The sequence below is a fragment of the Thioclava dalianensis genome (assembly GCF_000715505.1).
GTDB classification, from domain to species: Bacteria; Pseudomonadota; Alphaproteobacteria; order Rhodobacterales; family Rhodobacteraceae; genus Thioclava; species Thioclava dalianensis.
The window spans coordinates 55773-167950 of the sequence record NZ_JHEH01000003.1; the positions used below are offsets into that span (position 1 = coordinate 55773).

Annotated in this window: 114 protein-coding genes (2 of these 114 cut by a window edge); 28 read left to right on the forward strand and 86 right to left on the reverse strand. The window is 63.6% G+C overall.

Annotation, left to right across the window (positions count from 1 at the left end):
• Positions 1-617 carry the beginning of a cation:proton antiporter gene (locus tag DL1_RS03250; RefSeq protein ID WP_051693283.1) on the reverse strand. 1264 nt of this gene lie to the left of the window's left edge, so only the first 617 of its 1881 coding nucleotides appear in the window; the start codon lies at positions 615-617; the stop codon falls past the left edge of the window.
• 261 nt (positions 618-878) lie between these two features.
• Here DL1_RS03250 and DL1_RS03255 point away from each other — a divergent pair, with 261 nt between their 5' ends.
• Positions 879-2528, forward strand: coding sequence for a DEAD/DEAH box helicase (locus DL1_RS03255; protein ID WP_038062423.1), 1650 nt, complete (start codon positions 879-881; stop codon positions 2526-2528).
• A gap of 126 nt (positions 2529-2654) precedes the next feature.
• Here DL1_RS03255 and DL1_RS03260 read toward each other — a convergent pair whose 3' ends face one another.
• The 29 genes from DL1_RS03260 to DL1_RS03400 form a co-directional block, all read right to left on the reverse strand.
• Positions 2655-4280 (reverse strand): ribonuclease J, encoded by a 1626-nt coding sequence (locus DL1_RS03260; RefSeq protein WP_081856247.1) that lies wholly within the window; start codon positions 4278-4280, stop codon positions 2655-2657.
• A 47-nt stretch (positions 4281-4327) separates the two neighbouring features.
• On the reverse strand, positions 4328-5104 hold the full coding sequence (locus tag DL1_RS03265) for a type III pantothenate kinase (RefSeq protein ID WP_038062429.1): 777 nt from the start codon (positions 5102-5104) through the stop codon (positions 4328-4330).
• A 14-nt stretch (positions 5105-5118) separates the two neighbouring features.
• Complete coding sequence (locus DL1_RS03270; protein WP_038062432.1) at positions 5119-5862, reverse strand: biotin--[acetyl-CoA-carboxylase] ligase; 744 nt, start codon at positions 5860-5862, stop codon at positions 5119-5121.
• Between the two features lies 1 nt (position 5863).
• Entirely contained in the window at positions 5864-7303 is a 1440-nt protein-coding gene (gene nuoN, locus DL1_RS03275) for an NADH-quinone oxidoreductase subunit NuoN (protein ID WP_038062434.1), read from the reverse strand.
• A 12-nt stretch (positions 7304-7315) separates the two neighbouring features.
• Positions 7316-8854 carry an NADH-quinone oxidoreductase subunit M gene (locus DL1_RS03280; RefSeq protein ID WP_038062437.1) on the reverse strand — a complete coding sequence of 513 codons (1539 nt, stop codon included), beginning with the start codon at positions 8852-8854 and terminating at the stop codon, positions 7316-7318.
• Positions 8854-11037, reverse strand: coding sequence for an NADH-quinone oxidoreductase subunit L (gene nuoL / locus DL1_RS03285; RefSeq protein ID WP_038062439.1), 2184 nt, complete (start codon positions 11035-11037; stop codon positions 8854-8856). Before nuoL ends, DL1_RS03280 begins: the two co-directional genes overlap by 1 nt.
• Before the next feature lie 7 nt (positions 11038-11044).
• On the reverse strand, positions 11045-11350 hold the full coding sequence (gene nuoK / locus DL1_RS03290; RefSeq protein WP_038062440.1) for an NADH-quinone oxidoreductase subunit NuoK: 306 nt from the start codon (positions 11348-11350) through the stop codon (positions 11045-11047).
• A gap of 49 nt (positions 11351-11399) precedes the next feature.
• Positions 11400-12008: an NADH-quinone oxidoreductase subunit J gene (locus DL1_RS03295; protein WP_038062441.1), complete on the reverse strand. Its 609-nt coding sequence runs from the start codon at positions 12006-12008 to the stop codon at positions 11400-11402.
• The gene (locus DL1_RS03300) at positions 12005-12415 is read right to left on the reverse strand and encodes a carboxymuconolactone decarboxylase family protein (protein WP_038062443.1); all 411 of its coding nucleotides are present in this window, start codon (positions 12413-12415) and stop codon (positions 12005-12007) included. Before DL1_RS03300 ends, DL1_RS03295 begins: the two co-directional genes overlap by 4 nt.
• Entirely contained in the window at positions 12412-12903 is a 492-nt protein-coding gene (gene nuoI, locus DL1_RS03305) for an NADH-quinone oxidoreductase subunit NuoI (protein ID WP_038062444.1), read from the reverse strand. The genes DL1_RS03300 and nuoI overlap by 4 nt, the downstream gene beginning before the upstream one ends.
• Positions 12904-12907: 4 nt before the next feature.
• Positions 12908-13945, reverse strand: a complete 1038-nt coding sequence (nuoH, locus tag DL1_RS03310) for an NADH-quinone oxidoreductase subunit NuoH (RefSeq protein WP_038062447.1) — start codon at positions 13943-13945, stop codon at positions 12908-12910.
• A gap of 15 nt (positions 13946-13960) precedes the next feature.
• Positions 13961-14380, reverse strand: coding sequence for a hypothetical protein (locus DL1_RS03315; protein ID WP_038062450.1), 420 nt, complete (start codon positions 14378-14380; stop codon positions 13961-13963).
• A 6-nt stretch (positions 14381-14386) separates the two neighbouring features.
• Positions 14387-16420: an NADH-quinone oxidoreductase subunit NuoG gene (nuoG, locus tag DL1_RS03320; protein ID WP_038062453.1), complete on the reverse strand. Its 2034-nt coding sequence runs from the start codon at positions 16418-16420 to the stop codon at positions 14387-14389.
• Positions 16421-16487: 67 nt separating this feature from the next.
• Positions 16488-16781, reverse strand: a complete 294-nt coding sequence (locus DL1_RS03325) for a hypothetical protein (protein WP_038062455.1) — start codon at positions 16779-16781, stop codon at positions 16488-16490.
• Positions 16778-17281: a DUF3291 domain-containing protein gene (locus DL1_RS03330; RefSeq protein ID WP_038062458.1), complete on the reverse strand. Its 504-nt coding sequence runs from the start codon at positions 17279-17281 to the stop codon at positions 16778-16780. Before DL1_RS03330 ends, DL1_RS03325 begins: the two co-directional genes overlap by 4 nt.
• Positions 17278-18573 (reverse strand): NADH-quinone oxidoreductase subunit NuoF, encoded by a 1296-nt coding sequence (gene nuoF / locus DL1_RS03335; protein WP_038062460.1) that lies wholly within the window; start codon positions 18571-18573, stop codon positions 17278-17280. Before nuoF ends, DL1_RS03330 begins: the two co-directional genes overlap by 4 nt.
• Before the next feature lie 10 nt (positions 18574-18583).
• Entirely contained in the window at positions 18584-18799 is a 216-nt protein-coding gene (locus DL1_RS03340; RefSeq protein ID WP_038062462.1) for a DUF5337 family protein, read from the reverse strand.
• 10 nt (positions 18800-18809) lie between these two features.
• Positions 18810-19613 carry a hypothetical protein gene (locus tag DL1_RS20725; protein ID WP_143081677.1) on the reverse strand — a complete coding sequence of 268 codons (804 nt, stop codon included), beginning with the start codon at positions 19611-19613 and terminating at the stop codon, positions 18810-18812.
• A 109-nt stretch (positions 19614-19722) separates the two neighbouring features.
• Complete coding sequence (locus DL1_RS03350) at positions 19723-20949, reverse strand: NADH-quinone oxidoreductase subunit E (RefSeq protein WP_038062464.1); 1227 nt, start codon at positions 20947-20949, stop codon at positions 19723-19725.
• Positions 20949-22193 (reverse strand): NADH-quinone oxidoreductase subunit D, encoded by a 1245-nt coding sequence (locus DL1_RS03355; RefSeq protein WP_038062467.1) that lies wholly within the window; start codon positions 22191-22193, stop codon positions 20949-20951. The genes DL1_RS03350 and DL1_RS03355 overlap by 1 nt, the downstream gene beginning before the upstream one ends.
• Positions 22190-22801 (reverse strand): NADH-quinone oxidoreductase subunit C, encoded by a 612-nt coding sequence (locus tag DL1_RS03360; protein ID WP_038062864.1) that lies wholly within the window; start codon positions 22799-22801, stop codon positions 22190-22192. The genes DL1_RS03355 and DL1_RS03360 overlap by 4 nt, the downstream gene beginning before the upstream one ends.
• A gap of 12 nt (positions 22802-22813) precedes the next feature.
• The gene (locus DL1_RS03365) at positions 22814-23338 is read right to left on the reverse strand and encodes a NuoB/complex I 20 kDa subunit family protein (protein ID WP_038062871.1); all 525 of its coding nucleotides are present in this window, start codon (positions 23336-23338) and stop codon (positions 22814-22816) included.
• Positions 23338-23703: an NADH-quinone oxidoreductase subunit A gene (locus DL1_RS03370; protein ID WP_038062470.1), complete on the reverse strand. Its 366-nt coding sequence runs from the start codon at positions 23701-23703 to the stop codon at positions 23338-23340. Before DL1_RS03370 ends, DL1_RS03365 begins: the two co-directional genes overlap by 1 nt.
• 279 nt (positions 23704-23982) lie before the next feature.
• A complete protein-coding gene (locus DL1_RS03375) occupies positions 23983-24765 on the reverse strand; it encodes a crotonase/enoyl-CoA hydratase family protein (RefSeq protein WP_038062473.1) in 783 nt (260 codons plus the stop codon).
• Positions 24758-25621, reverse strand: coding sequence for a hydroxymethylglutaryl-CoA lyase (locus DL1_RS03380; protein ID WP_038062476.1), 864 nt, complete (start codon positions 25619-25621; stop codon positions 24758-24760). The genes DL1_RS03375 and DL1_RS03380 overlap by 8 nt, the downstream gene beginning before the upstream one ends.
• On the reverse strand, positions 25614-26270 hold the full coding sequence (locus DL1_RS03385; protein ID WP_038062479.1) for a glutathione S-transferase family protein: 657 nt from the start codon (positions 26268-26270) through the stop codon (positions 25614-25616). The genes DL1_RS03380 and DL1_RS03385 overlap by 8 nt, the downstream gene beginning before the upstream one ends.
• The gene (locus DL1_RS03390) at positions 26267-28186 is read right to left on the reverse strand and encodes an acetyl-CoA carboxylase biotin carboxylase subunit (protein ID WP_038062482.1); all 1920 of its coding nucleotides are present in this window, start codon (positions 28184-28186) and stop codon (positions 26267-26269) included. Before DL1_RS03390 ends, DL1_RS03385 begins: the two co-directional genes overlap by 4 nt.
• 149 nt (positions 28187-28335) lie before the next feature.
• On the reverse strand, positions 28336-29940 hold the full coding sequence (locus DL1_RS03395; protein WP_038062484.1) for a carboxyl transferase domain-containing protein: 1605 nt from the start codon (positions 29938-29940) through the stop codon (positions 28336-28338).
• Positions 29937-30413 (reverse strand): lysozyme inhibitor LprI family protein, encoded by a 477-nt coding sequence (locus tag DL1_RS03400; RefSeq protein ID WP_051693285.1) that lies wholly within the window; start codon positions 30411-30413, stop codon positions 29937-29939. The genes DL1_RS03395 and DL1_RS03400 overlap by 4 nt, the downstream gene beginning before the upstream one ends.
• A gap of 161 nt (positions 30414-30574) precedes the next feature.
• Here DL1_RS03400 and DL1_RS03405 point away from each other — a divergent pair, with 161 nt between their 5' ends.
• Positions 30575-31195, forward strand: coding sequence for an OmpW/AlkL family protein (locus DL1_RS03405; protein WP_038062487.1), 621 nt, complete (start codon positions 30575-30577; stop codon positions 31193-31195).
• 101 nt (positions 31196-31296) lie between these two features.
• On the opposite strand, the gene DL1_RS03410 is transcribed toward DL1_RS03405, so the two are convergent.
• The 5 genes from DL1_RS03410 to DL1_RS03430 all read right to left on the reverse strand — a co-directional run bounded on the left by DL1_RS03410 (position 31297) and on the right by DL1_RS03430 (position 36333).
• Complete coding sequence (locus tag DL1_RS03410) at positions 31297-31815, reverse strand: lysozyme inhibitor LprI family protein (RefSeq protein WP_038062490.1); 519 nt, start codon at positions 31813-31815, stop codon at positions 31297-31299.
• Positions 31812-32972, reverse strand: coding sequence for an acyl-CoA dehydrogenase family protein (locus DL1_RS03415; RefSeq protein ID WP_038062493.1), 1161 nt, complete (start codon positions 32970-32972; stop codon positions 31812-31814). The genes DL1_RS03410 and DL1_RS03415 overlap by 4 nt, the downstream gene beginning before the upstream one ends.
• A 155-nt stretch (positions 32973-33127) precedes the next feature.
• Complete coding sequence (locus DL1_RS03420) at positions 33128-34306, reverse strand: DegT/DnrJ/EryC1/StrS family aminotransferase (RefSeq protein WP_038062496.1); 1179 nt, start codon at positions 34304-34306, stop codon at positions 33128-33130.
• The gene (locus tag DL1_RS03425; protein ID WP_051693287.1) at positions 34303-35544 is read right to left on the reverse strand and encodes an MFS transporter; all 1242 of its coding nucleotides are present in this window, start codon (positions 35542-35544) and stop codon (positions 34303-34305) included. Before DL1_RS03425 ends, DL1_RS03420 begins: the two co-directional genes overlap by 4 nt.
• 108 nt (positions 35545-35652) lie before the next feature.
• The gene (locus DL1_RS03430) at positions 35653-36333 is read right to left on the reverse strand and encodes an HAD family hydrolase (RefSeq protein WP_038062498.1); all 681 of its coding nucleotides are present in this window, start codon (positions 36331-36333) and stop codon (positions 35653-35655) included.
• Positions 36334-36444: 111 nt separating this feature from the next.
• Here DL1_RS03430 and glmU point away from each other — a divergent pair, with 111 nt between their 5' ends.
• From glmU to DL1_RS03445, 3 genes are read left to right on the forward strand one after another with little or no spacing between them, the layout of a single operon-like run.
• Positions 36445-37791 carry a bifunctional UDP-N-acetylglucosamine diphosphorylase/glucosamine-1-phosphate N-acetyltransferase GlmU gene (gene glmU, locus DL1_RS03435; protein ID WP_038062500.1) on the forward strand — a complete coding sequence of 449 codons (1347 nt, stop codon included), beginning with the start codon at positions 36445-36447 and terminating at the stop codon, positions 37789-37791.
• The gene (gene glmS / locus DL1_RS03440) at positions 37792-39606 is read left to right on the forward strand and encodes a glutamine--fructose-6-phosphate transaminase (isomerizing) (RefSeq protein WP_038062503.1); all 1815 of its coding nucleotides are present in this window, start codon (positions 37792-37794) and stop codon (positions 39604-39606) included.
• Entirely contained in the window at positions 39603-40454 is an 852-nt protein-coding gene (locus DL1_RS03445) for a DNA alkylation repair protein (protein ID WP_081856241.1), read from the forward strand. The genes glmS and DL1_RS03445 overlap by 4 nt, the downstream gene beginning before the upstream one ends.
• Here the strand turns inward: DL1_RS03445 and DL1_RS03450 are convergent, their stop codons facing one another.
• From DL1_RS03450 to DL1_RS03460, 3 genes are all read right to left on the reverse strand, one after another.
• Positions 40455-41141, reverse strand: a complete 687-nt coding sequence (locus tag DL1_RS03450; protein WP_038062505.1) for a D-lyxose/D-mannose family sugar isomerase — start codon at positions 41139-41141, stop codon at positions 40455-40457. It lies immediately after the preceding gene.
• A 58-nt stretch (positions 41142-41199) separates the two neighbouring features.
• Complete coding sequence (locus DL1_RS03455) at positions 41200-41973, reverse strand: gamma-glutamyl-gamma-aminobutyrate hydrolase family protein (RefSeq protein ID WP_038062507.1); 774 nt, start codon at positions 41971-41973, stop codon at positions 41200-41202.
• A 120-nt stretch (positions 41974-42093) separates the two neighbouring features.
• Entirely contained in the window at positions 42094-43155 is a 1062-nt protein-coding gene (locus DL1_RS03460; RefSeq protein WP_177195332.1) for a Hint domain-containing protein, read from the reverse strand.
• 304 nt (positions 43156-43459) lie between these two features.
• Between DL1_RS03460 and DL1_RS03465 the strand changes: the two genes are divergently transcribed.
• The gene (locus DL1_RS03465) at positions 43460-43777 is read left to right on the forward strand and encodes a hypothetical protein (protein WP_038062512.1); all 318 of its coding nucleotides are present in this window, start codon (positions 43460-43462) and stop codon (positions 43775-43777) included.
• 42 nt (positions 43778-43819) lie between these two features.
• Here DL1_RS03465 and DL1_RS03470 read toward each other — a convergent pair whose 3' ends face one another.
• Genes DL1_RS03470 through cysG form a run of 6 tightly spaced genes read right to left on the reverse strand, consistent with a single transcriptional unit; the run spans position 43820 to position 49066 of the window.
• Complete coding sequence (locus DL1_RS03470; protein ID WP_051693288.1) at positions 43820-44641, reverse strand: ferredoxin--NADP reductase; 822 nt, start codon at positions 44639-44641, stop codon at positions 43820-43822.
• Positions 44642-44652: 11 nt separating this feature from the next.
• Complete coding sequence (locus DL1_RS03475; protein WP_038062514.1) at positions 44653-45057, reverse strand: DUF934 domain-containing protein; 405 nt, start codon at positions 45055-45057, stop codon at positions 44653-44655.
• On the reverse strand, positions 45054-45791 hold the full coding sequence (locus tag DL1_RS03480) for a phosphoadenylyl-sulfate reductase (protein WP_051693289.1): 738 nt from the start codon (positions 45789-45791) through the stop codon (positions 45054-45056). Before DL1_RS03480 ends, DL1_RS03475 begins: the two co-directional genes overlap by 4 nt.
• On the reverse strand, positions 45775-47427 hold the full coding sequence (locus tag DL1_RS03485) for a nitrite/sulfite reductase (protein ID WP_038062517.1): 1653 nt from the start codon (positions 47425-47427) through the stop codon (positions 45775-45777). The genes DL1_RS03480 and DL1_RS03485 overlap by 17 nt, the downstream gene beginning before the upstream one ends.
• Complete coding sequence (locus tag DL1_RS03490) at positions 47427-47726, reverse strand: DUF2849 domain-containing protein (RefSeq protein WP_038062518.1); 300 nt, start codon at positions 47724-47726, stop codon at positions 47427-47429. The genes DL1_RS03485 and DL1_RS03490 overlap by 1 nt, the downstream gene beginning before the upstream one ends.
• The gene (gene cysG, locus DL1_RS03495; RefSeq protein WP_038062521.1) at positions 47726-49066 is read right to left on the reverse strand and encodes a siroheme synthase CysG; all 1341 of its coding nucleotides are present in this window, start codon (positions 49064-49066) and stop codon (positions 47726-47728) included. The genes DL1_RS03490 and cysG overlap by 1 nt, the downstream gene beginning before the upstream one ends.
• A 145-nt stretch (positions 49067-49211) precedes the next feature.
• Here cysG and DL1_RS03500 point away from each other — a divergent pair, with 145 nt between their 5' ends.
• The 3 genes from DL1_RS03500 (at position 49212) to DL1_RS03510 (ending at position 52472) form a co-directional block, all read left to right on the forward strand.
• On the forward strand, positions 49212-49688 hold the full coding sequence (locus DL1_RS03500) for an Lrp/AsnC family transcriptional regulator (protein WP_038062523.1): 477 nt from the start codon (positions 49212-49214) through the stop codon (positions 49686-49688).
• Positions 49689-49753: 65 nt separating this feature from the next.
• The gene (locus tag DL1_RS03505; protein ID WP_038062524.1) at positions 49754-50992 is read left to right on the forward strand and encodes an aminopeptidase; all 1239 of its coding nucleotides are present in this window, start codon (positions 49754-49756) and stop codon (positions 50990-50992) included.
• Positions 50993-51143: 151 nt separating this feature from the next.
• Positions 51144-52472 carry a cytochrome-c peroxidase gene (locus tag DL1_RS03510; protein WP_038062526.1) on the forward strand — a complete coding sequence of 443 codons (1329 nt, stop codon included), beginning with the start codon at positions 51144-51146 and terminating at the stop codon, positions 52470-52472.
• On the opposite strand, the gene DL1_RS03515 is transcribed toward DL1_RS03510, so the two are convergent.
• Positions 52469-53971: a CRTAC1 family protein gene (locus tag DL1_RS03515; protein ID WP_038062531.1), complete on the reverse strand. Its 1503-nt coding sequence runs from the start codon at positions 53969-53971 to the stop codon at positions 52469-52471. The two genes, DL1_RS03510 and DL1_RS03515, sit on opposite strands and share 4 nt — an antisense overlap.
• Positions 53968-55215 (reverse strand): ROK family transcriptional regulator, encoded by a 1248-nt coding sequence (locus DL1_RS03520; protein WP_248642581.1) that lies wholly within the window; start codon positions 55213-55215, stop codon positions 53968-53970. The genes DL1_RS03515 and DL1_RS03520 overlap by 4 nt, the downstream gene beginning before the upstream one ends.
• 271 nt (positions 55216-55486) lie before the next feature.
• Here DL1_RS03520 and xylF point away from each other — a divergent pair, with 271 nt between their 5' ends.
• The 4 genes from xylF (at position 55487) to xylA (ending at position 60036) form a co-directional block, all read left to right on the forward strand.
• Entirely contained in the window at positions 55487-56506 is a 1020-nt protein-coding gene (gene xylF / locus DL1_RS03525; protein WP_143081676.1) for a D-xylose ABC transporter substrate-binding protein, read from the forward strand.
• An 89-nt stretch (positions 56507-56595) separates the two neighbouring features.
• Entirely contained in the window at positions 56596-57888 is a 1293-nt protein-coding gene (locus tag DL1_RS03530; RefSeq protein ID WP_038062536.1) for a sugar ABC transporter permease, read from the forward strand.
• Positions 57888-58649: an ATP-binding cassette domain-containing protein gene (locus DL1_RS03535; protein ID WP_038062539.1), complete on the forward strand. Its 762-nt coding sequence runs from the start codon at positions 57888-57890 to the stop codon at positions 58647-58649. Before DL1_RS03530 ends, DL1_RS03535 begins: the two co-directional genes overlap by 1 nt.
• A gap of 85 nt (positions 58650-58734) precedes the next feature.
• Complete coding sequence (gene xylA / locus DL1_RS03540; protein WP_038062542.1) at positions 58735-60036, forward strand: xylose isomerase; 1302 nt, start codon at positions 58735-58737, stop codon at positions 60034-60036.
• Between the two features lie 54 nt (positions 60037-60090).
• Here xylA and DL1_RS03545 read toward each other — a convergent pair whose 3' ends face one another.
• Entirely contained in the window at positions 60091-61077 is a 987-nt protein-coding gene (locus tag DL1_RS03545; protein WP_038062545.1) for a Hint domain-containing protein, read from the reverse strand.
• 168 nt (positions 61078-61245) lie between these two features.
• Between DL1_RS03545 and DL1_RS03550 the strand changes: the two genes are divergently transcribed.
• Together DL1_RS03550 and DL1_RS03555 are read left to right on the forward strand one after the other, a co-directional pair.
• Entirely contained in the window at positions 61246-62025 is a 780-nt protein-coding gene (locus DL1_RS03550) for an SDR family oxidoreductase (RefSeq protein ID WP_038062548.1), read from the forward strand.
• A gap of 88 nt (positions 62026-62113) precedes the next feature.
• Positions 62114-63202, forward strand: a complete 1089-nt coding sequence (locus tag DL1_RS03555) for an ABC transporter ATP-binding protein (protein WP_038062551.1) — start codon at positions 62114-62116, stop codon at positions 63200-63202.
• 18 nt (positions 63203-63220) lie between these two features.
• Here DL1_RS03555 and DL1_RS03560 read toward each other — a convergent pair whose 3' ends face one another.
• From DL1_RS03560 to DL1_RS03575, 5 genes are all read right to left on the reverse strand, one after another.
• Positions 63221-63772, reverse strand: coding sequence for a sarcosine oxidase subunit gamma (locus DL1_RS03560; RefSeq protein ID WP_038062554.1), 552 nt, complete (start codon positions 63770-63772; stop codon positions 63221-63223).
• Positions 63765-66719, reverse strand: a complete 2955-nt coding sequence (locus DL1_RS03565) for a sarcosine oxidase subunit alpha family protein (RefSeq protein WP_038062563.1) — start codon at positions 66717-66719, stop codon at positions 63765-63767. The genes DL1_RS03560 and DL1_RS03565 overlap by 8 nt, the downstream gene beginning before the upstream one ends.
• Positions 66716-67039: a sarcosine oxidase subunit delta gene (locus tag DL1_RS03570; protein ID WP_038062566.1), complete on the reverse strand. Its 324-nt coding sequence runs from the start codon at positions 67037-67039 to the stop codon at positions 66716-66718. The genes DL1_RS03565 and DL1_RS03570 overlap by 4 nt, the downstream gene beginning before the upstream one ends.
• Before the next feature lie 39 nt (positions 67040-67078).
• Positions 67079-67231: a hypothetical protein gene (locus tag DL1_RS21495; RefSeq protein WP_156022718.1), complete on the reverse strand. Its 153-nt coding sequence runs from the start codon at positions 67229-67231 to the stop codon at positions 67079-67081.
• Positions 67232-67322: 91 nt separating this feature from the next.
• Positions 67323-68567 (reverse strand): sarcosine oxidase subunit beta family protein, encoded by a 1245-nt coding sequence (locus DL1_RS03575; protein WP_038062569.1) that lies wholly within the window; start codon positions 68565-68567, stop codon positions 67323-67325.
• Between the two features lie 197 nt (positions 68568-68764).
• Between DL1_RS03575 and ccmI the strand changes: the two genes are divergently transcribed.
• The 4 genes from ccmI (at position 68765) to DL1_RS03595 (ending at position 71998) form a co-directional block, all read left to right on the forward strand.
• On the forward strand, positions 68765-70315 hold the full coding sequence (ccmI, locus tag DL1_RS03580) for a c-type cytochrome biogenesis protein CcmI (protein WP_051693290.1): 1551 nt from the start codon (positions 68765-68767) through the stop codon (positions 70313-70315).
• A complete protein-coding gene (gene ruvX / locus DL1_RS03585) occupies positions 70312-70785 on the forward strand; it encodes a Holliday junction resolvase RuvX (protein WP_038062572.1) in 474 nt (157 codons plus the stop codon). Before ccmI ends, ruvX begins: the two co-directional genes overlap by 4 nt.
• Positions 70782-71012, forward strand: a complete 231-nt coding sequence (locus tag DL1_RS03590; RefSeq protein WP_038062579.1) for a DUF1289 domain-containing protein — start codon at positions 70782-70784, stop codon at positions 71010-71012. Before ruvX ends, DL1_RS03590 begins: the two co-directional genes overlap by 4 nt.
• An 86-nt stretch (positions 71013-71098) precedes the next feature.
• Entirely contained in the window at positions 71099-71998 is a 900-nt protein-coding gene (locus DL1_RS03595; RefSeq protein ID WP_342726746.1) for a LysR family transcriptional regulator, read from the forward strand.
• A gap of 51 nt (positions 71999-72049) precedes the next feature.
• On the opposite strand, the gene pcaF is transcribed toward DL1_RS03595, so the two are convergent.
• The 3 genes from pcaF to DL1_RS03610 are packed head-to-tail and all read right to left on the reverse strand — an operon-like array spanning position 72050 to position 74645.
• Entirely contained in the window at positions 72050-73252 is a 1203-nt protein-coding gene (gene pcaF, locus DL1_RS03600; protein ID WP_038062582.1) for a 3-oxoadipyl-CoA thiolase, read from the reverse strand.
• On the reverse strand, positions 73252-73941 hold the full coding sequence (locus tag DL1_RS03605) for a 3-oxoacid CoA-transferase subunit B (protein ID WP_038062585.1): 690 nt from the start codon (positions 73939-73941) through the stop codon (positions 73252-73254). Before DL1_RS03605 ends, pcaF begins: the two co-directional genes overlap by 1 nt.
• Positions 73938-74645 carry a 3-oxoacid CoA-transferase subunit A gene (locus tag DL1_RS03610; RefSeq protein ID WP_038062587.1) on the reverse strand — a complete coding sequence of 236 codons (708 nt, stop codon included), beginning with the start codon at positions 74643-74645 and terminating at the stop codon, positions 73938-73940. The genes DL1_RS03605 and DL1_RS03610 overlap by 4 nt, the downstream gene beginning before the upstream one ends.
• Positions 74646-74749: 104 nt before the next feature.
• On the opposite strand from DL1_RS03610, the gene DL1_RS03615 reads away from it, so the two are divergent.
• Together DL1_RS03615 and DL1_RS03620 are read left to right on the forward strand one after the other, a co-directional pair.
• Positions 74750-75511, forward strand: a complete 762-nt coding sequence (locus DL1_RS03615; protein ID WP_177195331.1) for an IclR family transcriptional regulator domain-containing protein — start codon at positions 74750-74752, stop codon at positions 75509-75511.
• Positions 75512-75619: 108 nt separating this feature from the next.
• Positions 75620-76639, forward strand: a complete 1020-nt coding sequence (locus DL1_RS03620) for an SDR family NAD(P)-dependent oxidoreductase (protein WP_038062591.1) — start codon at positions 75620-75622, stop codon at positions 76637-76639.
• 3 nt (positions 76640-76642) lie between these two features.
• Here DL1_RS03620 and DL1_RS03625 read toward each other — a convergent pair whose 3' ends face one another.
• The 8 genes from DL1_RS03625 to ehuB form a co-directional block, all read right to left on the reverse strand.
• Positions 76643-77083: a YtoQ family protein gene (locus DL1_RS03625; protein ID WP_038062594.1), complete on the reverse strand. Its 441-nt coding sequence runs from the start codon at positions 77081-77083 to the stop codon at positions 76643-76645.
• Between the two features lie 93 nt (positions 77084-77176).
• Positions 77177-78193 (reverse strand): LacI family DNA-binding transcriptional regulator, encoded by a 1017-nt coding sequence (locus DL1_RS03630; protein WP_051693291.1) that lies wholly within the window; start codon positions 78191-78193, stop codon positions 77177-77179.
• Between the two features lie 88 nt (positions 78194-78281).
• Positions 78282-79262: a cyclodeaminase gene (locus DL1_RS03635; RefSeq protein WP_038062597.1), complete on the reverse strand. Its 981-nt coding sequence runs from the start codon at positions 79260-79262 to the stop codon at positions 78282-78284.
• Positions 79252-80250, reverse strand: coding sequence for a hydroxyectoine utilization dehydratase EutB (gene eutB, locus DL1_RS03640; RefSeq protein ID WP_038062599.1), 999 nt, complete (start codon positions 80248-80250; stop codon positions 79252-79254). Before eutB ends, DL1_RS03635 begins: the two co-directional genes overlap by 11 nt.
• On the reverse strand, positions 80250-81065 hold the full coding sequence (gene ehuA, locus DL1_RS03645; RefSeq protein WP_038062602.1) for an ectoine/hydroxyectoine ABC transporter ATP-binding protein EhuA: 816 nt from the start codon (positions 81063-81065) through the stop codon (positions 80250-80252). Before ehuA ends, eutB begins: the two co-directional genes overlap by 1 nt.
• Positions 81065-81736 carry an ectoine/hydroxyectoine ABC transporter permease subunit EhuD gene (gene ehuD / locus DL1_RS03650; RefSeq protein WP_038062606.1) on the reverse strand — a complete coding sequence of 224 codons (672 nt, stop codon included), beginning with the start codon at positions 81734-81736 and terminating at the stop codon, positions 81065-81067. Before ehuD ends, ehuA begins: the two co-directional genes overlap by 1 nt.
• Positions 81737-81739: 3 nt before the next feature.
• On the reverse strand, positions 81740-82405 hold the full coding sequence (gene ehuC, locus DL1_RS03655; RefSeq protein ID WP_038062612.1) for an ectoine/hydroxyectoine ABC transporter permease subunit EhuC: 666 nt from the start codon (positions 82403-82405) through the stop codon (positions 81740-81742).
• A 79-nt stretch (positions 82406-82484) separates the two neighbouring features.
• Positions 82485-83327 (reverse strand): ectoine/hydroxyectoine ABC transporter substrate-binding protein EhuB, encoded by an 843-nt coding sequence (gene ehuB, locus DL1_RS03660; protein WP_038062614.1) that lies wholly within the window; start codon positions 83325-83327, stop codon positions 82485-82487.
• Positions 83328-83513: 186 nt separating this feature from the next.
• On the opposite strand from ehuB, the gene DL1_RS03665 reads away from it, so the two are divergent.
• Entirely contained in the window at positions 83514-84698 is a 1185-nt protein-coding gene (locus tag DL1_RS03665) for a M24 family metallopeptidase (RefSeq protein WP_038062617.1), read from the forward strand.
• Positions 84699-84773: 75 nt separating this feature from the next.
• The gene (locus tag DL1_RS03670; RefSeq protein ID WP_081856243.1) at positions 84774-85451 is read left to right on the forward strand and encodes a GntR family transcriptional regulator; all 678 of its coding nucleotides are present in this window, start codon (positions 84774-84776) and stop codon (positions 85449-85451) included.
• Here the strand turns inward: DL1_RS03670 and DL1_RS03675 are convergent.
• The 4 genes from DL1_RS03675 to pcaC form a co-directional block, all read right to left on the reverse strand.
• Positions 85448-86515, reverse strand: coding sequence for a 3-carboxy-cis,cis-muconate cycloisomerase (locus DL1_RS03675; RefSeq protein WP_248642582.1), 1068 nt, complete (start codon positions 86513-86515; stop codon positions 85448-85450). The two genes, DL1_RS03670 and DL1_RS03675, sit on opposite strands and share 4 nt — an antisense overlap.
• Before the next feature lie 61 nt (positions 86516-86576).
• Positions 86577-87176, reverse strand: a complete 600-nt coding sequence (gene pcaG / locus DL1_RS03680) for a protocatechuate 3,4-dioxygenase subunit alpha (RefSeq protein ID WP_038062620.1) — start codon at positions 87174-87176, stop codon at positions 86577-86579.
• Between the two features lies 1 nt (position 87177).
• Positions 87178-87906: a protocatechuate 3,4-dioxygenase subunit beta gene (pcaH, locus tag DL1_RS03685; protein ID WP_038062623.1), complete on the reverse strand. Its 729-nt coding sequence runs from the start codon at positions 87904-87906 to the stop codon at positions 87178-87180.
• Positions 87899-88288 (reverse strand): 4-carboxymuconolactone decarboxylase, encoded by a 390-nt coding sequence (gene pcaC, locus DL1_RS03690; RefSeq protein ID WP_038062626.1) that lies wholly within the window; start codon positions 88286-88288, stop codon positions 87899-87901. Before pcaC ends, pcaH begins: the two co-directional genes overlap by 8 nt.
• A gap of 106 nt (positions 88289-88394) precedes the next feature.
• Here pcaC and DL1_RS03695 point away from each other — a divergent pair, with 106 nt between their 5' ends.
• On the forward strand, positions 88395-89309 hold the full coding sequence (locus DL1_RS03695) for a LysR substrate-binding domain-containing protein (RefSeq protein WP_038062629.1): 915 nt from the start codon (positions 88395-88397) through the stop codon (positions 89307-89309).
• A 135-nt stretch (positions 89310-89444) separates the two neighbouring features.
• Positions 89445-91055 (forward strand): BCCT family transporter, encoded by a 1611-nt coding sequence (locus DL1_RS03700; RefSeq protein WP_038062632.1) that lies wholly within the window; start codon positions 89445-89447, stop codon positions 91053-91055.
• An 84-nt stretch (positions 91056-91139) separates the two neighbouring features.
• Here DL1_RS03700 and DL1_RS03705 read toward each other — a convergent pair whose 3' ends face one another.
• The 7 genes from DL1_RS03705 to glpD all read right to left on the reverse strand — a co-directional run bounded on the left by DL1_RS03705 (position 91140) and on the right by glpD (position 98757).
• Entirely contained in the window at positions 91140-92861 is a 1722-nt protein-coding gene (locus DL1_RS03705) for an ABC transporter substrate-binding protein (RefSeq protein ID WP_038062636.1), read from the reverse strand.
• Positions 92862-92928: 67 nt separating this feature from the next.
• Positions 92929-93201: a DUF2160 domain-containing protein gene (locus tag DL1_RS03710; protein ID WP_038062639.1), complete on the reverse strand. Its 273-nt coding sequence runs from the start codon at positions 93199-93201 to the stop codon at positions 92929-92931.
• A gap of 24 nt (positions 93202-93225) precedes the next feature.
• Positions 93226-94095 (reverse strand): carbohydrate ABC transporter permease, encoded by an 870-nt coding sequence (locus DL1_RS03715; RefSeq protein WP_038062641.1) that lies wholly within the window; start codon positions 94093-94095, stop codon positions 93226-93228.
• A gap of 3 nt (positions 94096-94098) precedes the next feature.
• A complete protein-coding gene (locus tag DL1_RS03720; RefSeq protein ID WP_038062644.1) occupies positions 94099-94968 on the reverse strand; it encodes a carbohydrate ABC transporter permease in 870 nt (289 codons plus the stop codon).
• Positions 94968-96044 carry an ABC transporter ATP-binding protein gene (locus DL1_RS03725; protein ID WP_038062646.1) on the reverse strand — a complete coding sequence of 359 codons (1077 nt, stop codon included), beginning with the start codon at positions 96042-96044 and terminating at the stop codon, positions 94968-94970. Before DL1_RS03725 ends, DL1_RS03720 begins: the two co-directional genes overlap by 1 nt.
• Positions 96045-96056: 12 nt before the next feature.
• Positions 96057-97145, reverse strand: a complete 1089-nt coding sequence (locus tag DL1_RS03730; RefSeq protein ID WP_038062648.1) for an ABC transporter ATP-binding protein — start codon at positions 97143-97145, stop codon at positions 96057-96059.
• 13 nt (positions 97146-97158) lie between these two features.
• Positions 97159-98757, reverse strand: coding sequence for a glycerol-3-phosphate dehydrogenase (glpD, locus tag DL1_RS03735; RefSeq protein ID WP_038062655.1), 1599 nt, complete (start codon positions 98755-98757; stop codon positions 97159-97161).
• Positions 98758-99021: 264 nt separating this feature from the next.
• Here glpD and DL1_RS03740 point away from each other — a divergent pair, with 264 nt between their 5' ends.
• Both DL1_RS03740 and DL1_RS03745 read left to right on the forward strand, forming a co-directional pair.
• Positions 99022-99783, forward strand: a complete 762-nt coding sequence (locus DL1_RS03740) for a DeoR/GlpR family DNA-binding transcription regulator (RefSeq protein ID WP_038062658.1) — start codon at positions 99022-99024, stop codon at positions 99781-99783.
• Positions 99784-99971: 188 nt separating this feature from the next.
• Positions 99972-100400: an FKBP-type peptidyl-prolyl cis-trans isomerase gene (locus DL1_RS03745; RefSeq protein WP_038062661.1), complete on the forward strand. Its 429-nt coding sequence runs from the start codon at positions 99972-99974 to the stop codon at positions 100398-100400.
• A 72-nt stretch (positions 100401-100472) separates the two neighbouring features.
• On the opposite strand, the gene DL1_RS03750 is transcribed toward DL1_RS03745, so the two are convergent.
• The 9 genes from DL1_RS03750 to DL1_RS03790 all read right to left on the reverse strand — a co-directional run bounded on the left by DL1_RS03750 (position 100473) and on the right by DL1_RS03790 (position 107793).
• Complete coding sequence (locus DL1_RS03750; RefSeq protein ID WP_038062663.1) at positions 100473-100955, reverse strand: MarR family winged helix-turn-helix transcriptional regulator; 483 nt, start codon at positions 100953-100955, stop codon at positions 100473-100475.
• 115 nt (positions 100956-101070) lie between these two features.
• The gene (locus tag DL1_RS03755) at positions 101071-101574 is read right to left on the reverse strand and encodes a flavin reductase (RefSeq protein ID WP_038062666.1); all 504 of its coding nucleotides are present in this window, start codon (positions 101572-101574) and stop codon (positions 101071-101073) included.
• Between the two features lie 9 nt (positions 101575-101583).
• On the reverse strand, positions 101584-102549 hold the full coding sequence (locus DL1_RS03760; RefSeq protein ID WP_038062668.1) for a PDR/VanB family oxidoreductase: 966 nt from the start codon (positions 102547-102549) through the stop codon (positions 101584-101586).
• Positions 102550-102551: 2 nt separating this feature from the next.
• Positions 102552-103313, reverse strand: coding sequence for an SDR family NAD(P)-dependent oxidoreductase (locus DL1_RS03765; RefSeq protein WP_051693292.1), 762 nt, complete (start codon positions 103311-103313; stop codon positions 102552-102554).
• Positions 103313-103807: an aromatic-ring-hydroxylating dioxygenase subunit beta gene (locus DL1_RS03770; RefSeq protein ID WP_038062670.1), complete on the reverse strand. Its 495-nt coding sequence runs from the start codon at positions 103805-103807 to the stop codon at positions 103313-103315. The genes DL1_RS03765 and DL1_RS03770 overlap by 1 nt, the downstream gene beginning before the upstream one ends.
• Entirely contained in the window at positions 103804-105081 is a 1278-nt protein-coding gene (locus tag DL1_RS03775) for an aromatic ring-hydroxylating oxygenase subunit alpha (RefSeq protein ID WP_038062673.1), read from the reverse strand. Before DL1_RS03775 ends, DL1_RS03770 begins: the two co-directional genes overlap by 4 nt.
• Positions 105082-105101: 20 nt before the next feature.
• The gene (locus tag DL1_RS03780; RefSeq protein ID WP_038062674.1) at positions 105102-105464 is read right to left on the reverse strand and encodes a hypothetical protein; all 363 of its coding nucleotides are present in this window, start codon (positions 105462-105464) and stop codon (positions 105102-105104) included.
• A gap of 20 nt (positions 105465-105484) precedes the next feature.
• On the reverse strand, positions 105485-106624 hold the full coding sequence (locus DL1_RS03785; protein WP_038062676.1) for an acyl-CoA dehydrogenase family protein: 1140 nt from the start codon (positions 106622-106624) through the stop codon (positions 105485-105487).
• Positions 106621-107793, reverse strand: coding sequence for an amidase (locus DL1_RS03790; protein WP_051693293.1), 1173 nt, complete (start codon positions 107791-107793; stop codon positions 106621-106623). The genes DL1_RS03785 and DL1_RS03790 overlap by 4 nt, the downstream gene beginning before the upstream one ends.
• A gap of 461 nt (positions 107794-108254) precedes the next feature.
• Here DL1_RS03790 and DL1_RS03795 point away from each other — a divergent pair, with 461 nt between their 5' ends.
• Positions 108255-108821: a nuclear transport factor 2 family protein gene (locus DL1_RS03795; protein WP_038062678.1), complete on the forward strand. Its 567-nt coding sequence runs from the start codon at positions 108255-108257 to the stop codon at positions 108819-108821.
• A 124-nt stretch (positions 108822-108945) separates the two neighbouring features.
• On the opposite strand, the gene DL1_RS03800 is transcribed toward DL1_RS03795, so the two are convergent.
• The 3 genes from DL1_RS03800 to DL1_RS03810 form a co-directional block, all read right to left on the reverse strand.
• The gene (locus tag DL1_RS03800; RefSeq protein WP_051693294.1) at positions 108946-110454 is read right to left on the reverse strand and encodes an aldehyde dehydrogenase family protein; all 1509 of its coding nucleotides are present in this window, start codon (positions 110452-110454) and stop codon (positions 108946-108948) included.
• 104 nt (positions 110455-110558) lie between these two features.
• Positions 110559-111434 (reverse strand): intradiol ring-cleavage dioxygenase, encoded by an 876-nt coding sequence (locus DL1_RS03805; protein ID WP_038062685.1) that lies wholly within the window; start codon positions 111432-111434, stop codon positions 110559-110561.
• A gap of 37 nt (positions 111435-111471) precedes the next feature.
• Positions 111472-112178, reverse strand: the 3' portion of a protein-coding gene (locus tag DL1_RS03810; RefSeq protein ID WP_038062688.1) for a maleylacetate reductase. 361 nt of this gene lie beyond the right edge of the window; 707 of the gene's 1068 nt are visible here — the last part of the coding sequence; its start codon lies beyond the right edge, outside the window; its stop codon occupies positions 111472-111474.

Here is a 112178-nt window from a genome sequence, read left to right on the forward strand (position 1 = left end):
CCGATCAGCGCCGCGAAGACGATGCCAAGTGCGAGATGGGTAATCGCCTCGCCCATCGACAGGTTAGAGCGCGCGGTCACCACCACCTCGAAGGCCAGCACGGCGGCCAGCGCTCCGATCGGATCGTTGACGATGGCCTCCCATTGCAACAGCCGCGCCGGACGGCGGGCGAGCTTGGCGGTGCGCAAAAGCGGGGCAATCACGGTCGGGCCGGTGACAACCATGATACCACCGAACACCGCAGCGCTCTCCCAGCTCAGCCCCGCGCCGTAGACAAGAGCCAGCGCCGAGAGCAGCCAGCCCAGCGGCGCGCCAATGAAAACAAGCCGCTTCACGCCGGATTTCGCATCGCCCAGCCGGTGCAGATCGAGCGTGAACCCGCCCTCAAACAGGATCACCGCCACGGCGAGCGCAACCAGCGGGCTCAGCAGATCTCCGAAGTCGCGGCTTGGATTTAGCAGCCCCGTCGCCGGACCCGCGATCAGACCGGCGGCCAGCATGATCACGATCGCAGGCAGCCGCAGGCGCCACGCAAGCCATTGCGCGCCCACACCGAACACACCGACAAGCCCGAAGGCCAAGACCGGGCCGAGCCCCGCCGTTTCCGCAACCGCCATGCGCGCCCCTCACTACAGACCTGCGCCCCTTCACGGGCCAGTTCACTGCAGGAAGTCAGGTTCGCGCGCATGATGCAAGCCCCTGATCCTGCGCGATACTGGCGCAAAGATTGACCTTCACGTTGCGATAAGATAGGCAACGACCAGCCTCGCAATCCGGCGGGGCACGATCAGGGCGCCCAATTTCCGTTGCGCCCTCATGTGTACGCCGCAAGACGCGGCTGCCACCGGACGCCAATCAGGAAGCTTTTAAGGACGCCGATGACGAAATTTTCCGATCTGAAACTGGACCCCAAGGTCCTGTCTGCGGTTGCGGAAGCGGGCTACGAGACGCCCACTCCGATCCAAGCGGATGCAATCCCCCCTGCGCTTGAAGGCAAGGATGTCCTTGGTATCGCGCAAACCGGCACGGGCAAGACGGCCTCGTTCACCCTGCCGATGCTGACGCTGCTGCGGCGGGGTCGCGCGCGCGCGCGGATGCCGCGCTCGCTCGTGCTCTGCCCGACGCGCGAATTGGCCGCTCAGGTTGCCGAGAACTTTGATCTCTACGCCAAGAACACCAAGCTGACCCGCGCACTGCTGATCGGCGGTGTGAGCTTTGGCGAGCAAGACAAGCTGATCGACAAGGGTGTCGATGTGCTGATCGCGACACCGGGCCGACTGCTTGATCATTTCGAGCGCGGCAAGCTGATCCTGACCGATGTGAAAATCATGGTTGTGGACGAGGCGGACCGGATGCTCGACATGGGCTTCATCCCCGATATCGAGCGGATCTTCCAGCTGACGCCCTTTACCCGCCAGACGCTGTTCTTCTCGGCCACGATGGCGCCCGAGATCGAGCGGATCACCAACACTTTCCTGCATGCTCCGGTGCGCGTCGAGGTGGCCCGTCAGGCCACGACCGGTGCGAATATCACCCAAAAGCTGATCGAGGTGACCCCGGCGCGGCGCGACCAGACCGCCAAGACCAAGCGCGAAGTGCTGCGCGCGGTGATCGAGGGCGAAGGCGAGGCCTGCACCAACGCGATCATCTTCTGCAACCGCAAGGTCGATGTCGATATCGTCTCGAAAAGCCTGCAGAAATACGGCTTTGATGCGGCCCCGATCCATGGTGATCTTGATCAAAGCCAGCGCACGCGCACGCTGGAGAGCTTCCGCGAAGGCACGCTGAAATTCCTGATCGCCTCGGATGTGGCCGCCCGCGGGCTTGATGTGCCCGCCGTGAGCCACGTCTTCAACTACGATCTTCCGATGCATGCGGAGGATTACGTCCACCGCATCGGGCGCACCGGGCGCGCGGGCCGCAAAGGCGCTGCGATCTCGATCTATGTGCCTGCGGATGAGAAGTTTCTCTCGGGCATCGAGAGCCTGATCGAGCAGCCGATCCCGCGCGGCGAGCTGCCCGAGGGGTTCGAGATCTCGGAAGGCGCCAAGACCGCGCCGGTCAAGCGCGACGACGCCAAGGGCGGTCGCGGTGGCCGGGGTGGACGCAGCCGGAGCGGCAGCAGCAGCAACGGGGAGCGTCCCAGCCGCTCGCGCAAACCGCGTGAGGACAAGCCGCAGCCCGAGGCCGTTGAGACCAAAGCGCCCGAGGCCGCGAAGGCCCCCTCGCAAAAGGTCGACACGCCCGAGGAGCAGCAGCCCGAGCGCAAATCCGAGCGCACGCCTGAGCGCCAAGCCCCGGAGCAGCGCCCCGCCGCCGCCGCCCCCGCGCGTCACGACGCCAATGAGAGCGACGAGAGCCGCAATCGGCGTGCACGCGGTGGCCGTGGCCGTCGCGACCGCGACAATGGCCCGAATGTCGTGGGCATGGGCGATCACGTCCCCGATTTCCTGACCCGCTCGTTCCGTCCCGGCTTGATCGACAGTGACGAGGCCATGAGCGAGACCGAGGACAGCGCCGAAAGCTGATCGCGCCCCTGCCGCGCAAATCAAAAACCCGCCGGAGCTGCCTCCGGCGGGGTTTTCTATGTCTTGGACAAACGCGTTGGACGCCCGGATGGCGCGGGGGCCCTGTCCCCGCGCGCCCCCGTGGCTTTATTCGTCGGTCAGCCGCGAGGTGACGATGATCACTTCGGGCTTCTTGCCAATCTCTTCCATCGAGACCTGACGCGCAATCCGGCGCAGAGCCTCTTCGATCTTGTCGTCATTGCTGATGATCTTGACCGGCGCGCGATCGAGGAACTCGGTCATCTCGTCTTCGATCTGCTCGGCCAGCGGCGCGCCGCCCCGCCCGGTTTTCGGCAGGCCCATCGTCTCGACCCAAGGCTCGCCCAGCGGCTGGTCTTGCTCATCGAGGATCAGCGTCACCAGCACGAGGCCATTGAGCGCCATGCGAATGCGGTTGCGCACCACACCATCCATCGCGCCGATCTTGACCGAGCCGTCGAGATAGGTGCGGCCCGCCTCGATATGCTCGACCACTTTGGGCACATTGCCCGAAAGATCGACCATCTCGCCATTGATCACCACTTCCGAGGCAATCCCCTTGGCTTGCGCGAGCTTCGCATGCTCGCGCAGGTGACGGTGCTCGCCATGCATCGGGATCAGCATCTTGGGCTGCAAGATCGCGTGGACTGTCTCCAGATCGGCGCGGTTGGCATGGCCCGAGACGTGATAGAGCCCGTTATTGTCGTCGATCACATCGACGCCCATTTCGGAAAACGCGTTCATGATGCGGATCACGCCACGCTCATTGCCCGGAATGGTCTTGGAGGAGAACAGGAAGCTGTCGCCCTCTTTCATCTCGAGCCCGAGATATTTCCCCCGGCTGAGCTGGGCTGATGCCGCACGGCGCTCGCCCTGCGAGCCGGTCACGATCAACATCAGGTTGCCGCGCGGAACATCGGCGGCCTCTTCGGGGCCAATCGTGCCGGGCATGCCCAAAAGCACGCCGGTTTCCTGCGCGCTCGAGACCATCCGCTTCATCGCGCGGCCCAGCAGGCAGACCGAACGGCCCGCAGCCACGCCCGCTTCGGCCAGCGTCTTGAGACGCGCGACGTTCGAGGCAAAGGTGGTCGCGACGATCATGCCCTTCTGGGCGGCGATCAGCTCGGTCAGCGGCGCGGCGAGCGTTGCCTCCGAGCGGCCCGGATGCGGCGAGAAGACATTGGTGGAATCGCTCACCAGCACCTTGATGCCATCGCCCTCTTCGGCGATCTGCTTGAACATCGCAGGATCAAAGGGCTCGCCCACGATGGGCGACTGATCGAGCTTGAAATCGCCAGTGTGGAAGATCCGGCCACCGGGGGTGTCGATGATCAGCGCCGAGCTTTCCGGGATCGAATGCGAGATCGGGACGAATTGAACCTTGAACGGGCCCGCCTCGACGACATGGGGGCGCGGCTCGACGATGCGGATCGTCTCGGCGGGGATGCCCGCCTCTTCGAGTTTGAGCTGCCCGATGCGCCCGGTGAAGGCGCGGGCATAGACGGGCTTGCGCAGCCCGTTCCAGACATGGGCCAGCGCGCCGATATGGTCTTCATGGGCATGGGTGATGAAGATCGCGTCGATGCGATCTGCGTTCTCTTCAAGCCAAGCAAGATCGGCCATAATCAGATCAACCCCGGGGGTTGAATCCATATCCGGGAAGGTGACGCCGAGATCGACCACGATCAGACGCTCTTTCCCTTCCGGACCATAGCCATAGACATAGGCGTTCATGCCGATTTCGCCGGCTCCGCCAAGGGGAAGGTAGATCAATCTTTCGGTCACGCGGGGCGTCCTTTGTTAAAATCATTGAGCAGGCGCAGGCCGTGCATAGTCAGGTCGTATTCGATGCTGTCGAAGAGGTCAAAGCCTTGAGAGAACAGCTCCGCCAATCCGCCGGTCGCCACGACCCGCATCGGCCGGTCGCGTTCCAGCCGGATCTGGCGCACGATGCCCTCAACCAGACCGATATAGCCCCAAAACACACCAGACTGAATACAGGCCACTGTATTTGTGCCAATCGCATGCTCAGGCTTGGTCACATCGACATTGGGCAGAGCGGCTGCCGCCTGATGCAGCGCCTCAAGCGAAAGGTTCACCCCCGGCGCAATCACGCCGCCGATATAGGCCCCGTCGGTATCGACCACGTCGAAAGTGGTGGCGGTGCCGAAATCGACCACGATCAGATCGCCGCCATGGCGGTCAAACCCGGCCACCGCGTTGACCAGACGGTCGGGGCCCACCACGGTGCCCTCATCGACGCGCGGGGCGACGGGCAAGGCGCATTCGGGCTTGCCCACAACGACGGGACGGCAATCGAAGTAGCGGTTGCACAGCACCCGAAGGTTGAACACGACGCGTGGCACGGTCGAAGAGATAATCACCTCGCGGATCGCCGCATCGATGCCTTGCAGCCGCATGAGGCCAGTCAGCCAGACATAATATTCATCGGCGGTGCGCTTGTGATTGGTCTCCATGCGCCATGTCGACAGAAACGCCTCGCCATCCCAGATCGAGAAGACGGTGTTGGTATTGCCGCAATCAATGCATAACAGCATGCTGGCCCTCGTACTCAGAAGAAGATTTCGGCGGCAGAGATCGCCCGGCGCCCCTGCCCGTCGCGCAAAACCAGCGCCCCGGTTGCATCGATGGTCTCGAAGACACCCGTATGGGTCTCGCGTCCGGTGCGCGCGGTGATCGTCTCGCCCAGACGGGCGGCGCGGGCGAGCCACGCATTGCGGATCGCTTCAAAGCCGTAATCGCGGAACTGACTGTCGTAATGATCGAAAGCCTGCGCCAGCATGGGCAGGAAGTCCTGCGGCGCAACCCGCATCCCGGTCTCGCCCAGAAGGCTCACGGGCGCCATGGCCGTGGCTTCCAAGGTGTCGCGCGCAGGGACCTCGGCCAGGTTCACGCCGATGCCAATGGCAAGCTGCGAACCGTCAGGCGTCAGGCTTTCGAGCAAAATCCCCGCGATCTTGCCGCCGCTGAGCAGCACATCATTGGGCCATTTGATCGCAAGACGGGCATGCGGACCTGCGGCATGCGAGAGGGCGGCCTCCAGCGCAAGCGCCGCCACGAAGGAATAGAGCGCCGCATGGGCCAGACCGCCCTTGGGCCGCATCACCAGCGTCGCTGCGAAATTGCCCTGAGGGGCGCGCCACGCGCGACCACGCCTGCCACGCGCCGCCGTTTGCTCATGCGCGAAGATCCATGCAGAGCCGGAGAGGCCCGGCGCGAGCCGGGCCGCTTCGTTCATCGTGGAATCAACAGATGCTAGGACATGGCGCGCCACGCCCTCGGGCCACGTAGCCACGTTAGTTGACAAGGGCCGCCGCAGCCGCCTGTGCAGCGCCCTCGATGCCAAACAGGTTGAACACGCCAAAGACGGTGATCAGTGCGGATGCCATCAACAGCCCCCATTGCACCATCGGCATACGCTGATCGAGCGGCTCGACCTCTTTGCCGAAATACATGAAGTAAATAATGCGCAGGTAGTAGAAGGCCGCAACCGCCGAGGCCACAACCGCCAGAAGGCTCAACCAGATATAGCCCGCCTGGATCGCCGCCGCGAGCACCGCGTATTTGGCAAAGAAGCCCAGCAACGGCGGCACCCCCGCGAGGCTGAACATCAAGATCATCAGCGCGAGACCCTTGGTGGGGTGCTGGCTGGCATAGAGGTTGAGCGATTTGAGCGTGGTGACGGGCTGGCCGTCGCGTTCCATCGAGAGGATGAAGGCGAACACGCCCACATTCATCACGACATAGATCGCCATATAGACCAGCATCGCCTGCACACCCTCGACCGTGCCCGCCGTCAGACCCAGCAGCGCAAAGCCCATATGGGTGATCGAGGAATACGCCATCAGACGCTTGATGTTCTTCTGACCCAGCGCCCCGACAGAGCCCCAGACCATCGACAAAGCCGCCAGCAAGCCGATGATCTGACCCCATTCCGTAGGCACTTGGCCGAAGCCATCAAACAGCATCCGCGCGAACAGCGCCATCGCCGCAACTTTCGGCGCGGTCGAGAAAAAGGCAGTGACCGGTGTGGGCGAGCCCTCATAGACGTCGGGCGTCCACATGTGGAACGGCACGGCGGAGACCTTGAAGGCCATGCCCGCGATCAGGAAGACCATGCCAAAGAGCAAGCCCATCGGCAGATGACCCGATTGCACCGTCTCGATGATGCCAGAGAACTGTGTGGTCCCGGCAAACCCGTAGGTCAGCGAGGCGCCATAGAGCAAGATGCCCGAGGACAGCGCCCCAAGCACAAAGTATTTCAGACCGGCCTCCGAGCTTTTCTCGCTCTCACGACGCAGCGCCGCGATGATGTAGAGCGCGAGCGACTGCAGCTCGAGCCCCATATAGAGCGACATCAGATCGCCGGCCGAGACCATCACCATCATGCCCACGACCGCGAGGGCCACGAGGATCGGGAACTCAAAGCGCAGAAGTCCGCGACGCGCCATGTAATCGGCGCTCATCGCGAGCACCAGCGCGGCGGTGACCAGCACCGTGATCTTGGAGAACCGCGCGAAAGCATCGTCGATGAACAGACCGCCAAAGGCGGTATGCGCGCCGCCCGAGCCCAGCCCGATCAGGGCTGCGAGCACCAGCATCACCCCGCTGGTCGTCCATAGAAGCGTCGGGGCCAGCTTATCCTTGCCAAACCACACGCCCACCAGCAACGCCGCCATCGCATAAACGGCCAGCAGGAATTCCGGCAAAACGGTGGAGAAATCCGCAGAAGTCATCCGTCACTCTCCTCAGTGTTCGACCAGATCGGACAACAGGTTGTCCGGCAGGGCGTCGTGATAGTTCTGGACCAGGTTGGTCACTGAATCCTGAATGACATTCGTCACCAGATCGGGATAGACGCCCAAGATCAGGGTCATTGCGATCATCGGGGCAAAGATCCATTTCTCACGCGGGCTCAAATCGGTGATCGAGCGCAGGCTCTCCTTGATCAGATCGCCAAAGACGACCCTGCGATAGAGCCAGAGCGCATAGGCTGCCGACAAGATCACGCCCGTGGTCGCAAAGAGCGCGACCCAGGTGTTGACCTGGAACACACCGGCCAGCGTCAGGAATTCCCCCACGAAGTTGCCCGTCCCCGGAAGGCCGACATTGGCCATGGTGAAGAACATGAAGACAACCGCATAGCCCGGCATCCGCTTGGCCAAGCCGCCATAAGCCGAAATCTCGCGGGTGTGCATCCGGTCGTAGATGACGCCGACGCACAGGAACAGCGCACCCGAGACGAAGCCGTGCGAGACGACGAGGAAGATGCCGCCCTCGATGCCCTGCTGGGTGCCCGAGAAGATCCCCAGAAGCACATAGGCCATGTGGGCCACCGAGCTATAGGCGATCACGCGTTTCATATCGGTCTGCACCAGCGCCACCAGCGAGGTGTAGATGATCGCGATCACCGCAAGCCACATCGCCCACGGGCCGACGACCATGTTGCCCACCGGGAACATCGGCAGCGAGAAGCGCAGGAAGCCGTAATCGGCCAGCTTGAGCAAGATCGCGGCCAGCACGATCGAGCCTGCCGTCGGAGCCTGCACGTGCGCGGCGGGCAGCCAGGTATGCACCGGCCAGAGCGGCATTTTCACCGCGAAGGAGATGAAGAAGCCCGTCCACAGCAGCGTCTGAATGCCCCCCGGTATCGTCACGCCGAGCACATGGATCGGCGTATAGGGGAAGTTGGCACTGAGCAGCGATGGCATATCCGTCGTGCCGGTGTGGAAGTAGATATAGATGATCGACACGAGCATGAAGACCGAGCCGAAGAACGTGTAGAGGAAGAACTTGAACGCGGCATAGACGCGCTGCTTGCCGCCCCAGATGCCGATGATCAGGAACATCGGGATCAGGCAGGCCTCGTAGAACAGGTAGAACAGCACCAGATCGAGCGTGACGAAGGTGCCGACCATCAGCGTCTCGAGGAGCAGGAAGGCGATCATATACTCTTTGACGCGCGTCTTCACCTCCCAGCTTGCGAGGATCACAAGCGGCATCATGAAGGTGGTCAGCAGCACGAAGAGGATCGACAGACCGTCGACACCCACGCGGTAATTCAGCCCCATGATCCAGCTATATTGCTCGACGAACTGATAATCCGTGTTCGAGGGGTCAAACCCGGCCAGCAGGAACAGCGAGACCAAGAAGGTCACCGACGTCGCCGTCATGGCCAGCCACTTCGCGTTGCGGTCGGCCTCTTCAGACCCGCCACGTTGCACCAGCGCAAGGATCAGCGCGGCGACGGCGGGGATGAAGATGACGATAGAAAGTAGGTGTTGCATTACTGTGCCCCCCCGTTGAGGACGACCCAGAACATCAAACCGACGATCCCGATCACCATCGCGAAGGCATAGTGGAACAGATAGCCCGATTGCATCTTATTCAGGAGCCTCGTGAATGTCGGGACGATCCCCACGGCCACGCCGTCGATGACGCGGTCGATAGAGCCCTCGTCCCCTTTCTTCCAGAACATGTATCCGATCCAGAGCGCGGGGCGAACGAAGATCACCTCGTAGAGCTCATCGAAATACCACTTGTTGAGCAGGAACCGGTGCAGCGCGGGCTGCTGTTCCGCCAGACGCTTCGGCATCGTGGTGTCCTTGATGTAGAACAGCCATGCCACGATGAAACCCAATGCCATCGCCACGAAGGGCGAAGCCTTGACCCAGGTGGGCGCGTGATGCGCCTTCTCGATCACTTCGTTCTCGCTATGCATGTAGATCGCGCCTTGCGGGGCGACGCCCGTCTCACGCAGGATCTGCGCCCCCGGCCCGATATCGGGCGAGCGGCGTGCGTCTGCCATAACCTCGGCCTGAGCCGCCTGCTCTGACATCTCCGCGCCATGATCTGCGCCAGCCTCAGTGCTTGTCGCAGTCCCGCTGGCAGCATTTGCAGTCTCGGTCGCGCCATGACCCTCCGCGGTTTGCTCGCTATGAGCGGGCAGACCGAAGAACTTCACCATCTTGGCGTGATCCCCGAAGAACACGTTGTACCAGATCATCCCGCCAAAGATCGCGCCCAGTGACAGCACCGCCAGCGGCAGGGTCATCACCCAAGGGCTTTCATGGGCATGGTCATGCGCATGATGATCGCCGCGCGGCTTGCCAAAGAAGGTCATGAAGATCAGGCGCCATGAGTAGAAGGCCGTGAAGGCAGCCGCAATCACAAGCATCCAGAAGCCATAGCCCGAGCTGTCGCCCGCCCAGACGCTCTCGATGATCGCATCCTTCGAGAGGAAGCCCGCAAAGCCGATATGGGTCAGCGGGATGCCCACGCCAGTGATCGCCAGCGTCCCGAAAATCATCGCCCAGAAGGTGATCGGAAGCTTTTTCCGCAGGCCACCATAGTTGCGCATGTCCTGCTCGTGATGCATCGCGGTGATGACCGAGCCTGCGCATAAGAACAGCAGAGCCTTGAAGAAAGCATGCGTCAGCAGGTGGAACATCGACACCGAATAGACGCCGACACCGGCGGCGGCAAACATGTAGCCCAGCTGCGAACAGGTCGAATAGGCGATCACGCGCTTGATGTCGTTTTGCACAAGCCCGACGGTGGCCGCGAAGAAGGCCGTCGTTGCACCGATGATCAGGATGAATTCCTTGGCATGCGGCGCGAATTCATAAAGCGGCGACATCCGGCAGACGAGGAACACGCCCGCGGTTACCATGGTTGCGGCGTGGATCAGCGCAGACACCGGTGTCGGGCCCTCCATCGCGTCAGGCAACCAAGTGTGCAAGAACAGCTGCGCCGATTTGCCCATTGCGCCCACGAAGAGCAAGAAGGCCACCAGCTCGGCTGCGTTCCAGCTTTGCCACAGGAAGTGAACCTGCGTATCGGCAAGCGCGGGGACCGCTGCGAAGACGTCATCCATCTTCAGCGCACCGGTCATGTAGAACAGCGCGAACATCCCCAGCAGGAAGCCGAAATCGCCCACGCGGTTGATGATAAAGGCTTTCATCGCAGCCGCGTTGGCCGAGGGTTTCTTCCAGTAGAAGCCGATCAGCAGGTAGGAGGCAACGCCCACACCTTCCCAGCCGAAGAACATCTGCAGCAGGTTATCCGCAGTGACCAGCGTCAGCATCGTGAAGGTGAAGAAGGACAGATAGGCGAAGAAGCGCGCCTTATAGTGCTCGTTCTCGGTCCAATTCTCGTCATGGGCCATATAGCCCCAGGAATAGAGGTGCACGAGCGAGGACACCGTGGTCACGACGACCAGCATGATCGCGGTCAGGCGGTCGAGCCGGATCGCCCAGCTCGTGTCCAGCTCACCCGAATGGATCCATTGCATGATGTGGATATGCTGCGTGCCTTCGCCGAGGGTGAGAAAGACGACCCACGACAAGATACAGGCCAGGAAAAGCAGACCCGTCGTAAGGACCATCGCACCTTTCTCACCGATCACGCGCCAGCCGAAGCCTGCAATGATCGCGCCGATGAGCGGGGCAAAGAGAATAGTCTGTTCCATTGGTCCCTTATCCCTTCATCACGTTGACGTCTTCGACCTCGATCGAGCCGCGGTTGCGGAAGAACACGACGAGGATCGCGAGGCCAATCGCAGCCTCAGCGGCGGCGACGGTGAGCACGAACATCGTGAAGATCTGCCCCACGAGATCGCCCAGATAGGCCGAGAAAGCGACGAGGTTGATGTTGACTGCAAGCAGCATCAACTCGATCGACATCAAGATGACGATGACGTTCTTGCGGTTCACGAAGATCCCGAAGACCCCGATGACGAACAGAGCGGCGGCCACCCCGAGGTAATGTTCCAATCCGATCATGCCTGTGCCCTCCGGTCGTGCTTGATTGCCTTATTGTGCATCCGCATGTTCACAGCCCCTGCCCCGGTTTCACGTCTCTCATTTCCATCGTCTTGGCCGGATCGCGATGCATCTGAGCGATCACGTTCTGACGTTTGACATTCGTGCGGTGGCGCAGCGTCAGCAGGATCGCCCCGATCATCGCCACCAGGAGCACCAGCCCCGAAAGCTGGAACAGATAGAGATACTTGTCATAGACCAGCATCCCGATCGCTTGGGTGTTGGTCATGTTGTCGGGCGTCGGCGACATGCGCAGGGACTGCGCCATATCGGCGGTCTTCCAAGCGCCGATCCCGACGCCAAGCTGCACCAGCATGATCACCGCGACCAGCAGGCCCAGCGGCATATAACGCGCCAATTCCCCCTTAAGGGCGGCGAAGTCGATATCGAGCATCATCACCACGAAGAGGAACAGCACCGCGACCGCACCGACATAGACGATGATAAGCAGCATGGCGACGAATTCTGCGCCCAGCAGCACGAACAGCCCCGCCGCCGACAAGAAGGTCAGGATCAGCCAAAGCACCGAATGGACCGGGTTTTTGGACATCACCACCATGAAGGCCGCAACCACCGCCACGATGGCAAAGAGGTAGAAGGCAAATGCAAACACCGTCATGTGTTCTCTCCCGATTTCTCGTCAAAGACCGAGCGCGCAATCTCGAGCGCCTTGGTCATGGCGGGGACACCGCCAAACATGCTCATCTGAAAGATCACCTCGGCGATCTCGCGTTGTGTGGCCCCGGCTTCCAGCGCGTGGCGGATCGACATGCGCAATTGCGGCTCACCCTGTGCCCCCAGCACCGTCAGCGCCGCGATTGTCACCAAAAGCCGCGTTCGGCTGTCGAGCCCGTCGCGGTTGAAGGTCTTGCCGAACCACATCTCCATCATGTCCTTGGACATGGTCGGGAAAAGCGTTTCCATCGCAGCGGGGTTGAAGCTCTCCAATGCCGGATTGAGCCGCCGCGCCATTTCAGCAGACTGCTCCATCATCGATTTGAAGAGATTCGAAAAGTCGTCGGTCATCTGTAGGGCGCATCCAATTCGAGGTTGCGGGCAATCTCGGCTTCCCAGCGGGCGCCGTTATCAAGCAGCTTTTCCTTGTCGTAGAACAGCTCCTCGCGGGTCTCGGTGGAGAACTCGAAATTGGGCCCCTCGACGATGGCATCGACCGGGCAGGCCTCTTGGCAAAAGCCGCAATAGATGCATTTCGTCATGTCGATATCGTAGCGCGTCGTGCGGCGCGACCCGTCCGCGCGGGGCTCGGCATCGATGGTGATCGCCTGCGCGGGGCAGATCGCCTCGCACAGTTTGCACGCGATGCAGCGCTCCTCGCCATTGGGGTAGCGGCGCAGCGCGTGCTCGCCGCGGAAACGCGGGCTGAGCGGGCCTTTTTCATGCGGGTAGTTCAGCGTCTCCTTGGGCGCGAAGAAATAGCGCATCCCAAGGCCGAACCCTTTGATGAAGTCGACAAGCAGGAAATACTTGGCGGCGCGGGCGTAATCAAATGCCATCAGCTCAGCCTCCCATCGTCCAGCGGGCCCAGAAATGCCCGAAGATTTCAAATTTCGCGAGGAACGCGACAATCACAACCCATGCGCCCGAGAGCGGCAGGAACACTTTCCAACCGATCCGCATCAGCTGGTCGTAGCGGTAGCGCGGCGTGATCGCCTTCACCATGGCGAACATGAAGAAGAAGAACACCATCTTGGCCAGCATCCACAGCACACCATCGGGCAGCCCCGGGATCGGCGACAGCCAGCCGCCGAAGAACAGGATCGACATCAGCGCGCACATCAGCCAGATCGCGATATATTCGCCCGCCATGAACAGCAGGTAGGGCGTCGAGGAATATTCCACCATGAAGCCCGCGACGAGTTCCGATTCCGCTTCGGGCAAATCGAAGGGCGGGCGGTTGGTCTCGGCCAATGCCGAGATGAAGAACAGCGCCACCATCGGCAGATGCGGCAGCCAGTACCAGTTCAGCAGGCCGTAATCGCCCTTTTGGGCCAGCACGATCTGCGACAGGTTCATCGAGCCGGTGGAGATGATCACACCGATGATGATCAGACCGATCGAGACCTCATAGGAGATCATCTGCGCCGCCGAGCGCAGGCTGCCCAGGAACGGATATTTCGAGTTCGACGCCCAGCCGCCCATGATCACGCCGTAGACTTCCAGCGAGGAGGCGGCAAAGACGAACAGGATCGCCACGTTGATATTGGCCAGCACCCAGCCATCGGCAAAGGGGATCACCGCGAAGGTCAGCATCGCGAGCACGAAGCTCAAAAGCGGCGCGAGGAAGAACACGAACTTATCGGCGCCTGCCGGGATCACGATCTCCTTGACGACATATTTCAGCGCATCCGCGAAGGTTTGAAGCAAGCCCCAAGGGCCCACCACGTTCGGCCCACGGCGCATCTGCACCGCCGCCCAGATCTTGCGATCGCCGTAAACCAGCCAGACCATCGAGATCATCACGAAGGCCAGAACCGCGAGCCCCTGCAACACGATGAGCAGGAAGGTGCCAAAAGGTGTAGCCAGAAATTCAGACATGGTTCCCCACTCTCTTCATACCGTCGGTATTCCCCGATCCGCACAGTCACCGACCGTCACTTCCGCGTCGATCGTTTTGAGGCCCTGCGGCAGGGCGGGCGAAATGGTGTAGACCGCATCCGCCCGCCAGATGCCACCCTCTTCATTCACATTCGTGCGCACATGGCGCGCAAAACCGTAGCCGCGGATCTGCGCATATTGCGCAACCGCGCAACGGGCATAATCCTCGACTGCCTTCGCATCCGCGCCCTCGCCCGAAATGCTGACGCGAAACTCCGCCAGATTGTCATCGAGCAGACGTGTCTCGACACCGCGATACACGATCTTGGGCGCAGGATTGCCCGAGCCCGCCTTGCCATCACTCGGCGCACAGGCTGCCAGCCCGGCCAGAAGGCCGGGGGCAAGAGGTGCGATACGGGTGAGGCTCAGGCGCATTCAGGCTTACTCCGCTGCAACCGGGGTGTCGCGGCGCGCCTGCGCGAGCGAGGCGCATTCGCCCATCACCACCGAGGCGCGTGCAATCGGGTTCGACAGGTAGAACTCGCGGATCGGCAGTCGGAAGCTTGCCTTGCCCATGTCGCGCGGCGCGATGGCCGTCACCTCGTTTTCGGGCAGCTCGTCGATCTTGGCCAGATGCGGCACAGCCTCGATCAGCGCGCGGCGCAGACCGGCCAGCGTATCCCAAGGCTGCTTGGCATCGAGCTCTGCCGACAAAGCGCGCAGGATCGCCCAGTTTTCCTTGGCCTCACCGGGCGGGAACGCCGCACGGAAGGCAAGCTGCGGGCGACCTTCGGTATTCACGAACAGCCCGTGCTCTTCAGTATAGGCCGCACCCGGCAGGATGATGTCGGCGCGGTTGGCGCCGCGATCGCCATGGCTGCCCTGATAGATCACGAAGGGACCGCCCTCGGAGGCGGGGGTAATCTCCACCTCGTCGGCGCCCATGTTGTAGATCACCTCGGCACCCTCGATGGCGCTCAGCAGACCGCCTTCGGTCGCAGCACCCACATCGAGCGCCCCCACACGGCTTGCCGCCGTATGCAGCACCATCAGCTTGGAGCCGGAATTGGCGGCCAGTTGCATCGCATGAGCCAGAACGGCTTCGCCATCGGCCTCGTTGAGCGCACCCTGCCCCACGATCACAACGGAGCGCTTGGCCTTGGTCTCGTCCGAGATCGTCTTGGAGGACAGCTCAGCCAGTGCGGCGCGATCAGAGCCCACATGCACGTAGTCATAGGTCAGATCGCAGGCCTCGCCCAGCAGACCGACCGTGGCGCCCTTCACCCAAGCCTTGCGGATGCGGGCGTTCAGAACGGGGGCCTCGATGGCCGGGTTCGCACCGATGATCTGGATCATCTCGGCATCGTCGAGATCGGCAATCGTCGCATCGCCCACATAGCCGTAGCGGTTGCCCAGAGGCAGGCGCGCGCCGTCGGTCCGGCACTCGACATTGCCGCCCAGACCTTCGATCAGGGATTTCAGCGCAAAGGCGGCCTCGGTCGAGACCAGATCGCCCACGAGACCGGCCACTTTCTTGCCCTTCATCGCCGCGGAAGTCGCGCTCAGCGCCTCGCCCCAATCGGCTTTGCGCAGACGCCCGTTCTCGCGGATATAGGGCGTATCAAGGCGCTGGCGGCGCAGACCGTCCCACACGAAGCGGGTCTTGTCCGAGATCCATTCCTCGTTCACGCCATCATGGTTGCGCGGCAAGATACGCATCACTTCGCGACCCTTGGTGTCGACGCGGATGTTGGAGCCCACCGCATCCATCACATCGATGGTTTCGGTCTTGGTCAGCTCCCATGGCCGCGCGGTGAAGGCATAGGGCTTGGAGACCAGCGCGCCGACCGGGCAGAGGTCAATGATATTGCCCTGCATGTTCGAATCGAGCGTCTCGTTGAGATAAGAGACGATCTCGCTATCCTCGCCACGGCCCGTCTGGCCCATCTGCGTCATGCCCGCGACTTCCGTGGTGAAGCGCACACAGCGGGTGCACGAGATGCAGCGCGTCATATGGGTTTCCACCAGCGGCCCGAGGTTCAGCTCGGTCGCAGCACGTTTGGGCTCGCGGTAGCGCGAGAAGTCCACGCCGTAAGCCATTGCCTGATCTTGCAAATCGCACTCTCCGCCCTGATCGCAGATCGGGCAATCGAGCGGGTGGTTGATCAGCAGGAATTCCATCACGCCCTCGCGGGCCTTCTTGACCATCGGCGAGTTGGTCTTGATCACCGGCGGCGCGCCTTCGGGACCGGGGCGCATATCCTTGACCTGCATGGCGCAGGAGGCGGCGGGCTTGGGCGGACCGCCCACGACCTCAACCAGACACATCCGGCAGTTCCCCGCGATCGACAGCCGCTCATGGTAGCAGAAACGCGGAATTTCCACGCCCGCCTGCTCACAGGCCTGAATCAACGTGAGGTTGGGGTCAACCTCGACCTCGTTGCCGTCGATGATGATCTTTCTCAGGTCAGCCATGGCTATCCGTCACTTCTCGCTGGGCATAGGGGCCAACACCCCCACGCGGTTATTCTTTGCGCGCCGATCAGGCGCAGCCTTCCGGGAAGACCCACGCGCCATCCCGGTAATGATCATTGATCGACGAGGCCACCCGGCCGCCGCAGATCTGGTCCGCCATCCGCCGTGCCTCGGCCCCTTCGGCATAGCCAAAGGGCGTGGCGGTGCGGGTGACCACCAAAGCGCCCGAGGCCGCACGCTCGCCCACATAGCCCGAGACCGGAGCGAGTGGGCCGGGTGCAGAGCCCACCCCCCCAACCGGGGCCGAGCCACAGGCCGCAAGCGCCAAGGCCGGCGCGGATATCAGTGCTGCCCGCATCATGCCGCAGCCTCCGCCGAGCAGGCACGCTGCTTCCAAAGCTGCGCCTGCGGCAGGTCGCGCCAGCCGAAGGCACGCTCCGAGGGGCCATTGCTGCGCAGATCGTCGAGCCGCGCCAGCGCCTCGTCCAAAGAGGGCTGATGCCCAAGGGGCACCCACCACATCACGAAATGCTGCTCGCCCAGAACCTCGAACCACTCCGCGCGGCGCTCGTAGAAGGCGCGGTGCACGGTGTTCCAGACGAAATTCTCAAGGCTCGAGACATCTTCCCAAACCGTCAGATTGGCCACGAAACAGGGATCGCCGCCGATCTTGGTCTCGGTATTGCCCGTGCCCGGCTCGCCCGAGCCTTCCATCATCCAGACGAACCCGTCCGAGCGCTTGCCCAGCCCGTTGACCGCGTCGAGCGCCTTCATGAAGGCCTCCACACGCGGATCGCCGGGCTCGGCAACCAGTCGACCGATATTCAGCTCGGCCAGATGATATCCCTCGGGCTGCTTCATTCGGCGGCCATTGCCCCCATGCGGCCGGTCTTCTTGGCCTTGATACGGTCTTCGATCTCTTCGCGGAAATGCCGGATCAGGCCTTGGATCGGCCAAGCGGCGGCATCGCCAAGCGCGCAGATGGTGTGGCCTTCGACCTGCTTGGTCACGTCAAACAGCATGTCGATCTCTTCGATCTCTGCCTCGCCGCGCACCAGACGGTCCATCACACGCATCATCCAGCCGGTGCCTTCGCGGCAGGGCGTACACTGGCCGCAGCTTTCATGTTTGAAGAATTTGGACAGCCGCCAGATCGCCTTGATGACGTCCGTGTCGTTGTCCATGACGATCATGCAGGCGGTGCCAAAGCTCGATTTGACCTCGCGCATGCCGTCGTAATCCATGATCGCGTCTTCGCACAGATGCGCAGGCAGAACCGGACAGGAGGCGCCGCCCGGGATCACCGCCTTGAGGTTCTTCCAGCCGCCGCGCACGCCGCCGCCATGTTTCTCGATCAGTTCTTTCATCGAAATCGACATCGACTCTTCGATCACGCAGGGCGTGTTCACATGGCCCGACATGCCAAACAGCTTCACGCCAGTATTGTTGGCCCGGCCAAAGCCCGCATACCACTCCGCGCCCCGGCGCAGGATGGTCGGCACGACAGCAATCGACTCGACGTTGTTCACCGTAGTCGGGCAGCCGTAAAGACCCGCCCCCGCCGGGAACGGCGGCTTCATGCGCGGCATGCCCTTCTTGCCTTCAAGGCTTTCGAGCAGCGCGGTTTCCTCGCCGCAGATATAGGCCCCGGCGCCATGGCTGAGATAGACGTCGTAATCATAATCCGAGCCACAGGCATTCTTGCCGATCAGCCCGTCTTCATAGGCCTCGTCGATGGCGCGCTGCAGCGCCTCTTTCTCGCGCACATATTCGCCGCGAATGTAGATATAGGCAGCCGCCGCCCCCATCGCGAAACCGGCAATCAGCGCGCCTTCCACCAAAGTGTGGGGATCGTGGCGCATGATCTCGCGGTCTTTGCAGGTACCGGGCTCGGATTCATCGGCATTGATCGCAAGGAAGGCCGGACGCCCGTCGCTTTCCTTGGGCATGAAGGACCATTTCAGACCCGTCGGGAAGCCCGCGCCGCCCCGGCCACGCAGCCCGGACGCCTTGACCTGCTCGACGATCCAGTCGCGGCCTTTCGACAGGATTTCGCCCGTCCCGTCCCAATGCCCGCGCATCTTGGCGCCTTGCAACGAACGGTCATGCATCCCGTAGATATTGGTGAAGATCCGGTCTTGATCCTTCAGCATGGTGCTTCCTTCACTTGCCGGAGCTCCGGCGCCAGATACGCCAGACAAGAGCCAGCGCGTAGATATAGGCGGCGATTGCCGCGAGATCGCCGATCAGCGCGACTTGCGCAGACCAGCCCATTTGCGTGCCGAGCATTTGATAGGCGAGCCAGAGGATCGTGGCGCCAGCAATCACCAGCGCAGCCTTGCGCCCGTCCCGCCGGTCCTTCTCGCGATCCTGAGACATTCACCCCCGCTCAGTAGTCGTTCGTCTTTGCCCGTTCGAGAAAGGCATCCATGCCCTCCGCGACGATGATATTCGCCTGCGACACCCATTTGTCGCGCGTGCAGCGGCCCTTGAACCGGGGCACGTTCTGATCGGCATAGGCGACCTCTTCGGGACCCCATTTGGCGATCTGATCGTAGTGATAGACGCCCCAACCGTTCAGGACCTCTTGCAGTTTCGGCCCGATCCCTTCGATCTTGGTCAGATCGTCGGCACCGGCTTTGCGCGGCGCTTTGAGCCCGCGCGGTTTCTTGCCTTCGCCTTCCGCAGCGACGGGCTGACCGGAGGCGGCAGGCGCTGCGGCCTCCTCTTTGGTCTCAGCCTTGGCCGCAGCCGGTTTCGGCGCGGCAGGCTTCGGCTTTGCCTCTGCCTCAGGCTTGGCCGCAGGCTCGGGGGCCGGCTTGGCCGCGGGCTCGGGTTTGGCCGCGGGCTCGGGCTCGGGCGTTGCCGCGGGCTTGGCCTCCGGTGCCGCTGCCGTATCCGTTTGCGGCACGGTCGGCTGTGCCGCCTCAGCCTGATTGCGCGCCGCAGCCCCTTCGGGCGAACGCGCTTGGAACGAGCTTACCGGTGCGTCGAGGTCATCGACGGTTTCCGCAGGCTTCGTCGTGCCCGCAGATCCCGGCACCGCGCCGGATCCGGCCTCGGCTGCGCTTTCCGGCTCATCCGAGCAGAACGCCCAAATCAGGAAAGCCCCGAAGAGAACGAAGGTCAAAAGACCCAGGAAAAAGGCCACATAAAAAGGCTCATGCGCGACCACCATCAAAAAGATGGTCACCACCACTCCCAAAGCCGCGGCCCAAATTGCTGCCTTCCCACGGCATCCCTGCGTCTGATCTCCCATACGTCTCTCCATGTTTCCCGTGCTACGGGCGCGTTACCGTCAATTACTCGTAGAGGCCGTCTTTTTTCGCGCGGCTCGAAAACTCCGTATCCGCACCGCTTGCAAGTTTCCCCGCCTGTTCGACCCAGTTGTCCCGGCTCGCTCGGCCCTTGAAGCCCTCTAGATTGTCATCCACCCAAGCCAGTTCGGCCTCGGTCCAAGCGGCAATCTGGTCGAAGTGGTAGATGCCCATCGTATGGAGCAAGTTTTCCAGTTTCGGTCCCACACCCTTGATCATCTTGAGATCATCCGCGCCTCCCGAACGCGGAGCCCCAAGAAATTTCGGCTTGTCGCCTGCGTCAGCGGCGGACGCATCGGCGCCAGCCCCGGCAGGCTCGTCTTTCGAGCGCGGCTTGGCCTTGGAGGTCGCTTGCGCCTCGGCCTCGGTCACGCCGGTCTTGTCGGCGGGTTTGCCCTTGGCGGGTTTGGGCGCGCTGTCCTTGGCGGATTTGCGCGCCTCATCGGCCTGAGCCGCGGTGCGCGGACGCGCCGTGCCAAGCGTGCCGATCTCGCCGCGCTGGCCCGACATCTGCCACGGTGCCGCAAAGGGCACTTCGGTCCCGTCGATGCGCTTGATCGTGTCGCCGATCCCAACGGCGCGCGCCACCGAGGCGTTATGCGCCTCTTTCTCGCCCGCAGCCTCGGTGCAGGCGGTCAGACCGCTGAGCGGCTCCGAGCTGAAACGCCCGGTCTGCGAGCCCGGCTGCGGCACGTTGCCCACCGCCATCTCGTCAAGGATCTCGGCCAGACGCTCTTCGGTCAGATCTTCGTAGTAATCCTTGCCGACCTGCATCATCGGGGCGTTGGCGCAGGCACCAAGGCACTCCACCTCTTCCCATGAGAACTTGCCATCCGCCGACAGCGTATGCGGTTCGGCCGAGATTTTCTCGCGGCAGACCTTCATCAAATCCTCAGCGCCGCAGATCATGCACGAGGTCGTGCCGCAGATCTGCAAATGTGCCACAGACCCTACGGGGGCCAGTTGGAACATGAAGTAGAAAGTCGCGACCTCGAGCGCCCGCATATAGGGCATATCAAGCATCTCAGCGACGGTCTCGATGGCCGGGCGGCTCAGCCAGCCCTCTTGCTCTTGGGCGCGAAACAGCAGCGGAATGATTGCCGAGGCCTGACGCCCGACAGGGTATTTCGTGATCTGAGCCTGCGCCCATTCCAGATTGGCGGGCGTGAAAGCGAAGCTCTCGGGTTGCTCAGGATGCAGACGACGAAGCATTAGCGGTCAACCTCCCCGAACACGATATCCATCGTGCCGATGATTGCGGAAACGTCGGCCAGCATGTGGCCGCATGCGACATGATCCATCGATTGCAGGTTCAGATAGCCCGGCGCGCGGATCTTGGCGCGGTAGGGTTTGTTCGACCCGTCCGCGACCAGATAGACGCCAAACTCGCCCTTGGGCGCCTCGACCGCGGCGTAGACTTCGCCAGCGGGGACGTGGAAGCCCTCGGTATAGAGTTTGAAATGGTGGATCAGCGCCTCCATCGAGCGCTTCATCTCACTGCGCTTGGGCGGAGTCAGCTTGCCCCGCGCCAAAATATCGCCCTGCCCTTCGGGCGCGCGAAGCTTCTCGATGGCCTGCAGGATGATCTTGGTGGATTCGCGCATCTCCGACACCCGGCAGAGGTAGCGATCGTAGCAATCGCCGTTCAAGCCGACCGGAATCTGGAAATCGAACTCGTCATAGCATTCATAGGGTTGCGAGCGGCGCAAATCCCAAGCCAGACCCGAGCCGCGCACCATCACGCCCGAATAGCCCCATTTCTGGATATCGTCTTCGGTGACAACAGCGATATCGACATTGCGCTGCTTGAAGATCCGGTTCTCGGTCAGCAGGCCCTCGATATCATCGAGCAGTTTCGGGAAGCGCCCGCAAAATTCCACGATATCGTCGAGCAACTTGGGCGGCAGATCCTGATGCACGCCGCCGGGTCGGAAATAGGCCGAGTGCAGACGCGCACCGCAGGCCCGCTCATAGAAGACCATCAGCTCTTCGCGCGCCACGAAGCCCCAAAGCGGAGGCGTGAGCGCTCCGATATCCATCGCCTGCGTCGTGACGTTGAGCAGGTGGTTCAGAATGCGCCCGATCTCGGAATAGAGCACCCGGATAAGCGAGGCGCGACGCGGCACCTCGACCCCGGTCAGCTTCTCGATGGCCAGGCACCAAGCATGTTCCTGGTTCATCGGCGCAACATAGTCGAGCCGGTTGAAATAGGGCAGGTTTTGCAAATAGGTGCGGCTCTCCATCAACTTCTCAGTCCCGCGATGCAGCAGGCCGATATGCGGATCGACACGCTCGACGACCTCGCCGTCCAGCTCAAGCACCATGCGCAAAACGCCATGCGCCGCAGGGTGTTGCGGACCGAAGTTGATGTTGAAGTTACGGATGCGCTGCTCGCCGGTCAGCATATCCTTCGAGCCGTCATCATACACGTTTTGCCGGATATCGCCGTCCATCATTTCGCCTCCTCACCCTTCTCGTCACCGGGAAGGATGTATTTCGCCCCTTCCCACGGGGACAGGAAATCGAACTGCCGGTATTCCTGCGTCAGCTTTACCGGCTCATAGACCACGCGCTTGAGCACCTCGTCATAGCGCACCTCGACATAGCCGGTGGTCGGGAAATCTTTGCGCAGCGGATGACCGCGGAACCCGTAATCGGTGAGGATCCGACGCAAATCGGGATGTCCCGAGAACAGGATGCCGAACATGTCGAACACCTCGCGCTCGAACCAATCGGCACAGGGATGCACATTGATCAACGAGGGGACCATCGTCTCTTCGCGGATCGCGGCCTTCACGCGGATGCGTTGGTTGCGATACATCGACAGGAACTGCCACACCATATCAAAGCGCTCGGGGCGCTCGGGCCAGTCAATCGCTGTGATATCGACCAGCGACGAGAACATGCAGTTCGGATCGTCGCGCAGGAACTCGACAAAACCGGCAACCGATTGCGAGGTGATCGTGATCGTCAGCTCACCAAACGCGATATCGGTCGAAACGACATCATCGGGGCGCTTCATCTCAATATGCGCGGCCAGCTCTTGCAGGGCTTTTTCGTCCATCATCGCCTCTCCTCAGCGCACCAGCGTGCCGGTGCGGCGGATTTTGCGTTGCAGCTGAAGGATGCCGTAAAGCAGCGCCTCCGCCGTGGGCGGGCAGCCCGGTACATAAACATCAACCGGCACCACGCGGTCACACCCGCGCACCACCGAATAGGAATAGTGGTAATAGCCGCCGCCATTGGCACACGACCCCATCGAGATCACGTAGCGCGGCTCGGGCATCTGGTCATAGACCTTACGCAGAGCGGGGGCCATCTTGTTGGTCAGCGTGCCGGCAACGATCATCAGATCCGACTGGCGCGGCGAGGCGCGCGGAGCCGTGCCGAACCGTTCGATGTCATAACGCGGCATGGAAACCTGCATCATCTCGATGGCGCAGCAGGCCAAACCGAAAGTCATCCAATGCAGCGAGCCATTGCGCGCCCAGTTGATCATGTCCTCGGTCGTGGTGAGCAGGAAGCCCTTGTCCTGCAACTCGCTATTGAGCGCGTTGGTCACGACCTCGCGATCTCCCCCTGCCGTGTTGGCCCCGGTCATCACGCCCATTCCAGCGCCCCTTTCTTCCACTCATATGCAAACCCGACAGTCAGAACCGCCAAGAAGACCATCATCGACCAGAATGCCGTCATCGAAATCTGCCCGAAGGCGACCGCCCATGGGAAGAGAAATGCAACTTCGAGGTCGAAAATGATGAACAGGATCGAGACGAGGTAGAAACGAACGTCAAACTTCATCCGCGCATCGTCAAAGGCGTTGAAACCGCATTCATAGGCCGAGACTTTCTCGGGATCTGGATTGCGGATTGCGATGACGGCAGCGGCACCGAGCAACAAAAGGCCCAATGCGATCGCCATGGCGAGGAAGATGAGAATTGGAAGATAATCGCGCAAGATGTCTTGCATGGGCTTGGCTCCCTTTCGACGCGACCGTTTATCGCGCAGGTTCCGGCTGTGCTGAGCAATAGCCTTGCACCATAGCAGGGTCAACCGAGAGAGGGCCGGAATCTGCGCCACAAGGCCGTTAAATCGCTATTTAATATACGTTTGCACAACCCAGTAGCGCTTGGCGCACAGGCTACACGATTTCGCGCGGGACCGCGCCCGGCACGGGGCTATCGCTGCGGAAGCCCCCGCCAAACGCTTTGTTTTCAAGCGTTCACGGCGCTGTGAGGCGGGGTTTTCTCAAATTTTCCATGCCGGATCGCGCTTGTCGAAAAACGCAGCGATCCCCTCTTGCGACTCGGGACTTTGCCAGCGGCCCACAAGCGCCTCGATCGTGGTCTCGATCACGCTCGCGTCAATGCGCGGCCCAAGGCGGCGCAGCAATGCCTTGCTGTCGGCCACAGCCCCCGGCGCGCAGGCAAGATAGGGCTCGGCCTCGGCCAGCGCTTCCGCCTCAAGCGCCTCGGGTGCCACGACGCGTGCCAGAAGGCCCAGATCGACCGCCTCGGCGGCATCAAAGATCCGCGCCGACATGAAGACCCGGCGCGCGCGCGCCTCGCCCATCCGCGCGATCACATAGGGCGCGATGGTCGCGGGGATCAGGCCCAGCCGCGTCTCGGTCAGCCCAAAGCGCGCCTGCGCCACCCCGATGGTCACATCACAGACCGACATCATCCCGATCCCGCCGCCAAAAGCATTGCCCTGCACGGCTCCGATCAGCGGCTTTGGGCAGGTATTGAGCGCGTTGAGCATCCCTGCGAGCACACGCGCCGCATCGGCCCGCGCCTCAGGGGATGCATCCATCTGCGCCTGCATCCATTTCAGATCGCCACCCGCGCAAAAGCTGCGCCCTTGGGCGGCCAGAATCACCGCGCGCACGCCCTCATCCGCGCCAAGCTCTTGGATCGCCTGCGTGATCTCGCGCATCATCAGCTCGGAAAGCGCGTTATGCTTCTCGGGGCGCGCCAGCGTCAAACGGGAGATGCCGCGCGGATCGGTCTCCACCGTGATCGTGTCAAACATCGCGCTCTCCTTTTAATCTAAGCGCCAGTGCTGCCGCCTCGGCAAGGCGCTCTGAATCAAGCCCGGTCGCGTAGCCCAATTGCTCCAACCGCGCAGCCACCGCTTCGGTCGCGACATTGCCCTTGGCGCCCGGCGCGTAGGGACAGCCGCCCAGACCGCCCACCGCTGCATCAAAAACCCGCAGCCCCAGCGAAAGGCTCGCCTCGATATTGTCGAGCGCGCGCCCGGCCGTGTCGTGATAATGTCCAGCCAGACGGTCTGCGGGCATCTCGTCCAGCACAGCGCCCAGCATCGCGGTGATGCTTTCCGGGCGCCCCTGCCCGATCGTGTCGCCAAGGCTGATCTCGTAGCAACCCATATCGCGCAGCGCCGCCACCACCCGCGCCACCGATCCCGGCGGTGTCGGGCCGTCATAGGGGCAGTCCGTCACCACGGACACATAGCCGCGCACTTTCACATTATCGACTTTTGCGGCCTGCATGATCGGTAAAAACCGCTCCAGACTTTCAGAAATCGAACAATTCAGGTTTGCGCGCGAAAACCCCTCCGAGGCCGAGGCAAAGATCGCCACCTCGCTGGCATGGGCCTCTCGCGCGCGCTCATAGCCGCGCAGATTGGGCGTCAGAGCCGCATAAGAAACCCCAGGCACGCGGGTAATCCCCGCCAGCACCTGATCGCTATCGGCCATCTGCGGCACCCATTTGGGCGAGACGAAACTGCCCGCCTCAATGCGCGCAAAGCCCGCCCGGCTCAGACAGTCGATCAGCGCGATCTTATCGGCTGTGGGGATCGCGCGGGCCTCGTTTTGCAAGCCATCGCGCGGTGCCATCTCGAAAATCTCGACCCGCTCACGCATCGGGCAGCTCATAGAAATCGCGCGTGTAGAGCGTCATACCGCCGTCCTTCTCGAGCGCTGCCCGATAGGCCGGGCGCGCGGCAATCCGGTCGCGATAGGCGCAGAGGTTTGCGAACCCCTCGGCCCGCACAAACCGAAACATCGCATCAATGTTGAACCCCATCATGCAATCCGCCGCGCTAAAGCGGCCCACCAACCACTCATGCGCGCCCAGATGATCTTCGAGCGCACGCATCGTCACGGCCAGCCGCTTGGTATCAAGCGCCATCAAAGGCCGCGAGCGCGCGCTAGGCGGGCGCAGGAAAATGTGATGGATGTTCAGCGCTTGCAGGATATTGGCCTGAGTCTCCGCGAAATGCAGCCATTCGAGGTAATCCGCGCGCGTGGGCTCTCCAACCGCAGGCGCCAGCCCCGCCTCGGGATGCGTCTCGGCGAGATATTCCACGATGGCACCGGATTCGAAGATCACCCGCCCGTCGATCTCAATTGCAGGCACCCGCCCCGCCGGGCTGAGCGCCAGAAACTCTTCGCTGCGCAAACTGCCATCGGTGAGCGACCAATTGCGCAGACGATAGTCCAGCCCCAGCTCCTCCAGAAGCCACAGCACCCGCAAGGAGCGCGCGCCGGGGACGTGATGCAGGGTAATCATGTGTCTTCCTCCAAACGAATGAGCGCAGCACCCGCCTCGACCTGCGCCCCCTCGCGCGCGAGCACCTCCGCTATCACCCCGTCACGGGTGGCGCATAATGTATGCTCCATCTTCATCGCTTCCATGATCGCGAGCCGATCTCCGGCTCTCACGCTTTGCCCCTCGCGCACGAAAACCTGCCGCACCAGCCCCGGCATCGGCGCGAGCGTCAGATCGCTGGACTCGGCGGCCGCCCCGCGTGCGAAAGGATCGGGGATCTCGAAGCTATGCGCCCCGCCGCCCATGAAGATCGTGACGTGCCCGGGTGCGAGATGCATCGCCGCGCCCGTTTTGGCACCCTCCACGCGCCAGCCATCGGGGTGACGCACACAATCATAACGCTGCCCCGCGATCTCGACGGTGATCTCGTCCGGCCCCCGTACCGTGAGCGCGGCCTGATCAAAGAGATCCACGGGCCTGCGCAGCGGCGTCCAGAGCGCAAAGCCATCCGCCGCCCCCTCCCACAATCCAGAAGCTGCGATCACCGCAAGCGCCTGTGCTGCGGGTGGGGTCGCAAGCGGCGCGGAGAGCGCCTCGATCTCGCGCCCGATCAGCCCGGTATCGACCTGCCCGCGCGCAAAGCCCGGATGGCGCGCAAGCCGGGCCAGAAAGGCCAGATTGGTCACCGTGCCCGCCACCTGCGTGGTCTCCAGCGCGCGCGCAAGCTGACCAAGCGCCACCGCGCGGCTCGGCCCATGGGTGATGATTTTGGCGATCATCGGATCGTAGAACGGGCTGATCACATCGCCCGTCCGCACCCCGGTATCGGCGCGGCAGCCCGGCGCAAAGACCAGATGCGAGAGCGTGCCGGTGGCGGGCAAAAACCCCGCCGGGACATCCTCGGCATAAAGCCGCGCCTCGAAGGCGTGGCCCGAAATTGCAAGCTGGTCCTGCGCAAGCGGCAGCCCCTCGCCCGCAGCGACCCGCAATTGCCACTCCACCAGATCAACGCCGGTGATCGCTTCGGTCACCGGATGCTCGACCTGAAGGCGCGTGTTCATCTCCATGAACCAGAATCGGTCGGGGCGTAGCCCATCCGTGCCGTCGACGATGAATTCGACCGTGCCCGCCCCCGCATAGCCGATGGCCTGCGCGGCGCGGGTGGCCGCCTGCCCCATTGCCGCGCGCATCTGTGGCGTCATGCCCGGCGCGGGAGCCTCCTCGATCACCTTCTGATGGCGGCGCTGCAACGAGCAGTCGCGCTCGAACAGATGCACCGCTGTCGTCCCGTCACCAAAGACCTGCATCTCGATATGGCGGGGATTGGAGATGAATTTCTCGATCAAGACCGCGCTATTGCCAAAGGCGCTCTCGGCCTCGGCCTGCGCGGAGGCGAGATGGTCTGCGAACGCCTCAGGCCGCTCGACAAGCCGCATGCCCTTGCCGCCGCCGCCCGCGACCGCCTTGATGAGCACCGGATAGCCGATCTCCCCGGCGGCGGCTTCAAGACGGGCGGGATCCTGATCTGCACCGCGATAGCCGGGCACAACGGGCACGCCCGCCTCCTCCATCAGGGCTTTCGCGGCATCCTTGAGCCCCATCGCCCAGATCGCGCGCGCCGATGGGCCGATGAATGTGAGCCCCGCCGCCTCCACGGCCTCGACGAAATCGGGGTTTTCGCTGAGAAACCCGTAGCCCGGATGGATCGCCTGCGCCCCGCTTTCAAGAGCTGCGGCAATGATCGCCGCGCCGCGCAGGTAGCTGTCCTTGGGCGCTGGCCCGCCGATGGCCACCGCCTCATCGGCCAGTGCGACATGGCGGGCCTGCGCATCGGCCTCGGAATAGACCGCAACCGTGGCCACGCCCAAACGCTTTGCGGTCTCGATCACCCGGCAGGCGATCTCGCCGCGATTGGCAATCAGGATCTTGTCAAACATCTCGGGTCTCCCTGTGACAGCGGCGAAAGGGGCTCTACCCCCGGCTGACAGAGCCTGCGGCTCGGCCAGCCTCCGGCGGGGATATTTTTATCAAGAGGAAGGGGGGCGGCTTCCGCCTGATAAAAGTATCCCCGCCGGAGGCAAAAAACTTACATCCGGAACACGCCAAAGCGCGTCGGCTCGATCGGGGCATTGAGCGCAGCGGAGAGCGAGAGCGCGAGGACATCTCGCGACTTGCGCGGATCAATAATCCCGTCATCCCAGAGCCGCGCCGAGGCATAAAGCGGGTGCGACTGGCGCTCGAACATCTCGATCGTGGGCTGTTTGAAGGCGGCCTCTTCGGCCTCGGACCACGTGCCTCCGCGCCGCTCGATCCCGTCGCGTTTGACGGTGGCCAGCACCCCTGCCGCCTGCGCCCCGCCCATCACCGAGATCCGGGAATTGGGCCAGGACCACAGAAAGCGCGGGCTGTAGGCGCGCCCGGCCATGCCGTAATTCCCCGCCCCGAAGGAGCCGCCAACCAGCATCGTGATCTTGGGCACGGAGGTGGTCGCCACAGCGGTCACCATCTTGGCGCCGTGGCGCGCGATCCCCTCATTTTCATATTTGCGCCCGACCATGAAGCCGGTGATATTTTGCAAGAACACCAGCGGTATCGCGCGGCTTGAGCACAGCTCGATGAAATGGGCGGCCTTTTGGGCGGCTTCTGAAAACAGCACGCCGTTATTGGCGACGATCCCCACGGGGCAGCCTTTCACATGGGCAAAGCCCGTCACGATGGTCTCGCCAAAGCGCGGCTTGAACTCGTCAAAGCGCGAGCCATCGACCAGCCGCGCGATCACCTCGCGGATGTCATAGGGGGTGCGTAGATCGGCAGGCACGGCCCCCAGGATCTCCTCGGGATCATAGGCGGGCTCTTCGGGGCTTTGCCACTGGACGGTCTGCGGCCTGGCGCGATTGAGAGACCCCACGGCGCGGCGCGCGAGGGCCAGGGCGTGGGCGTCATCCTCGGCCAGATAATCGGCCACGCCGGAGAGACGCGTATGCACATCGCCGCCGCCCAGATCCTCGGCGCTCACCACCTCGCCTGTGGCGGCCTTCACAAGCGGTGGTCCCGCGAGAAAGATCGTGCCCTGCTCGCGCACGATGATCGTCACATCCGACATCGCGGGCACATAGGCGCCGCCTGCCGTGCACGACCCCATGACCACCGCGATCTGGGCGATGCCCTTGGCCGACATCCGGGCCTGATTGTAAAAGATCCGCCCGAAATGGTCGCGATCGGGAAAGACCTCGTCCTGATTGGGCAGGTTCGCGCCGCCGCTATCCACGAGGTAGATGCAGGGCAGATGGTTTTCCTCTGCGATCTCCTGCGCGCGCAGGTGTTTCTTGACGGTCATCGGGTAATAGGTGCCACCTTTGACGGTGGCGTCGTTGGCCACGACCATCACTTCTTGACCCTGCACCTGCCCGATCCCGGCGATCACGCCTGCGCCGGGGGCTGCGCCGTCATAAAGATCATGGGCCGCCGTTGCACCGATCTCGAGAAACGGGGTGCCGGGATCGAGAAGCCCTGCCACCCGCTCGCGCGGCGCAAGCTTGCCGCGTGCAAGGTGGCGCTCGAGCGCGGTCGCGCCACCTCCTGCCGCGGCCTCCTCGGCGGCGCGGCGCACCACGTCCAGCGCCTCGAGATGGGCCGCACGGTTGGTGCGAAACGCCTCGGAGTTTGGCAGCACCTGAGAGACAAGTTTCATTCGAGGCTCCCTAGCTGACGCAGTTCCAATGCGCGCTGCGCGGTCCGGCTGAGCTGGCAGCTTGCCGCCATCACGCTGCGGATCGTGCCACCTTCCCAGATCGAATATTCAAGCCCGCAATCCGCGTCACGAAACGCGATCCAAGCGCGCTGTGTCTTGAGCAGCTCATCGGAGAGCGTCTTGCCGCCCTGCATCACAAGGCGCGCGCGGGCCGCCTTATACTGCGCGTTCAGAAGATCGTCCCAAAGCTGCGTCTCGCCGCTCAGGCACGCCGCGATCCCCGGCGTGGTACTGCCGCCCGGCTGATCCTCGCAGGCATTCGCGGCATCCCCGATACAGGCGGGCAGCACCGTTTTGGCGTTCTTGAAACAGGCCTGCACGGTGGCCGGATCGACCGTGGGATCGGCCAAAGCAGAGGTGGCCAATATCGGAGTGGCCAGCGCGAAGACTGCCAAGAGAGAGAGCGATTTCATCTTCGGACCTCACTTTGATGATGAGACGGGACGGGCGGGATGGGCGGCGCAGGGCTGCGGCGGCTTGCCGCAGATACGTTCCCAAAAAGTTGATCCACGTCAAAGCCTTGGCCTTTCAAGGGGCGCAGGGTCCGCGACGTGAGAGAGAAAAGGGAAATCCCATGAAACAGAGCATTCTGAGTCTGACGCTGCTGGCGGCCACCACCCTGAGCGCCGCCCCCGCGCTTGCGCAACAGGCAGGCGACATCACGTTGGGGGTTGGCGTGCATCAGGTGATGCCGCGGTCCGACAATGGCACGCTTTCGGGCGGGCTCAGTGTCGATATCGGCAATTCCACGCGCCCGACCTTCACCGCTGAATACTTCGTTCGCGACAATCTCGGCATCGAGCTGCTCGCGGCGCTGCCCTTCAAGCATTCGGTCAATATTGACGGTCTGGGACAGGTCGGCACCGTCAAGCATCTGCCGCCAGTGATCTCGCTGCAATATCACTTCCCGACGGGCACCAATCTGACGCCGTTTGTCGGGGCCGGTGTGAACTACACCGCGTTCTTTAGCGAGAAGACCAGCGGCGCGCTTGCGGGCAACAACCTGTCTTTGAAGAACAGCTGGGGCCTCGCGCTGCATGCCGGGCTTGACTACACGGTCTCCGAGCACGGGTCGCTGCGCACCGATATCCGCTGGATTGATATCAACAGCGACGTCAAGCTCAACGGCACCAAGATCGGCAAGGTCAAGATCGACCCGGTCGTGGTGGGTGTCGCCTATATCTACAAGTTCTGAGCCAAGGCATGGGACGGGCCACAGGCCCGGCCCAACGGGGCGGCGCTTGCGTGCCGCCCTTGCGCTATATGCGCGCGCCGCGTCGACAGGCCAACCCGGGGTCATTGCGATCTCGCCTCCAGCCTGTCGCGCCGGGCCATAAGCCGGAGCGCCTGCCGCGCCGTGAGGGTCATCTCACATTCCGATCCCGCCGGGCCCGCGCCCGAGCCACCGCCCCAGGTCGTCATCTCATAGGTGCAGGCAGCGTCGCGAAACGCGACCCAATCGCGCTGCATCTCGCGCAGGGCGGGCACTTGCGGCGGGGCCGCAGAGCCCAGCGATTTCATCTCGGCATCACTTGCGCCATCCGTCTTCAGGACCGCCTGATAAGCTGCGTTGAGACGCGCGTCCCAGTCATCGCGCTCCGCGCCAAAGCACATCCCCATCCCGGCATTGCTGCTGCCAAAACCGGATTGCGCCATGCAATATTGGGCGCCAACCCCAATGCAGGCCTGCCGCGCCAACCCAACGTTCGCGGCGAGACAGGCATCAAGCACCTGCGGCGAATAGGGCACTTTTACAGGCTCGCTCCGGGCCGCAGTCGCCGAGAGAAGCAGCACGAGAGGAACGACCCATCTCATGACGCACTCAGCACTTCGCGCCCGATCAGCATCCGGCGGATCTCTGATGTGCCCGCGCCGATCTCCATGAGCTTTGCGTCGCGGAACAGGCGTGAAACTTTGGAATCGTTGAGAAACCCTGCCCCACCCAAGGCCTGCACCGCCTGATGGGCCTGCACCATCGCCTGCTCGGAGGCGTAGAGCACGGCGGCGGCGGCGTCCTGACGGGTGACCCCGCCCCGGTCACAGGCCCGCGCGACCTCGTAGACATAGGCCCGCGCGGTGTTCATCGCGACATACATATCGGCGATCTTGGCCTGCATGAGCTGGAAATTCCCGATGGGCCGGCCGAATTGCTCGCGCTCGCGGGCATAGGGCACGACCTCGTCGAGGCAGGCCATCATGATCCCGGTGCCGATGCCCGAGAGCACCACGCGCTCGTAATCGAGCCCCGACATCAGCACCCGCGTGCCGCGCCCCTCCTCGCCCAACACATTCTCGAACGGAATATCGCAATCATCGAAGAACAACTGCGCGGTGTTCGAGCCGCGCATGCCGAGCTTGTCGAAATGCGGGCTGGTCGAGAAACCTGCCATGCCCTTTTCGACGATGAAAGCGGTGATCCCGCGCGAGCCTGCTTCGGGGTCGGTCTTGGCATAGACGATCAGCGTGTCGGCATCGGGGCCGTTGGTGATCCAGTATTTATGGCCATTGAGACGGTAATGCCCGTCGCGCTTCTCGGCGCGCAGCTTCATGCCCACCACATCCGATCCGGCGCCGGTCTCGCTCATGGCCAGCGCACCGATCTGCTGGCCGGACACGAGGCCGGGCAGGTATTTGCGCTTTTGCGCCTCGCTGCCGTTGAGCTTGAGTTGATTGACGCAAAGGTTCGAATGCGCCCCGTAGCTCAGCGCGATCGAGGCGGAGGCGCGCGCGATCTCTTCGGTCGCCACGACATGGGCGAGATAGCCCATATCCGCGCCGCCATACGCCTCGGGCACCGTGATGCCCAAAAGACCCAGCTCGCCCATCTCGGGCCAGAGCGCGTTGGGGAAGCTGTTGTCGAGATCGGTGCTGGCCGCGATCGGCGCCACACGCTCGGTGGCCCAGCGGCGCACCATCTCGCGCAGGCTCGCGATATCCTCGCCCAGATCGAACTCCATCGAATGCGCGAACATCCGCTTTCCTCCCTCGCTTATTGAACGCTTGTTCATTTACTCCCGCCAGCCGAGTCGCGTCAAGACCCGCGTGAAGATCCGCGTGCGGGCATCGCACCCAAACGGGGCGACGCTCTGGCGATAGGTCTAATCAGGGCTTGAGCGCGCAGGCCCGATCAGGTGGTGAGGACGTCGCGAATGATCCGGGCGATCTGGGCCACATCAGCTTGCGAGAAGGTCAGCGGCAGGCGCAGATCCAGAAGACCCGCCAGAACCGCATCGGTGCGCGGCATTGCTTGCGGCGGAGCGTAGCGCCAGCTGTCATGGCGTGAGGTGAACCCGGCGGGCTCGGCGGCACCGAACCATTTCAGCTCGACCCCGCGCGCGGCACAGCGCGCCACGATCTCTTGTATCTCGTCCGCCACACGCCCCGGAAGCCGGAACTGGAAGGAGGAGCCGACATAGGCCTCAGCCTGCGGGCGGGCAGTGAGCGCCACGCCCGGCACATCCGCAAGCCCCGCCTCCATCGCGGCGTAGAGCGCATTCCACCGCGCCACGCGCTCGGGCAGCGTCGCCAGCTGCGGGCGCAGGATCGCCGCGCGCAAATTGTCCATCCGCCCCGAGACATTGGGCGTGTCGTATTTCAGCTGCGCAAAGGCCTCTGGCGGGGGCGATGCCAGATGGCGTTCGTACAGCATGTAGCTGCCTGAGAGCAGGATCATCCGGGCCGCCAGCGCGGCGTCATCGGTGACGATCAGCCCGCCCTCGCCCGAATTCATGTGCTTGTAAGTCTGGGTCGAATAACAGCCCACCACGCCATGCCGCCCTGAAGGCACGCCTGCCCAAGCCGCCCCCATCGTATGGGCGCAATCCTCGATCACCCGCAGCTCATGGGCCTGCGCAATCTCCATCAGCGCATCCATGTCGCAGATATGGCCGCGCATATGGCTGAGCATCAGCACGTCGCCCGCGCGGGCTTTGGCGGTCAGATCCTCAAGATCGATTGTCAGGTTCTCGGTGGTCTCGACAAAGACAGGCTCGGCGCCAAGTGCCGCAATCGCGCCCGGCACAGGGGCCAGCGTGAACGCATTGGTCAGCACCCGCGCCCCCGGCCCCACGCCAAGCGCGCGCAGGGCGCAGCCCATCGCATAGCCCCCAGAGGCCACGGCAAGGCAATAGCGCGCCCCGGTGAAGGCGGCGAAGGCCTGCTCCAGAAGGGCCACCTCGCCCGCCTCACCGGGGGCCGTGTTATAGCGGTGCAGACGCCCGGAGCGCATAACCTCCACGGCCGCCGCGATTGCCTCTTCGCTGATCGGCTCTTGCTGCGTGAAATTGCCCTCGAAACGCTCTGTCATACGATCCCCTTGCGAATGCGCAGGAAAAGCACCAACGCCACGGCCAAGATAGCACTTGCCATATAGAAGGCCATGTCAGGCGTGCGGATCAGCGCGCCCGGCGCCTGAAACATCGCGAAAACCTGCGTGAAGAACAGCGTGCCCAGCAACATCGCAAGGTTCATCACCGCCGAGATCCCACCCTGCAAAGCGCCTTGCGCATCCTCGGGCACGGCGCGCGACATCAAGGCGCTGAGCATCGGATGCACCAGCCCCTCCATGCCGTTGACCACGAGCACCACAAGCACCATTGCAAGACTACCCGAGAGCGCCAGCGCGAGCGTCATTACAGCCCCAAGCGCCAGCCCGATCATCACCACCCGCGCCTCGCCCAAACGCCGGGCCGCCACCCCCGACAGACCGCCCTCGAATCCGGCGGCGACCAGCCCGAAGACCGCCAGCGTCAGCCCGACGATCCCCTCCGACCAGCCAAATTTGGCGATCCCCCAGAACGGCCAGATCGCGGGATAAACCGACGAGGCGAACAGATAGACGCCCATCACCCCCGCCATCGGCAGCACACCGGGATAGCGGGCAAAGACCTTGAGCGTGCCGAAGGGATTGCAAGCGCGCCACTTCAGCGGGCGTCTGCGCTCGGGCGGCAGGCTTTCGGGCAGGACGAACCAGCCATAGATAAGGTTGAGCCCTGAAATCGCAGCGGCCACGAAGAATGGCACGCGCGGCCCCAACTCTCCCAGAAGGCCGCCAAGCGCAGGCCCCAGAACGAAGCCAAGCCCGAAAGCCGCCCCCATCAGCCCGAAGGCGCGGGCGCGATCCTCGGGCGCGTTCACGTCCGCCAGATAGGCGCTGGCGATAACGAAAGACGCGCCGCACACGCCCGCGAGCAGCCGCCCCACGAAGAGCCACAGGATCGAGGGGGCGAAGGCGTGAAACAGGTAGTCCACCCCCAGCCCTGCGACCGCCAGCAGCAAGAGCGGACGCCGCCCGAACCGGTCCGAGAGGTTGCCCATCAGGGGCGCAAACAGAAACTGCGCAAGGCTGAAGGCTGCAAACATCAGACCGCCGATCTTGCTGGCATGCGCAAGATCGATATGGCCCACCTGCGTGATCAGCTCGGGCAGAACGGGCAGGATCAAGCCCAGCCCCACCATATCGAGAAACACCACGATCAGCACAAAAAGCGTCGCGTGGCCCGTCCCGCCGATCTTGTAGCCTCCCTGATGCGGGGCCGTCGTCATCAGCCTTTCCTCCTATGTCCCCCGAATATCCGGGCGCTGCATCCTAGCGGTCGCGGCCCACACCGTTTTGCGCCGCCGCTCTCGGCAAGATCACGCCGGTCCGAAGGCTCAGTCAGCCGCGCCCAACAGCCGCAGGGCCAGTGCGGGCAGATCCTCGTAGCGATCCAGCAGGGCCTCGGGCGCCAGCCGCTCGATGCCGCGGCCCTCTGGCCCGAAGCTCACCAACACGCTGGGCACCCCCACGACGCGCGCAGTTTCGCGATCGGTCACCGTATCGCCCAGCAGCAAAGAGCGCGCGACCGTGCCCCCCGCCTGCTCGACGGCCGCGATATAGGGCTCGGGGGCGGGCTTGCGCACCGGCAGCGTATCGGCGCCGATCAGCGCGTCAAACAGCTCCGCCACGCCCAGCCGCGCCACCAGATCGCGCGCGAGCCCCTCGGGCTTATTGGTGCAGATCGAAGTCGCAAAGCCCTGATTGCGCAGCGTTTTCACCGCATCTACTGCCCCAGGGTAAAGCCGGGTATATCTATCAATCTCCGCGCCGTAATAACCCAGAAGCGGCTTGTAATCCGCCTCCACCAGCGCCTCAAGCGCCGCGCCCTCGAGGCCCACCCGCGCATATCCAACCCGCAGCATCGCGCGGCCTCCCTGAAACGCGATCAGCGCATCGTCTTGCGCATCCAGCAAAGGCGCATGCCCACGGGCGACAAAGCACGCATTCGCCGCCGCGATCAGATCGCCCGAGGTATCGGCCAGAGTGCCATCGAGATCAAACACCACCGTGCGCATCGCGCCCTCCTAATTTTCGGTAACACCGCGAAAAGAAGCGTGAAGACGCAGCCCTTGCGGCGGGGATGCCAATGCGTAAAACGAGGGCGAGCAGAAGAAAAGGCACGTTCCATGGAAATAGCGCTGATCACCCTCGCGGCGGGGCAAGGTTCCCGTATGAAATCCGACCTGCCAAAGGTGCTCCACGAGATCGGGCGCGCGCCCCTTCTGGCCCATGCGCTGGCCAGTACGCGCGCGCTTGAGCCCGCGCGTGTGATCGTCGTGGCAGGCCACGGGGCCGAGCCGGTGCGCAAGTCGGTCGCAAAGTTCGCCCCCGACGCCGAGGTTGTGCTGCAAGACGCGCAGCTTGGCACCGGCCATGCGGTGGCCCAGGCGCTGCCTGCGCTGGCGGGCTTCGAGGGCCGCGTGATCGTCCTTTACGGCGACACGCCCTTCATTCGCCCCGAGACGCTGGAGCTGATGACGCAGGCCGATGCGGATGTCGTGGTGCTGGGCTTTGAGGCTGCGGACCCCGGACGCTACGGACGGCTTGTGACGGACGGCGCCGCGCTGGAGCGGATTGTGGAATTCAAGGATGCCACAGATGACGAACGCGCCATAACGCTTTGCAATTCCGGCGTTATTTCTTGCGATGCCGCTGTCTTGCAAGATCTGGTGGCGGGCCTGTCCAACGACAACGCCGCGCAGGAATATTACCTGACCGATATCGTGGCGGGCGCACGCGCGAAAGGGCTCAGCGCGCAGGTCGTGACCTGTGATGAGGCCGAGACGCTGGGCATCAACACCCGCGAAGAGCTCGCCCGCGCCGAGGCGCAGTTTCAGGCCCGCGCCCGTGCCGAGGCGCTGGCAGACGGCGTGACGATGATCGACCCGGCCTCGGTCTATTTCGCACTCGACACCTATCTGGGCCGCGATGTGGTGATCGGGCCGAACGTGGTCTTCGGCCCCGAGGTCACCATTGAGAGCGGCGCGCGGATCGAGGCCTTCTGCCATCTTGAGGGCTGCCATATCTCGCGCGGCGCGACCGTCGGCCCCTTCGCGCGGCTGCGCCCCGGCGCCGAGCTGGCAGAGGATGTGCATATCGGCAACTTCGTCGAAGTGAAGAACGCGGTCCTCGCCGAGGGTGTGAAGGTCGGCCACCTCACCTATCTGGGCGATGCCGAGATCGGCGAGCACACCAATATCGGCGCAGGCACAATTACCTGCAATTACGACGGCGTCTTCAAGCATCGCACCGTGATCGGTGCCAACGCGTTCATCGGATCGGACACGATGCTCGTGGCCCCGGTCACCATCGGCGCGGGCGCGCTGACCGGCTCGGGCTCGGTGATCACCCAAGACGTGCCCGATGCGGCGCTGGCCTTGGGCCGCTCCAAGCAGGTCAACCGCGAAGGCCTTGCCGCGAAACTGTTTTCCAAGCTGCGCGCCGAAAAAGAGCGCATGAAGAAAGGCTCATAAATGTGTGGAATTATTGGCGTTCTTGGAAAGAATGAAGTCGCACCTCTGCTGGTGGAAAGCCTCAAGCGGTTGGAATATCGCGGCTATGACAGCTCTGGGATCGCGACTGTAAATGGGGGCGTTCTGGACCGCAGGCGGGCCGTGGGCAAGCTGGTGAACCTGTCCGATCTGCTGGTGCATGAGCCGCTCGCCGGGAAATCCGGGATCGGCCATACCCGCTGGGCCACCCATGGCGCGCCCACCGCGACCAACGCCCATCCGCATAAGGCTGGGCCGGTCGCGGTCGTGCATAACGGCATCATCGAGAACTATCAGGCGTTGCGCGCCGAGCTGGCCGAGGCCGGGATCGCCGCGCAGACCCAGACCGATACCGAGACCGTCGCGCTGCTGACCCGCATGTTCATGGAGCGCGGGATGGATGCCCGCACGGCGGCGGTCGAGACGCTGGGCAAGCTGGAAGGCGCGTTTGCCCTGCTCTGGCTCTTTGATGGCGAGGAGGATCTGATGATCGCCGCGCGCAAGGGCTCTCCGCTCGCGATCGGCTATGGCGATGGCGAGATGTTCGTGGGCTCGGACGCAATTGCGCTGGCGCCGATGACCGACCGGCTGACCTATCTGGAAGAGGGCGATTACGCTTTCATCACCCGCGCGGGCGCCGAGATTTTCGACGCCGAGGGCCGTCATGCGAACCGCAGCGAGCAGCGCATCGAACTGGGTCAGGCACAGATCGAAAAGGCGGGCTACAAGCATTTCATGGGCAAGGAAATCGCCGAGCAGCCCGTGGTGCTGGCTGACGCTTTGCGACATTATCTGCCCCAGACCGGGCTGAATATGCCCGAGGAATTGGACTTTTCCAACATTGACCGGATTTCCCTCGTTGCCTGCGGCACGGCCTTCTATGCCTGCTCGGTGGCGAAATACTGGTTCGAAAGTTTCGCACGAATCCCCGTTGAGATCGACGTGGCCTCTGAGTTCCGCTACCGCGAGCCGCCACTGTCCGAGCGCGGCATGACGATCTTTGTCAGCCAGTCCGGCGAGACTGCCGATACGCTGGCAGCCCTGCGCTATTGCCATGAGAAAGTGGCCAAGACGGTGGCGGTGGTGAACGTCCCCACCTCGTCGATTGCGCGCGAGGTCGATATCGCGCTGCCGATCATGGCAGGCGTCGAGATCGGCGTGGCTTCGACCAAAGCGTTTACCGCCCAGCTTCTGGTGCTGGCCGTCATGGCCCTCAAGGCCGGGCGCGACCGCGACCAGCTGGATGGCCCGGATCTGGCGTGCCATTGCGACACGCTGCGCAGCCTGCCGGGGTTGATGAATACCGCTTTGGCGCTGGATGCGCCGATTGCCGAGCTGGCCGAGCATCTGGCCGAGGCGCAGGATATTCTCTTTCTGGGCCGCGGCCCGATGTATCCGCTGGCCCTTGAAGGGGCGCTCAAACTCAAGGAAATCAGCTATATCCATGCCGAGGGCTATGCCAGCGGCGAGCTGAAACACGGCCCCATCGCGCTGATCGACCGCACGGTTCCGGTGATCGTCATGGCCCCCTTCGACCGGCTGTTCGACAAAACGGTCTCGAATATGCAAGAGGTGATGGCGCGCCACGGCATGGTGCTGCTGGCCTCGGATGCCAAGGGGCTGAAGGCAGCGCAAGACGGCACTTGGGCGCAGCTGCAACTTCCTGAAATCGCAGAGCCTTTCGCGCCGATCCTCTATGCGGTGCCGGCGCAATTGCTAGCCTATCACACGGCGGTCGCCAAGGGCACCGATGTCGATCAACCTCGCAACCTTGCAAAATCGGTGACAGTCGAATGAGTCGGAAACGCGGAGAAAGCCGGATCACCCGCCCGGAGCCCTCAGATTTCACGCCCCTTCCGCCCGAGGAAGAGGCGCGGCTGCGCGCGGAAGCCGAAGCCTACGCCGCCTCCGATGCGCAATATGAGAGTTTCGCGGAGCCCGATGAGGAGGAAGAGCCGCTCGGCCCGCCGCCCGGCATCGAGGAGGCACTCTTTGCGCTGCAAGCGTGGGAAGATCCCGCCAAGGCCGCACAGGCCGCCGCCCATCACCGCGCCGAGCGACGCTATCTTGGCGTCCCGGTCCCTGCCATTGAGGATATGGTCACGCTTTGGCGCGCACAGCTCGACGTGCCAGGTCGGGTCGAGCTGGCCGCGCAGCTCTGGGACAGCGATATTCACGAGGCGCGGATCGCGGCGGCAAAGCTGCTCACGCAGGCACGGCTGCGCCCCGATACTGAGGCGTGGACACTCATCACCTCTTGGGTGCCTCAATTCGATGCGCTGGCGCTGGCCGATCACGCCTGCAAGGCAGGCGCCAAGCGGCTTGAGGCGGACCCGGCACGGCTCGACCTGATCGAGGAGTGGATCGGATCGTCGCATATGTGGACGCGGCGCGCAGCCTTTGTGATCACCCTGCCCTTCACTAAGGCGCGCACACCCAAGCCCGAAGAGAGCGCCGCGCGCGAGCGGATACTGGGCTGGGCTACCGCGCGTGCGGAGGATCCGCACGGCTTTGTGCAAAGCGCAATCGGCGGCTGGCTGCATGCGCTTTCCAAAAAGGACCCCGAGCGCGTACGGATCTGGCTTGCGCAAGAGGGCGAACGGCTCAAGCCATTCGCCCGTGAGGAAGCCGCCAAGGCCTTGTGATCAAAGCAGGAAGCTGTCGTAATCGCTCACCAGAAGGTGACGCGGTGCGACATCTTCCTCGATCTGAGAGAACCGCCCGATCGGGTCGCGGAAGATGTTGTCGGTGCGGTCGTCATTGACCGTTGAGACCTCGCCGATCAGCACATCGCCACCCGCACCCCAAAAGGCGTGCCAATCTCCGGGCCGCAGGGTCACGCTCTCGCCTGGGCGCAGCATCAGGACCTCGCCGGGCTCGAAGTGACGCGGAACACCGTCGCACATCACGATACCACCGGCTGTCTCGTCGAACTGCCCCTGATCATCGGAGCCGTAAAGCTCGACCGCGAGATTGGCCCCGCCGCGATTGATGATGTCCTCGGCTTTGATGATATGGGTATGCATCGGGCTGATCTGATCTTTCTTTGAGATCAAGAGCTTCTCGGCATAGGTCATACCATGGCCGGCCTGAAGATCGCGCAGATCGCCATTGCGCAGCGTGAACAGGAACAGCCCGAGCGTATCGAAATCGCCCTGCCCGTAATCAGTGATATCCCAGCCCATCTGCGCCTCGACCACGCGTTGCGCCTGCGGCAAACGGGCGCGAAATTCGGCGGGGCTCCACCATGCAAAGGGCGGCAAACGAAAACCGAATTCGAGGATCATCTCCTCGGCCTCAGCCATGATTTCATTCACGCGAGAACGTTTCATCTTCAGCCTCCGGGTCGTAGCGTCGAGGGCCTCTCGATGCCCCGAACGCCGCCCGGGGTCAAGCCACCCGGGCTGCAGGCCGCCGCCCGGCCGCCCAGTCGCGCGCCGCATCACCAAAGGCTTCGAAGAGCGGACGCGAGACCGGATCTTCAGCCGCCCGCCATTCGGGATGCCACTGCACCGACAGCGTAAAGCCTGGCGCATCGCGTACCCGCAGCGCCTCGGCTGTGCCATCGGGCGCGTAGCCCTCGACGACGATCCGAGGTCCGGGCTCGCGGATGCCCTGCCCGTGCAGCGAGTTTGTCTCGACCTCCTCGGCGCCATAAAGCTGGGCAAAATGGCCGCCGGGGGTGAAGCGCACGATATGGCGGTTGGTGAAGCTGTGCGCGAGATCGCCGTCGCGCGGCATCCGGTGGTTCTGCCGCCCCGGAAGCTCGCGGATTTCGGGATCGAGCGTGCCGCCCATCGCGACATTCACTTCCTGGAAGCCACGACAGATGCCGAAGAAAGGCTGGCCGGTCTCGACGCAGCGGCGCACCAGCCCCAAGGCGATCGCATCGCGCGCCCGGTCAAACTCGCCATGCTTTTCGGTGACCTCGTGCCCATATTCCTCGGGATGCACATTCGCGCGTCCGCCTGTGAGCAGAAACCCGTCGCAGATCTCGCATAGCTCCTCGATCGAGAGAAGCTCCGGGTCGGCGGGCACCACAAGCGGGATACAGCCGGAAACTTGGCTAATCGCTTCCGAGTTGAGCTGGCCACCCCCGTGGATGGGATAGCGGTCGCCCACAATGCTGAGATTGCCGATTATGCCGATAACGGGTCTGGTCATGAAACGTCCTTTCCTTGCGACCAAGGTAGGGAGGAGCTCGGCTCGAGAAAAGACGAAAAATGCGCAGACACCTGTGCGCGAGGGCAAATTGGTGCATGAATGCGCGCAGACGCCCGCGTTTTACGCGACCAGATCATGGCGCAGGATCGCGGCCTCAGAGGGTTTGAGGGCGCGGCGCGCATAGGCCCCGTAGCTCAGCGGATTGGACTCGACCTCGGGCACCACGGCGCGCAGACCGTCGCGCTGATCGGGCGCGATTGCCGACAGAACGGTCGAGGCCGGATGGAAGCTTTCGCTTTCCAGCCCGTTGGCCCAAAGCACCTCATGGCGGTCCAGAAGCAGGTGAATGTAATGCAGCTCGGCCATGCCCGCCTCGATGCGGACCGAGCTGCCATTGACCAGATCGCAAGCCCGCACAAGCACCTCGTCCTCGGCAAAAAGCGCGCGCGCCGGGGCACCGCGCAGCAGCATCCGGTGCTGCGGCGAGACCAGAAGATCAGCATCGGGGCGATCATGCCCCAGCGCATGGCCGGAAATACGCACCGGGCGCAGATGCGGCATCGCATGCAGGCGCGCCCCGGAAATCCGGCGCTGCCCGATCCAGCGGATCGCCTGCGGACCGTTATCGCAAGTCGCGACCTGATCGCCGGGGCGCAGCGCTTCGACCGGGCGCTTGCCCTGCGGCGTGTCGATCAGCGTTCCGGGCGTGAAACAGATCACCCCTGCCGGACCTTTGCGCGCGGATTTCGGGCGCAGATCAAGCGCGCGGTCCACGACCCAAAGATCGGTGTCGTTTTGCGGAATATGGCCCGAGAACATCAACAGCCGCGCGCCGCTTTCGGGCAGCTCGACCAGCGTGACGACGTAAACCTTATAACCATCGGTCACGGTGAAGCTCTGATTGGGGCTGTCCTCAAGCCCCAACTCGACGCTTGGGCGCGGAGCCCCCAGCGCATCGCCCAGCAATCTGCGGACGGCCTTGGCCGCACGCGCCCGACGCGCTGCCTCTCCCTTGGCACCCTGCAAAATCAGCATGTCGTTCGGGCCATCGACCCGAATGGCCTCGCCGGTCCAACGCCAGCATGCCCCAACTGTCACGATCTCAGGTGCGGGTGCCGGTGTTCCGTCGATTTCCGTTTGCGCCCAAGAGATTACGAACGTGCCTTGATAGCCCGTTTTCATCACTGCCTTACCTCACTGCCGGGGGCCTTTTACGTGACCCCTCTTGCCCCTTATAAGACGTGCTTAGCATATCATTTGACGTATGGGAATCCCCGAGTGACCTTCAGGTCACGCTTCGCGCGGCGCGCGTGTCAAATTTGCAGGGCCCCGCTGTCACCGAAACTTGCGCGTCCGTGAGCGGCGGGCCCCGTTGCGTGCGCTTATATTCGTGTAAGATAGCGAGAAAGGGCCGAGATGCGGCCCCAGCACAGCATGCCGTCGAGCCCCAGCCCGGAGCGGCCTCGCACAGATAGGGAGATCACTGATGCGCCTAACGATCCTGAGCCTTGCCACAGCCGTCTTGGCCCTTGGCACCCTGCCCGCGCTTGCCGGACAGGACGTGGTGACGCCCGATGCCCCTTCGGCTGCGCAAAACGGCAATGACCCGGCCTTCTTCATGCCCGCCGATCCGCATCTGAGCCTGCTCGACCAGTCGCGGCTGGCAGCCTATGTGCCCCCCAAAACGCCGCTCGACAATCTTGGCTTTCGCAAGGTGGCCTCGCTTGAGAACACCTTGCTGCACCCGTTCGACAAGACAACCAAGGCGCGCCTGATCAAGGAAAGCCTCACGGGCGCGATCTAAAGCGACAGGGGTGCGAGCGGGTCATTCCCGCTCGCTTATCCATCAGCCGACAAAGGCTTTCTCGACCACGTAATGGCCGGGATTTGCGTTCGAGCCCTCGTCAAGCCCGCGCGCCTCAAGCAAGGCCGCCATATCCTTGTTGAGACCGACCGAGCCACAGATCATCACGCGATCTTCTTCCGGGGTCAGATCCGGCAGGCCCAGCACCTGAGCCAGTTTGCCCTCAGAGATCCAATCGGTGATCCGTCCCTGATGGGGGCTCTCTTCCTGCGTGGTGGTGGTGATCACGCGCAGCCCTGCCGCCGCCTGCTCTCCGACCAGCGGATCGAGCGCAAGATCGGTCACCAGATCCTGCCCATAGGCCAGATCCGCGCGCTGGCGGCAGGTATGGGTGAGGATCACCTCGTTATATTTCTCCCAAGTCTCGGGATCGCGCAGCAGGCTCGCAAAGGGCGCGATGCCGGTGCCGGTGGCCACCATATAGAGCCGCTTACCCGGCAGCAGCGCGTCGTGCACAAGCGTGCCCACGGGCTTGGGGCGCAAGATCACATGATCGCCAGTGCGGATATGCTGAAGCCGCGAGGTGAGCGGGCCGTCCTGCACCTTGATCGAGTAAAACTCCAGCTCTTCATCCCAAGAGGGCGAGGCGATGGAATAGGCGCGCAGGATCGGTTTGCCATTGTCGCCCACAAGCCCGATCATCACGAACTCGCCCGAACGGAAGCGCAGGCTACGCGGCCGCTTGAGCCGGAACGAAAACAGCCGGTCCGTCCAATGGGTGATCGAGGTTACCTCGGCGGCATCGGGATGCGCGGAGGTCGCCACGCGGTCATGCGTGACCGCATCGAAACTCATGTCATTCATCGAAACTATCCTCAGGCGTTGAGCAACCGGGCGCGGTAGCCGGTCTCGAAGGGGACGGCGCGCCATTGCGCCTCGGGCTGGCGCTCGGCCATCTCGTCGGGCAGCGCAATATCGTCAAAGCCACAGCGGATCAGGGCGCGGAACTGATCGACCAGCAGCGGCCCGCAGGCGCGCAGATGGCCACGATAACCCTGACGGCGCAGCAAGGCGCCAATGGAGAACTCGCGCCCATCGCCAAATCCGCCCACTGTGATTTCGACCAGCGGGGCCGAGCTGAGCTGTTCGGCCAAAGCGCCCGGATCAGCGGTCGGTCCCAGCGCCAGCGCGGCGCCAGGGCGGTAGTCCTCAGGCGCGAGCCGCTCGAGATCGGCGAATTGATCGGCAACGAAGCCGTCTTTAGAGACGATCTGGGTCATGCAGCCCCCCGGATGATGCGCCCGTCAGGGCCAAAGTGAATGCCGCATTCCTCGCGCGTCTCGTTGGCCCAACGGCCCGCACGCGGATCTTCGCTGCTCGCAGGGCGGGTGCAGGGCGCGCAGCCGATCGAAGGATAGCCCTTCGAGACGAGCGGGTGGCGCGGCAGGTTATGCGCGTCGAGATGATCGACCAGCGCCTGCGCGGACCAGCTTGCGAGCGGATTGACCCGCACGCGACCGGCATAGTCGGTCTCGAAAACCGGCATCGCCGCACGTGCACCGGTCTGGAACCGCTTGCGCCCGGTGATCGAGCCGTCAAATTCCGCAAGCGCTTTTTCCAGCGGCTCGACCTTGCGCAGCTGGCAGCAGGCGGAGGTATCGCGCAGATGCAAATCTTCGGGCACATCCGAGATCGGCGTCAGCAGGCGCACATCGCGCAGCCCCAGATGGGCAGAGAGATCGCGCTGATAGTCCAGCGTCTCGGCAAAGAGCATCTGTGTCTCGAGCATCAGCACCGGCACATCGCGGTCGATCTCGGAGAGCAGGTGCAACAGCACCGCCGAATCCGCCCCAAAGGACGAGACCACGGCAATCCGCCCCGGCATCGCATTGAGCGCGGCGCGCAGGATCTCGCTCGCATCGCTTTCGGCAAAGCGCGCATTCAGGCGCTCGACACTGGCTTCAACGGCCAGCTTGCTCCTTGTATCGAACTGGGTTTCACGCAGCGGCTGCATCACGTTCTCCATACAAAGCGGCCTTGAACGGGGCGAGGCTGACACGGCGATAGGTGTGCAGGAAGCTCTCATGCTTGTCTTCCCGCGCTTCGAGATAGGCGTGGATGAGGCGCCCGACGGCCGGAACCACCTCGTCATAGGCAAAGCCCGGACCCGTGCGGTCGCCCACGGCTGCATCTTCGGTGCCGTCGCCGCCAAGGGTGAGCTGGTAGTTTTCCACCCCTGCCCGGTCGAGACCCAGAATGCCGATATGACCGACATGGTGGTGCCCGCAGGCATTGATGCAGCCCGAGATCTTGATCTTGAGCGGCCCGATGTCGTGCTGTGCGTCGATATCGGCGAACATCTCGGAGATCTGCTGCGCCACCGGGATCGACCGCGCCGTTGCCAGCGCGCAGTAATCGAGCCCCGGGCAGGCAATGATATCCGAAACCAGCCCGACATTGGCCGTGGCCAGCCCCGCCGCGCGCAGCGCTTCATAGACCTTGGCCAGATCGTTGCGATGCACATGCGGCAAGATCACGTTCTGCTCATGGCTGATGCGCAGCTCGTCATAGCCGTAAATTTCGGCCAGATCTGCCAGCACCCGCATCTGATCGGCGGTGACATCGCCCGGCGTGCCGCCAATCGGCTTGGTCGAGACCGTGACGATGGCGTGGTCGGCGCGCTTATGGGCCGAGAGGTTGGTGTCGAGGAAGGCCTGAAACGCAGGGCTCGGCGCGAAGGGGGCCACCGGATCGTCGCGGAACTCCGGGTCGACAAAGCTCTGCTCGATCTGCGCGATCACGTCGGGGTTCACATCGCCCAACAGGCGCGCGCCGGTCGCGAACTCGGCCTCGATACGTTCGCGCAACTCATCAAGCCCCGTCTCGTGGACGAGGATCTTGATGCGCGCCTTGTACTTGTTGTCGCGCCGACCGCTGAGATTGTAGACCCGCAGGATCGCTTCGAGATAGGCCAGCAGATCGCGCTTAGGCAGCCATTCGCGCACCACTTTGCCGATCATCGGCGTGCGGCCCAAACCGCCCCCGATCACGACCTCATAGCCGATCTCGCCATCGCGAGACTTCACGCGCAGCCCGATATCGTGGAAACGGATCACGGCGCGGTCTTGCTCAAGCGCGGTCACGGCCACTTTGAACTTGCGCGGCAGATAGGCAAATTCCGGGTGATCGGTCGACCACTGACGCACCAGCTCGGCGGTGATGCGCGGATCTTCCGCCTCGCCGGGAGCAGCGCCTGCGAAATGGTCCGCCGTCACGTTGCGGATGCAATTGCCCGAGGTCTGGATCGCATGCATGCCAACTTCGGAGAGCGCGTCGAGCATGTCGGGCACATCGGTCAGGCGCGGCCAGTTGAACTGGATGTTCTGGCGGGTGGTGAAATGGCCATAGCCCCGATCCCAACGCTCCGAGATCTCGGCCAGTTTGCGCATCTGCGCCGAGCGCAGCGTGCCATAGGGAATGGCCACGCGCAGCATATAGGCGTGAAGTTGCAGATAGAGCCCGTTCATCAGGCGCAGCGGCTTGAATTCATCTTCGGTGAGCGATCCGTCAAGGCGGCGCGCGACCTGACCGCGGAACTCGTCGACGCGGGCCCGCAGGAAATCACGGTCAAATTCGGTGTAGCTATACATCAGATATGCTCCTCATGCGGAGGGTTCGTCTTGTGGCCGTTCACGCGGTAGATCTCGCGGAAATGGGTCGGGCGCGGACCCTGCGGCTCAATGGCAACTTCGGCGAGATAGAGCCCCACGGCGCGATGCGCCTCGGCGCCCGCCTGTGCCTGAGCAAGCAGCGCCTCGGCCTCTTCTGCGGTCTCGGCGGCGCGCGCGCGGGTGATGTCGCGCACCCAGTCCGAGCCGTCGAACCAGATCGTGTCGCCTTCGATCAGATGGTTCGCGCTGACCACCTGCGGAGTAAATTTGCGGGCCATCAGAGCGCCTCCTGCCATTGGTTTGCTTGCTGGGCGGCGGCGCGCGGGGCGAGCCCCAGCAGCAGCACAGCCGGCCCGGCGACATCGCTCAGCGAGCGCTCAAGCGTGACCAGATCGCTCGCAATGATGCGCTGATCGGCACGCGAGGCGTTCTCGACGATGCTCACGGGGGTGTCGGGCGCTGCCCCATGCATCATCAACCGACCGGTGACGAAACGCGCGGCTTTCTTGCCCATATAGATCGCGGCCACCGCACCGGGGCGGGCCAGCTCGCGCCAGTCCTGCTCGGCAAAGCCCTTGGTGTCATGGCCGGTGATGATACGCAGGCCGGAATTGCGACCGCGCCGGGTAAAGCTGAGCCCAAGCCCCGCCACAGCCGCCGAGGCCGCCGTGATCCCGGGGGTGACGTCATACGCGACACCTGCCGCATCCAACGCCTCAACCTCTTCATCGAGACGGCCGAACACGCCCGGATCGCCGGATTTCAGACGCACGACGCGGTTGTTGCGCCCCTCCTCGACCAGCAGTACGTTGATGTCTTCTTGCTTCCACGAGGGGCCAAAGCCGGTCTTGCCGACCTCAATCAGCCGCGCCTCGCGCCGGGCCAGTTCAAGGATCTCCGGCGACACGAGACGGTCATAAACCACCACATCGGCCTCATGAAGCATCTTGCGCGCGCGCAGCGTCAGAAGCTCGGGATCGCCCGGGCCTGCGCCCACGAAATGCACGTGACCGGGTTGCGCCTCTTGCGATTTTGCCTGCTCCAGCAGCACCTCTGCATCCTCTCCGCCAAAGAAGAAACGGGTCCAGAAGTCGCGCCGGGCACGGCCTTTGGGCAGCGCCTCGGCGGCGGGACGCAGCGCTTTCGCCCGACGGGCCAACGCGCCGAGACCAACGGGCAGACGCGCCTCGATGCCCGCTTTGATCGCGCGGGCGAGCACGGGGGCCGTGCCCTCGGTCCCAATCGCCACGGTCACCGGGTCGCGGTCCACAATCGCGGGGGTGATGAAATCGGAGGCGTCAAGATTGTCGACCACAAGTGCGGGCACACGGGCCTCGCGCGCCAGCGCCTGCACACCCAGATCGCGCTCGGGATCGTCATAGGCGGCATAGACCAAGATCGCACCGCCGAGATCGGCCAGCACCAGATCCCGCAGATGCAGCTCCACCCGGCCCTGCGCGGCCCAGTCGCGCACCTGATCCTCGGCATCGGCGTCGAACACGACGATCCGCGCTTCAGTCTTCAAAAGCAGCCGCAGCTTGGCCACGGCGCATTCGCCAGCGCCCGCGACAACGATGGTCTTGTCGACCGTGTCGAGAAAAATCGGGAAATGACGCATGGCTCTACTCCTGTTCGCTTCTGCAGAAAATGAAGGTTTTCCCAGATGAAACAATGCCACACTTGCATCTTTGGAATTTGTTTCGTCTAACTGGCCAGGATCTGAGTTTTGTTCAAATTTAGCCCCGAAAGGCAGAAGGACTGACATGGACGAGGACGACCGCCGCATCCTGACCGAGCTGCAACGTGATGCGACCCTCTCGCTGGAGAGAATCGCGACCCGCGTTGCGCTGGCCAAAACCACCGTCTGGAACCGCGTCCAGAAGCTCACGCAGAACGGTACAATCCTGCGTCAGGCCGCGATCCTCGACCCGCGCAAAGTGGGGCTGAGCGAAACGTTTTTCGTCTCCATCCGCACCGGCCAGCATGAGAGCGACTGGCTGGAGCGCTTCAAGGCCGTGATCGAGGATATGCCCGAGATCACCGAGGCCCACAGGCTCGCGGGAACGCTCGATTACCTGCTCAAGGTACAGGTCGCCTCGACGCAGGATTTTGATCGGTTCTACAAGGACTTGGTCTCGCGCATCCCGATCCATGACGTGTCCTCGAGCCTGTCGATGGAGCAGATGAAACACTCGCTCGAACTGCCGCTCTCAAAGGGGCGTCCGACGCCGCCCGCGTGACCCTCGGCTTGACCTTCGCAAGGGACGGGTAGAGGTTGCGGCAAAGCCATAAAAGGAGCCTCGCAATGTCGAAAGATCTCGATCCGAAATCCCTGCAAAAACTGGCACAAGTCGCCGTGCGCGTGGGCCTCAACCTGCAACCCGGCCAAGATCTCGTGTTGACCGCGCCTGTCAGCGCGCTGCCGCTGGTGCGCGAGATTGCCGCCGAAGCCTATAAGGCAGGCGCGGGTCTCGTCACACCGATCTTGGGCGATGAAGAGATCACGCTTGCCCGCTACCGCCACGCCAATGACGCCAGCTTCGACCGCGCGCCCGGCTGGCTTTATGAAGGCATGGCAAAGGCTTACGAGGGAAATGCTGCGCGGATGGCGATTGTCGGCGATGACCCGATGATGCTGGCAGATCAAGACCCCGAGAAAGCCGCACGGGCTGGCAAGGCCAATTCCATCGCCTACAAACCCGCGCTCGAGAAGATCTCGAATTTCGCGATCAACTGGTCAATCGTGAGCTATCCGAGCGTCGCTTGGGCCACGCGGATGTTCCCCGATCTGCCCGAGGACGAAGCCGTGGAGAAGCTCGCCAATGCCATCTTTGCCGCCTCGCGCGTCGATCAGCCCGACCCGGTCGCGGCATGGGAGGCCCATAATGCCGAGCTGCGCAAGCGCACGCAATGGCTCAACGCAGAGCGGTTCTCGGCGCTGCATTTCACCAGCCCCGGCACCGATCTGACGGTAGGTCTGGCCGATGATCACGAATGGCAGGGCGGAGCCTCGCCCGCGCAGAACGGCGTCGTGTGCAACCCAAACATCCCGACCGAAGAGGTCTTTACCACGCCCCATGCCGCGCGCGTCGATGGCACTGTGCGGGCAACCAAGCCGCTGTCGCATCAGGGCTCGCTGATCGAGAATATCGAGATGCGGTTCGAGGGCGGGCGCGCCGTTGAGGCCACCGCCACACGCGGTCAAGAGGTCCTGCAAAAGCTCATCGCCACCGATGAGGGCGCCTGCCGTCTGGGCGAGGTCGCCTTGGTCCCGCATGGCTCGCCGATCTCGAAATCGGGACTATTGTTCTTCAACACGCTCTATGACGAAAACGCCGCGTGCCACATCGCGATGGGCCAGTGCTATTCGAAATGTTTCGTCGACGGGGCGGATTTGAGCTCCGAGCAAGTCGCTGAAAAAGGCGGCAATTCCAGCCTGATCCATGTCGACTGGATGATCGGCGGGCCCGATACGGATATCGACGGTATTCGCGCCGATGGCAGCCGTGTTGCGATCTTCCGCAAGGGCGAGTGGGCGGCGTAACCCGGCCCGCCGCAGAGTGATCCGCCCCCGCTGATCCATGCAGGGGGGGCGGCTTTTTTACACCCGCTCTCGGCCCGCCCCTGCTCTCTTGCCGCCGCGTCCCGCCCTATGCGATGCTCGGCGCGGGAGAGCGGGTCGCGGGGAGGTCTGGATGCGCAGCTATGGGATAATCGGGGCGGCCTTGGCGCTGCTGATTGCGCAAGCAGCCGTGGCGCAGCCGCCGCTGCCGCGCGCACCCGTTGACGCGGATTACACATCCATCGATCCGCGCGCGGCCAAGCTGGGCCAGCTGCTGTTCTACGATCCCGTCCTGTCGGGAAATCGCAACATTTCCTGCGCGAGCTGCCATCACCCCCGCTTTGCAACCACCGATGGTCTCAGTCTTGGGTTGGGCGAAGGCGGTGTCGGGCTCGGGCCGCAGCGCCATGTCACGGGCACCAACCGCCCCGAGCAGCGCATCCCGCGCAACGCGACCGCGCTCTTCAATCTCGGCGCGCAGGAATTTACCACGCTGTTTCATGACGGCCGAATTCAGGCCGATCCGACCCGCCCCAGCGGCATTCGCACGCCGATGGATGAGGAAATGGTGAGCGGGTTTTCGGGGGTGCTGTCGGCTCAGACGATGTTCCCCGTGCTCTCGCCCGATAAAATGGCGGGGCATTACAACGAGAACGAGGTGTCGCGGGCGGTGCGCTCGGGGCGGATCACCGGGCCGGGCGGGGCTTGGGATCTGATCGCGCAGCGGGTCTCTGCGATCCCCGCCTATGCCGAGGGGTTCAAAGCGCTCGATCCCAAGATCGCCGCGGGTGCGCCCATCGGGTTCACCGATATCTCCGATGCAATCGCAGCCTTTGTCGCCTTCGAATGGCGCTCTGACAGCAGCCCGTTTGACGCGGTGCTGCGCGGTGAGACCCAGCTGCAGGGGCGCGCGGCGGCGGGGGCTGCGCTGTTTTACGGCGATGCGGGCTGTGCCACCTGCCATTCCGGGCCGTTCCAGACCGATCACGCCTTTCACGCGATGGCCGCGCCGCAGATCGGACCGGGTAAGGCCGAGCGGTTCGAGCGCCATTCCCGCGATGACGGGCGGATGCGGGTGACCGGACAGGCGCAGGACCGCTTTGCCTTTCGCACGCCCTCCTTGCGCAATGTCGCGCGCACCGGACCTTGGGGCCATGCCGGGGCGCATCTCGATCTGGGCCAGTTCATCGCCGATCACGCAGCGCGCGGCGATGCGTTGGCGCGCTACCAGCGCCGCGCGCTTCTGCCCGATCTCCCGGGCACGAAACCCGATTGGGCGGTGCTTGACACGCCCGCCGAAATATCCGCGATTGCGCAAGCCGCAAGTCCGGGCCGCGCGCTCTCTGACGCGGACGTCACGGATCTTCTGGCTTTTCTCGACACGCTCACCGATCCCGCAGCGCTCGCGGGGCGGCTGAAGATCCCCGAACAGGTGCCCTCCGGCTTGCCGATAGATCGCTAAAGCGGCGCACGGTGGACCGGAGTCACGGCATCGATCCGCGCGGGCTGCCAGTCCGTGCGCACGCCATCGGGCCAGATCACCCGCAGCTCTGCCCCGGTGGCCGCCCCCAGCCCGAAATGCAGCGCCACCGCACTGCCCCCGGCGTGACCGCCGCCGATTGTGACTTCCTGCGCCTGCACCCGGCCCTGCGCGCGCAGCTCGACCCAAGCGCCCACCGCATGCGTATTGGCCCCGGGCTGGCGCAATTCAACCGCTGTCCAATGGCCCGGTTCCGGCGTCACATTGCGCCACAGCTCCATCGGCGCGCGGCGATTCACCACCGCCAGATCCAGCAAACCATCGGCGTTGAGATCGACCAATGCGGCCCCGCGCCCGCGTGCCATGCTCGCGATGCCCGCCGAGGCGGCGGCTTCGGTGAAATGGCCATCCGCGCCCTGCATCAGCAGGGAATTGGGATCATGCATCGCCATCGAAGGCATCTGATCGACATTGCCCTTGGAGAGAAACAGGTCGGCCAGACCGTCATTGTCGACATCGCCAAATTCCGCATGCCAGCCCGTCGAGGGGCGGCCATCATCGCCGATATGGGGCCGATGCGCGGTCGCGCCCACGGCATAGGGCGCCTCCTCGAAACCGGTGCCGCGATTGAATTGCAGCACCTGATCGCCCATCGAGGTCATCATCACCTCGGGCAAGCCGTCGCCGGTGATATCGCGCGAGGCAATCCCCATCCCCCACAGCGAGACCTTCTTCCAATCGGTGCGTTCACGCAGCGGCGAGAGGCGGAACATCTGCTCATAGCCGCCCGTCACGTAGTAATGGCGATCATTGGACAGGCGCAGTTCGGGCACGCCGCTGCGCTGCCAGTCGCTGATCAAAGCCGAAAGCGTGCACCAGCCGGGCGAAATCTGCTCGACCGGCCCGAACGCCCGCCCCTCGGGGCGGATCACCTCGCTCGTATCGCAGGCCTCGAACGGCCCGTCAGGATCACGGCGATCGACGTAATTGCCCATGACAACCGTCGGCCAGTCCTGCCCCGGCTCCCAGATCGCGGTGAAGGCTGTGGTCCATGCATCGCGCAGCGGCAAGTGCCAGCGTTCGGTTGCTTCCTCAAAGCGGCAGCCCCCCAAGCCCCGAAGCATCACATTCGGCCCAACCCGCAGCACCGCGAGATCGAGCAGCCCGTCGCCATCCACATCCAGCGGAAATGCCCCGGTCACACCTTTCAGCGGGGCAAGCGCACCCGCTTCGAACTGCAGGCGACCGCCCGGGCGCGAGCGGTTAATGAACAGCGCCGCCGGATCGCTGCCACCTGCGGCAAACAGCTCGGGCAGGCCGTCCTCGTTGCAATCGAAAGCCGCGACCCCGCCGCCCACGAAATGCTCCCAACCGCCGGAATAGAGATGCGGCGCAGGCAGCCCCGCCGCGTCATCGACAAACAGAGGCCCGGCCTGCGCCACCCCCGGCAGCAGCGCCAGACAAGCAGCCAGCCGCTTCATGACAAAGCCCCTTCCCGCGCTCCGGGCTCGCGCGGCGCCGCCTCGCGGCCATTCCCGAGCATCTGCGCGGTCAGCTCTTGCAGCGCCAGCGCCGCCGCGCCATGCGCCCAGATCATGTCGCCCCAGGCGTGGATCTCCAGCGCGGGCGGCGCGCGCCCGGTCTCCAGCATCATCGTCTTCATCTCGGCCTGCGTCTCCCCGGCATAGAGATAATCATAGCGCATCCGCTCGCCCGAGAGGATGATCAGTTGCGGATCGAAGAGATTGGCGACATTGGCCAGCGCCAGCGCCAGATAGCGCCCTGCCCTGCGAAAGATCGAATGCGCGGCCGGGTTGCCCTGCTTGGCCTGCTCATAAAGGCTTTCAAGCAGAACACCGACCGAGCGCGTTTCCGGATCGGGCAGGTTCAGCGCCGTGCGTGCCTCGCGCACCAGCGCGTAATCGGCAAGATAAGCCTCAAGGCAGCCGCGCTGGCCGCAACGGCACAAAGCGCCATCCAGTTGCACCTTGGTATGGCCCAGCTCCATCCCCAAGCCCCGCGCGCCGCGGTAAAGCTGGTGGTTCATCACGAAGCCCATACCCACGCCGTGCTCAATCGTGACTACAGCGAAATCCGACAGAGAGCGGCCCGCGCCGAACCACAGCTCGGCCAGCGTTACGAGATTTGCGTCATTGTCGATCTGCACCGGACGGCCCAGCCGCTCGGCCAACAGCGACGCCAGATCGACGCCGCGCACATCGAGCACCGGCGACCAATGCACGACGCCGGTATCGCCGTCGATGAAGCCCGGTGTGCCCAGCCCGACGCCGCTGAGCTGATCGGGCGTGATCCCCCCTTCGGCGCAGACCCGCTGCATCAGGGTCTCGCCCGCATCGAGCGTTGCCTTGACCGACAGGGGCCGGGGGTCGCGGGCGACGGTCGCACTCGCCAGACGGCGGCCCGCAAGATCGATGACGACCGCCGTGTGCTCGCGATCCGATAGTTTGAGCCCCATCACGTAATAGCCGCCGGGCCGGACCCGCAGCGCGACCGCCGGACGCCCCCGGCCCCAGCCGCCCTCGCGCGGGGTCTGAACCTCTTCGAGCAGCCCCGCCTCGATCAGCTCCGAGGTCAGCGTCGTCACCGAGGCCGGGCTTACGCGCAGATCGCGCGCCACCTGCACCCGCGGCACCTGACCGAGCCCCCTAACATGCTCAAAAATCTGCTGTTTCAGCGGCCGCTGCGCGGTGGTGACCGGGGGCATGAGAGGCCCGCAGCCCGAGTTTTCTTCGCCAGTCTGCATCCTGCGGCGCGCCTTTTCATTTAGTTCATCCACAAAACAAAAAACCTAAATATGGCGCCTATATTTGACGACAATGCCGCAACGCAGCGTGAAAAGGGCGAGAAAAATTACTTTATCCAATCTGCAGCGCCATTATTACTTTGACAACTAAATTTAGTCGAGACAAGTTGAGGTGAGGTCGGCGAGTCTGCCGATTTCTTGCGCTGGGAGAGCGCATCGAGGGAGGAAACCAATGTTCAAGATTTTGATGGCCGCCACGGCCATAACTGCGGGCATGGCCGCAACCGCTTACGCACAGACTGTCGGCGTATCCTGGTCCAACTTTCAGGAAGAGCGCTGGAAAACCGATGAGGCCGCGATCAAATCGGCGCTTGATGCCGCAGGCGTGGATTACGTCTCCGCCGATGCGCAATCATCCTCGTCCAAGCAGCTCTCGGATGTCGAGTCGCTGATGGCGCAGGGCGTCGATGCGCTGATCATTCTCGCGCAGGACACCCAAGCGATCATTCCCGCCGTTCAGGCGGCCGCGAATGAGGGCGTGCCGGTCATCGCCTATGATCGCCTGATCGAGGATGATCGCGCCTTCTACCTGACCTTCGACAATGTCGAGGTTGGCCGGATGCAGGCCCGCGCGGTGCTCGCAGCCCAGCCCAAGGGCAATTACGTGATGATCAAGGGCTCGCCCACCGATCCGAACGCAGATTTCCTGCGCGGCGGCCAGCAGGAAGTCCTGCAGCCCTCCATCGACTCGGGCGACATCACCATCGTCGGCGAGGCCTATACCGATGGCTGGCTGCCCGCGAATGCGCAGCGCAACATGGAGCAGATCCTGACGGCCAATGACAATAAGGTCGATGCGGTCGTGGCCTCCAATGACGGCACCGCAGGTGGCGCTGTGGCCGCACTTGCCGCCCAAGGGATGGATGGCATCCCGGTCTCGGGTCAGGATGGCGATCATGCCGCACTGAACCGGATCGCGCGCGGCACGCAGACCGTCTCGGTCTGGAAAGATGCACGTGAGCTGGGCAAGCGCGCAGGCGAGATCGCCGTGCAACTGGCAGGCGGCACCAAGATGGCCGATATCGAGGGCGCGCAGGAATGGACCTCGCCTGCGGGCACCAAGATGACAGCGCAGTTCCTGCAGCCGGTGCCGGTGACCGCAGACAATCTCGACGTCGTGGTCGATGCTGGCTGGATCGGGAAAGACGAGTTGTGCCAGGGCGTCACCGACGGCCCCGCGCCCTGTAACTGATCGCGCACACCGCTCGCTCAGGGAAACGGCCCCCGCGCTGAGATACGCGCGGGGGCCACACCCACCCTACCCCTAATCCCGAGGTCACAATGGCCACTGACAGTGCCTCCGACGGGCCCGCCGCCCGCAAGACGATCCTCAAAACGCTCGAATTCGACACCCGCCTTCTGGGCATGATCGGCGCCTTCGTGGTCGTCTGTCTGGTGTTCAACGTGCTGACCGATGGGCGTTTTCTGACGCCGCGCAACATCTTTAACCTGACGATCCAGACCGTGAGCGTGGCGATCATGGCCACCGGCATGGTCTTTGTCATCGTCACCCGCCATATCGACCTGAGCGTGGGCTCGCTGCTGGCGACCTGCTCGGCGATGATGGCGATCACACAGACCCAGTTTTTGCCCGCTCTCGGGCTCGATTTTGGCAATCCGCTGATCGCCCCCATCGCGATTATTGTAGGGCTTGCGACAGGCGCGCTGATCGGCGCGTTGCATGGCTGGTTGATCGGCTATCTCTCGATCCCGGCCTTCATCGTCACATTGGGCGGCTTGCTCGTGTGGCGCAACGTGGCGTGGTATCTCACCAGCGGCCAGACCATCGGACCGCTCGACGACACGTTCCAGTTGCTGGGCGGGATCGGCGGCACGGTGGGCACGACCGGAAGCTGGATCATTGGCCTGCTGGCCGTGGCCGCCGCCTTCATCGCAATCGTTCAGGCCCGCCGCGCCAAGATCCGCCATGAATTCCCGGTCAAGCCGCTTTGGGCCGAGGGCGCGCTGATGGCGGTGTCGGCGGCGCTGATCTTTGGTTTTGTCGCCACGCTCAACGCCTATGAGATCCCCGTGCGGGTGCTCCGTCGCAGCTTCGAGGCACGCGGCGAGACCATGCCACAGGGCTTTACCGAGGCCTATGGCGTGCCCTTCTCGGTGCTGCTGCTGATCGCGGTCGCGGTCGTGATGACACTGGTCGCGCGCCGCACCCGGCTGGGCCGCTACATCTTTGCAACCGGCGGCAACCCGGATGCGGCCGAGCTGTCGGGCATCAACACGCGGCTGCTGACGGTCAAGGTCTTTACCCTGATGGGGGTGCTCTGCGCGCTGGCCGCGCTTGTGGCCTCGGCCCGGCTGTCCTTTCACTCCAACGATATCGGCACGCTCGATGAGCTGCGCGTGATCGCTGCCGCCGTGATCGGTGGCACGGCGCTCGCAGGCGGCATCGGCACGATCTATGGCGCGATCCTTGGCGCGCTGATCATGCAATCGCTGCAATCGGGCATGGCGATGGTGGGCGTGGACGCTCCGTTTCAGAACATCGTCGTGGGCTCGGTGCTCGTGATCGCGGTGCTGGTCGATATCATCTACCGCAAGCGGACGGGAGAACTCTGATGGCTGCAAGAACCGACACCCCCCTTGTCGAGATGCGTGACGTCTCGGTGGCCTTTGGCGGCGTGAAGGCTGTCGATCATGTGAGCATTGATCTCTATCCCGGCGAGGTCGTGGGCCTTTTGGGCCATAACGGCGCGGGCAAATCGACTTTGATCAAATGTCTCTCAGGCGCCAACAAAATGGATACCGGCGAGATCTTGATCAATGGCGAGAAGGTCGAGATCCACAATCCCCGCGATGCACGGCGCTACAATATCGAGACGATCTACCAGACGCTGGCGCTGGCCGACAATCTCGATGCCGCCTCGAACCTGTTTCTGGGGCGCGAGCTGATCACCGCGACCGGGCTGATGGACGATTCCCGGATGGAGGCCGAGACCCGCAAGGTCATGGGCCGCCTCAACGCGAATTTCAAAAAGTTCAAATCCCCGGTCAAGGCGCTCTCGGGCGGCCAGCGGCAATCCGTGGCCATCGCCCGTGCGGTCTATTTCGACGCACGCATCCTGATCATGGACGAGCCCACCGCAGCGCTCGGGCCTGAAGAGACCCGGATGGTCGCAGAGCTGATCGAAGAGCTGAAGGCGCAGGGCATCGGCATCTTCCTCATTGAGCATGACATCCACAGCGTGATGGACCTGTGCGACCGCGCCTCGGTGATGAAGAACGGCAAGTTGGTGGGCACGGTCAATGTCGCGGATGTCACCGATGAGGACATTCTGGGCATGATCATCTTGGGCAAGACACCCGCCCCCGCCAGTTGAGCATCGCCCGATAAAGCTTTGATTTCCAACGGCGCGCGACGGCGTTCAACCGCGCGCGCCCCCGTCCCCAATCCAGAGAATGACCATGACCGATTTCTTCGCAGACATCCCGAAACTCGCCTTCGAGGGCCCCGAGACCGACAATGACTTCGCCTATCGCCATTACAACCCAGATGAGGTCGTGGCGGGCAAGCGGATGGAGGATCATCTGCGCTTTGCCGTGGCCTATTGGCACAGCTTTGCATGGGAAGGTGCCGATCCGTTCGGCGGGCGCACCTTTGAGCGCCCGTGGTTTGGCGAGGGCATGGATCTGGCAAAGCACAAGGCCGATGTCGCCTTCGAGATGTTCGACCGGCTGGGCGTGCCGTTCTTCTGTTTTCACGATGCCGATGTGCGCCCCGAAGGCGCGGATTTCGCTGAGACCACGCGCAATCTCGAAGAGATCGTGGAGTATTTCGCAGCCAAGATGGAGCAGACCGGCACAAAGCTTCTCTGGGGCACGGCCAATCTGTTCTCCCATCGCCGCTTCATGGCAGGCGCTGCGACCAATCCCGACCCGGAGGTCTTTGCGTGGTCCGCAGCCACGGTGAAAACCTGCATGGATGCCACCCATAAACTTGGCGGCGAGAATTACGTGCTCTGGGGTGGGCGCGAGGGCTACGAGACGCTCCTCAACACCGATCTGACGCGCGAGGCCGAACAGGCCGGGGCGTTTCTGCAGATGGTGGTCGATTACAAGCACAAGATCGGCTTCAAGGGCACGATCCTGATCGAGCCAAAACCGCAAGAGCCGACCAAGCATCAATATGACTACGATGTCGGCACGATCTACGGCTTCTTGCAGCGCTTCGGGCTAGAGGGCGAGGTGAAGCTCAATATCGAGCAGGGCCACGCGATCCTTGCGGGCCACAGCTTTGAGCATGAGCTGGCGCTGGCAGGCTCGCTGGGGCTTCTGGGCTCCATCGACATGAACCGCAACGATTACCAATCGGGCTGGGATACCGATCAGTTCCCCGACAGCACGCCCGAGGTTGCGCGTGCCTATTACGAGGTGATCAAGGCCGGTGGCTTCACCACGGGCGGCACGAATTTCGATGCCCGTCTGCGCCGCCAATCGCTTGATCCGCAAGACCTGATCTTGGCCCATGCGGGCGCGATGGATGTCTGTGCGCGCGGCTTCAAGGCCGCGGCCAAGCTCTTTGAAGAGGGTAAGCTGGAGGCGGCGCGTGCTGCGCGCTATGCGGGCTGGGAAGATCCGGCCAATGCCGCGATGCTGCGCTCCGATCTGGCCAGTATCGAGGCCCGTGTGCGCGACCAGAACGTCAATCCGCAGCCCCGCTCGGGACAGCAGGAACGGCTCGAAAACCTCTGGAATCGCTACGTTTAATGCGCGCGCGTTCCGGCCCGGATCGGGTCGGAACGCGGCCCCGCACTCACGGGCTCAACCGTCGCGTTTGCGGAAAATCGCCTCATGTCCCAGTTTTTCCAGCAGCTCCCGCGTGGCTTCGGTACCGAAATGCGGGCGGTGCTTGAGGTTGGGCAGGCGGTTGGAAATCTCGGCGCGCAGGTCTTCGGGCAAAAGCGAGAGGCTTGCGGCGCTCACCATCAGGCTCTCGACCGGAATGCCTTCGGCATAGACGATCTCGTGCCGCTCAAAAATCAGCGCGTAATAATCGACAAATCCACCCTCGCGCTGCCAGACATTTTCCTCATCGATCAGATGCTTGGCCTGCACGAGGATCTCCGAGGTCTCGCCCAGTTTCTGCGCCCCGCGACGATAGAGAAACACCCGGTGATGGGGCGAGACGATGAGATCGCTTTGATTGCCCAACACGCCTGCAGAAATCACCACCGGCGCAAAGGAGCCCACCGCACGCATCCGCGCACGGGCCACAAGCTGGACCGGCTGCGGACCACGATCGCGGGTCAACACCCGGTCGCCGGGCTTGAGTTGCTCAATCGGGATCTGGGCGCCGCCTGCCAGCGTGATCATCGTGCCGGTCGTGAAGGCGACGCAGACCATATCGGCCAGCCGCGCCTCGCCCGGATCGGCAGAGGCCGCGAGCAATGTGTAATCCAGCCGCGGCGCGATCGGCGAGAGCGGCAGCGCGAAAAGCGTGGCGCTCGGCTCATGGCGGATGATCAGGATGTCGACGCTATCCCCATCGGGCGCCATCATAAGATGCCGCGCCAGAAGCGTGATCGCATCGCCGGGCGCGCCGATCTCGGAGCCCGCAGCGACAATCTGACCGCCCGCGCTGTCCCAGCCCACGGCGAGGCGCAGCGCCACAGCCTCGCGGTCCAGCTGATAGACATCCCCCGGCTCGCAATTCTCGGCCAGATCGAGAGCATCGCCCTGATTGGCCCCAGAGGTGACCCAGATATCGCGGGCGTCAAATACGTGAACGCTTTGGCTGGGGTCTTGCAAGGAGGGCCTCCGTCGGAGCGCAAAATAGGCGCAACACAGCGACCTAACCGCCGCATAGCATAAAGGTCAAGATCTTGTGGGTAAGTGCGACACCGTTGCAAGCCGCCCACGACATGCTAGGTCTGCATCAAGGCAGCATCTGGCTGCGAGCGATCAGGGAGGAACGCAATGGATTTGGGCATCAAAGGCAAGCGCGCGGTGGTCTGCGCCAGCTCCAAGGGCTTGGGACGCGGCTGCGCGGAGGCATTGGCCGAGGCAGGCGTCGATCTGGTCTTGAACGCGCGCGGCGCCGAGACGTTGGAGGCCACGGCCAAGCATATCGCCGACACCTACGGCGTGAAGGTGACCACGGTGGCCGCCGACATCACCACCGAGGCGGGGCGCGCGGAGGTTCTCAAGGCAGCGGGCGCGGTCGATATTCTCGTGAACAATGCAGGCGGCCCGCCTCCCGGCCATTGGTCGGATTGGGACCGAGAGGATTTCATCAAGGCACTCGATGCCAATATGCTCGCGCCGATCGCGATGATGCAGGCGCTGATGCCCGGCATGATCGAGCGCGGCTGGGGCCGGATCGTCAACATCACCTCACAATCGGTGCGCGCCCCCATCGCGCAGCTCGGGCTGTCGAACTCGGCGCGCGCGGGCCTGACCGGCTTTGTCGCAGGCACCTCGCGGCAGGTGGCCCCAAAGGGCGTGCTGATCAACAACCTTCTGCCCGGCATGCATGACACCGACCGGATGGTCGCGCTCGACAAGGCGGCATCGGAGAGCTCGGGCATCAGCGTTGAGGAGGCCAGCAAGCAGCGCCGCGGCAATATCCCGGTCGGTCATTATGGCGATCCGGGCGATTTCGGCGCTATGTGCGCGTTCCTCTGCTCGGAAAAGGCGCGTTTCATCGTGGGCCAGAACATCATGCTCGATGGCGGTCAGAACAACATCACGATCTGAACCACGCAGGCCCCGCCCCTTGCGCGCTTGCGTGCGGGGGGCGGCACTGCTATCCCGACCAAAACCCGAGTAAATTGGTCGAGTTGCTATGTCTCCTGCCCCCGTCCCGCCCCGTCTTGAGGTGCGCCACCTGACCCGGCGCTTTGCGGCGCAAGCGGTGGTCGATGACATTTCCTTTGAGATCCCCGCCGGTCAGGTGACCTGCCTGCTGGGCCCCTCGGGCTGCGGCAAATCCACGACGCTGCGGATGATCGCAGGGGTCGATGTGCAAGATGCGGGCGAAATCCATGTCGATGGCACGCTGATCTGCGGTCCCGGCCTGACCGTGCCGCCCGAGCAACGCGCCATCGGCCTGATGTTTCAGGATTTCGCGCTGTTTCCGCACCTGACGGTGGCCGAGAACGTGGCCTTCGGGCTTAGCGGCACGGCGCGCGAAAAGAACGCCCGCGTGGCGGAGCTTTTGGAGCGCGTCCATCTGAGCCGCCATCGCGGCAGCTACCCGCATGCGCTGTCGGGCGGCGAGCAGCAGCGCGTGGCGCTGGCCCGTGCGCTTGCCCCGCGCCCCCGGATCTTGCTGATGGACGAGCCGTTCTCGGGTCTCGATGAGCGACTGCGCGACGATATTCGCGACGAGACGCTGGCGCTGCTGAAGGAGGAAGGCACTGCCGTTTTGCTCGTCACCCACGAGCCGCATGAGGCGATGCGGATGGCCGATGAGATCTTGCTGATGCGCGCGGGCTCTATCGTCCAGCGCGGCGCGCCCTATAACCTTTATAATGCGCCAGTGGACCGCCGCGCGGCGGCATTCTTCTCGGATCTCAACGTGATCGAGAGCACGGTTGAGGGGGCGTTGGCCTCTACGCCCTTTGGCGAGTTTCTCGCGCCGGGTCATGCGGATGGCACGCGGATCGACATCGTGATCCGACCCCAGCATCTCAAGATCGATTTCGACCGTGCAGGTCGTGGCCCCAACCCGACCCAGGAAGAGGGCACGCCCGCACGCGGGATCGTCACCCGCGCGCGCTATCTGGGCCGCGAAAGTCTGGTCGAGTTCCGGCTTGAGACCGGTCAGGTGCTCAAGGCCTCGGTCCCAAATGTCTTTTTGCCCAAGGCGGGCACGCCGATGTGGCTGATGATCCGCCGGGACCGCTGTTTCGTCTTTCCCGCGCAGGGCTGAGCGAGAGCCCCCGCGCGTTCAGAACAGCTCCGATCCCGGGCGCGCGCTGACCTCAAGCAGCCCCATCACGTAAGCTGCGACCGAGCGGAAACAGATCACCGAGATCTCCTCCCGCCCCGAGCGCCAGAAGGCAGCCGGCACCTGAGCAAAGCGCGTGCGACGCATCTCGCCTGCGGGCAGCTGTTGGATATCGGCGGGCGAGAGTTTCATCATCACCTCATCGGCCCGTGCCCCGCGCACATGCATAAGCGCGCGCGCATCCGAGACATTGACCACAAGCGCATGGGTCTTGGCGAGTGCTGCCTCAAGCGCGCCGGTATGCGCCGGTGCTTGGTCATGAGGGCAGATCAACAGCAGCTCATCGGGGCTCATCCAAGCAAGCACCAATCCGCCCGCCTCAGTGATCCCGCGTTTTGGCGGCAGCGATAGCCCGAGATCTTTCAAGGCTTTGACGAGCGGTTTTGAGGCCTGATCGCTGCGGATCGTGATCATGCCAACCAGCCCCGCTTCCGAGACGGTGACAAACCCTTCATGGCGTTCGCTGTTCAGCGCGCTGACGGCGTTAGACATTCTGCTTCTCCCCGTCTTTGTCGTAGAACACCGGATCGACGATCCGCGCACTGATCCGCGTGTCGCCGGTGCCCGTGAATTCCAGCACCTCGCCCATCCGGTCCGGCCCATTGAGCACGAGGGCCATAGCGATCCCCTTGCCAATCGTGGGCGAATAATAGGTCGAGGTCACCCGACCCTGCGTGTGGCGCTGGCCATTGGCGTTGAACCCTTCGGCGGGCGCAAGCGCGCCATCGGGCAGCACCCTGCCGTCGAGCGTCTCAAGCCCCACCAGCTTCCAACGGCTGGGATCGGTCATATGCGAACGCTGCTGAGCGCGTTTGCCCAGATAATCGTCCTTCTTCTTCGAGATTGCCCAGCCTAGCCCAAGATCTTGCGGGATCACGGTGCCGTCGGTCTCATCGCCGATCATGATGAAGCCTTTTTCGGCACGCAGCACATGCAGCGCCTCGGTGCCGTATGGCATCACGCCCAAGCTCTCGCCTTCGGTGATCAGCTTGTCCCAAAGCGCGCGTCCCTGACTTGCGGGCACGGCGATCTCATAGCTCAGCTCGCCCGAGAAGGAGATCCGGAAGATCCGCGCATCAAAGCCGCCCAGCGTGCCCTCAGCCCATTGCATGAAAGGCAGGGGCTCACGCGAGACATCCATACCGCCCAGCCGTTCCAGCAGCGTGCGCGCCTTCGGACCGACCACCGCGATTTGCGCGAATTGCTCGGTCAGGTTGGCCGTGTAGACCTTCCAGTCCCACCATTCGCATTGCAGCCAATCTTCCATCCAGCCGTGGATGCGATCGGCCCCGCCGGTGGTCGTGTGGCACAGGAACGTATCCTCGGAGAGACGGGCAACAACACCGTCATCCATCAGGAAACCGTTCTCGTCGCACATCAGCCCGTAGCGACATTTGCCGACCTTCAGCGTCGACATCATGTTGGTGTAGAGCATATCGAGGAAGCGCCCGGCATCGGGCCCTTTCACGACGATCTTACCCAGCGTCGAGGCATCAAGCAGCCCGACATTCTGGCGGGTGTTGGTGATCTCGCGATTGACCGCGTCGCGATGGCTCTCGCCGCTGCGCGGATAGCAATAGGGACGACGCCAATGGCCCACCGGCTCCCAATGCGCCAGCCGTGCCGCATGCCAGTCATGGATCGGCGTGCGCCGCAGCGGCTGGAAGAGCGGCCCCTTCGCTTCGGCCGCGATCGCGCCAAGGCTGATCGGCGTGTAGGGCGGGCGGAAGGTGGTGGTGCCGGTCGCCGGGATCGGCTGACCCAGCGCATCCGACAGCACAGCCAGACCGTTGATATTGCTCAGCTTGCCCTGATCGGTCGCCATGCCAAGCGTGGTGTAGCGCTTGGTATGCTCGACGCTCTCATAGCCCTCGCGGGCAGCCAGTTGGACATCCGAGACCTTCACATCGTTTTGGAAGTCGAGGAAGCTTTTGTAGCGCAACGCATCCGGCGCGCCTGCGGGCATTTGCCAGACCGGCATCATCGGCGCCTCATCCGAGGACACGGCCCCCAAACCAGCAGCCGCCATGATCGCGGCCAATTGCAGATCGCCATTGGCAGCCCCCACGGCCTGCACCATCGGCTGGCCCTGCGCGCCCAAGGGCGGACGCTCGGGATCGGGGCGGAACATCGCGTGCTCGGCATCCCAGCTCAGCTTGCCGCCGCAATGCGACCACAGATGCACGACCGGCGACCAGCCGCCCGACATCGCGACGCAATCGCAATCCAGCACTTGGGTCGCACCGCCCTCGCCCGCCTGCATGCAGATCTCGACGCCGGTGACATGGGTGCGGCCCAGAACGCGCGCAATCCCGCGCCCTTCCAGCACGGTGATCCCGCGCGCCTTGGCCACCTGCGGCAGCGCGCCGTGGCTTTCCTCGCGCGCATCGACGATTGCAGGCACGGAGAGCCCCGCATCCAAAAGTGCCAGTGCCGTGCGATAGGCATCGTCATTATTGGTCACGACGACCACGCGATCGCCGGGCGAGACCGCCCAGTTCACGACGTAATCGCGCACCGCCGAGGCCAGCATCACACCCGGCACATCATTGCCCGCGAAACTCAGCGGACGCTCCAGAGCGCCGGTGGCCGTGATCGTGCGCCCGGCACGGATCCGCCAGAGCCGGTGGCGCGGGACATCGGCACCGGGGCGGGTATCGCCCAGATTTTCAAGCCCGATGACATAGCCATGATCATATTGACCTGCCGCCATCAGTCGGGTGCGCAGCGTGACATTGGGAAGCGATTCAAGCTCTTGCAGTGCGATCTTGATCCAGTCTGCAGCCTCTTCGCCGTCAATCTGGCCACCATCAACCGGCGTGCGCCCGCCCCAATGGGCGGTTTGCTCGACCAGCCAGACGCGCTGGCCTTTGCGGCCTTCGCGCAGCGCGGCTGCAAGACCTGCCACACCGCCGCCCACGACCAGAACGTCGCAATGCGCATAAACCTGTTCGTAGCGGTCGGGATCGGCCTCTTTGGGGGCGCCGCCCAGACCCGCGGATTTGCGGATCACCGGCTCGAAGAGGTGTTTCCACGCAGCCCGCGGGGCCATGAAAGTCTTGTAGTAGAACCCGGCGGGGAGGAATTTATAGAGCTTGTCGTTGATCTCGCCCACATCGAACTCAAGGCTCGGCCAATGGTTTTGCGAGCGCGTCTCGGCCCCTTCAAAAAGCTCGGTTGTGGTGGTGCGCTGATCGGGCTCGAACCGGGCATTGCGCCCCAGTTCTACCAGCGCGTTGGGCTCTTCGACGCCCGAGGCCACAAGACCGCGCGGACGGTGATATTTGAAGCTGCGCCCCAGCATCACCTGCCCCGCCCCCAGCAAAGCCGAGGCCAGCGTGTCGCCTGCATATCCGCGCATTGGCTTGCCGTTGAAGGTGAAGTTCAGCGGGGTGGCGCGGTCGATCAACCGCCCGCCCTTGGACAGACGCGTGCTCATGCATAGCCCTCCCAGTCGGGTCGTTTCGCCTTGATCGCCTTGATGACATCGACAGGGGGGGTGGTGGTTTGCGCGGAATAGCTTGCAAACACCTCAAGCGTCGCGGTGCAGCGCGCCACCAAAAACCACTTGCCGCAGCCATGGGAATGGCGCCAGCGCTCGAAATGCACACCTTTGGGGTTCTTGCGCCCAAACAGGTAGCCTTCGAAATCGTCATCCGACGAACCGGGCCCAAAGCGCTTGAGATGCGCCTCGCCGCCGGGATGGAACTCGGTCTCCTCTGCGGTAATGCCGCAGCAGGGGCAGGTCAGGCTCAGCATGGCACACCTTTCTCGCGGCGTGCCATGCTGGCTCCGCGATCAGTTTCCGTCGGGAAGGTTGATCTTGATCTCGGCTTTGTCCTGTCCGGGCATGTCGCCATCCGCGTAGATGTACCAGACAAGGCCCGCGACGATGACGACGAGCGCCCCGATGATGAACCCCATTGCACCGCGACCTTTCGGATCTGCCATTGTTTCGTGTCCTTCACTTGTTGCGTTGGACAAGAAACAGCGCCTGCATGGGGGCGGTTCCCAAGCGATTGTTTTATGACGCAATGTGTCATCAATGTGCCACCCCCGCAGCCACGCTCTCATCGATGAAACGGCCCTCGCGGAAGCGCTCAAGGCCGAAAGCATCGGCCAGCGGAGACTGCCCGCGCGCGATCAGCTCGGCCATCGCATAGCCCGAGCCCGGGATCGCCTTGAAGCCGCCCGTGCCCCAGCCGCAATTTACGAAAATGCCCTCGACCGGGGTTTTCGACAGGATCGGTGAGCGGTCGCCCGTCATATCCACGATGCCGCCCCATTGCCGCAGCATCTTGAGCCGCGAGATGATCGGGAAGGTCTCGACCAGCGCGCGGGTCGTTTCCTCGACATGGTGCCACGAGCCGCGCTGGGTGTAGTTATTGTACCCGTCCGTGCCGCCGCCGATCACCATCTCGCCCTTGTCGGATTGCGACATGTAGCCATGCACCGTGTTGGCCATCACGACGACATCCATGCAGGGCTTGATCGGCTCGGAAACCCAGGCCTGCAGCGCCACACTCTCAATCGGCAGGCGGAACCCGGCCTTCTCTGCGAGAACCGAGGAGTGACCGGCCACAACGAGCGCGAGTTGGTCGCAATCGATCTCGCCCTTCGTGGTCGAGACGCCCTGCACGCGGTTGCCGTCGCGGCGGATGCCGGTGACGTCGCATTGCTGGATGATATCCATTCCCATCGCCGAGCAGGCCCGCGCATAGCCCCAAGCCACCGCGTCATGGCGCGCCGTGCCGCCACGCTCTTGATATAGCGCGCCCAGCACCGGGTAGCGCGGCCCGTCGATATTGAGGATCGGGACGATCTTCTTGACCTCTTGCGGGCCGATCCAGCGCGTCTCGATGCCTTGCAAAGCGTTGGCATGCACCGTGCGCTGATAGCCGCGCACCTCATGCTCTGTCTGGCCCAGCATCAAAAGGCCACGCGGCGAGAACATGATGTTGTAGTTCAGATCCTGACTGAGATTTTCATAAAGCGCGCGCGCTTTCTCATAGATCGCAGCGGAGGGATCTTGCAGGTAGTTCGAGCGGATGATCGTGGTGTTGCGCCCGGTATTCCCGCCACCCAGCCAGCCCTTCTCGATCACCGCCACGTCGGTAATTCCATGCACTTTGCCAAGGTAATAGGCGGTCGCAAGGCCATGCCCGCCAGCCCCCACAACCACAACTTTGTAGCGTTTTTTCGGCGCGGGCGAGCGCCAAGCGCGCTCCCAGCCCGCGTGGTAGCGCATCGCCTCTCGCGCAACCGCAAAGATCGAATAGCGTTTCATGGGCAATCCTCGGGCTAGGGGTCGACGACTCTCGGGTCTCTTTGTGATGGACTGCCGCTGCAAGAGAAAGCCCCCTCAATGCGGCATCGCAGGAAAAAAAGCGACATGCGCCTGCGACATCGCGCCCCTTCTCTCGAACGGGGGCTTTCGGGAGGACCAAATCTTGCCTAAATGAGTGCGACAAAAGAGGGATGCTCATGCTGTTCTGGATTATCGCGGTCGCGCTTGTCGTGATCATCGCGCTCATGTTCGTGCTTGCGGTGCGCTCGGGGCGCGGCACGGCGCATGATCCGTCGGCGGCTTATGACGTGCAGGTCTATCGCGACCAGCTGCGCGACAGCGCGCGCGATGCCGAGCGCGGTGTGATCTCTCCCGAAGAGGCCGAACGCACGCGGCTCGAAATCTCGCGCCGGATGCTCGAAGCCGACCGGATCGCGCAAAACGGCGCAGATAGCACACGCGCCCCACGCGCCGCGCTGGTGGCGCTGGCGCTTGGCGGGGCGGCGGTGATTGGCGCGACCTTCTGGCTCTATCTGAGAACGGGCGCGGAGGGGTATGCAGATCAGCCCATCGCCGAGCGCTATGCCTTTGCCAATGAGCGCTACGATTCGCGCCCCGATCAGGCCAAGGCCGAGGAACTGGCAGGCGCGCAGACCGCCGAGCAGCCCAAGGTCGATCCGAAGTTCCTCGCATTGATGGACAAGCTGCGCGCGGCGGTCAAAGCCAATCCGACCGACCGGCAGGGGCTTGTGCTGCTGGCGCGCAACGAGGCCACGCTGGGCAATTTCGACGCGGCGTGGAAGGCGCAAAAGCGGCTGATCGCGCTCGAAGGCGATAGCGCCTCGGCGCATGATTACGCGGAGCTGGGCGAGTTGATGGTCGTGGCCGCAGGCGGGCTCGTGACCCCCGAGGCCGAAGCGGCCTTTGCCCAAGCGCTCAAGATCGATCCGAAGAACGGGCTGTCGCTCTATTATATCGGGCTGATGATGATCCAGAACGCGCGCGAGGACCGGGCCTTTACGATCTGGGATGGCCTGCTGCGCAACTCGCCCGACGATGCGCCTTGGGTGCCGACAATCCGCAAGAATATCAATGAGCTGGCTTGGCTCGCGGGGCAGAATGACTACACCCCGCCTGCGCCGCGCACATCCGGTCCGAGCCAAGCCGATATTGCAGCGGCCGCCCAGATGGATCCCGCCGCGCGCCAGCAGATGATCCAAGGGATGGTCGATCAACTGAGCGACCGGCTGGCCCGGCAAGGCGGCCCGGTCGATGACTGGGCGCGGCTGATCTCGTCGCTGCGCCTGATTGGCGAGACCGAGCGCGCCGATGCGATCTATGCCGAGGCGCGGGACAAGTTCGCAGGGCAGCCATCCGCACGCGCCCAGCTCGATGCGGCCCATGCGGTGAAGGCGGGCGATCTGGCGAGTGCCTCGGAGGGCTCGGCTCAAGTCGTGCCGCCCGCCCTGCCCGGCCCCACGCCCGAGCAGATGCAGGATGCCCAGCAGATGGCGCCCGCAGAGCGTGCGCAGATGATCCAAGGGATGGTCGATGGGCTGTTCGACCGGCTTACCACGCAGGGCGGCACGCCTGCGGAATGGGCGCGCCTCGTAAGCTCGCTTGCAACGCTTGGGCAAGACAGCCGCGCGCGCGAAGCGCTCGGCGAGGCCAGTCAGGCGCTCGCAGGCGACCCCGAGGGGCTGGCCAAAGTACAGGCGGCGGCAAAAGCTGCGGGGGTGGCCCAATGATCTGCGTCGGAATGGAGACATTCGCCCCGCACCTGCCGCGCGCAGGCGCCATTGCCGGGCTCGATCTGGGCACCAAGACCATCGGGATCGCGGTGTCTGACGGGCTGCGCTCGGTCGCGACCCCGCTTTTGACGATCAAGCGAAAGAAATTCGGGATCGATGCGGCAGCGCTTCTCAAGATCGTGGCCGAGCGCGAGATTTGCGGGCTGATCCTTGGGCTGCCGATGAACATGGATGGCAGCGAGGGGCCGCGCTGTCAGGCGACCCGCGCCTTTGCGCGTAACCTTGAAAAACTCACTGAAACGCCAATCTCTTACTGGGATGAGCGGTTGTCCACGGTGGCGGCGGAACGCGCGATGCTCGAGGCGGACATGTCGCGGGCGAAGCGCGCCGAGGTGATCGACCACGTGGCGGCCAGCTTCATCTTGCAAGGCGCGCTGGACCGGCTGCGCTATATGGAGCGGTCATGAGTGACGACATCTGGAAGCGCGACGAGGTTGAAAGCCCCTGCGTGAAACTCTGCACGATCCACCCGCAAGAGCGGATCTGCGTGGGCTGCCTGCGCAGCCTCGATGAGATTGCGGCATGGTCGCGCATGTCTCCCGAAGCGCGGCGCGCGGTGATGGCCGAACTGCCCAATCGCGCGCCCCGGCTGCGCAAGCGGCGCGGTGGGCGCGCCGCGCGGCTGGAAAACTGACGCCCCGGCCCCCTCATACCGAAACCAGCAAGAGACTCCGCGCGCCGATGCCTTTATTGTCATGAGACACGAAGGATCAGTCGGCCATGATGGAACTCAAACGTCTCAAATATTTTCTGGCGGTCGCGGAGGAGCTGCATTTCGGGCGCGCCGCCACCCGGCTGGAGATCGCCCAGCCGCCGCTCTCGCGCCAGATCGCAGCGCTTGAGGCTGAGCTTGGGGTGCAGCTTTTCGACCGCTCACGCAGCCAGATCCGACTCACTCAGGCGGGGGGCGTGTTGCAGAGCCACGCCCGCCAGATCCTCGCGCGCCTCGATGCCGCCTATCGCGAGACTCGCGAGATCGGCTCCGGCGCGGGCGGGCATCTGCGGATCGGCTTTGTCGGATCGGCCTCGCATGGGGTGCTGCCCGCGCTCATCAAATCCTACCGCGCGGCCCATCCCGGCGTGGAGCTTGCGCTTCAGGCGCTCAACAACGCAGCGCTCCACAGCGCCTTGGTCGAGCGCGAGATCGACATCGCCGTCGCGCGCCCCGAGCTGAAGGACGAGGAGTTTCGCCGCGAATTGCTGTGCCGCGAGCCGCTGATCCTGGCGCTGCCGGACAATTGCACGCAGGCCGAGCAGCCGGTCGTGCGGATGTCAGACCTCGCGCAGGAGACCTTTGTGCTCTATCCCACACGCCCGCGTCCCAGCTATGCCGACACGGTGCTGGGGATCTGCGAGCGCGAGGGGTTCACGCCGCGCGCGGTCGATATGGTGCAGGATTTCCAAAGCGCGATCAGTCTGGTGTCGGTCGGGGCCGGGATCGCGGTCGTGCCGGAATCGGTTCAGCATACCCAGCGCCCGGGCGTGACCTATCGCCCCTATGCGGGCCATAATCCGGGCACGGCGCTCTCGGTGCATGCGCGGCGTGACAATCGCGCCCCGCAGGTGATCAATTTCCTCGACGAGACGCGCAGCTATGCGCGCACCCATCACCTGACATGATCCGGGCCGGGGCACTCCCCCGGCCCGATTTGGTCAAAAGGCAGAGACCGCTCAGACCGCCTCAAGCGCGATGGCGATACCCTGCCCCACGCCGATGCACATCGTGGCCAGTGCCCGCTTGCCGCCCCGGCGTGCCAGCTCCAGCGCAGCCGTGCCGGTGATACGCGCCCCCGACATGCCCAGCGGATGGCCCAGCGCAATCGCACCCCCGTTGGGGTTCACGCGCGGATCATCATCGGCAATCCCGAGATCGCGCAGCGTCGCGAGCCCTTGGCTGGCAAAGGCCTCGTTCAGCTCGATCACGTCGAACTGATCTTGCGTCAGCCCGAGCCGCGCCATCAGCTTCTTCGAGGCAGGCGCCGGGCCAAAGCCCATGATGCGCGGCGGCACGCCCGCCGTGGCCCCGCCCGAGATCCGCGCAATCGGGCGCAACCCATGTGCCTTGATCGCGGCCTCGGAGGCGATGATCAGCGCCGCCGCCCCGTCATTCACGCCGCTCGCATTGCCCGCCGTGATCGTGCCGTCCGAGCGCACGATGGGGCGCAGCTTGGCCAAGGCCGCCGCATCGGTCTGCGGGCGCGGATGCTCGTCGGTATCGACGATCTTGGGATCGCCCTTGCGCTGCGCGATCGTGACGGGCGTGATCTCTTGGGCCAGTCGCCCAGCCTCCATCGCGGCCCCAGCCGCGGCCTGCGAGCGCAGTGCGAATGCGTCCTGATCGGCGCGCGAGATGCCGAAATCATCGGCCACGTTCTCTGCCGTCTCGGGCATAGAATCGACGCCATATTGCGCCTTCATCAGCGGGTTGACGAAGCGCCATCCGATCGTCGTGTCATAGACCGCATTGGCACGGCTGAAAGCCGCTTCGGCCTTGGGCATCACGAAAGGCGCGCGGCTCATCGACTCGACGCCGCCTGCAATCACCAGATCCATCTCGCCCGCGCGGATCGCCCGCGCCGCCGTCACGATGGCATCCATCCCCGAGCCACAGAGCCGGTTCATCGTGGTGCCCGGCACGCTGTCGGGCAGCCCCGCCAGCAACGCCGACATGCGCGCCACGTTGCGGTTATCCTCGCCCGCCTGATTGGCGCAGCCATAGATCACCTCATCCACGGCAGCCCAGTCGAGATCATGGCGCGCCATCAGTGCGCGGATCGGGATCGCGCCCAGATCATCGGCGCGCACCGAGGCCAGCGCGCCGCCAAACCGGCCCACGGGCGTGCGGATATAATCGCAAATATACGCGTCTTGCATCACAGATCCTCCGGGCAGATCAGATCGCCCACTTTTGACGCTTCCTTCAGTTCACCCCCGGTGAGCGATTGCAGATCCGACAGCGAAATGCCGGGCACTTTCTCGCGCAGCACGAAGACACCGTCTTCGACGTCGATCACCGCAAGCGAGGTATAGACCCGCGTCACGCAGCCCACGCCGGTCAGCGGCAGGGTGCATTTATCGACGAGCTTGGGTTGGCCCTTTTTCGTCACATGATCGGTGAGCACAGCGACGCGCTTGGCGCCATGCACAAGATCCATCGCGCCGCCCACGGCAGGCACGCCGCCCTTGCCGGTCGACCAATTCGCCAGATCGCCGGTCTGCGCGACCTGATAAGCGCCAAGGATCGCCACGTCGAGATGCCCGCCGCGCACCATCGCGAAGCTGTCGGCATGGTGAAAAAACGCAGTGCCGGGGCGGGTCGTGATCGCCTTCTTGCCCGCATTGATGCAATCCCAGTCTTCCTGACCCGGCTCGGGCGCGCGCCCGAAATCGAGCACCCCGTTTTCGGTGTGGAAGATCGCCTCATGACCCTTGGGCTGAAACCGCGCGACCATCTCGGGAAAGCCGATGCCCAAATTGACATAGGCGCCATCCTCGATGTCTTGGGCTGCCCGCCAAGCGATCTGGGCGTTGGACAGTTGAATATCGGTGAGATCGATGCTCATGGGTAGACGGCCTCCGCGCGGTTGAGTTCTTCTTCCTGTGCGGGATTGGCAACCTGCACGATCCGGTTGACGAAAATGCCCGGAGTGATGACCTGCTCGGGGTCGATCCCGCCCAGGGGCACGATCCTGCTGGCCTGCACAACGGTCGTGGCCGCGGCCGTCGCCATCAGCGGGTTGAAGTTGCGCGCGGCCATCCGGTAGGTCAGGTTGCCATGCGGATCGGCCTCCTCTGCCTTGAGCAGCGCAAAATCGGCCTTGAGCCAGCGCTCCTGCACATAGGGGCGGCCCTCGAAGGTCTCGACCGGTTTGCCCTCGGCCAGTTCGGTGCCGTAGCTCGTGGGCGTGTAAAAGGCCGGGATGCCCGCACCACCGGCGCGGATCCGCTCGGCCAGCGTGCCCTGCGGCACCAGCTCAAGCGCAATGCGCCCGTCGAGATAGCGCTCGGTGAAGACGCGCGGATCGGCCGAACGCGGGAAGGAGCAGATCATCTTGGCCACCCGGCCCTGCTCGATCAACGCCGCGATGCCGACATGGCCATTGCCCGCGTTGTTGTTGATGATGGTGAGATCCTTTGCGCCCTGATCGATGAGCGCGTGGATCAGCTCAATTGGCGCGCCCGAGCCGCCAAAGCCGCCGATCATGACCGTCGCGCCATCGGGGATATCCGCAACCGCCTCGGCCAGAGATGCTACTGTCTTGTCCATGAAGATCCTCCTGTACGGCTCTGAGCTAAGCGCGCGCCGGGTCTCTGGCCATGAATTTCGTGCGCATCTTGACATTTGTTCGGATCGCGTAAAATTTCGTGCGCATGTTGAACAATCCCACCGACTTTATCGCCTCGCTCGCCAAGGGGCTGCGGGTGATCGCGGCCTTCGGGGCGCAGACGCCGCGCCTGTCCATCGCCGAGGTCGCCCAGCATACGGGGCTGGACCGGGCCACTGCGCGGCGCTGCCTGCTGACGCTGCATGCCGAAGGCTATGCAGAGTATGACGGCAAGTTCTTCACGCTGACGCCGCGTGTGCTGCGGTTGGGGATGGGGGCGCTGGCCTCGTTGCCGCTGCCGCAGATCGTGCAGCCTTGGCTCGATCAGCTCACCCAGAAGATTGGACAAAGCTGTTCGGTCTCGATCCTCGATGAGACCGAGATTGTCTATCTCGCCCGTGCCGCCCAAGCGCGGGTGATGTCGATCGGGCTGATGCCGGGCTCGCGGCTGCCTGCGCATTGCACCTCGATGGGGCGGGTGCTGCTGGCCGCGCTCCCCGAGACTGAGGCCCGCGCGCGCATCGAGGCCTCGGATCTCACGCCGCGCACGCCCTACAGCCTGACCGACCCGGACGCGATCATGGCGCGGATCTCTGAAGTGCGCGCGCAGGGCTTTGCGCTGATCGATCAGGAAGTCGAGGCCGGTCTGCGCTCGCTCGCAGTGCCGCTGTTCAACGGGCATGGGCAGGTGGTGGCGGCTCTCAATACCGGGATGGCGGTGAGCGATGCGCCGCCCGAGACGCTGGTGCATCAGTATCGCGATGCGCTCGAGCAGGTGCAGTCGGGCCTGCGCCGAGTGTTGCGCTAAGGCGGGTCGGGCCGACGCATGACCACACAGATCGCCAAACACATTGATTGAGGCGCGCGCCAAGCCTCTCTATGGTGCGCGCAACGATCTCAAGCGGAACTGGCCTGCATGTCCTCCCAACGCATCTTCATTACCGGCTCGGCCGGATTCATCGGCTACCATCTGGCCAAACTGCTGCTGGCCGAAGGCGCGCGGGTGCATGGCTTTGACGGGCTGACCGATTACTACGATGTCGCGCTCAAACAGCGCCGCCATGCGATGCTGCTGCAAAACGGTGCCTTCAGCGCGACCGAGGCGATGCTGGAGGATCGCGAGGCGCTCGATGCCGCGATTGATGCGTTCAAGCCCGATGTGATCGTGCATCTCGCCGCGCAAGCCGGGGTGCGCTACTCGCTGGAAAACCCGCGCGCCTATATCGAGACCAATATCCTTGGCACGTTCAACGTGATGGAGGCCGCGCGCCGTCATGAGGTGGATCATCTGCTGATGGCCTCGACCAGTTCGGTCTATGGCGCCAATACGCAGATGCCCTACGCCGAGAACGACAAGGCCGACACGCCGCTGACGATCTATGCCGCCACCAAAAAAGCCAATGAGGCGATGGGCCATTCCTATGCCCATCTGTGGAATATCCCGACCACGATGTTTCGCTTCTTCACGGTCTATGGCCCGTGGGGGCGGCCCGATATGGCGCTGTTCAAATTCACCGATGCGATCCTCGATGGTCGGCCCATCGACATCTACAATCACGGCGAGATGTATCGTGATTTCACCTATGTCGATGATCTGGTGCGCGGGATTGCAGGTCTGATCGGTGCGGCCCCGGTGCGTCCGCAAGACCCCGAGGAGATCGCAGAGGGCGACAGCCTCTCGCCCGTGGCCCCCTACCGCATCGTCAATATCGGCAATTCGGACAAGGTGAAGCTTCTGGATTTCGTCGAGGCCATCGAGGACGCGCTCGGAATGACGGCCAAGCGCAACTACATGGAGATGCAGAAGGGCGATGTGCCCGCAACCTGGGCGGATGCGCGCTTGTTGCAATCACTCACCGGATACCGGCCTCAGACCGAGTTCCGCGAGGGCGTGACCCGCTTTGTCGCGTGGTTTCGCGACTATTACGAGCGCTGACCCCTACAGCGTGCCGGTCAAAACATAACGCAGCGCGCGGGCGACCTCGCCGGGGGTGCGCGCGACGGCATTGGCAGCGGCATCGACCTCTTTGAGCGCGTGGTCGTGATCTTCGGGTTGCAGCACGATGATCGGTTTGCCCAAGGCCGCCGCATAGCCCGCGTCAAACGCCGCGTTCCACTGCTTGTATTTCTCGCCAAAACACACAACCAGCAGATCGCAGCCCTCAATGCCCGAGCGCGTGCGGATCGCGTTGAGCGCCGCGCCCTTGCGGTCATGCCAGAACTTGTCGGGCTCCGGCCCAAAAATCTCGACGCCGCAATCATCGCTGGCCGCGTGGTCGGTGACGGGCCCGAACCACTCGATCTTGAGCCCCTTACAGGCCGATTTGACGTCTTCGCGCCAATCGGTGTGGATCTCGCCCGACAGATAAACTTTGAGCATTCTTGCGCTCCTCTGGTTGCCTTGGAACCAGAGTTTGGCGCGGGGTTCGCAGTGATGCAACAGCACAGACGCGCAAGCAAGCGGCAGGCGCGATCACGGCGCCGAGAGCGAGCCGCCCTCGTGGAACGGCGCGCCCAGAAGCTGCGGGCGCGTGCTCGGCTCCGAGCCCGCGATCTGCGCGGCCAGATGGTTTGCCAGCGCGTCCAATTCGGCGCGGCGCGGCGCGAGCGTTCCGGTGAGCGCAGGCGTGAAGGTGGACGCATCGGACGGGTCGCCATCGCGCCGCCCGTCATCATGCGCGAGCACCGACAGATCGCGCGGAATCGCCAGATCCAGCTCGGCTGCGGCCTCATAGACCCCGGCGGCCAGAGCGGCATTGGCGGCCACGATGGCGGTCGGGCGATCCGCGCGCGCCAGCCACAGCAGTGCAAGCTCGCGCCCGCGCGCCTGACTGGCGACGCTTGGGGCCAGATGCAGCCCCTCTGCCAGCCCCGCCTCGCCCATCACCTCAGACACCGCCTGCCCGAACGCGCGCGCTGCGTATTGCGTCTCGGGACCGCTCAGGCACAGCACCCGGCGATGGCCCGCGCGGCAAGCCGCCTGCGCAAGTTGCCAGCCGATCTGCGCAAAATCGAGATCAATGCAGGGATGCGCCTGCCCCGGATCGCGCCCGCGCACCACCAAGGGCACGCGCTGCGCCATCAGCGCCTCGATCCGAGGGTCGCGCTCCATGGGGTCGAGCACGATCACCCCGTCGACCGGACCGCGCGCGAAAAGCGCCTCGGGGTCAAACGCGCCCGTTTGCGGCACAACCTCCAGCGCCAGCCGCAAGCCGCGCGACGCACAGGCCTGCGTCAGACCATGGATCGTCTCGAACAGTTGCGCGCGGGTACCGGGGCTGACCTCTTCCGGCATCAGCAGCGTCACAACCCCGCTGCGCCCGCTCTTGAGCGCGCGGGCCAGCGCATTGGGGCGGTAGCCAAGCTGATCGGCGGCGGCGCGCACGCGCGCACGGGTCTCCGCCCCCACATCGCTGAACCCGCCCAGCGCCCGACTGACCTGCGTGACCGAAATTCCGGTTGCCGCGCTGATATCTTTCAGGGTCGCCATTCTCGCATCGCTCACTCAAGGGGGGCCGATCTTACCAGCCTCCGCCCCAGTGTTCGCGCCCCGGTTGCAAAGTCAACTGCCAAGGCGCTCAGGCCGAGATCACCGTGCCAGCCGTACCCAATCGCGCGGCGACATGGGTTGCAATCGCGGTGTCCTGCACCCCCGTGCCGGTCAGATCGCAGATCGTGATCTGATTGCCGCCCTGCCGTCCTTCGGCCGTGCCTGCGATGATCTCGCCCAGCTCGGGCGGCGTGTCAGGCATCAGCCCCACCGCGCGGGCGCCGCGCAGCTCTCCCATCAGCGCACATTGACTCACCCGGTCGCAGACATACAGATCCGCCGCGCCCAGCGCTTGCGGCGCGATTTCGGTCTTGCCCGACTGATCCGAGCCCATCGCGGTGATATGCAACCCCGGATGCAGCATCTCGGCGGTGATCAAAGGGGCGGTGGCGGGCGTCGTTGTGACGACAAGCTGCGACTGCGCCACGAGCGGGGCGATCTCGCTCACCGCCTCGCACTGTGCGCCCGTCGCCTCGGCGATGTCGGCTGCGCATTGCGCGGCGCGCTGCGGATCGCGCCCCCAAACGAGGCAGCGCCGGTACGGGCGCGCGAGAAACGCCGCACGGGCCTGCAAGCGGGCCTGCACACCGGTACCGATCACCCCCATCGTGTCGACCTTGGGAGCAAGATGGCGCGCCGCAATCCCGCCTGCCGCAGCCGTCCGGATATCGGTCAGATAGCCATTGTCGAGAAACACCGCGCGCACCAGCCCCGTCGTGGCCGAAAACAGGATCATCAGCCCGTTGAGGCTGGGCAGACCGAGCTTGGGATTGTCGAAAAACCCGGGCGAGACCTTGAGCGCGAAGCCATCAAACCCCGGCACATAGGCGGTCTTCACATCGACCTCGCCGTGATGCTCGGCAATCGCCATCGACAGCACGGGCGGCATCACGACATCGCCGCCTGCAAGCGCTTCAAACCCCGCCTCGATCACATCGAGCATCTCGCCATCGAGCGTGACGATCTCGCGCAGCTGCGCCTCGGTCAGGATGCGGATTTCATGGGGCATAGGGGGCTCCTTTCACGGTGATCTCATCAAGGCGCACGTCCTGACCGGTGATGACCCGGGTGAATTGCTCCATATCGAGGTTGCGCCCGGTCAGCACCGTTCCCATCTGCGCGGACGGCGCGATCTTGCCCGCCATCAGCGCCGCGATGCCAACCGCGCAGGCCCCCTCGGCGATCAGGCGATCCTCGTAGTAAAGCGCCTGCATCGCGGCGTAGATCTCATTTTCCGAGACCAGCACGACCGTGTCGAGAAGATCGCGACACAGCGCAAAGCTGTGCTTGTTCTCAAGGCCGATCCCGCCGCCCAGACTGTCGGCCAGCGAGGCCACCTCGCGCGCCGCGACCGGATGGCCCGCCTTGATGGAGGCTGCCATCGCAGCGCCGCGATCCATGCTGATGCCGATCAACCGGATATCGGGATTGAGCGCGCGGGCCGCCACCGCCATGCCCGCCGCCAAACCCCCGCCCGAAAGCGGGATCAGCAGCGTGTCGAGATCGGGACGCGCGCGCAGCATCTCACATGCGATGGTGCCTTGGCCTGCAATCACATGCGGATCATCGAAGGGCGGAATGTCGATCAGCCCTTCGTCTTGCACCAGCCGCGTGGCCTCAAGCTGGGCCTCGTCCTGCGAGCGCCCCTTGATGCGCACCTCTGCGCCCAACGCCCGGATGCCGTCGACCTTGGCCTGCGGGACCAGCTCGGACATGCAGATCACGGCGCGGATTTGCCTGAGCTTTGCCCCGTAAGCCACCGCACGGCCATGATTTCCCGTCGAGCAGCAGGTAACGCCTGCGGCCGCCTCTGGCAGATGCGCCAGCGCGTTGAGCGCGCCGCGCAGCTTGAAGGCCCCCATCGGCTGGCAGATCTCCAGCTTGAGCCAGAGATCCCCGCCCAGACGCGGCCCCAACATCGAGGGCACCAGAGGCGTGGCATCGGCCTGACCGGCGATGACCTGCGCTGCCGCCTCCACATCGGCCAGAACGACCATCAGCCAGCCTCTTTGACCGCGCTCAGGAATTGCTGCGTGCGCTCTTTCTGCGGATTGCCGAAAAGCTCCTCCGGCGTGCCCTGCTCCTCGATCGAGCCGCCATAGAAAAAGCAGACCCGATCCGAGATATCCTTGGCAAAGCCCATCTGGTGCGTGACCATCAGCATCGTCAGATTATGCTCATCCACCAGCGAACGGATCACGTTGGTGACCTCGCCGATCACCTCCGGATCGAGCGCCGAGGTGACCTCGTCAAAGAGCATCACCTTGGGCCGCATCGCGAGCGCCCGGGCGATCGCCACACGCTGCTGCTGCCCACCCGAGAGCCGTGAGGGGTGCTGATCGCGCTTGTCGGCCATGCCGACCAGCTCCAGCAACTCCTCCGAGCGCTCGCGCGCCTCTTTCTTCTTCATGCCGAGCACCTGAACCGGACCCTCCATGCAGTTCTCAAGCGCCGTCATATGCGGAAACAGGTTGAAATGCTGGAAACACATTCCGATCTGCGAGCGCATCTTGCGCAGATATTTGCGATCCGCAGGCACCAGCTTGTCGCCCTTGACCATATGGGTGAGCGGCTGGCCATCGACATAGATCACGCCCTCATTGATCGTCTCAAGCGTCATCAGCATGCGCAGCACGGTGGTCTTGCCAGACCCTGAAGGGCCGATGATCGTCACCATCTCACCGGTCGTCACGTCCAGATCGAGATCGTCGAGCACAGTCAGATCGCCATAGCGCTTGGTCACGCGCGAAAACCGGACCATCGGGATATCGGGCCCCTTCAGCTCCAACGGATATTGGGAAAGATCTTCCATCATTTCAGTCCAAGTTTGCGCCGCACATAACCCTCGAAGACGCGGATCAGAGCAGCGGTGGGAAGCGAAATGGCGAGGAAGATGATCCCCACCAGCGTATAGGGTTCAAGATAGCGATAGCTCGACGAGCCAATCGCATTGGCGGTGTGCATCAGCTCGGCCACGCCGATCACCGAGAGCATCGGCGTATCTTTGAAGATCCCCACGAGGTAATTGCCCATGCCCGCCAGCGCAGGCGGGATCGCCTGCGGGATCACGATGCGCAAATACGTGTCGCGGGTCGACAGGTTCAGCGCCGTGCAGGCCTCCCATTGCCCCTTGGCCACCGATTCAAGCCCGCCGCGATAGACCTCGGAGAGATAGGCCGAATAGTGCAGCCCGATGGCGATCATGCCCGCCGTCCACGGCCCGAGCTTGAGGCCGAATTGCGGCCCCACGTAATAGACAAAGAAGATCTGCAGGATCAGCGGCGTCGAGCGGATGAACTCCACCACCTCACGCACCACCTTGGTCAGCGCCCAATAGGGCGTGCGCTGCGCCAGCGCGAAGACCATCCCCAGCACAAGCGCGATGGCATAGCCAAACCCGGCCGCCATCAGCGTGTTGAGCGTGGCATGCAGCAGCTTGGGCAGGATCTCCCAGGTGAAAGCCCAGTTCCAGTTAAATCCCATGGCTCAGGCCCTCCCCAACTTGCGGCGCATCACCCGCTCCAGCCAGCGCATGAAGGGTGTCACTATGAAGCGCGCCAGCACGTAATAGATGATCAGCGCGGTGCCGAAGGTCTGGGCCGACAAGAAGGTCGTGCCATTGATCTGCTTGGCCTCGAACATCAGGTCCGACACCGAGATCAGCGCGACCAGTGCCGTGTTCTTCAACAGCTCGATCAGCAGATTGCCCCAAGGCGGCAGCATATTGACGAAGGCTTGCGGCAGGATGATCCGCCACATCCGCCGCGCCGGGCTCATCGAGAGCGCATAGGCGGCTTCCCATTGCCCTTTGGGCACGGATTGAATGCCGCCGCGCACCAGCTCGGCCCCATAGGCGCCAAGGTTCATCCCCACGGCCACGAAGCCTGCGGTGAATTTCGCCAAGGTCAGCCCGAAGAGCGGCAGCACGAAGAAGATCCAGTAAAGCTGGACCAGCAACGAGGTGCCGCGAAAAATTTCGATATAGACGACCGCAATGCCTCGGATCAGGCGATTGCGCGAAAGCTTCATCAGCCCCGCCAGCAAGGCGATCGCAATGGCCAAAAGGCTCGCCAGCAGGAATTGCTGCGCCGTGATCAGCGTGCCATCCCAGAACCGGTCGCCATATTGGCGCAAGAAGTCGGTATAACTCATCCCTGCCTCATACGCGCGTGGAGTGCCCCAAACAGGCGGGCCGGTGGTGGTCCGGCCCGCCCAGTATCACGCGTATGGATCAGCGCATTTTGCAGACTTCAGCCGACGTCTTGTCGCCGGGAAGGTTGGCTTTGGTGTAGCCATATTCCTCGACCGCCTTCATCATCGCGGGCGAGCCGAGATATTTCTTTTGAGCGGCGTTGAATTTCTTCACGAAATCGCCGTCATTCTTGCGAAAGCCGATGCCGACCCAGTTTTGCGTCCAATCGGGAAGCTGGCTGACATCCGAGACCTGCACCGTCCCGCCCGATTGCTTGGCGAGGTTCTGCGCGGTGAAATAGGTCACACCGCCCGCATCGGCGCGGCCTGCGCGCACGGCGGCGAGGATTTCGGTCGGGCCCGGAACGGTCATGACATTGCTGTCCTTGATGCCGCCCTTCTTGGCCGATTCCACTTGGTTATAGCCCGCACCGGTCACGAAGGTCGCGCCCGCCTTGGCCACTTGCTCATAGTTGTTGAGGTTCTTCGGATTGCCCTTGGGCACGATGAAGGCATCGCCCACCTTGGCCATCGGCTCGGAGAACAGAACGTTCTGGCAGCGCGAATTGAGGATATAGAGCCCGCCGGTCACCATATCGAAGCGACCCGCATTCAGCCCCGGGATCAAACCGCCCCAATCGGTCACGACCGGCTTGACGTTGTCATAGCCCATCTCGTGGAGCACACCCAGAACATAGGCGTTCACGAAACCCAGCGGTTTGTTGTTATCGCCGGGATAGGCCCACGGCACTTCATTGGCAAAGCCGATACGGATCGGCTCGCCCTTGTTGATACGGTCCATCAGAGGGCCCGCAACGAGCGTGGTCGCGCTCAGCGCAAGCCCAAGCCCTGCGGCGGCGACAGATTTCAAGATCGATTTCATACGTCTCTCCCCTTGGTTTTTTAATTGACGGGAAGGGTCTTCTTCCCGCATCGGATGTACACAACACCTATGAGAATCTTGGAAGTGTCAACCCGATCGCCCTATTTACACCCGCTTGTCATCTGAAACTTGGGGCTGGATCGGCTAGATAGCCCATATGTTGTGCACAATCAAAGAGGCCGCGCCATGCCCATCTTGAAACCTCCCTTCTCGAAACCCGAATATGACCGACGGATCGCGCTCACCCGCGCCGAAATGGCGCGCGCGGGGATCGATGTGCTGTTCATCACCAACCCCTCCAACCAGTTCTGGCTGACCGGCTATGACGGCTGGTCCTTTTACGTCCATCAGGGCGTGATCCTGACCCATGAGGGTGCGCCCTTCTGGTGGGGGCGTCAGCAGGATGGCAACGGCGCGCGGCGCACGGTCTGGATGGAGGATGACCAGATCCTCACCTATGCGGATCGCTACATCCAGTCTCCCGACAGCCATGCGATGGAGGATCTGGCCTCGCATCTGCGGATCATGGGCTTTGGCGAGGCCCGGATCGGCGTCGAGATGGAGACCTATTTCTTCACCGCGCGCGCCGGGCGTGTCCTTGAGGCGGGGCTTCCCGATGCCAGCTTGATCGATGCCTCGACACTGGTGAACTGGCAACGCCTGATCAAATCCGACGAGGAGCTGGCCTTCATGCGCCGGGCGGCGCGGATCTCCGAACTGGTGATCGCGCGCGCGGTCGAGCTGGCCGAGCCCGGTATGCGCAAGCACGATCTGGTGGGCGAGTTGTATAAGACCGCTGTGCAGGGCGAGGAAGACAGCTGGGGCGACTACCCTGCTATCGTGCCGCTGCTGCCCTCGGGCGCGGATGCCTCGGCTCCGCATCTGACATGGAATGGCGAGGCGCTGAAATCCGGCGAGGCTACCTTCATTGAGCAATCGGGCTGCTATCGCCGCTATCACGCGCCGCTCTGCCGGACGATCTTTCTGGGCACGCCGCCGCAGGAGATGCTCGACGCCTCCGAGGCGATCACGGCTGGGCTGGCCGCCGGAATCGAGGTGGCGCGCGCGGGCAACCGGGCCTGCGACATCGCCCGCGCCCTTGAATGGGAGCTCTCGAAAATGGGCATCACCAAGGACAATCGCTGTGGCTATGCGGTGGGGCTGAGCTACCCGCCCGATTGGGGCGAGCACACGGTCAGCCTGCGGGCCTCGGATGAGACGATACTGGAGCCGGGTATGACCTTCCACTTCATGCCGGGCCTTTGGATGGATGATTGGGGGATCGAGACGACCGAGACGATCCTGATCCGCGAGGATGGCCCGGCAGAGCCGCTCTGCACCATCCCGCGCCAGCTTTTCGTCAAGGATTGAACGGCATTTGCCCTTGCGCCGAGGCTGCGCGCAAGGGCACTCTACCGGGAACCAAGGGAGGCCGGACTGGACAGAGTGATCGAAACGACCGAAGCCCCGCGTGCGCGCGCCCGGATCGATACGATCCACGATGCGATCCGTTCGCGCATCTGCCTGCTGGATTATCACCCCGGCCAGAAACTCTCCGAGACCGAGCTTGCCGCGGAATTCGGCATCTCGCGCACACCGCTGCGCCGAGTGCTGGGGCGGCTGGAGGATGAGGGTTTGCTGGACTCGGTGCAAGGCGTCGGCACCTTCGTCACCGATGTCGATTACAATGAGCTGGCGCAGGTCTATAAACTGCGCAAGGAATTGGTGCTGCTGCAGACCAAGCTCGACGTGGTGACGCCCGGTCCCGCGCTGATCGCAAAGGTGCGCGGCCTGCTTGCGCGCGCAGAGGGGCTGCAATCGGCGCCCTCCGCCAAGGCCTTCGCCCAGCTCGATCACGACATGTTTCTGACATTGCTCGAACTGACCGCGAACCAGCCGCTGCGCGCGATGTCTGAGCGGCTTTATTTCCGCTCGACCCGGATCTGGCTGCTGCAGGTCACCGCCTCGCAGATCGACCTGATGCAAGAGCTTCAGATCTATGCCCGCGAGGTGAGCGACATTCTCGGCGCGCTTGAGGCGGGCGATCTTGATGCGGTCGGCCATATCCGGCGCGGACATATCTCGCTGAGCTTCTCGCGGATGCGCCCGCCCGAGGGGGCCTAGCCCGGCGTTCCGATCCGCTCAACCTGCCCGATCAGCGCCTGCGCCACACTCAGCGCCCGGCCCGTAGCCTGCGCCATCTGCGGCAGGATCATCCATTCCAGCGACCACGCAGCGCCAGAGCGTTCCTGCTCGTGGACCAGCGCCTGATGCATCCCTGCGAGTTGCGTCGCGTTGAACCGGGCAAGCGTCACCAACAGCTCGGCCTGAACCGGGTTTTGCTTATGCGGCATCGCGGAGGACCCACCGCCGCCCGTCAGCGCGATCTCACCGATGCCCTGCTGGGCCATCAGCGCGATATCCTGACCGGCCTTGCCAAGCGTGCCGGTGATCAGCGAGAGCCACCCGGCATAGTCGGCCACCCCGTCGCGCATCGCATGCCAAGCCTGCGCCGCGCTCGACAGCCCCAGAGCGGCGGCCACATGATCGGCCATCGGCTGGCCCTGCCCGCTCAGCGCCGCGCGGTCGCCCGACGCACCGCCCAGCTGCACCCGCTCGACCCGGGGGCGCAGATGCGTCAGCCGCTCCAGATGGGCCAGAAGCGGCAACCGCCATGTTTCCACCCGGTCGGCCACGGTGATTTCCGTCGCGGCCTGCATCCGCGTGCGGCCCATCAAGGGCTGCGCGCCGAACCGGGCCTCAAGGGCTGCAAGCGCCGCACTCAGCCCCTCCAGCCGCGCGGCGATCAGATCCGAGCTGTCGCGTAAGCTCAGCGCAAGCGCCGTGTCGAGCACATCCTGCGAGGTCGCGCCGGTATGGATCGCAGCGCTCACATCCTCGGGCTGATCCGCGCGCAGCCGCTTGACCAGCGCAGGCACCGGCACCCCGTCACGCGCCATGCCCGCGCGCAGATCCTCGGGCACGATCCGGGCCGCGTCGATTGCGGCCTGCGCCTGCCCGGCCAGTGCCGGATCGCTCAATCCGCAAGCCCCGCGCGCCCCGCTCCAAGCGCGCTCGAAGGCCAGCATCTGCGCAAGCTGGCGCTCAGGCGACCAGATCTCGGCCATCGCCGCGTCGCCAAACAATCCGCCAAGCCAAGGGTGGTCGAAAACGCCGCTTGCCATCATCCCTGTCTCCCATGAAACGGGGCGGCATAGCGCCGCCCCAATCACTCAATCACAGCCACACTCAGAGGTCGAGAAAGACCGTCTCATCTGTACCTTGCAGGCGAATGTTAAAGCGGTAGCGGCCCGGCGCCTCAGTCTTGGCGATCAAGGTCTCGACGCGCGGGGACTGCTCGATCCGCCCCAGCAGCGGATCGGCGCTGTTATCCTCGTCGTCGAAATAGATCCGCGTGCTCAGCCCGATATTGATCCCGCGCGAGACGATCCAAAGCGAGATATGGGGCGCCTGCATCACGCCCGCACGGTTGCGCACCGCGCCGGGTTTGATCGTGCGCAAGGTGAACTCTCCGCTCGTCGCATCGGCGGCAAAGCGGCACAGGCCCGAGACCTTGGGATCGGCCCCCTCTTGCCCGGCAAAGCGTCCCTTTGCATCGGGCTGCCAGCTCTCGATCAGCGCATCGCGCAGCGCCCAACCGGTGCCGTCAAAGACCGAGCCCACGATCTCGATGATCTCGCCCTCGGCCCCCTCTTCGATCGGGCTCACGCCGACCTCTTGCGCGAAGATCTGACCATTGCCGGTATAGCTCGGCATCAGGCCGATATGGACGTAAGGGCCTGCGGTTTGCGACGGCGTTTCTTGCAAAATGTCGAGTTTCTGGACCATTTCACATCCCCTCCAGCTTGTTTTCGAACATGCTCTGGCGGCGTCCGCGCAGCACGATATCGAACTTATAGGCCAGATAATCCTGCGGCCGCGAATGGGCGAGATCGAGCGGTGCCACAAGCCGGTCAAGCTGCGCGCGCGATTTGATCGTCGCGGCAATCGGGCAGTGCGCGATCAGCGGATCGCCCTCAAAATAGACCTGCGTGATCAGGCGCTGGCCAAAGCTGTGACCAAAGACCGACACGTGGATATGCATCGGACGCCAATCATTGCCCCGGTTCGGCCACGGATAGGCGCCGGGCCGGATCGTGAGGAACTCATAGCGGCCCTCGTCATCGGTGAGCGTGCGCCCGCAGCCGCCGAAATTCGGATCGAGCGGCGCGAAATAGCTGTCCTTCTTGTGGCGGTAGCGCCCGCCCGCATTGGCCTGCCAGATCTCGACCAGAGTGTTGCGCACCGGGCGCGCGTTCTCATCGAGTACCCGCCCATGCAGCAAGATCCGCTCGCCCACGGCAGGAGCCGCCCCTTGGGTCCAGTTCAGGATCAGGTTGTTGTCGAGCGCGCCGATCAGCCCATGGCCAAAGGCAGGCCCCGTCTCCTCGGACGGGCCGCTTTCCAGCGACAAGAGCGGCAGGTTCGGCGACCGCGTCACGGATGTTTTATAGCCCGGATCATAGGGCTCGGGGTGGATCGCGCGGTTGCGCGGGATCAATGGACCCAGATCAGTCATTCTCGGCCTCCTCCATTTCGGCATAGGTCTGCTTGGCCAGTTTCAGCGCATGATTGGCGCGCGGAACCCCGGCATAGATCGCGACATGCTGGAACGCTTCGAGCACATCTTGCTTGCTGGCCCCGGTGCGCGCGGTGGCGCGGATATGCATCGGGATTTCTTCAAAATTTCCGGTCGCAGCCAGAAGGGCCAGCGTCAGCATCGAGCGTTCGCGATGGGTGATGCCCTCCGAGGCCCAGACGGTCCCCCAAGCCGAGACCGTGATCAGATCCTGAAACGGCAGGTCGAGATCGGTTTTGGCCGCCTCGGCCCGATCGACATGGGCATCGCCCAGCACCGAACGACGCACCTCCATGCCCTTGGCGTAGCGCGCATCTTCCATTCAAGCCCCTCCTGCTGATCGCTCCGTCTTCTCCGCAGATATAGCTTGTGTCGCCGCGTGAAGAAATTATAAGTTTTGCCGGTAACGATAACCGACAGGTTATGAATTGATCGATCCGCTCTTGCGCCTGCGTCATCTGAGGGTGTTTCTGGAGACCGCACGGCGCGGCTCGCTTTCGGCTGCGGCAGAGGCGATGCATGTCTCCCAGCCCGCCGCCTCGAAATCGATCCGCGAATTGGAAGAGATCCTTGGCACGGCGCTTTTTGATCGCACGGGCCGGCGGCTGGTGCTGACGGCGGCGGGGCGGGTGTTTCAGACCCGCGCGGGCACTGCGATGGCCGATCTGGCAGAGGCGCAGCGTCAGGTGCTCGATCCGCCCAAGACCCGACCTCGTTTGTCGCTGGGCCTGCTGCCCACGGCTTCGGCCGAATTGACCCCACGCGCGGCTCTGGCCTTTCGCAAGGCCCATCCCGACTGCATCTTGCGCATCGCGACCGGGCCAAACTGGCTGTTGCTATCGCAGTTGCGCGAGCGGGCGCTCGATATGGTCGTCGGTCGGATGCCCACGCCCGAGAATGCCGAAGGGCTGCGCTTCACACAGCTTTACTGGGAGCGCGTCCTGCCGGTGGCACGCGCCGGGCATCCGTTGCTCACGCCCGACTGGAGCCCGGGCGATCTTGCGCGCTACCCGCTGATGCTGCCGCCCAAGGGCGCGATGATCGCAAGCCAGGTGCAGGCATGGTTGCACTCGGTTGGACTGGACGAGCCCGACACCGCATTCGAGAATGTCTCCGCCGCGTTTGGGCGCGCCGTGGTGCTGGGCTCTGACACGGTCTGGTTCATCTCGGAAGGGGTGGTGCGGTCCGAAATCGAGGCCGGGACGCTGGCGGTGCTGCCGCTGCGCCACGGGCTTTTGGGCGGCCCCGTGGGGATCACAATCCGAGACGATCACAGCCCGAATGCGCAGATGGCAGCGCTGATGGCAGCGCTTGAGCATGCCGCGGAAGGCATGGGCGCTTAAGCCGCCCCGCACCCTTCCCGCGCCGCTCTTGACACATAACCGCGCCTGAGGGGACCAAGAAAAGACACATCAAGTTCGGAACCGTCACGTCCTCGCTCCGTTGAAACATGAATAACATAAACGGGAGAGTGCGTGATGCATGGACTAGCAAGGCGGCTCGGGCTGCGAACAGATCCGACGATTTTCTTTGTCTCAGCGGGCGCAACCCTCGTCTTCGTGATAGCCCTCGTGCTATTCCCAACCGCCATCGGTGACGCGTTTGCAGCGGGTCGCGCATGGATCGTGACCAATCTGGGCTGGTTCTTCATCCTTGGCGTCAATATCTGGCTTGGCTTTCTGATCTGGGCTGCGATGTCGCGCCACGGGCATATTCGGCTGGGTCCGCGCGACTCCCGTCCGGAATATTCCAACCTCTCGTGGTTCACGATGCTGTTTGCGGGCGGCATCGGCACGGTGTTGATGTTCTGGGGGGTGGCCGAACCGATCAGCCATTTCTCGAAACCGCCCCTGCCCGGCGTCGAGCCCTATTCCGATCAGGCCGCCCGCGATGCGATCTCCATCGCGATCTATCACCTCGGCTTGCACACATGGACGATCTTCGCGCTGCCGGGCCTTGCATTTGCCTATTTCATCAACCGCTATGACCTGCCGGTCCGGGTCAGCTCTGTCTTCTATCCGCTGCTCAGGGAGGGGATCTACGGGCCCGTTGGCAAGGCCATCGATATCGCCTCGATCATCGGCACGCTCTTTGGTGTGGCGGTCTCACTGGGATTGGGCTCAAGCCAGATCGCGGCGGGTCTCAATGCGCTTTACGGCACGGGCGACGGGGTGGTGGTCAAGGTGATCATCTTGGCCGTGCTCACCGGCGTTGCGATCACCTCGATCACGGCGGGGCTCGACAAGGGCGTGAAGCTTTTGTCCAACATCAATATCGGGATGGCCGTGGGGCTGTTGATCTTCGTGCTGGTCTTCGGCTCGACGCTGTTCTTGCTACGCGGGATGGTGCAGACTTTCGGGCTCTATTTCGAGAACCTGCCGCGCCTCGCCTTCTGGAACGATATGCTGGCCAATGAGAATCCCAACACGCCCGGCTGGGGCTGGCAGGGATCGTGGACGGTGTTTTACTGGGCATGGACCGTCACTTGGTCGCCCTTTATCGGGCTGTTCGTGGCGCGGATCTCGCGCGGGCGGACCGTGCGTGAGTTTGTCTTCGGCGTGCTCTTGGCGCCGTCCCTGTTCACGCTGATCTGGTTCTCGATCTTTGGCTGGCAGGCGATGGAGTTTGACGGCATCGGTCAGGCGGCGCGCGATGCGATGGGCGCGCAGGCGGGGCAACTCAGCGCGGCTGTCGCCGACAGCGTGCCGCTCGCGATGTTTACCTTCTTCGAGCATTTCCCTTTCGTGAGCATCGTGCAGGGGATCGCCGTGATCGTGGTGGCGATCTTCTTTGCGACCTCGTCGGATTCAGCCTCGCTGGTGGTCGATATGCTTTGCACCGGTACGCCTGAACCCGGGCCCGTCCATCAGCGCGTGTTCTGGGGGGCCGCCGAAGGGCTGGTCGCGGCCATGCTGATCATTCTGGCAGGCGATGCCGGTCTGACGGCGCTGCAACAGGTGATCACCGTGGTGGGGCTGCCGATCTTCGTGCTGGTCTTCATGATGATCCCCTCGATCATCAAGGGCTTTGCGCTCGAAGATATCGACCACATCACCATCGGCAAGCGCCCCAAGCTCGAAGAATTCTGAGCCGCGCGCGGCCAATCCCGAACGAAAGCAGGGCCCCGAAATCGGGGCCCTGTTTCATGTTTCAAACCCTGTTTCGGGCCGTGATTATTGCCACGACGCGATCAGATCGTCATAAGCGACGGTTTTGGGGTCCTCGTCCTCATTGGCGAGCTTGGCCTTGGGCGAGCCCGGTTCAGCCAGCCATTCGGCGGGGTCGCGCTTCTCGTTCAGTTTCGGGCCAATATCGCCTTGGATACCGGCACGCTCCAGCCGCTCCATGACTCTTTCTTGATCGGCGCAAAGCGCATCGAGGGCTTGCTGCGGGGTTTTCGCACCCGACATCGCATCCCCGATATTCTGCCACCAGAGCTGCGCGAGCTTGGGGTAATCCGGCACGTTCGTCCCGGTCGGCGACCAAGCCACACGCGCGGGCGAGCGGTAGAACTCGACCAGACCGCCCAGCTTGTCGGCGCGATCCGTGAAGCTCTGATGGTTGATCGTGGATTCACGAATGAAGGTCAGCCCGACATGGGATTTCTTCACATCCACGGTTTTCGAGGTCACGAATTGCGCATAGAGCCACGCGGCCTTTGCCCGATCGATCGGGGTCGACTTCATCAGCGTCCAGGACCCCACATCCTGATACCCGAGCTTGGTGCCTTCTTCCCAATAGACGCCATGAGGCGAGGGGGCCATGCGCCATTTCGGCGTGCCGTCCTCGTTCATCACCGGAAGCCCCGGTTTGACGGTGTCTGCGGTAAAGGTGGTGTACCAGAACATCTGCTGGGCCACGTTGCCCTGCGCCGGAATCGGACCCGCTTCGGAGAAGGTCATCCCCATGGCCGCGGGCGGCGAGTAATTCCGCAGCCAATCGATGGCCTTGGTCACCGCGTAGACGGCGGCCGGACCGTTGGTCGCACCGCCCCGGTCCACACAGGAGCCAACGGGCTGGGACTTGTCATTGACGCGAATGCCCCATTCATCGACCGGCAGACCGTTGGGCTCGCCCTTCGATCCGACACCGGCCATCGAGAGCCATGCATCGGTATAGCGCCAGCCGAGCGAGGGATCCTTCTTGCCGTAATCCATGTTGCCATAGACCTTGCCATCGACGCCCAAGCGGCTCAGATCGCGCCCGGTGAAGAATTCAGCGATATCCTCATAGGCCGACCAATTGACCGGCACGCCAAGGTCGTAGCCGTATTTCGCTTTGAAATCAGCCTTGTTCTGCTCGTCGTTGAACCAATCATAGCGGAACCAGTAGAGGTTCGCGAACTGCTGGTCGGGCAGCTGGTAAAGCTTGCCATCGGGGGCGGTGGTGAACTGCGTGCCGATGAAATCGTCCAGATCGAGACCGGGATTGGTCACGTCCTTGCCCTCGCCCGCCATAAAGTCGGTCAGGTTGCGGACCTGCTGATAGCGCCAGTGGGTGCCGATCAGATCGGAGTCGTTGATATAGGCGTCATAGATGTTCTCGCCCGACTGCATCTGGGTCTGCAGCTTCTCGACCACGTCGCCTTCGCCGATGAGATCATGCGTGAGCTTGATGCCGGTGATCGCCGTGAAGGCAGGTGCCAACACTTGGCTTTCATATTCATGCGTGGTGATGGTCTCCGAGACCACCTTGATTTCCATCCCCGCATAGGGCTTGGCGGCGTCGATGAACCATTGCATCTCCGCTTCCTGATCCGCGCGGCTCAATGCCGACTGATCGCCGATCTCCTTGTCGAGAAACGCCGTCGCGTCCGACATGTCGGCGAAGGCGGGCGCCGATAGCAGCGTAAGCGCAAGCGCCATCGCCGAGGTTGATTTTAAAGTCAGGTTCATTTGATCCTCCCATAGATTGAACCGTTCTGTCAGTGACCCGGACCTCCCTGCCCGGGCTTCGCGTGCCCTAGACCCAGCGGAACACCGCTGCGGCATAGATCAGGCAGACGATCAGAGCGAACGCTTGGTTCACGCCGACCAGTTGCAGCCAGGCCAGATTGATGAAGGCCGAGCCGAGAAGTGAGATGAAAAGTCGATCCCCGCGTGTGGTCTCGATCCGCAAGATGCCGACGCGCGGCGTCTCGGGAAACTTGATCGCGAGCACCGTGAAGGTGATCAGCAGAGCTGCGATCACCGTGAAAAAGATCGCGGTGGGCCAGGTCCATGCCATCCATGCCATGTCAGGTCTCCTTGTCTCTGTTGCTCACACACGCCCGAGGGCAAAGCCCTTGGCGATGTAATTGCGCACGAAATAAATCACGAGCGCGCCCGGCACGATGGTCAGGATGCCAGCCGCCGCCAGCACCCCCCAGTCGATGCCCGAAGCGCCTTGCGTCCGTGTCATGATCGCAGCGATGGGTTTGGCGTCCACGGTGGTGAGCGTACGCGACAGCAACAGCTCCACCCAGGAGAACATGAAGCAGAAGAACGCCGCGACCCCGATGCCGCTTGCGATCAGCGGCATGAAGATCTTCACGAAGAAGCGCCCAAAGCCGTAGCCGTCGATATAGGCGGTCTCGTCGATCTCTTTGGGGACGCCGCGCATGAAGCCCTCAAGGATCCACACCGCGAGCGGCACGTTGAACAGGCAATGCGCCAGCGCCACCGCGATATGCGTGTCAAACAGCCCGACGCTCGAATAAAGCTGAAAGAACGGCAGCGCGAAGACCGCAGGCGGTGCCATCCGGTTGGTGAGCAGCCAGAAGAACAGGTGCTTGTCGCCCAGAAACTGGTAGCGCGAAAAGGCATAGGCCGCGGGCAACGCCACGGTGAGCGAGATCACCGTGTTCATCACCACGTAGATCATCGAATTGACATAGCCCATATACCACGCCGGATCGGTGAGGATGGTGCGATAGTTGTCAAAGGTCAGATCGCGCGGGAACAGCGTGAACGTGTTGAGGATCTCGGTATTGGTCTTGAGGCTCATGTTGAACAGCCAGTAGATCGGCAGCATCAAGAACAGCAGGTACAGCGTCATCACCACGGCACGGGTATTCACCCTGAAGCGCGGGCGGGTGTTGCGCCCCTCGGCGACGAGCTTGCCCGGAATATCGGCGGTTGCGTCAGCCATGGCTCAGCCCCCTTTCTTGTCGAGATTGGTCATCACGGTGTAGAACACCCATGAAATCAACATGATGACGAGGAAGTACATGATCGAGAAGGCCGCAGCCGGTCCAAGGTCAAACTGCCCCAGCGCCATCTTCACCAGATCGATCGAGAGCAGCGTGGTGGCATTGCCCGGACCGCCGCCAGTGACCACGAAAGGCTCGGTATAGATCATGAAACTGTCCATGAAGCGCAGAAGGATCGCGATCATCAGCACGCCCATCATCTTGGGCAGCTCGATATAGCGAAACACTTTCCAGCGGCTCGCCTGATCGATCTTGGCGGCCTGATAATAGGCATCGGGGATCGATTTGAGCCCGGCATAGGCCAGCAGCGCCACCAGCGACGTCCAGTGCCAGACATCCATCACCACGATGGTGACCCAAGCCGCAAACGTGTCTTGCGTGTAGTTGTAATCAATCCCGAGTGCGGCAAGCGTACGGCCCAGCAGGCCGATATCAACGCGCCCGAAGATCTGCCAGATCGTGCCCACCACGTTCCACGGGATCAGCAGCGGCAGCGACATCAGCACAAGGCACACCGAGGCCCAAAACCCCGATTTTGGCATGTTGAGCGCCACGAAAATGCCCAGCGGCACCTCGATTGCAAGGATGATCCCGGAGAACAGCAGCTGGCGGGAGAGCGCATTCCACATCCGCTCGGAGCTGAGCATCTCGTCGAACCACTCAAGCCCCGCCCAGAAGAACTGGTTGTTGCCAAAAGTGTCCTGCACCGAGTAATTGACCACCGTCATCAGCGGGATCACCGCCGAGAAGGCGACCAGCAACAGCACTGGCAGCACCAAAAACCACGCCTTTTGGTTGACCGTCTTTTCCATCACGCAGCCCTCCCCGGCACGCGCCAGTCATTGGCGTAGACATTTACATGGGCCGGATCGAAGCGAACCCGGTTCATATCGGCGCTGACGGGATCGTCCTCACCGGCGATAATATTGATATCGTGGCCGAAAAACTCGGCGCGGATGATCTTGTGGCGGCCCGCATCTTCGATCCTGCGGATCGTGACGGGCAGGCCCTCATCTTGCGACAGCGTGGCGTATTCGGGGCGCACACCGATCTCGAGCTTGCCCTCAAGCGCGTCATAACCACACCCCAGATCGATAGGCGAGCCCTCGATATAAGCGCGCGTCCCGTCGATCTTGGCGGGGATCACATTCATCCCGGGCGAGCCGATGAAATAGCCCACAAAGGTATGCTCGGGACGCTCGAACAGCTCTTCGGGCGTGCCGATCTGGACCACACGCCCGTCATACATCACCACCACCTTATCGGCGAAGGTCAGCGCCTCGGTCTGGTCATGGGTCACGTAGATCATCGTATGGCCGAAATCGTGATGCAATTTCTTGAGCTGGGTGCGCAGCTCCCATTTCATATGCGGGTCGATGACGGTCAGCGGCTCGTCGAACAAAAGCGCGTTGACGTCCTTGCGCACCATGCCGCGCCCGAGGCTGATCTTTTGCTTGGCATCCGCCGTCAGCCCGCGCGCCTTCTTGTTGAGCACATCCTCCATGCCGATCATCCGCGCGATTTCCTGCACGCGCTCGGCGACGTAGCTCTCCTCACGGCCCCGGTTGCGCAGCGGAAAGGCCAGATTGTCGCGCACGGTCATCGTGTCGTAGACCACCGGGAACTGGAACACCTGCGCGATGTTGCGCTCGGCGGTGGGCGCATGGGTGACGTCTTGACCGTCAAACAGGATGCGCCCTTGGCTCGGCTGCAACAACCCCGAGATAATGTTGAGAAGCGTGGATTTCCCGCAGCCCGAGGCGCCCAAAAGCGCATAGGCCGCGCCATCTTCCCAATCGTGATTGAGCTCCTTGAGGGCGTAATCTTCCTCTGATGCCGGGTTGGGCAGGTAGGAATGCGCGAGGTTGTCGAGCGTGATCTTGGCCATGGCGGCGTCTCCTCAGGCGGTTAATGCATAGGCGGCGGGGGCAATCAGCTCCCCCGTCTCGCTGAAAATGTAGACATGACGGGGGTCGAGCCAGACGCTCAGATCCTCATCGAGCGCGAGATCATGCACGCCGTGGATCAGCCCGACCCAGCGCTCAGTGCCGTGATCGAGATGCACGAAGGTCTCGGACCCGGTCAGCTCGGTGACATGCAGCTTGGCGGTGAATTGCAGCGCATTGGCCGTATGTTTGGTGATCTCAAGATGGTTGGGCCGAAACCCCGCCGTGTAGCGCCCGTCGGGCAGCTCGGCGAGCGCGCCGCTGACCGGAGCGCTCTGCCCGTCGTCAAAGCTCAGCGTATCGCCAGTCTTCGTCAGGGTCAGGAAATTCATCGGCGGATCGCTGAACACGCGCGCCGTGGTGGCATCGACCGGCTGGCGATAGACCGTCGGCGTCAGACCGAACTGGGTCACCCGCCCCTCCCAGAGCGCGGCGGTGTTGCCGCCCAAAAGCAGCGCCTCTTCGGGTTCGGTCGTGGCGTAGACAAAGATCGCGCCAGAGGCCTCGAAGATCTTCGGGATCTCGATGCGCAGCTCCTCGCGCAGCTTGTAGTCGAGATTGGCCAGCGGCTCGTCGAGCAGCACCAGCCCCGCGTTTTTGACCAGCGCCCGGGCCAGCGCGCAACGCTGCTGCTGGCCGCCCGACAGCTCAAGCGGCTTGCGCTCCAGCATCGGCCCAAGCTGCATCAGATCGGCGGTCTCGCGCACCCGGCGGTCAATCTCGGCCTTCGAAACTCCCATCAGCCGCATCGGCGAGGCAATATTTTCATAGACCGTCATCGAGGGGTAATTGATGAATTGCTGATAGACCATCGCGACCTTGCGGTCCTGCACCCGCATCCCGGTGACATCGCGGCCTTCCCACAAGATCTTGCCGCTGTTGGGCGCATCGAGCCCCGCCATCAGGCGCATCAGCGTGGTCTTGCCCGACAAGGTCGGCCCCAGCAGCACGTTCATCGTCCCCTTCTCAAGCGTGAGATCGGTCGGATGAATATGCACCTGCCCCTCGACTTGCTTGGACACGCCTTTGAGTTCCAGCGTCATTCTGCCCTCCTCCTCATATTGCGACCGCGGGCGTCGCGGCGGCGCGCTGCGCGCACATCCACTGCTCGATCGCGGTGATCTCTTGGGCGCTCAGACGCAGCCCCAGCTTGTTGCGGCGCCACACGACATCCTCTGCGGTGCGTGCGAATTCATGTGTCATCAGCCAGCGCAGCTCGGCCTCGCTCAGCGTCGCGCCAAAATCCTGCCCCAGATCCGCAGCGCTTTGCGCATCACCCAGAACCGAGGCCGCCTCGGTGCCATAGGCCCGGATCAGCCGCGCGGCCCAGACCGGCCCCAAAAACGGATAGGCGCGTTGCAGATCGGCGGTCAGGCGGGTCACATCGCCCACGGCGAAATCGCCCCCCGGAAGCGCCACGCCTGCGGTCCACGGGCCGGAGACGCCGGTCAATTGCGCGGCCACTTTCTCAAGCGCGCTTTCCGCGAGCCGCCGATAGGTGGTGATCTTGCCGCCAAAGATGTTCAAAAGCGGCGCGCCGCCCTCGGTCTCAAGCGTCAGGGTGTAATCGCGCGTGGCCGCCGTCGCGCTGCTGGCCCCGTCATCATAGAGCGGGCGCACGCCGGAATAACTCCAGACGATATCCTCATCGCGGATCGGGGTTGCAAAATAGCGATTGGCAAAGGCGATCAGATAAGCGCGTTCCTCGGGCGTGCACTGCGCGGGCGCGTCCGCATTTTCATGCTCATAATCGGTGGTGCCGATCAGGGTGAAATCCTGCTCATAGGGAATGGCGAAGATGATCCGCCCGTCCTCGCCTTGGAAGAAATAGCACTTGTCGTGATCGTAGAGTTTGCGCGTCACGATATGGCTGCCACGCACGAGGCGCACCCCATCGCGCGTGGTGATCTGCAAGCGGCTACGCAGGACATCCTCGACCCAAGGGCCTGCGGCATTGACCAACATGCGCGCGCGCATCACCTGCCGCTGCCCGGTCTCGCTGTCTTGCAGCTGGATCTGCCACAGTCCGGCCGAGCGCTCGGCCCCAATCACTTTGGTCCGCGTCATGATGCGCGCGCCGCGTGCGGCGGCATCGCGGGCGTTGAGTACGACCAACCGGGAATCCTCGATCCAGCAGTCGGAATATTCATAGGCAGTCTCGAAACGCGGCTGAAGCGGTGCGCCCTCGGGCGTGCCCGCCAGTTTCAGCGTCGCGGTGCCCGGCAGCACGTCGCGCCCGCCCAGCGTGTCATACAGAAACAGCCCCAACCGGATCAGCCAAGCCGGACGACGCCCTTTCATCCAAGGCATGATGCGGCTGAGCAGACGCGAGGTCGGGGTCTCGGCGTCAAAGCGCATATCTTGGCTATAGGGCAGCACGAAACGCATCGGCCAAGAGATATGCGGCATCGCCTTGAGCAACACCTCGCGTTCGATCAGCGCCTCGCGCACCAGACGGAACTCGAAATATTCAAGATAGCGCAGACCGCCATGAAACAGCTTGGTCGAGGCCGACGAGGTGGCCGAGGCCAGATCGTCGCGCTCGGCCAGCGCCACGCTCAGGCCACGCCCCGCCGCATCCCGGGCGATCCCGCACCCGTTAATGCCCCCGCCGATCACGAACAGATCGACGTCAGCTGTGTGATGTCCTCCCATGACGCGGCTTCTCCCCTCGCTGCGTTCACACGAACGTTACGACTCTTGATCCAAAGATCGCAAGAAAAAAATGTTCGTTTCTGTTCGGTTTCGCCATCCCCCTCATTTCAAGGAAAATTTTTGCTCTCATTTTGTGTTCGATCTCTTGCCAGCCGATATTTCTGCCGAATAACCTGAATTTCAGATCAACTCAGGGGCATCCGCGCGGAGACAGCCGATTCTGACCCCGTTCCCCGCCGACCCGAACGCAAGCGAAACTCCTTTATGTCGCAAACCTTTCGTCACCCAGAGATCCTTGAGATCGCCCGTCGTGAAGGCAAGGTCACCGTCGAGGGGCTGGCGCAGCATTTCGGTGTGACCTTGCAGACGATCCGGCGCGACCTGACGGACATGGCCGAGGCGGGGCGGCTGGAGCGCGTGCATGGCGGCGCGGTGCTGCCGTCGAGCACGACCAATATCGGCTATGAAGAGCGGCGCGCGCTCAACCCCTCGGCCAAGGCTGCGATCGCGCGGGCCTGTGCCGCTCAGATCCCCAACGACATCTCGCTCTTTCTCAACATCGGAACCAGCACCGAGGCGGTGGCGCAGGAACTCTTGCTGCATGAAAACCTGATGGTGGTGACCAACAACATGAATGTAGCCAATATTCTCGTGGCCAACCCATCTTGCGAGGTGGTCGTCACGGGTGGGCACTTGCGGCGCTCCGATGGCGGGTTGATCGGCAATCTGGCGACCGACACGATCCGACAGTTCAAATTCGATCTCGCGGTGATCGGCTGCTCGGCGCTGGATCGCGACGGCGACCTGCTGGATTTCGACATTCAGGAGGTGGGCGTGAGCCGGGCCATCTTGCAGCAATCGCGCCGGACGTTTCTTGTCGCCGATCACTCCAAGTTCAAGCGCAGCGCACCGGCCCGGATCGCCTCGCTTTCTGACATCGATGCGTTCTTCACCGACGCCCCCCTGCCCGCTGCGCTGTCGCAATCCTGCGCGATCTGGAAGACCGCCGTCTCGGTCAGCGAGTGACCCTGTGACGCGGCGCGAACAGCCTGCGAAGCGATAAGCTCTGCGCGCAAAACATGCCCTAAGAACCGAAATCCGGCGCGGTGGTTTACATTCGGGGAATGAATTGCCAGTTTAAGAGATGAAAATACGAGCTACCCGTGCGCTGCGCGGCCTCGGCAAATTCACACTCTCCCGAAAGGACATCCATTATGACCCAGGCAAAGCCGGGCGATACCCTGCATCTTCATTACACCGGCACTTTGGATGACGGCTCCGTTTTCGACAGCTCCGAAGGGCGCGACCCGCTCTCCTTCGAGCTGGGATCGGGCCAAATCATTCCCGGGCTGGAAGCCGGTGTTACGGGCATGGAAGTGGGCGAGAAGCGCACCGTGCATGTCACCCCCGAAGAGGCTTACGGCGTCCATCACCCCGAGCGCGTGCAGGCGGTGGACCGGGCCAATGTGCCCGATCACATCCCGACCGATCCCGGCACCCAGCTTCAGGTGCAGACGCAAGACGGTCAGTCGATGAATGTCGTCATCGCCGATGCGACCGAGACAGAGCTGTTTCTCGATGCCAATCACCCGCTTGCGGGCAAGGCGCTGACCTTCGACGTGGAACTCGTCAAGATCGCCTGAGACAGGCACCAATGATCGCACCTGCGCGCCCCGATCTGCGGCGCGCGGGTGCCCACCGCCCCTTCTGCCCGCTCAGCTTCCGCGAAGCCGGTCGTGGACGCGCTCCAGCAATTGGTTGAGCAGCGCCACCTCGTCGAGCGTGAACCCCACGAAAGATGCATTGAGAATACGGTCCGCCTCGGCACGCGCCAGACGGCGGCTGTGATCGCCCGCCGGGGTCAGGCGGACTTCCGTGACACGCCCGTCATTGGGGCGCACCCGGGTGATCACCAGACCATCCACGATCATCCGCTGGACGATTTTGGTCGCGGTGTTGAGCTTGATGATCGAATATTCGGCGATCTCCGAGACACTCAGATGCTCTTCTTCATAAAGCGACATCAGGATGCGCCAACGCGCCATATCGAGACCAAGCGGCTTGAGTTTCTTCTCAAGCTCTTGAATGTAAAGCGCATTCACCCGCGAGACCCAGTAGAACGGCCAGTCACGCTTCATACGGCGATCAGCGTAGAGCGACTCGGGTTGGTGGGGCTCTTGTGAAGGCGTCTTTGTCATGGGCTCGTCTCTGTCCAGTGCCGCGCGCCCCGCTCCCATGCGTCAGGCGCGGGTCAGCGATAAAGGAATTGTCGACGCCTCACAAGTCGAACAGCCAAGCGGTGCGCGCTTTGCCTCATAGCGGCGAGGCGAGCGGGTGGAACTTGCGCTCGAACCAGATCAGACCACCGCTTGCATCTTGGGCCAGCGCACTGGCCTGCACCTCGCAAAAGAGCACCGAATGCGTGCCGCGCGGCTGCACATCGGAAATCTTGCAATCAAACGCCACCGCGGCATCCTTGAGCACGGGCGCGCCCGTCGAGCCGGTCGCCCAATGCTCGGGATTGAACCGCTCTTCGCCGGTCCAGCGCGCGAAGCGGCGCGAGAGATCCTGATGATCGGGCGCCAGCACATTCACGCACAAAACGCCGTTTTCCAAAAACGCATCATGCGCAAAGGCATTTTGATTGATGCAGACAAGCAGCGTCGGCGGCGTGTCGGTGACCGAGCAGACCGCCGAGACAGTGATGCCGTGACGGCCCGCCGCGCCATCGGTGGTGACAAGGTTCACAGCCGCGCCGAGGCGGCTCATGCCATCACGAAACGCTTGGGTTTCGGGTGAGAGTGGCTCGGACGTCATGGGATCTCCTCAGATATCCAGTGTCAGGGACTTGGATTTCGCGCGCGAACAGCAGGCGCAAATCATCTCGCCCTCCTCGCGCTCCTCGTCGGTCAGAAAGCGGTCGCGGTGATCGATTTCGCCGTCGAGAACATCGGTGACGCAGGTGCCGCAGACACCCTCTTCGCATTTCACCTCGACCTTGACCCCGGCCCGACCAAGCGCTTTGGCGATGGTATCATCGGGGCCCACCGTGACCGTCACGCCCGAGCGCTCCGCCACGACCTCGAAACTCTCGCCGCTCGCATCCACATCGGCCGAGAAATACTCGCGATGCACGTTGGAGCTGGCATGGCCTGCAGCCTCGGCCGTGCCGATCAGCCAGTCCATGAAGCCTTGCGGGCCACAGACATAGAGATGCGTGCCCTTGCCGGGCGGCGGCAGATCCCGCGCCGGATCGAGACGTTGGGCGGCATCGCCATCGTCGAAATGAAACACCACCCGATCCTTCCACGGCGCGGTCTCCAGCAGGTCACGAAACGCGGTGACGCTCTCGGAGCGTGTGCAGTAATGCAGCGTGAAGGGGAGGCCCAGATCATGCAGCCTGCAGGCCATCGCAAGCATCGGGGTGATGCCGATCCCGCCGCCCAGAAGCACCGTCTCTTCGGCGTCCTCCGCCAGCGGAAAATGGTTGCGCGGGCCTTCGACGGTAAGCTCCGCGCCCTCGACCGCCATCTCATGGACCTTGATCGAGCCACCGCGGCTGGCTTTGTCCTTCAGCACGCCGATCTCATAATAATCGGTCTGAGCCGGATCCGAGCACAGCGAGTATTGCCGCCAGAGATCGAGATCGGGCAGGTAGAGATCGAGATGCGCGCCTGCGGTGAAGGGCGCGACCGCGCCCCCCACTTGCGGCACAAGACGAATGCGCGCGATATCGCCGCGATCGTCGCGCCGCGCGCTGACGCGGAACTTTTGTTGCTCTTGTTGTGCCATAGCTACCTCACATACAGCCCGCCATTGACGTCCCAGCAGGCTCCGTTGACGAAGCTCGATGCGGGACTGGCGAGCATTACCACCATTTGCGCGACGAAATCGGGATCGCCCAGATGCTGCACAGGAATATTGGCAATCGCCTGCGCCGCGTTCTCGCCCAGCACGGAGCGCACCATCGGCGTGTCCATCGGCCCCGGCGCAATCGCGTTGCAGGTGACGCCAAAGGCCGCCAGATCGCGCGCGAACACCTTGGTCAGCGTCAGGATCGCGCCCTTGGAGGCAGCATAATGCGCCCCCGTGGCCGTGCCGCCATTCTGTCCCGCAAGCGAGGCCATGTTGACGATGCGCCCATAGCCCTGCGCCTTGAAATGACGCCCGAAGATCTGGCTGCCCGCGAAGACGCCGCCTGCATTGATCGACAGGATCGCGTTGAAATCCGCCGGGTCGATATCGAGCACGGGCTGGACCTCGGTGCGGGCGGCATTGTTCACCAGCACCTCGACCGAGCCCCAGCGCTCGACGCATTTGCCAAGGACTTCCTCGAAATCCTCGGGCTTGCTGACATCCAGCGTCGCGGTCACGGCGGTCTCGCCTGCGAGGTCCAGCTCGGAGGCAAGCGCTGCTGCCTCCTCGCCGGGATCACGGTCGGTGATGATCACACGGTAGCCAGCCTTGTGCAGCGCGCGCGCCGCACAAGCGCCAAAGCCGCGCGCCCCGCCCGTGATCACCGCAGTCTGGATCTTTTCCGGAAGCGGCCCCACCATCAGAACAAATAGCTGAACGAATTCAGCATCCCGTCTGAGTTGAGAAGGCGCACGATCTTGCTGTGCAGCTTGAAGCCACCCTCGGTCACCTGCAGCACGTAGCGCACATTGCCCGCCCAGACGCGCTGACGACCGAACTTGTCCTCGACCACATGCTCCGCGCAGGTGACGGTGATCTCCGCACCCTCCTGCGCCTCGATGCGAAACCGCGACAGCGTGCGCACAGTTTGCGCAGGCGGCGCCGAGGAGATCGAAAATCCCATATGGAAGCGCCCGATCCGGTCGCGCCGCATCTTGGCATTGTCATAGCACAGGTTGACCTGATTGGCGTAATCCTCGCCGTCACCGATCGGCATGATATAGAGGCCGTCATCGGTCCAAAGGTCGAGCCAGGCGTCATATTCCTTGGCGTCCAGCATCGCCCCTTCGGCCCAGATAAACGCGGTCACGTCCTGCAAAAGGGTCTTGGTGTCGATTTTGCTCATCTGGGTCATTGCGCCATCATCCTTTTCCACATCTGATAGGCCGCACGCATCCCGGTCTCGGCGCTGATATGGCCGCGCGGACCGGCCACGCCGGGCTCTTCATCCACCAAGCCGCGATTGACGAGGATCGGCAGATCGTCTCCGCCCTGCACGCCGCGCTGGATACGTTCCCAGACTTCGGCGTCATCGGGGCTGCCAAAGCCCATCGGGCCTTGGAAATGCTCGTGCAGGCGGATCCGGGCGCGGTTGGCCGCAGCGGGGCCGCCATCCATCCCAAGCGCCATGTGGCGGATATCGGTGCGATCCACGCTGACCGGGGTCAGAACCCGGAAGAAGGCCAGCGACAGCGAGACATTGGGGAAGAGGTTGAGGTTGAACCCCGCCCCGCCGACCGCGCGCACGATTTTGCGCACCTGAGCATCGGGATAGCCCTCGTCGCGCAGCTCCTGCGCCAGATCGGTAAAGCGCTCCGGGATCGGCGCGTCGAGATTGGCGTCAAGATCCTCCAACTCGGGGATCATCATCATCACCGAATGGCCGTTGCCCAGATCCTCGACCCAGCCTTTGCCCTTGTCGAGGAAGTCGAACATCTCTTCGGTCGCACCGTCGAGCGTCTGCATGAAGCTCTTGTGGACGACGGGGAAGTGATAGGCGTCGGTGGTATTCTCCAGCTGCACCTTCCAGTTCATCGGCACGGTGAACTGATGCTCGCCCAGAACCTTCACCGGGAAGCCCCCGCCCTGTTTCATGAACAGGTCGATATAGCGGCAGACCTCGGAGCCGAGAAAATCGACCAGCGGCTCGATATCGTCGTTGAAGGTCGCGAAGACCATGCCCTGATAGCTTTCGGTGCGCAGCTTCAGCAGACCATGCTGGGCCTTGTCGAAATCGTCGCCGTATTGCTCGGGGTAAGGCAAAGCGCGCAGGCTGCCATCGAGCCCGTAGCCCCAGCCGTGATAGGGGCACTGGAAGGACGATGTCTTGCCCTGCTTGACTTCACAGACGGTGGCCGCGCGGTGACGGCAGCGATTGACCATGCAATGCAGCTTGCCCTTGCGGTCGCGCACCACGATCACCGGCTCCTGCCCGACGGTGGACAGCTTGAACGAGCCCTTATCGGGGAATTCGCTTTCATGGGCCACGAAGACCCACGTCTTCTTGAAGATCCGCTCCATCTCTTCGGCGAAGAGTTCGGGATCTTCGTACATCTGGGTTGCGACCTGTGCGTTCTTCTCGTCATAGAGCGCGTCGAGGTCGCTGAACTTCGGCATATCTAGGGACATGTCAGCTCCTTTCGTCGGAATTAAAGTTGCGGGATCTCGAGCGCGCGCCCCATGCGTGCCTCGACGGTCATGTATTTCCACAGGCGGTCGTTGCCCTCGCCTACCACGATCGTGCGCAGCAGGTTGCACGCGGCCTGAACCGTCTCGCGGTTGGGGAAATCGGCGAGGATGTACCAGGTGTAGGGAAAGCCCTGGCTCGCGCCCACAAAGGTCTGGTCATCGTCGAACGTGCCCATGATCGAGACCCCTTCGAGGCGCGCGATCCCGGCCATCAGGGCCTGCGTCGCGGTCCAGACCGGCCCGATCTGATCGAAGGGCAGCGAGAAAAAGGTCGGGTGGTTGTTGAAGCACAGCAAAGTGCGAAGCGGTTGGGTCGTGCTCATGTCGTGTCCTTTCGTCGATTTCAGGGATAGCCGGGCGGGGTTTGCTGGCCGAACATCGCGGCACCGCCCGCCTGCCAGGATCCAGAGCCGAGGAAGGCGTGTTGCGCGACGCAGGCCGCATCGATCATCGCGCGGCCCAGCGGATGGCCCGTCGCCATCGCACCCGAGCCGCCCATCACGAAGGCAAGGCGCGCGGCCTCCGCCCCGTCCTGCGCGGCTTTGGAGGCCACGAGGCGCAGCTTCACATGGGTTTCGGGCGAGACCTCGCCCTTGGTCTGCATCTGCTCCCAGCCTTCAGAGATGACGTCGTAGAAGGCCGCGCGCGCGCCCGTCAGCAGGCCCTGCGCACGGGCATAATCGATCTGGATGTAACCGCGTGCCGCAGGGCTTGGCGCGCCCGTGACCGAGACCCGCGCCATCGCATCCTGATGCAGCCAGTCGAGCGCACCGCGCGCCGCGCCAAGCGCCACCACCGCGAGCACCTGAGCTGCCAGCGCCATCGCGGGATAGCGAAACACCGGATCGTCCAGCGTGGGCGTGCCGCCGCGAATGAAGGTCCAGTCCTCGGGGACCACGACCTTATCGGCCACGATGTGATGGCTGCCGGTGGCGCGCAGGCCGACCGTGTCCCAAGTCTCGTCCACGGTGATCTTGTCGCGCGGCATCACGGCGGTGCGCGGCAGCGCCGAGTCTTCGCCCTCGACCTTGATGCCGCCGCCGACGATCGACGCCCCCATCACGCCCGAACCCCAAGGCCAGCGTCCGCTGACCTCGAAGCCGCCATCGACCCGGCGCGCCGGGTGGGGCGGGAACATTGCACCGGCAAAGACCGTGTTCGGATCGCCGCCGAAAATACTCTCGTAGGTCGCGACCGGAAGGGCGGCCAGATAGGTCGAGGAGACGCCGAAACTGGCGACCCAGCCTGCCGAGGCATCCGCACTCGCGATCTCTTCGATCAGGCGGCAAAACGCCATCGGCGAGAGCCCGTCGCCGCGCAGACGCTTGGGCACGAAGGCCCGGTAGACGCCGATCTGCTGAAACTTGGCCACGATATCCTTGGGGATGTGGCGCAGCTCCTGAAACTCTTGCTGGCGCGCGCGGATCTCGGTCTTGAGCGCGTCAAGCGTCCCAGGCATCTCTGGGGCGGTATGAGAATTCATGTCTCGTTCCTTTCGTTAAGGGCAGGCACGGTTTCGCAAAGCCAGCGGGCTATCGCGCAAAGCCGGGCGTCGGCGCCTTTGGGCGCAATGATCTGAAGTCCGGCAGGCAGGCCCTCGGCGGAGGCCATGGGCAGGACGATGGCGGGGTGGCCGCTCAGGTTGAACGGGCGCAAATAGCGGGTCAGCGGAAGCACCTTGGCGGGATCTTCGGCCTCATCGAGGCGGGGCGGATGGGTCGGCAAGGCGCGGGTGACGATCGCGTCGTAGCCCGACAGCACGGCGTCGACCTCGGCGGTGAAACGCGCGCGGACGGCCTCAGCCTGATCCACCTGCGCCTGAGTGATGCGGCCTGCCGCCACGAGCCTTGCGCGCACATCGGCGCCAAGCGGCGCGCCCTGCGCCAGCAGATCACCAAAGGCCAGATGGGCCTCATGGCCGATCAGCGTGAGCCCGGCCTCATAGGCCGCATCCATTCCGGGCAGATTGACATAAGGCAGGTCGTAATCCTGCTCCTGAAGCGCAAAGAGCAGACTGTCACCCAAGGCGCGGTCGAACTCGGTGCGCACGCGGGCGAGGTTCGGGGCGCGCGCAAGCCGTTCGGGGATAAAACCGGGATCGAGCGCGCGCATCGCGGCCTCGATCATATCCATGCTGCGTGCGAGCGGCCCGATGCAATCGAGCGAGCTGTGCGCGGGACGCGCGCCGGCCCGGTCGATCCGCCCAAAGCTCGGCTTTAACCCGATCACGCCGCAACAGGTCGCGGGCTGACGGACCGAGCCGCCCGTATCGGTGCCAATCGCGAAATCCACCGCCCCCGAGGCCACGGCCACCGCCGCCCCCGAAGACGAGCCGCCCGGGATAAGCGCGGGCCAGCGCGGGTTGATCGGCGTGCCCTCATACGGGTTCACCCCGGTCATCCCGTAGGCCAGCTCATGCATGACGGTCTTGCCCGTGATCTCGCAGCCCGCCTCCAGCAGGGCCGCGACCGCATGGGCATGTTTGCGCGCGACCGGAGCGTCGGCAAAGGCTGCAGAGCCACAGCGCGTCGGCAGGCCTGCGACGTCCAGACAGTCCTTCACCGCCACACGCAGCCCGCCCGCACGGCCCAGCGTACACCGCTGAGAAAACCCGTCTGTTCTGTCTGTCACTGGCTGTGCCATCTGGCTCATTCCTCCCTCTCCCGGAAGCGCATCTCATTTACGGTAATATTCACGTATCATCAAGTTCGTCAAGGCAGGCTATTGTTAAATTTCCATTTTTATTATTGTATTTCATGTAGTTACACGAACACATGCGGACCAGGGCCTGATCCCCAGTCAACCGCTTTGCACAGAGCGTCGTATAATCGGGCAGCGCCTCTTTGCTCGGTCACCGCCTGCTTTAGCAAAAACCTAACACAGCCCCGCCGCTGGGGTTTTGCGACTTTCGCAAGACTGTTTCGCGACCTGCAAAACCACGTGATTTCCCTGTATGAACAAAGGCTTGTCCGCCATCGCCTCGGCGCACTAAATTTACGGTAATATTACCGCTTGATCGAAGCGGGCACCCCGATACGCTGGTCAGGCCAATGACGGCTGGCGCGCCTTGATGTGCGCCGCGCATATCCTTCCCTCAAACCGACAGGATAGACATGACCACTCAAGACCAACTTGCCACGCTCACCCGCCGCATCGAGACGCTCGAGGCCGAGGCCGAGATCCGCCGCATCCAATCGCGCTACATGTTCCTGTGCGACACGCCGATGCCTGAATATGGCTGCGCGAATGACGCCGAACGCATCGACCTGATCATGGAGCTTTATGCCGAGGATGCGACCTGGGAAGGTGTCGGCGAATATTACGACAACCAGTTCGGCAAAGCCGAGGGCGCGGCCGCGATCCGCAAGCATTTCGAAGGCTTCTGGGGCCAGAAACAGGATCCCGCGCTGATCCTGAACTGCCACTACCTGACCTCGGAGCAGATCTATGTCTCCGCCGACGGCACCACCGCGGATGGCCAATGGGTCCATATGCAGCCTTGGCTGTTTTCCGATGGCAAGGCGCTTTTGCGCTCGTCGCGGCTCAATAACGGCTTCCGCAAAGAGCCCGATGGGCGCTGGAAGATCACACGCACCCGTACCGAGAACGTCTTCGTGGCCCCCCTGCCCGCAACATGGGCGTCGGACTACCCGTCCAAATCGGTGCTGATGAAGCCCTGAGGCGACTTTCCAAGCGCCCCGCGCGTCGAGATGCGAAAACGCGCCCGAAGAGATCTTCGGGCGCGTTTTTCTTTTGAGCGTGTAAGCTGATGGGGGTGAGGCACTGCCCACGCCCCCGGCCCTGTCAGCGATAGGCGATGCAGACCGACTTCGTCTCAAGAAAATTGTCGATCGCGCCGCGGCCATGCTCCCGCCCGATCCCCGATTGCTTGACGCCGCCGAAGGGCAGGTTCTGATCGGGTATGTTGTGGCTGTTGACCCAGACGACGCCCGCCTGAATCTTGGGAACATAGCGCATCATCTTGTTCAGATCTTGCGTCCAGATCGAGGCCCCGAGCCCGTAGCGCGTGTCATTGGCCAGCGCGATCCCGTCATCGGGCTCATCGAAGGGGGTGATCGTGACCACCGGGCCGAACACCTCATCCTGCATCAAGGCCATATCCTGACGCACATCGGTGAACAGTTCGGGGGCAACGTAATAGCCGCTTTCAGGCGGGCTGGCCCCGATCACCGGCGTGGCGCCCGCCTCGATTCCACGCGTGATGCATGATTGCACATGCGCCTGATGGCGGGCCGAGACCAGCGGGTTGATCTGATGCGCAGGGTCAAGCCCGTTGCCCATCGTCAGGCTGCGGGTCACGCCAGAGATCACCTCAAGCGCCTGCTCATAGATGCCGCGCTGTACGTAGATCCGCGTGCCCGCGCAGCAGGTCTGGCCAGAGTTGAACATCGCGCCAATCCCGGCCGCGACGCCCAGCAGCTCCATGTCCATGTCGTCGAACATCACCATCGGGGCCTTGCCGCCCAGCTCAAGCGTGACGCGCTTCATGTCCTTCATTGCCTGAATGCCGATGGCCTTGCCGGTCTCGGTCGAGCCGGTAAAGGCGATCTTGGCGACACCGGGATGGGCCACGAGCGCGGCCCCCGCCTCAGCGCCCGAACCGGTCACCACATTGACCACGCCTTCGGGGATACCCGCCTCAAGGCACAGCTCTGCCAGCCGCATCGCAGTCAGCGGGGTTTCCTCGGCGGGTTTGAGCACCACGGTGCAGCCCGTGGCCAGCGCCGGTGCGAGCTTCCATGTCGCCATATTGAGCGGGAAGTTCCACGGTGTGATCGCGGCCACGACGCCCACCGGCTCCTTGCGGGTAAAGCCCTGATAGCGCATGCCCGGCGGGATCGGGATCGACAGATCGAGCGTCGCGCCTTCGATCTTGGTCGCCCAGCCCGCCATGTAGCGGAAATACTCCGCCGAGGCCTGCACCTCGATCAGCCGCGACAGCATGATCGACTTGCCCTGATTGAGCGTTTCAAGCTGGGCCAGCTCCTCGCCATTGGCCTCGATCAGATCGGCGAGCTTGAGGATCACCCGCTGGCGTTCGGTCGGCAGCATCTGCGACCAAGGGCCCTCAAACGCGGCCTGAGCCGCCTTGACGGCGCGGTCCACGTCTTCCGCGCCCCCTGCCGGAGCCTGCGCGAGCACCGCGCCAGTGGCCGGGTTGAACACATCAAAGACCTGCCCAGACGCGGCGGCCACGGATTTGCCCCCAATCGTCATCTGCGGCTTTTTCAGGAACGCCGACACATCGGGAAGGATATCGCTTACAGCACTTTCTGGATGAGATATTTGCATTTTGTCTGCCCTGTTGGAGTTGGGTCGAAATCGACGGCGCGGTGTTACGACGCATGAGAACCCTCGGCCCACGACCAGAGGTCAAAGCGGGCCAAGAGACGGGACTACCCTTGTTTCTTGAGCCGGAAGTCGTACTGCGCGCGCCATTTAACCGGGGCCGCCTCGCCTTGCTCCGCGGGCGGCATCGCGTCGCCCTCTGCAACCGGCTCGAGCCCGACGATCAGATCGGGCTTCACGCCGAACACGGCGTCCGAGGCAAGATAGTCGTCGCCCGCCACGAAAAGATGGGTGATCAGACGCGCATGCTCCGGCGCGCTGATCATGAAATGCATATGCGCGGGGCGCCACGGATGGCGGCCAAGGGCTGCAAGCATCTGCCCGACCGGGCCGTCATCGGGGATCGGATAGGAGACGGGCTTGATGCCGCGAAACGCGTAGCGCCCATCCGGCCCGGTCCGAAACACGCCGCGATTGTTGAAGGGCGGCTGAATATCGGGCTGTTGCACGTCGTAAAAGCCGTCCTCGTTGTCGGACCAGACATCGACCAGCGCGTTCTCGATCGGGGTGCCATCGACATCGAGGACGCGGCCCTCAAAAAGGCACAGCTCGCCCTTGCCATCTAGGCTGATCGTGGCGCCCATCGGGCGCTCGGGCGCGCCCTTGACGTGGAACGGGCCGAAGACGGTGCTTTGCGTGGCCCCCTCGGGCAGGCGGTGATTGACCGCATCGACAAGCATCGACACGCCAAGCACATCGGACAAAAGGATGAATTCCTGCCGCGTGTCGTCGCACATCTGTCCGGTGCGGGTCAGAAACTCAATCGCGTAGTCCCACTCCGCCTCGGTCAGCTCTACTTCCTTGATGAAAGCATGCAGATGGCTGACGAGCGATGACATGACCTCGCGCAGACGTGGATCGGTCTGCGCGCCGATCCGCCCGTTCACCACCTCGGCGGATGTGTCCTCAGTCAGATAGCTCATGGTCTACTCCTCCTTCGTAACCGGTTGTTGCACGCGCTCACATCGGCGCGGGCGGCTCACCGGAATGCGCACGCTCGATCAGTACCGAAAGGGCTTCGGGCTCCAGCGCGCGCGGGTTCCAATAGGGGTTGGCAAGGGCCAGATCGCGGGCGCGCGCGATCCCCTCGCGCGGCATGCCCAGCTCGGCCAGCGAGGCCGGCGCATGCACCGCCCGCCCCAGATCATAGAGCGCGCGGGCCGGATCATCGCCCAGCACCCCACGCAGCTTCTCCATCACCTCCGGGATTTCCGGTGCGTTATAGGCCAGCGCATGGGGCAGAATGATTGCATGGGTCTGGGCATGGGGCAGATCGAAGCTGCCGCCCAGCGTGTGGCACAGCTTATGATGCAAGGCCATCCCGACCGAGCCCAGACAAATCCCGCAAAGCCATGCGCCATAAAGCGCATCGTGGCGCGCGCTTCGGTCTTGCGGATTGGCCTCGATGGCGGGCAGCGCGCGGGCAAGCGCCGCGATGGCATCGAGCGCCAGAAGCGAGATCACCGGATTGCTGTTTTGCGCATAAAGTGCCTCGACCGCATGGGCGATGGCATTGATGCCGCTGGTGCCCGCCATCCCCGCAGGCAGGCCCATCGTCAGATCGACATCGTAGATCACCACCTCGGGCAGCACCGCCGGGTTGACCTGCGTGCGCTTCTCGCCCCCCGAGGTCTCGCCCAGGATCGGCGTCATCTCGGAGCCCGCAT

Bases quoted from the DNA above. Each gene is read 5' to 3' on its own strand.
- DL1_RS03470 (WP_051693288.1), bottom strand. From the start codon at position 44,641: ATGAATGACATGAGTTTCGATGCGGTCACGCATGACCGCGTGGCGACC.
- glmS (WP_038062503.1), top strand. From the start codon at position 37,792: ATGTGTGGAATTATTGGCGTTCTTGGAAAGAATGAAGTCGCACCTCTG.
- DL1_RS03365 (WP_038062871.1), bottom strand. From the start codon at position 23,338: ATGACCGGGGCCAACACGGCAGGGGGAGATCGCGAGGTCGTGACCAAC.
- nuoN (WP_038062434.1), bottom strand. From the start codon at position 7,303: ATGACTTCTGCGGATTTCTCCACCGTTTTGCCGGAATTCCTGCTGGCC.
- DL1_RS03455 (WP_038062507.1), bottom strand. From the start codon at position 41,973: ATGACCAGACCCGTTATCGGCATAATCGGCAATCTCAGCATTGTGGGC.
- ccmI (WP_051693290.1), top strand. From the start codon at position 68,765: ATGCTGTTCTGGATTATCGCGGTCGCGCTTGTCGTGATCATCGCGCTC.
- DL1_RS03350 (WP_038062464.1), bottom strand. From the start codon at position 20,949: ATGCTTCGTCGTCTGCATCCTGAGCAACCCGAGAGCTTCGCTTTCACG.
- DL1_RS03400 (WP_051693285.1), bottom strand. From the start codon at position 30,413: ATGAAATCGCTCTCTCTCTTGGCAGTCTTCGCGCTGGCCACTCCGATA.
- nuoH (WP_038062447.1), bottom strand. From the start codon at position 13,945: ATGTCTGAATTTCTGGCTACACCTTTTGGCACCTTCCTGCTCATCGTG.
- DL1_RS03560 (WP_038062554.1), bottom strand. From the start codon at position 63,772: ATGTCTAACGCCGTCAGCGCGCTGAACAGCGAACGCCATGAAGGGTTT.
- DL1_RS03375 (WP_038062473.1), bottom strand. From the start codon at position 24,765: ATGTTTGACACGATCACGGTGGAGACCGATCCGCGCGGCATCTCCCGT.
- DL1_RS03770 (WP_038062670.1), bottom strand. From the start codon at position 103,807: ATGACCCAGATGAGCAAAATCGACACCAAGACCCTTTTGCAGGACGTG.
- DL1_RS03750 (WP_038062663.1), bottom strand. From the start codon at position 100,955: ATGACAAAGACGCCTTCACAAGAGCCCCACCAACCCGAGTCGCTCTAC.
- DL1_RS03425 (WP_051693287.1), bottom strand. From the start codon at position 35,544: ATGACGACGGCCCCGCATCAGGGAGGCTACAAGATCGGCGGGACGGGC.
- DL1_RS03625 (WP_038062594.1), bottom strand. From the start codon at position 77,083: ATGCTCAAAGTTTATCTGTCGGGCGAGATCCACACCGATTGGCGCGAA.
- DL1_RS03740 (WP_038062658.1), top strand. From the start codon at position 99,022: ATGTCGCAAACCTTTCGTCACCCAGAGATCCTTGAGATCGCCCGTCGT.
- DL1_RS03575 (WP_038062569.1), bottom strand. From the start codon at position 68,567: ATGAAACGCTATTCGATCTTTGCGGTTGCGCGAGAGGCGATGCGCTAC.
- glpD (WP_038062655.1), bottom strand. From the start codon at position 98,757: ATGGGAGGACATCACACAGCTGACGTCGATCTGTTCGTGATCGGCGGG.
- DL1_RS03460 (WP_177195332.1), bottom strand. From the start codon at position 43,155: ATGAAAACGGGCTATCAAGGCACGTTCGTAATCTCTTGGGCGCAAACG.
- DL1_RS03390 (WP_038062482.1), bottom strand. From the start codon at position 28,186: ATGTTTGACAAGATCCTGATTGCCAATCGCGGCGAGATCGCCTGCCGG.
- DL1_RS03450 (WP_038062505.1), bottom strand. From the start codon at position 41,141: ATGAAACGTTCTCGCGTGAATGAAATCATGGCTGAGGCCGAGGAGATG.
- ehuA (WP_038062602.1), bottom strand. From the start codon at position 81,065: ATGGAAGATCTTTCCCAATATCCGTTGGAGCTGAAGGGGCCCGATATC.
- DL1_RS03630 (WP_051693291.1), bottom strand. From the start codon at position 78,193: ATGGCGACCCTGAAAGATATCAGCGCGGCAACCGGAATTTCGGTCACG.
- DL1_RS03760 (WP_038062668.1), bottom strand. From the start codon at position 102,549: ATGGCACAACAAGAGCAACAAAAGTTCCGCGTCAGCGCGCGGCGCGAC.
- nuoG (WP_038062453.1), bottom strand. From the start codon at position 16,420: ATGGCTGACCTGAGAAAGATCATCATCGACGGCAACGAGGTCGAGGTT.
- DL1_RS03395 (WP_038062484.1), bottom strand. From the start codon at position 29,940: ATGAAACTTGTCTCTCAGGTGCTGCCAAACTCCGAGGCGTTTCGCACC.
- DL1_RS03550 (WP_038062548.1), top strand. From the start codon at position 61,246: ATGGATTTGGGCATCAAAGGCAAGCGCGCGGTGGTCTGCGCCAGCTCC.
- DL1_RS03410 (WP_038062490.1), bottom strand. From the start codon at position 31,815: ATGAGATGGGTCGTTCCTCTCGTGCTGCTTCTCTCGGCGACTGCGGCC.
- pcaF (WP_038062582.1), bottom strand. From the start codon at position 73,252: ATGCAAGACGCGTATATTTGCGATTATATCCGCACGCCCGTGGGCCGG.
- DL1_RS03595 (WP_342726746.1), top strand. From the start codon at position 71,099: ATGATGGAACTCAAACGTCTCAAATATTTTCTGGCGGTCGCGGAGGAG.
- ehuB (WP_038062614.1), bottom strand. From the start codon at position 83,327: ATGAAATCGATCTTGAAATCTGTCGCCGCCGCAGGGCTTGGGCTTGCG.
- DL1_RS03725 (WP_038062646.1), bottom strand. From the start codon at position 96,044: ATGGCCAAGATCACGCTCGACAACCTCGCGCATTCCTACCTGCCCAAC.
- DL1_RS03610 (WP_038062587.1), bottom strand. From the start codon at position 74,645: ATGGACAAGACAGTAGCATCTCTGGCCGAGGCGGTTGCGGATATCCCC.
- DL1_RS03800 (WP_051693294.1), bottom strand. From the start codon at position 110,454: ATGCAAATATCTCATCCAGAAAGTGCTGTAAGCGATATCCTTCCCGAT.
- DL1_RS03605 (WP_038062585.1), bottom strand. From the start codon at position 73,941: ATGAGCATCGATCTCACCGATATTCAACTGTCCAACGCCCAGATCGCT.
- DL1_RS03795 (WP_038062678.1), top strand. From the start codon at position 108,255: ATGACCACTCAAGACCAACTTGCCACGCTCACCCGCCGCATCGAGACG.
- DL1_RS03730 (WP_038062648.1), bottom strand. From the start codon at position 97,145: ATGACGCTGGAACTCAAAGGCGTGTCCAAGCAAGTCGAGGGGCAGGTG.
- DL1_RS03675 (WP_248642582.1), bottom strand. From the start codon at position 86,515: ATGATGGCAAGCGGCGTTTTCGACCACCCTTGGCTTGGCGGATTGTTT.
- nuoL (WP_038062439.1), bottom strand. From the start codon at position 11,037: ATGGAACAGACTATTCTCTTTGCCCCGCTCATCGGCGCGATCATTGCA.
- DL1_RS03515 (WP_038062531.1), bottom strand. From the start codon at position 53,971: ATGAAGCGGCTGGCTGCTTGTCTGGCGCTGCTGCCGGGGGTGGCGCAG.
- DL1_RS03780 (WP_038062674.1), bottom strand. From the start codon at position 105,464: ATGAGCACGACCCAACCGCTTCGCACTTTGCTGTGCTTCAACAACCAC.
- DL1_RS03420 (WP_038062496.1), bottom strand. From the start codon at position 34,306: ATGACAGAGCGTTTCGAGGGCAATTTCACGCAGCAAGAGCCGATCAGC.
- DL1_RS03265 (WP_038062429.1), bottom strand. From the start codon at position 5,104: ATGCTGTTATGCATTGATTGCGGCAATACCAACACCGTCTTCTCGATC.
- DL1_RS03530 (WP_038062536.1), top strand. From the start codon at position 56,596: ATGGCCACTGACAGTGCCTCCGACGGGCCCGCCGCCCGCAAGACGATC.
- pcaG (WP_038062620.1), bottom strand. From the start codon at position 87,176: ATGGTCCAGAAACTCGACATTTTGCAAGAAACGCCGTCGCAAACCGCA.
- eutB (WP_038062599.1), bottom strand. From the start codon at position 80,250: ATGGTCGTTCTGGCCGATGTGGAGGCGGCAGCGCAGGTCATCGCCGGT.
- DL1_RS03490 (WP_038062518.1), bottom strand. From the start codon at position 47,726: ATGGCCCGCAAATTTACTCCGCAGGTGGTCAGCGCGAACCATCTGATC.
- DL1_RS03330 (WP_038062458.1), bottom strand. From the start codon at position 17,281: ATGAAGCAGCCCGAGGGATATCATCTGGCCGAGCTGAATATCGGTCGA.
- DL1_RS03280 (WP_038062437.1), bottom strand. From the start codon at position 8,854: ATGCAACACCTACTTTCTATCGTCATCTTCATCCCCGCCGTCGCCGCG.
- DL1_RS03775 (WP_038062673.1), bottom strand. From the start codon at position 105,081: ATGTCCCTAGATATGCCGAAGTTCAGCGACCTCGACGCGCTCTATGAC.
- DL1_RS03720 (WP_038062644.1), bottom strand. From the start codon at position 94,968: ATGGAAAAGACGGTCAACCAAAAGGCGTGGTTTTTGGTGCTGCCAGTG.
- DL1_RS03325 (WP_038062455.1), bottom strand. From the start codon at position 16,781: ATGATGCGGGCAGCACTGATATCCGCGCCGGCCTTGGCGCTTGCGGCC.
- ehuC (WP_038062612.1), bottom strand. From the start codon at position 82,405: ATGAGTTATACCGACTTCTTGCGCCAATATGGCGACCGGTTCTGGGAT.
- DL1_RS03565 (WP_038062563.1), bottom strand. From the start codon at position 66,719: ATGAGCACGCGTCTGTCCAAGGGCGGGCGGTTGATCGACCGCGCCACC.
- DL1_RS03355 (WP_038062467.1), bottom strand. From the start codon at position 22,193: ATGATGGACGGCGATATCCGGCAAAACGTGTATGATGACGGCTCGAAG.
- DL1_RS03505 (WP_038062524.1), top strand. From the start codon at position 49,754: ATGTCGAAAGATCTCGATCCGAAATCCCTGCAAAAACTGGCACAAGTC.
- DL1_RS03715 (WP_038062641.1), bottom strand. From the start codon at position 94,095: ATGGCTGACGCAACCGCCGATATTCCGGGCAAGCTCGTCGCCGAGGGG.
- DL1_RS03255 (WP_038062423.1), top strand. From the start codon at position 879: ATGACGAAATTTTCCGATCTGAAACTGGACCCCAAGGTCCTGTCTGCG.
- nuoK (WP_038062440.1), bottom strand. From the start codon at position 11,350: ATGATCGGATTGGAACATTACCTCGGGGTGGCCGCCGCTCTGTTCGTC.
- DL1_RS21495 (WP_156022718.1), bottom strand. From the start codon at position 67,231: ATGGCAGATCCGAAAGGTCGCGGTGCAATGGGGTTCATCATCGGGGCG.
- DL1_RS03535 (WP_038062539.1), top strand. From the start codon at position 57,888: ATGGCTGCAAGAACCGACACCCCCCTTGTCGAGATGCGTGACGTCTCG.
- DL1_RS03260 (WP_081856247.1), bottom strand. From the start codon at position 4,280: ATGAACGCCTATGTCTATGGCTATGGTCCGGAAGGGAAAGAGCGTCTG.
- DL1_RS03785 (WP_038062676.1), bottom strand. From the start codon at position 106,624: ATGAATTCTCATACCGCCCCAGAGATGCCTGGGACGCTTGACGCGCTC.
- DL1_RS03370 (WP_038062470.1), bottom strand. From the start codon at position 23,703: ATGCAAGACATCTTGCGCGATTATCTTCCAATTCTCATCTTCCTCGCC.
- nuoI (WP_038062444.1), bottom strand. From the start codon at position 12,903: ATGGCATTTGATTACGCCCGCGCCGCCAAGTATTTCCTGCTTGTCGAC.
- ehuD (WP_038062606.1), bottom strand. From the start codon at position 81,736: ATGGGATTTAACTGGAACTGGGCTTTCACCTGGGAGATCCTGCCCAAG.
- DL1_RS03510 (WP_038062526.1), top strand. From the start codon at position 51,144: ATGCGCAGCTATGGGATAATCGGGGCGGCCTTGGCGCTGCTGATTGCG.
- DL1_RS03755 (WP_038062666.1), bottom strand. From the start codon at position 101,574: ATGACGTCCGAGCCACTCTCACCCGAAACCCAAGCGTTTCGTGATGGC.
- DL1_RS03385 (WP_038062479.1), bottom strand. From the start codon at position 26,270: ATGATTACCCTGCATCACGTCCCCGGCGCGCGCTCCTTGCGGGTGCTG.
- DL1_RS03300 (WP_038062443.1), bottom strand. From the start codon at position 12,415: ATGACCGACGACTTTTCGAATCTCTTCAAATCGATGATGGAGCAGTCT.
- xylF (WP_143081676.1), top strand. From the start codon at position 55,487: ATGTTCAAGATTTTGATGGCCGCCACGGCCATAACTGCGGGCATGGCC.
- pcaC (WP_038062626.1), bottom strand. From the start codon at position 88,288: ATGGAAGATGCGCGCTACGCCAAGGGCATGGAGGTGCGTCGTTCGGTG.
- DL1_RS03705 (WP_038062636.1), bottom strand. From the start codon at position 92,861: ATGAACCTGACTTTAAAATCAACCTCGGCGATGGCGCTTGCGCTTACG.
- DL1_RS03635 (WP_038062597.1), bottom strand. From the start codon at position 79,262: ATGCCCCATGAAATCCGCATCCTGACCGAGGCGCAGCTGCGCGAGATC.
- DL1_RS03500 (WP_038062523.1), top strand. From the start codon at position 49,212: ATGGACGAGGACGACCGCCGCATCCTGACCGAGCTGCAACGTGATGCG.
- DL1_RS03765 (WP_051693292.1), bottom strand. From the start codon at position 103,313: ATGGTGGGGCCGCTTCCGGAAAAGATCCAGACTGCGGTGATCACGGGC.
- DL1_RS03665 (WP_038062617.1), top strand. From the start codon at position 83,514: ATGCCCATCTTGAAACCTCCCTTCTCGAAACCCGAATATGACCGACGG.
- DL1_RS03465 (WP_038062512.1), top strand. From the start codon at position 43,460: ATGCGCCTAACGATCCTGAGCCTTGCCACAGCCGTCTTGGCCCTTGGC.
- DL1_RS03710 (WP_038062639.1), bottom strand. From the start codon at position 93,201: ATGGCATGGATGGCATGGACCTGGCCCACCGCGATCTTTTTCACGGTG.
- DL1_RS03475 (WP_038062514.1), bottom strand. From the start codon at position 45,057: ATGACCCAGATCGTCTCTAAAGACGGCTTCGTTGCCGATCAATTCGCC.
- DL1_RS03380 (WP_038062476.1), bottom strand. From the start codon at position 25,621: ATGCGTGAGCGGGTCGAGATTTTCGAGATGGCACCGCGCGATGGCTTG.
- DL1_RS03415 (WP_038062493.1), bottom strand. From the start codon at position 32,972: ATGTTCGCGCATTCGATGGAGTTCGATCTGGGCGAGGATATCGCGAGC.
- DL1_RS03485 (WP_038062517.1), bottom strand. From the start codon at position 47,427: ATGTATAGCTACACCGAATTTGACCGTGATTTCCTGCGGGCCCGCGTC.
- nuoF (WP_038062460.1), bottom strand. From the start codon at position 18,573: ATGCTGAAGGATCAAGACCGGATCTTCACCAATATCTACGGGATGCAT.
- DL1_RS03805 (WP_038062685.1), bottom strand. From the start codon at position 111,434: ATGAGCTATCTGACTGAGGACACATCCGCCGAGGTGGTGAACGGGCGG.
- DL1_RS03615 (WP_177195331.1), top strand. From the start codon at position 74,750: ATGTTGAACAATCCCACCGACTTTATCGCCTCGCTCGCCAAGGGGCTG.
- DL1_RS03430 (WP_038062498.1), bottom strand. From the start codon at position 36,333: ATGCGCACGGTGGTGTTTGATCTCGATGGCACTCTGGCCGATACCTCG.
- DL1_RS03340 (WP_038062462.1), bottom strand. From the start codon at position 18,799: ATGTCTCAGGATCGCGAGAAGGACCGGCGGGACGGGCGCAAGGCTGCG.
- ruvX (WP_038062572.1), top strand. From the start codon at position 70,312: ATGATCTGCGTCGGAATGGAGACATTCGCCCCGCACCTGCCGCGCGCA.
- DL1_RS03520 (WP_248642581.1), bottom strand. From the start codon at position 55,215: ATGCCCCCGGTCACCACCGCGCAGCGGCCGCTGAAACAGCAGATTTTT.
- DL1_RS03620 (WP_038062591.1), top strand. From the start codon at position 75,620: ATGTCCTCCCAACGCATCTTCATTACCGGCTCGGCCGGATTCATCGGC.
- DL1_RS03590 (WP_038062579.1), top strand. From the start codon at position 70,782: ATGAGTGACGACATCTGGAAGCGCGACGAGGTTGAAAGCCCCTGCGTG.
- cysG (WP_038062521.1), bottom strand. From the start codon at position 49,066: ATGCGTCATTTCCCGATTTTTCTCGACACGGTCGACAAGACCATCGTT.
- DL1_RS03405 (WP_038062487.1), top strand. From the start codon at position 30,575: ATGAAACAGAGCATTCTGAGTCTGACGCTGCTGGCGGCCACCACCCTG.
- DL1_RS03700 (WP_038062632.1), top strand. From the start codon at position 89,445: ATGCATGGACTAGCAAGGCGGCTCGGGCTGCGAACAGATCCGACGATT.
- DL1_RS03315 (WP_038062450.1), bottom strand. From the start codon at position 14,380: ATGCGCCTGAGCCTCACCCGTATCGCACCTCTTGCCCCCGGCCTTCTG.
- DL1_RS03790 (WP_051693293.1), bottom strand. From the start codon at position 107,793: ATGAGCCAGATGGCACAGCCAGTGACAGACAGAACAGACGGGTTTTCT.
- DL1_RS03745 (WP_038062661.1), top strand. From the start codon at position 99,972: ATGACCCAGGCAAAGCCGGGCGATACCCTGCATCTTCATTACACCGGC.
- DL1_RS03445 (WP_081856241.1), top strand. From the start codon at position 39,603: ATGAGTCGGAAACGCGGAGAAAGCCGGATCACCCGCCCGGAGCCCTCA.
- DL1_RS03360 (WP_038062864.1), bottom strand. From the start codon at position 22,801: ATGGACGAAAAAGCCCTGCAAGAGCTGGCCGCGCATATTGAGATGAAG.
- DL1_RS03480 (WP_051693289.1), bottom strand. From the start codon at position 45,791: ATGCAGCCGCTGCGTGAAACCCAGTTCGATACAAGGAGCAAGCTGGCC.
- DL1_RS03555 (WP_038062551.1), top strand. From the start codon at position 62,114: ATGTCTCCTGCCCCCGTCCCGCCCCGTCTTGAGGTGCGCCACCTGACC.
- DL1_RS03570 (WP_038062566.1), bottom strand. From the start codon at position 67,039: ATGCTGAGCCTGACCTGCCCCTGCTGCGGCATTACCGCAGAGGAGACC.
- DL1_RS03295 (WP_038062441.1), bottom strand. From the start codon at position 12,008: ATGACGGTGTTTGCATTTGCCTTCTACCTCTTTGCCATCGTGGCGGTG.
- pcaH (WP_038062623.1), bottom strand. From the start codon at position 87,906: ATGACTGATCTGGGTCCATTGATCCCGCGCAACCGCGCGATCCACCCC.
- xylA (WP_038062542.1), top strand. From the start codon at position 58,735: ATGACCGATTTCTTCGCAGACATCCCGAAACTCGCCTTCGAGGGCCCC.
- glmU (WP_038062500.1), top strand. From the start codon at position 36,445: ATGGAAATAGCGCTGATCACCCTCGCGGCGGGGCAAGGTTCCCGTATG.